The sequence below is a fragment of the Campylobacter concisus genome (assembly GCF_003048535.1).
In the GTDB taxonomy this organism is placed as follows: Bacteria; Campylobacterota; Campylobacteria; order Campylobacterales; family Campylobacteraceae; genus Campylobacter_A; species Campylobacter_A concisus_S.
Genome location: NZ_PIRQ01000001.1, coordinates 229,861 through 315,096, shown reverse-complemented (window position 1 = coordinate 315,096; position 85,236 = coordinate 229,861). Strand labels below are relative to the sequence as shown.

Below are 85,236 nucleotides of genomic sequence, written 5' to 3'. Positions count from 1 at the left end.
ATCTATAAGTAGTGGCGGACAGAGAGGGATTTGAAAAATCAACTCTTATTACGTAATAAACGCTATTTTAAAAATATTAGTCAGCTAAAAAGTCAGCAAAAAAGATATTTTTTACACTTTTTCGGCTCTATTAATCCAGCCTCTTTCATATCTAGCCAAAGTTGGATTAGCTGACATAATAGCTCGATAATATGCTATTTCTGCTCGGTCGTAGTCTTTATCAAAACTCACTTCATTATACGCATTTATCGCGGCTAGAGTATTAGCGCCTAAAATGCCGTCCATTGTAACGCCTACAACCTTTTGGGCTGCTTTAATAGCGTTTTTACACCCAGCATTTACGCCAAATATAAATATTTCCGCCTGCTTTTGATAGCTGTTTATTTCATCAAGCCTCATAGCGTCCCAATAGTTAGCCTTGTAGAATTTCCCCACAAGCTCAACTAAGGCGTCGTCGTTATATAGGGCGACGCTAGCCTTTTCAAGATTGCCGTATGCGTTGATAGCTGCCCTAACTTGCCCCCAGCCTTGCCAGTTTGGGTGAGCGGCTTCATAAATACCCATAAAAGTTAAGCCTTTTTCTGTTGGGTTTTTATGTAGTGCGTCTTTAGGGCTGTTAAACTCTAGGCTCATTAATGTACAAAATGCGTTAGTAAAATTTTTCATTTTTTATCCTTTAAAAATTTAAATCTTTGGGTGGCTTAGGTGGGAAGTCGTCATAACTGCCAAAGCTACTGATCTTTTTATCTATTACTTTATCAACCACAGCGCGTATCCACGCTGTTCCACGCCAAGAAAAAAAGCCGCCGACTGCAAGACTAAATCGATCATTATTGTTTGTAAAAAATGATGCTATTTCAAAAAATATCCAGCAAATAAAGCTCGAGCTAATAGTATCAACTATAAAATTTACTACTTTACGCTCTCTATTTATGGTTTGTTCTTTGTTGTTTATAGACCCTAGCGCTCCACCTAGAAGGCCGACAACTACAACCCAAAAATAAATTCCTAATTTGCTGACAAGATCCTCCATTATCCGCTCTTTTTTTTAAAATTTATATGTAAAAATATACATTATTAGGACGGATAATATTATTTCTACTACAACCATCTTATTTAGCCAAAATTTCTTAGTACTTTTTATGATCGCTTCCATTTACGCACCCTTATGCTTTTATTGTTTGTCTCTTTTTGTTTCATAATCTTTTATAGCTTCTAGCTGGTCTACACAAGTCTTATACCCACTATAAACATCTATTAGTAACACACCAGCTTCATTCTGATTTGTTACGTTTCTATCTGAAATGATAGGCGCATTAAGCAAGTGATTAGGTATCTTGTCATACTTATTTGCTACTTCCTGCTTGTTTACGCAACCCATCAAGCACATAAGATACGCTAAGGTTAAGAGCGTTAGACATATCCTTTTTATCTTCATTTAGCACCCTTTCTTTAACTTTATTTGTTTTTAGCTCTAAAGCTTGTTTTTGTTTGCTGGCTTTCTCTATAATATCAAGCTTAAGAGATATGAGCCTATCTTGCTCATTTATCTCATCTTTTAGCCTAAGGTTCATCTTATCACTGGCACTTAATCTCTCTTTGGTAACACTTAGCTCATTATCTAAGCTTTGATACCTATTCCCAAGAAATAGGGTAGTTAGTAGCAAGAAGCCACTAAGATATAAACTAGGGCTTAGCATTATTACTCCCTCGCACCCTTTTAAACGGATTTATCGCCCACACACTCTTTAAAAATGCCTTGTCGTCTGGCTGCATAAACGTGGCTTTGTTATATTCGTTCATCTCTGCCACGTCGAGCAATTTCCAGCCGACGTAGATACGACAATAAAAGCCACTTAAAAAGCCTTTGTATCGGATCGTTTTGAAAAGTCCAAAACGAGTGCGACCATCTTTAAGCTTGCAAGTAACTTTACAAAAATCACTTATCACTCCACCATTGCTTGTAACTTTGATATTGCCTTGCACTCTTACACTTGATGGTTCTATCTCGCTCACTTTTACGCCGTTTATTCTGCTTGAAAAGTAGCCGATACGATTTCTATATAGCCACCTAAGACGTGCAAAATACGTCCTATTTTTGCCATTTGGATAGTGTTCTTTACGCCATCCACTATCACCATTGATAGCGGAGTTTTCGCCGTTGTAATAGTCGCTAGCGTCCTCAAAGTATCGCGCCCACTTTGGTAAGCGATCACTTTGCTTATCACAAAATACTAGAGCAATAGGTACTACTACCCAGCTTAACAGTTCGAGTGGCAATTCAATGGCAATAATTCCAAAGAGCTGTAAAAACTCTTTAAATTTAAGCATTACTCGTCCTTTTTATCTTTTGGCTTCTCATTCTCTTTTGTTTCGCTCTGTTTGTATTCTGGGCACTTAGGACACTCGCTCCAAGTGCAAGCGCCGTCTTTATCCAGCTTTGATGCGCAAATTTCGCACCTTTTTACTTTTCCTCTCATTTCCTATCCTTTTGTGTTGGTCTAGTTTGAACCACATCTGTGAATTCGTCTTTGTCTAAGTACCAGAACGGTTTTTTACCGTCCTCGTATTGAAATTTGGCAAAGTCATCTGGGTGCGCTCCAAGGTGCGCAAATACGCGAAAGATATTGGTCATATTCGAGCTGTCCCAGCCCTCGCATTTTCTAGCTCTTAGGAAAATCACGATAGGGCAAAGTAAAATGCCCAGAATTAGGGATAGTACACAGATTAAAAAATAGCTCATTTTAAACCCTCTCTTTGAGCGATTAGCTCTTTATACTCTGCTCTTAGACTTTCAAGCACGGCATTGTTACCGATTATAAGAGCGTGGCGGATATAGTTCTCGCACTCATTAATTTCGTTTTCAAGCTCTGCTAGTTGCATAGCTTTTTCATCTACCTTTGGCTCTTTGTTTAGCCCCTTTTCTTGTCCTAGTTCGGTTATGGTCACGGCGTTGTTCTCGTCGTCATAGTAGGTTTCGCCGCGCTCGTCTTTGATTTGCTCCCACTTGCCATTAGTAAAAACGTTTACAAAGCCAGTTTTTGGCTCAGTTGGTGCGATCTGTGTTGCGTTTGGAGGCATTAGATAGATCGTTTCGCCTTTACTACTTGCTAGTGGATCTATTTGTGCTTCTACCTCGTATAGATACTCGTTGTTTTGGGTGTTATAAATATAAATTTTCATCATTGCTCCTAGTATTTAATTAACACAACTACGGACATATTGTATGGCCTTGTTTCGTTTGCAGTTCTAGGTTCACCATTTTTACCATCAGGTGTAGGTTCTGAAACAATGCTATTATTTTTTCTAGTTCCTGGCTTATTTGAGGTATTGCCTGTAACATTGTAACTCCACCCAACTTCGGATGCATTATCTCTCCATGCGTGAAAGTGTCCTTGGAATGCGTCTTGTTGAGCTGCGCCAAGGGCAGCAGCGTTGCCGCCTGTTGACCTCATGAATTTGCCATCGCTAAAGTTTGGCAGTAAGAATTTATCGCCACTTCGCCCGTATGTGTACCCTATAGCTGCGAAAAGCGCAGCATATGTTGTTTTGTCAAGCGCCGATCCGTCGCAGCGTAAAAATCCATCTGGAGTATTTGAGTTTGAGCTATATAAAAGATAGCTTCCGACTGGTATGCCATCCTTTAATTGTGATTTTTTTACAAATAGATTGTCACACCATTTTTGAGTCGCCACAATATCCCAAATTGTCGCCTCGTTTGCTGGGTTTTTGTTTGTATTTTGGCTTTTTGCCACATATACAACCCCGTTTAAACTAACGACCGCTCCGACCGGGTATTCTAAATCTTTATCCCACTCGGCAACGCCTCGTTGCAATTGATAGGCAATTGACTTATCCACACGGTTAAAAGCGGCGTTAAAATACTCCATAGGCGGGATAAAGCCTAAATTTTCGGTTACGCCCCAGCCTCTTTTAACATTTGGAAACTCTACGATTTCGCCGTCTTTTGCATCACTAGCGAAAATCTCATTTTTCGGTTTTTCGTATATCATTACTGCTCCTTATATATTCTTGCAAATTTGCCAACACCAAAGGCCAAGTTGGCTTTATTTTGCTTGAAGCCAAAGCATTTTTTGTCAGCGATTAGTATCACGTTTAGCCCTACACCTACTGGGCGAGCTAAAATGTCGTTTTTAAAAATTAGGTTTATTAAAAATTGTGTCGTCTTGGCGTTTTTCAAGACTAAATTTAGGGTCATATCGTAATTGTCAAATATGAAGTTACCAGCCCCTAATAAAAACTCTAGCGACTTGTAGCTATTCTCTAGTGTCCCAGTTTGGTAGTTTTTGATGATTTTTGCTTTTATTAAAAATCTATAATCGCTATCGTTGAGATAAAAACTACCTTTTAAAGAGTTGCCTAGGCGGTAAAATTCGCCCTTATTAAAACCTTGTTTTTTCTCGGCTTGGGTAAAGGCGAAAAAATCTTTTAATATAAGATTTTGTTGTTCTCTGCTTACGCCTACGTGGCGACCGACTAAATCTAAAGCGTACCCGCTTGCTGTATCAATATTCAAAATTTCGGCTACTTTTATGGCGTCGTCAAAGGTTTTATATACTTCATCATTTAAAAGTTTTGCGGTCGCTCTAGCCCTTGACTTTTTGCGGTATTGCCAAATTAGCTCAACCATTACACTACCGCCAAATCAATATCGTTTTTGTTAATAACGCATATCTCACGCACTGCTACCGGCAGGCTTTGTCCGCCATTTATTGTAAATTGCGTAACCTCAAACCCCTTAACGTCGTTTATTATGCTATATAAGCGGCTAATATAAACGTCCTCACCTATATTGAAAACATGGCTAGATAGTAGCTCTTTAATTTTATCGGTGTTTATATCCGTTGCGCCCTCTGTGCGTTTTATACGCAAAAATATTCTAGGGTTTATCTGCGTTGGGCGGTCAAATTTAACCTCACGCTTAGCACCTAAAAACTCAATTTCTAGTTTTGTTTGTCCTTGTACGCCGCAGCCGCCTATTTTTTTTCTTAAAATCGCCTCGCCTATTGCTGTATCGTCGCCACCTAAAACAATAGCATTTAGGCTATGTGGCTCTACTCCGTTAGCGTCTGTTTGGTTAGTGTAGTTTTCTAAAACCTTGCATTGTTTTACGCCCTTTAGGTTAAGCAGGTAACTCTCTAGCCCTTGGCGCTCGTCGTTGTTGTTTATGCTATGGCTTTGCATAAATCTAAGCAAAAGTTCGCCGTCGCTTTCCTCATCAGCCCCTAGTGTTGAGTTTTTAGTAGCTACTATTCTATCGACGCCTAGGATTATCTCTTGCATTTCTAGCTCGTCTTGCTCGTTTAGGATAAACGCTCCTGTTTCTTGGCTAGTTACGCTAACGGCTTTTGACCCCTCTGCCCCTAGTGTTACTTCATAGTCAGTTACCCACAAATCGCTGTTTTTATCTTTTAAAATTGTGCCTTTTTTGATAGTTGTTCCACTAGCTCCATGTATTGTAACGCCACTAGCTCTGCTATAATCTGCCGTTTTTCTTAAAAGCCCTGCATAAGCTACGCGCTGGTCTAGCCACTCGCCAGTCGCTAAGTATGGATCTAACATTTGTACGATAAAAGTAAGCACTTGATTGACCTCACTTAATGCTTCGCTAAATAGTCCAATCATTTGCCCGTCTGGTGTTGATGATCCTAACTCTAAATTTTCGCCGTAAATCGCCTTGAAGCCATTTTCTAAACGCTCTTTTATAGTCTCTAATTCATCAATTATTATTCTATTTTCACTCACTCGCATTTATATATAACCTTTGGCTTTCGTCGTAAATATCCCTATATTGCACCTCAATAGTTGCCTTGCGTTCGTTTAGGTTTATGTTTAAAATCTCTAAACTACTAACGCCCTCAACGCTTAAGATTTGCCTTTTTATTTCATCTCGCATTTTGTCTGTGTTGGGATTTTTTGATAAATAGTTAAACCACCTAACACCATTTTCAAAATCCAAAAACCAGTCATTGTAAAGGCTTAAAATTTGCGTTTTAACGTTTTGGGCTATTGCAGCACTATCCGCTTTATGCCTTAGTAACCAATCGCCCTCGCTATCTATCGCCCTTACTTTCACTTACTCCCCTTGGTTTGGTTGTGTGGTTGTGCCACCACTATCGCCACCGTGCGTATGGTTTTTTAAACTCACCCCACTAGCGATCACATCTTTAGCCGTCATTGTGCCATTAGTTATACTATTGCCCTCGACTTGTGAAAAATTGCCAACTAGGTTTTTATTCCCTATTTGTTTGTAGTCGCCCGTCTGCTCTATGTTGCCCTTGATTATGATTTTCCCCTCGGTTAGTTTTAGGTAGGTGCTTTTACTTAGTGTTCGCATGCAAACGCCGTCTAAATCCACATCTTTAACCGCCTCTGGTCGTGGGCTAAAGCCAGTTAAAAAGAAGCCGTCCGAGTAGTCGTGTAGTCTAAAATCTAGTGGCTCACTTTTTGCTGCACTAGCAAACCAGCCATCAATGCAACGCTCAGCAAATACACAAAGTCCGTGATCGCCCTTTCTTATCGGCGTAGTAATCACAAAATCGCCACCCCTAAAAAATTGCACTGGCACATCATCTATCGGAGGTAATGGCACGCTCACGCCGTCACGTTTTAGCTCGTTTATCATTAGTTCGACTTGCACCGTATTATCGCCTGCGTTAAATTTAAGCACCTTAGCAGGTAGCGCCGTATGCACCCCTGCTTCAAAGCTTAATAATCCGCTATCAAAAATCTGCGTTAAATTTGGATTGTTCATTTTTTCTCTACTTTATTAAATTTTCCATTTATTGCGATTAATTCCGTTTGCCACGTATCGTTTAGAAAATCGCCACTATGTGTTAGCTGGGTGATCTTATAATCGCCGTCATATTCACTTAAAATTGATTGTATACACACTAGCGAGCCAATATTTAGTTTTGGGTTTAATAAGCACGTAACCCTTAGTCCGTCGTCAGTTTTTTCTGGGCTATTAATCAACCCGGTTTGTTCGCTTAAAACAAAGCCCTCGCTATCGTTTAAAATTTTGTTCTTTGGTAAAATATTTAAATTGCCATCTAATATATGCCAGTTAGCGTCGTTATTTTTGGCTACGTGCTTTAAATAATCCTTTATATCGCCACTCAATACTTTGCACCTTGGCAGGGCTTTATCTTTCGGCAAATCCACCACGCCTTGCTTTGAGCTTGACATTGCTTTAACGCACATATTTACTACATCGCTATCTTTTACGCCAGCTTTTAGCGTCGTGTATACCCTAGATTTTGAATAGTCATTTTGCCCGTCGCCGCACTCAATATGCGTAATAAAATCTAAATCATTACGGCTAGTGTAAGCCTGCGTTATTTGCCCCGCAAAAATTAATCTCGGCTCGTCATAGCCTGCAAATAATTTCACTTGGTTAAAAATCTTATTCGCTATTTGGTTGCGATTGTTGGTATTTAGGTTATAAATTTCTATTTTGCTAGTATTCGGCTCTTCGCTTATCGTTTTTTCGATGCTAAAACTAATTGCGAGGTTGTCTATCACTATGCTTTGCTTATTATTGCCTATTTCTAAGCGGTAGCGTCTGCCATATTGCCTCACGTCCTATCCTTTGCTATCTCACTCATTGCTGTGTTAAACTCTTTTTTGCTTACGGCGTAAAGCTTCAAGCGTTCGCCTAGCTCGCTAAAATCTACGCAATTAACGCCACTTTTTGTGGTATCAACTAGCATTAAAACAAAAGGTAGGTTTTTATTAATAAGACTAGGAGCATTAACCGCCAAGCCTTTGTTAAAAACCAAAATTTTATTTGCATTTAGATCGGTTAAATCAAATTGCCAAACTGCGCCAACTTCGTTATATTTGAGAGTTAGCTCTAGTTCCATATCAAATATGTTAAAATTTTGCGTTTGTTTTAACTCGTGTGTTGTTGGTATTTCGTAAATCAAAATATATCCTTTAAAAGGCTTGTTTTCTTTTGTTTTGGCTCGGTCTTGCCTAAATTTACACCTCTTTTACCTACGTTTAGCCCTTTAGCTGTTTTTGTTTCTACTATAAAAACCTCCTCGAGCGTGAGCGTAACATCAGCGTATAGATCGCTTTCAGTGGTTACCTCTATGCTTGTAATTAGCATATTCCTATATGTTTTTAACCCTGTTGTTACGATCAAAAACTCGCCGCTCTTTTGCACTTCCAAAAGCTTTTTATATAGGCTTTGTAGTCTATTTTTAGCGGCGCTGTTGTCCTTATTCTCTTTTCCGTCAGTTAAAAATGGTGCTATTTCGCGTATTTTCTTATCAACGCCAAAAATCCTAGCGTATCGCATCGCTTCGTTTTTTATATGCTTTACATTGTTGTAGAGTTTGTATGCCTTTTGGGTAAAACGATGAGCGGTTTTTATATATGGCAGGTTAAAACGGACTACTTGCATAATCTCGTCAAATTGTGTAAAGCTAGGTGGCTCATAAGCCACTATTTTGCCCTTGATTGTTATTTCTTTCGGCTCTAATACGGCGTGGTCTGCCACATTTGCACCGCTTTCAATAGGGTTTTTGGTAGTGCGAAGCGTGCTTTTATTGTTTTCTTGCTCGGTTGCATCTAATCTAAACGTGCCTATCTTACGGCTTGTTACTTCAATCATTAATAGCCACCTCCCACATTATGATAAGCAGCTGCTAAATTTAATTGATTTTGTTTTTGCATTATGCGCTCAACCATTTCAGGATTTTGGGTTGTTATGTTGTATGTATTTGTTATATCTCCACTATTGTATGTATTCGTTCGATTGTTATCTGCGTATTGCGTCGCTAGTGCTGCTTTTGGTGTATCGTTGCCAAAGCCAAATAAATTTTTTGTTCCCTCCCACATATCTTTAGCGGTCTGACCTATATCAAAATTTTTAACGGCGTTGATAATCGGGGCTATGTACTCGTCATATTGTTTTTTAATCCATTTAAATGGCACTTCAAAGGCCTTAAGGATAGCGTCACCCACGTCTTTAAAACCTTTTTTTGTTAGCTCCCAATCGCCCGTAAAAATGCCATATAACACTTCAAAGAGAGCAATTATTGCATTTACGCTTTCAGTAATAAAATTAACCACAAAATCCCAAACTTCTTTAATCGTTGGTTCGATTTCTTTATATAACGCTATGGCTTTTTTGCCCCACTCGATACAAGGCTTCCAATAGTCGCCAAATAAACTTTCGCCGCCGTCTAAATAGGTCATTAGATCATCAATTAGTAAAATAAGACCGCCTATTAGTATAATTACCCAGCCGATCGGGTTGGTTAAAAACGCCGCTAGCATTGCACGCTTAACGACCGCTAAGACACCAACAAGAATTAATAGCGCTGCTTTCCAGCCTATCGTGCTATTTATTACTTTATTTAAAAATCTAAACGTGTTTGTAAATACTTGCCCTAGCTTCAATATCCACTTAAAGACATTAGTTAATCCCTCGACCACCAGCGCCTTATTTGCTTTTAGAAAGTTGTTAAAACCTTTTAGGCTTTGATTGACGACTGGGATTAATTTTAATGCTACTTGCGTAGTAATAGACTGCATTGCCGTCTTACTTTCTTGCAAGCGGTCTTGGTATTCTTTTGCCTGATCTATTTCGGCTTGGGTTATATTAAACAATTTATTTTTTTGCTTAGCTAGCTCTTGGATATTTTGAAGTGGCACGGTTAGATAATTTGCTATTAGCCCACTTGCTGCCGTTGCTGCTGCACCGATTAGTAAAAACTTGTTTCTTATCCCGTCAAACTCTTGTTTTAGCCCAATAGCTGGCTTTTTTTCGGTTAGTTTTTTAGTCTCTTTCGCTGCTTCTTTTGCTTTCTCGCCGACCTTTTCCTCTGCTTCTGCCACTTCATGAAAACCTGCAGCGAGTTCCTCGGCTTGCTCTTTAGCTTCCTCGCACCACTCTACGCCTTTATTTTTGGCTTGCTCTAATTTTGCTATTAGCTCGGCATTTCTTTCCATGCCAGCTTTTACCGCGTCGCTAATAGGCTGGGCTGTTTGTTTAGCTATGCTAGAGACATTTTTTAACCCTTGCTCTATCTGCTTTATCTTGCCACTATCAACATCAAATCCGATCTTATAAAGAAATTCATCTAATAGCACTATATATCCTTTTAAGGGCATATTAGAGCAAATTTTAATAATGGGTTCGGCTTGTGTGTAGAAAATAAAGGAGTGAGCCTTATTGTTTTTCTAAGGCTCGACGTTCCTCGTTTAGTAGCTCGATAATAACCTCGTGCATTGCGATACCGTCCTCGAAGTCGTAGACGGTGCGTAGATCGTTTAGCGTGGCGTAACCTTTAACAATCGGTAGCCACATTATCCAATCTATTTCAAGGTCGCCTTTTACACTTTGTTTAGGTAGGCTGTTATACCCGTTAAGGATTTTGCCCCAGCGGGCAAGAAGTCTAAAAAATGGTATTTTAACCCCTCTAAAATAAGCTGAGCATAATCGCCTCTGTTGGCGTTAAAATGCGTTTCGGCTTGGCTAACATTTCTTAATAGTATTTCGCCACCCTCTGCGTTTATCACGCTAGCGTATTTCAAAATAAAATTTTCTACGCCGCTAAACGCTGCACTGCCTATATTAGCTATAATTTGCCCTACGTCAATATTTACGTCCTCACCCTGCATTTTGATAGCGTCTTTGGCTAGCCCCAAAAGGCTTTGCAACTGCGTTTTGGTCTCAAAAAAATTAGCACTTCTTAAAACGTATTTATTTGAATTTATGATTAACTCGTATGTTTGCATTAGTTACCAGCTCCATTTTCTAAGCGTTTGCTTATTCTTTCAAAGGCGATTTTAAACTCGGTTGGGTTGTGAGCGTCACCTCTTTTTAGTCCGCCGTCATTTACGAAAAAGCCATTTAGCCCACTTAGCTCATCGCCGTTTAGCGTGTCCTTAAACTCCATTGTCATAGGGCTAAAGTTTTTAAACTCTGTACGCTGTTGATTATAAAGGTCTTGTAAAAATTTACAATCCTCACTATGTTGTAGAAGTTTTAGGGTTAGCGTGCCACTTTGGTTGCAACTACCCGTAAAAACACCCCTACCGCTAGCGCCTATTGTATAAGCTCCTGCATCGGCTGCGTTTTCTATGCTTATTACGTCGCTTCCGTCTGCATAAGCGGTTATCTCGTAGCCGTTTAGTAATAAAACGATCGTATCGTGTTGGTATCTTGCCATTTTAGCCCCTTTTATCTATTGTAATTTATCAAAATATCGACGCTGTGTATCGCGCCTGCTAGCTTAATTGCGACATTGATCGGCACTGACTTTCTAGCCTCGCGATCTGCTTGTAGTTGCTCGGTGTAGCTAGGGCTGTAAACGTAGTATCCTAAATCCAAATAATCACCGCTTTCTAGTGTGCCAACTGGATCACCGCGCCATTGTCCTGGAGCAATAAAGCCATTTTTAACAAATTGCTCGCAAACTTGCTTAACCGCTGCTATTAGCCTTACTTGCCCCTTATCGGTTTGTGGCACTTTTTTAGCACCCTTAAGCACATTGAAAACGGCTATTTGGGTGCGATTATTAAAAGCGTCAAGTCCTACGGTTTCGTCTATAAATTTACCGCCTAAAGCCACACCCTCGGCTATCATACTTACGCCGTCATAATCGGTATAATAATTTACGCCTAGTTTGTCGCATTTTTCGGCTAAATTTAGCGTGATAGTTTCATCGGTGCCAGCTGTTTTTAGGTTTTTAAACTTCATTGTTTGGGCTGTGTTTGATCCCTCCCAATTAGTGCTTAATGCCTTAGCTAGCAATTCAGCACCTGCGTGCTCGTCGCCAGTGTTGTTGTATGTTGCAAAAAAGCGACCGCTATCTTTATCGGCTATCTTTTTTATCACGTTTGTATTCACGCTTTCAAGCTGTGCTTTACGTGTGATCGTATAGCCTGCTACGCTTGGGTTTTGCACTGAAGTGATCCACTCGTTAAGCTCTGCTACTTCCTCGTCTGCCAAAATAGCTGACGAATAAACGCCGTAAAAGCCTTGTGTTGCGTTGAATAATTTATCTAACGCCTCGCTTAGGCTCTCTTTTTTCTGTGTTATGCTGTCTTTGCCTGCGTAAATATCGCTCTTACCGCTAACTAGGTTTAAAAGCACACCTACAAAATCGCCGCTATCCGCTTTCTCAAAATAGCCTAGTCTTGTGTTGTCATTTTTGCCAGACGTTGCTGCTCTAATTATGAAGCGGTTACCCTCTGCGTCATATACCGCCTTTATTCCGTCTTTGCTAATCGCCGCTGTTAGTTTTGTTGCCACCGCCTCAAAATCTACACACGAGCTAAAATCCAAATTTGTATAAACTTTATCCGCGCCGCCTACGTTTAGCTTAAAGCTTCCGCTTGTGATAGCTTTTAATTTATTAATGCCTACATTAAGCGCCGAGCCTCTTAGTTCGTTTGCCGTTGCTTGTGTTGTCTTATTCTCTTTTACCCACTTAGCAACGATTGCCTTTTTAACACCGCTTACGCTAAAAATAGCTTTGGCGGCTTTAGTTACTCTGCTTTCACTGCCAAAATTTAGCGCGGCGTCATTTGCACTAGCAATACTTATAAATCTTGTATTCACATCATCGTAAGCCTCGCACCAGTCGTCGCTTAGAATAGCGATCACGCTAAAATCTCTATTCTTTGCGATTTGCCCTTGCTCGTTTAGTTGGATATTTACTATCCTTTTTATCGTTAAACTCATCTATTTACCTTTATGCCAAAATTTGCCGTTTTAATCTCGGCTGTTTTTATCTCGTTTTGAGAAACTTCCACCCTATTTATGTAGCTTAATGTTAAATCTATACTAGCTCGCTCCTCTACGCCACCGCCTACTATTTGGCTTAAGTTCCTAATAGGGCTAATCGTTACTAGCCCTAAGCCTAAAATTTTAAGCTCCTTTAAGCACTCGCTAGAGTAAAAAAGGGTATTTAATTTTTCGATTATAAAGTTCGCGTTTTTGCCAAAAGCATTTACGCCAACTACGGCTTCACGCGTTGAAGTGATAACCTCTTTCTCGCCCTCTATAAATTTATATTCTCGCCCTTTTTGCGTGCTGGTTAATAAATGCAATGTTAAATAAGCCGCCTTATCATTTAGCGTTTTGGAGTAGCTGTCACGCACTAGGCTTTCATCTACGTTCAAAGCCTTGGCTATCAAAACTTTCAAGCCCGTCAAATCTAACGCCTGCAAAGTTTTTGTATCCATATTCGCTCCAATCTTGCATATTAATAATGCGGTAATTTACGCCTTTGTAAGTTATTACATCTTGCAAATTTAGGTTAAATTTTGTATCTATCCTAACTGCTTCTTTGTATCTTTCTCCCTCTGGCAACCTTTGCATTTCGTCATTACTTAAAAACTGCACCACCGCCTTAAACTCGTCATCGCCCCTTTTGATAACTTGACAAAAATCGCTATCCTCTATTAGCTCGCTAACGTTTATCATTTTCGCACCTCGTAAGTGATAGAATTTAGCAACTGCCCTGTATCAATTAGGGGCTTTGAGCTTTTTTTATGTTTAATCGTGGCTGGCTTTAAAGCTGGGCTTATGCCGCTAGTTACTGCCTCTTTGCTTATCCCTTTAGCTTCCTCGCCTACATATCCTAGCGCCGTTTCTAGCGATATTTCACCTGCAATAAATTTTCCTATTGCGTTTTTTGCCAAATTAGCCACCGCTTCGGCATTGTTTATCAAAGGCTTACGCAAAAATGAGCGCTCGGGGATATTGTGAGCGGGGCTGCCAAACTCGTGGATCATAGCTAAATCTGCGTTGGTTAGCTCGTCGCTTCTAGCATTGCTTTTAGCGGTTACGCCTACCACCACGCTAAGCCCTTTTAACTCGGTTATCTTGCCCTCTAGTTTTTCGATCATCTAACTAGCCCAAAATGTGGAGTTACTAGCTTTTTAAGCTCTAGGTAGCGTTGTCCGTATTTGGTTAAATAGTAGCTTCCGCTTTCGCTCTCAAAGCCAGTTTTGCCACTTGTATAACTTACGCTTAGGCTACCTACGGCTTTACTGCCTATTTCACGCAATGGCTGAGGGCTAGTTGTCGCTTCCGTGTTTAAAGCCCCCTGCATTGCCAAAATATGAGCCGCTAAGTGTAAAACGCCGACCTCGTAAAAACGCCCCCAAATTTTCTCGGTAACTTGTAGCTTTGCCTCGTCTAAACTTAGCTCTATGCGTGTTTCATCTACCGCTTGAAACTCAGGGAATTTATTTAAAAAATCGGCTATTGTCATTGTTAAGCCTTGTAATTTACGTAAGCCACTTTGTCAAGCTGGCGAATTAATGTACCCGTAAATTTAGCTTTAACGGCGATTTCCCAGCTTAGCACGCTTCTTTGAAATGGTTGCATTGCTGTTGGTGATAAAGCCCAGTCAGTGCTTAGCACGTCCTCGCTCTTTGTATATACAACGGCGCGGTTTTTGCCCTTGCCACCACCTAAGCCTTGCGCAAAGCCTAAAGGTATGCCAACGATATTGACATCAACGCCCGTGCTTTGCAATAGTGCCTCTTTAACAGCGGTTAGTGCATTTACGCCACCATTTACCGCACCAATAGAGTTGTCATATTTGCTAGCTAGTGCCATAAGGTCTTTGCTATCAATAGCGATCGTATTAGGGATTAATAGTCCGCCGTTTTGCTCGTAGCCAAACTCAATTAGCGACAAGAAAAATGCTCTAGCTTCTGCACCAGTCATTGCACTAATAGCCGCCCCAGCTGTTAGGTCTTTTGCTTTTACACTAGTGTTATTTAGCAAGCCTTGCACCGCACCGACCTTTGCGTGACCGACAAGAGCTGTTTTTTGCATCGTAAGAAGTGCTACACGCTCAAGGTTGCTAAGATTTGCTGTGTCTAGTTCAATATCTAGTCTTTTAGCTCTAGCTACTGCCTCGTTAGTATAAACCGCTGACTTAGCCCATATTAGGTATAGACCTTTTTTAGCTGTAATGTTTAAACCCTCGGTTTCTAGTGCCGTTGTGTTTTCGTCAATTAAGCCTTTTTCTAAATCTTGAGTGCCCTCAATCTCGCCATAATCTAGTGCGTCTATACTCTCGTCGCCTTTTTGTGTAATAGGCACAAAATTAGCTAGTTGCACTTCTGGATATTCACGCTCTTTAAAGCCCTCGTTAAAGCTAGCCGCCGCTGACGCAAGCTGGCTTAAAATTTCCTCATCTCTTAGTTTCATATTATTCCTTTCTCATTAGTTTTACAAGATCGCCGCTTACTTCGGTTACGTAAAATTTGTCTTTAGCTGCTGTCACTGCTAGCGTTGCTGCTTTAGCTACCTTGCCAGCGTCTGCACCTGCTGTTGCTTCTACTTGGATAGTGTCTCCAACCGCTAAGCCGTGATTTTCTTTACCTTGCACCCAAACTTCACTACCATAAGAGATTGATAAAACGCTCATAACCTCGCTCGGCTTGTTTTCGCTCTTTGTTCCCATTTTAAGGCTAACACCCATAATCTGATCGGTTGCTTTACTTATTTTTGCTACGCCGCCGTCTTTGCTAGTTACAAATACGCCAAAAGGGATAACCTCGGTATCGTTATTTACATAAGCTAGTGCTACTACGGCACTTTCGCCTGCCCTAGCCACTTGTCCTGCAAAAGCTCTTTTATCTAAATAGCCCATTATTTACCTCCAAATTTTTTATTTAAATCGATTTTATTAGGCTTAGCGTCGTAGAATTTATCTAGTACGCTGCCGCTGTTATCTTTATTTTTAGCACTTACACGCATACCCATATAAATAGCTTTAATCTCGCTATCACTTAGTTTTTTAAGCTCATCGGCATTAAATGCTTTACTATCTAGGATTACCGCCTCATAAACGCCCCTAGCGTTCTTAGCGTCGCTTAGCTTTACATGGCTAAAATTTGCTTTAGCGTCTGTTACGGCTTCGGTTGTTGCTGCCTCGCCTTTTAGTTTTTCGATTTCAGCCTTTAGCTCTGCGTTTTCTTTTTCCAACGCTTCAACTTTAGCTTTTAGCTCCGCGATTTCTGCGTTTTCGTCCGTGCCGTCATCGTCTTTTACGCTTTTGGCTTTTACATCTGCTAGCTCAGTTTTTGTTTTTTCAAGCTCTGCTGTTGTTTCGTCTAGTTTTGTGCTTACTTCCTCAGCACCGCTTAATGCTTGCTCTAAAAGATCAACTAGCTCATTATTAGCCTCGTTGGCTTCCTCTACTTTCTCTTTACCGACTTCGTCGTTATCTTTAAACTTTTTGGCTGCTGTCAAAGCGCCTTTTAATTTATTTATGAATTTCATTTTTATCCTTTTGCTATCACCTAATTTACAATCTTTACCAGCTCGCCCCTCGGCTACTACCGCCAAATGATTGCCCCTTATATTCGTTTGCCAAATTTTCCCATCACGCTCTATTAGTTTGCTGTCATATCCGCAACTTACCTCCTTTATTCCTTGTTCTTTTATTATTTTGATCGCTATCTCGTCGTTTATATATGCGTCGCCTACCAAAAAATCGCCCTCACGGCGTACGTTTTGAATATGTCCTATGGCAGCATCTTTCCAGTTCTTGGCGGTTACGTCGTCGTCTGGGTGTGTTAGCGTTAGCGGCTTACCCTCAAAGCTTTTAATTGTTTCAGGGCTAAAAACTTCTTTTTCGTCCCTAAAAACTTTATAAATTTTTCCGTTTGTGCGTCCAATTTCCTCGCCTAGGTATTCCATAGGATGAATACTTGCCATTTTGGCTTTTGTTATTATGTAGCCGTCATCGTTTATTTTAAAATCCATTTATACCCCTATGATTGCTTTTGCAAAACATCGACATTGTATATCAACGCCAGGCTTACATTTCGGCTTGTCCGCCTCTCGTTTTATCCAGGTTTTGCCGCCGTCCTTGCTATACACGCTATCATCATCAAAACGACATAGCACGCCTTGCATATTCGCGTGCGTGTGCCTTACCCTTTCATCTTTCGCCGTCTGCCAAATATAAAGCTTTACGCCTAGATTTTGCATGCGTTCTTGATCTAGCTCGGCGTTAATTTTTGCCGTCTGATCTCTAGCTATTAGCCTGGCTCTGCTCTTACTTACGCCTGTGCGTTCGTGTATGATCGTGGCTAAATTTTCAGCCCTGCCGTTTTTTAAATAGCTTTCTCTTATTGCTTTTTCCACATCGTTTAGGTAGTCATTTTTAACCGAGGTTATTAAACTCACGTTTTTGGCTACATATTCGTCTAGTTTGCCTTTTACGGCGGTATCACCCACAAGCGGTGTTAGGTCTATATCCGTGCCTTTTTGCACGTTTTGAATTAGTCGCTCTTTGTTTGTTTCATTTACTGCACTAACTACACCTCGGCTTAACCTTTTGGCGTAGTCCAATGTGTCAGCTTTTCGTAGCCCGTCTAATATTTGGGTTGTGTGTTCTATTATTTCGGCGTCGGTAGGATTACCCAACAAAAATGCCCTAAGCCTTTTTAATAAAGCCGTTTTTAAAGAGGCTATTAATAGTAATAAAGCGTTGCGATATTTAACCTCTGCACGCTTGCTAGGTTGTACTGGCTTAAACTCTTTATTGCGTTTCTTGTTAAATAGTTCAGATAAGGTCGGTTTCATCGGCTGGCTCGTCTAACTTTTGGGCTAATAGCTCGGCTTCGTTTATATCCTCTAGGCTTATGTTTTTAATTAGCCCCTCATCTTTTAGCTCTTTTAAAATTATCGCCTCGGTTATTACACCCTTATCTAGCAAATTACCAAGCGCTGTGCTTTTTACGTTTAAAATTTCAGCTTTTTCTTTATCGTTTAGGCTGTCGATGCTGTAAAAATCGTATTCTAAGGTTTCGCCTAATATAAACGGATCGATGAAGTCATAAACTTGGCGTAGTAGTGTGTTTTGTAATTCGTTTATCGTTTCATAATACGCTCGGTTGTCTTCCTCGCCACTACTAAATCCGCCTGCCCCCTCGCCAAATAGTATGCTAATAGGGCGGTTTAATGCTCCAGCTACTACAATACAACTCTTGCTCCAAAGCTCGGCTATCCCAGTTAGGTTATTTTCCTTTGTTAAATAGTCGTCCTCCATATCCATAGCGATCGCGTTAGTGTAACTTTTGGCTTCATTTATTAGCCTTAGCCGTTTTAGTATCTCGCCCTCATTACCAGTCGCTATTTGCTCGTTATATCCGTGCATTTTATAGACATCTATTTTGCACTCCTCGATCAAATCGCTAACGCTTAGCGTGATAGTGTCAAACATCTTTATCACATCAAGAGCGGTGGCTATATCGCTTATGCTTTCACGCTGTTTTACGCCATAGCTCTTAATACCCCCTTGCACTATACAAAGACGGCTAACGTGAGTTTTAACGCCCTTTACATCATAAAGGCTAGGTCGGTTAAATTTATGCTCTGCATTTCTTGCCTTAAATTCGCCTTTACCGAATACGATAAATTGTTTAATTGTTTCATTTGGCATTAATGGAAGTTGATAGGTTTCCTCACTTGCGTCAGTTACGGCCAATATTGCAGCTTCGCCATAAAGCAAAACGTTAAAAAGCAGGTCTTTAATAACGCCGTCTATCTCTAGCTTATTACAAGCGTCGTAATACTCTTTTTTGCGTTCCTCGTCTATATCATCCCAGTCGATTTCACGCCCCATTTTTAGCATATCGCCTATTGTCTTTTTAATGTAGCGTTTAGCTATCCAGCCGTTGTTGTAAGCGTTTAGAAGCTGTGTGTTTGTGACTATTAACGGCGTATAATCTCTATTCGCCGTCATTTGCCCTATTTTAGTTACTAGATTTTCTAAGCTATCGGTTATTTTTTGCCCCATTATTCCGCCTTTTATTTTTGATTAATAATAAGGCGTTTTTGGGCGTTAGCTTCGGCTTGTGATGTGCCCCCAAATTGTTGTTTTGCTTTTTATTAGTGGCTCTAAGGCGTAACGTAATGCGTCTATGAAATGGTTATTTTCGTCTAGTATTTGTGGCAATATATCACCGCTGTGTGGATCGGTTTTGTAGCTGTATAATCTAAATTCCCTTGCCGTTTCTACGCAGCGCTCGTGTATTATAATTGTTTCAAAACTACGTATAAACTCTATTCCGTCCTCTATGCTACCTTTGCCTTTTATTGTTGGCGTTATCATGCTTAATCCGTGCCTTTTTAGATAGCTTATACTTTCAGGGCGTGCGTTGTCGGCTCTTATTACATATTTGTGTATATTTTCGATACGTTCTTTTAAAAACTCCGCCGTATAATCAAGCTCTAACCCTACCGCTCCAGCTTCGTGGCTTATATATAGTTTTCGGTCGTGTATATAGCACCTTATCGCCGCTGTCGGATCGTTGGCGAAACCGAAGTCTAAGCCGTGATAAGGGTTGCCTAATCCGTCCGTGTTAAAGCTTTCTACTCTAAACTTACCTTTGAAAATTAGTGCATCGCTCTTGGTATTATACCCACCTAGCCATATATGCTCGTAAGTGTTAGGGTTAAACTTGCGGTCGTATTCTTGCTCATTAAATAGCTCGGTTGGCAAAAAGGGATTATCACTAAAATTTGCGTGTATTAAAATATAATCGGTTGCTTGGTTATCCTGCATTTGTTTAAAAAAACTATCCACTGCGTCCGTTTCGTTTTCAGGGTTCCAGCTAAACCAAAGCTCCGAATTTTCTTTGCGTATAGTTGGACGTAAAAGCTCTAGGCTTCGCTTACTTAGGTTTTGTGCTTCCTCCACCCACGCAACATCAAAGCCCTCTAGCGATTTTATACTATCGGCGGTATGATCTTGCATGCCTTGAAAAATTATTAAGCCATTACCACGCTTAGCTCTAATTTCGGTTAGTGTTATCTCAAAATATTCACTTACTCCTAAGCTGTTTATTTTACTTTCTATTAGGGCTTTTGATGAAAATTTTAATGATCGTTGAATTTCTCTTATGCAAACTATGCGAGCGTCTGGGTTAATTAGCATTGTTTCGATTATACACTCGGCGAAAAAATGGCTTTTCCCACTACCACGTCCGCCCTTAGCCCCTTTGTATCTTTTGTTTTCTAATAGTGGCTCAAAGATTGGAGCAGTGTTTAAATCAATTATCATTTATCAAGCTTTACTATCGTTCGCCTAATTTCGGTTACTTCAGTTTGCTGTGCGTTGGTGTTATTGATAATCGTTTGTGGCTCTTTCCCAAATATGGTTTCTTTATTCCTAGCTGTTATCCTACTGTGAGCTTCAACGTCTGCTATCTTATCGCTCATCTCTAGCATTTCGTCCGCTATTTTCTGATTTCTAAGCGCTGCGTTCTGAAAATAGAGCAAATGCTTAGTCCTTTCATCTACTATTCGCTCAATACTATTCACTTCTATTTGGCTTTTACCCTCTAACGCCCTATTTGTCGCTATCGCAGTATTCACTAAAGTATTCACTATTTCGACATTTTCTTGAGGGATATTCTTACATAGCTTATTAATAGTCGCTGGGCTTAGCTTGTAATTTTTTGCTAGTTGATTTTGGCTTACCCCTGCTTTATAATCAGCTATTATTTGCTCTTTCGTCTTGTCGGTTAATTTTAATTTTCCCACCATCTACCCCTAAAATAAAGTCGGTTGTTGATATTTTTTCTTTTTGTATTTGCGTTTAGGCTTTATAAATTTACTTTGGCACATCTTTCGCCTATCCGCTGACATCCTATGTTTTAATACCCAAGTTAAAAACTCTTTAGGCGTATTTAGTATCGTGTTAAGCTCGTTTTGGTATTTCTTTACCTCGCTTACTCTTAGATTATTAATAACGGTTTCGTCCGTATAAGGGCTATTTAACACCTCCCTTATTAAAAACGAAATTTCCGTTAAATAATAGTGATCCTCTCGATTTTCCCAGTCGGGGTAAAACTTATCGAGCACGGCATAAAATACGTCTAAATGTTTTAAATTAGGCAAATCCATTTATCTAATAAATCCTAAACTCGCCCTCTATTACTCCAAGGGCTATTTTTTTCTCTAGTAGTTTTCGTTTGATTTTAAAAACGTCTGTCTGCATTCCCTTTACGTCCTCTATTATCCTTTTGCCATTTTTAAGACGATAGGTAAAGTCCGCAATGTATCTGATCTCACGCACGGTTCTAAAACCTTGTTTTGTTGTTTCATCTGCTATTGTGTAGCTTGGCATTAGTGTAAAGGGCACTTGGCGGTTTAGTTCGCTGATCTCGCCTGCTCTTTGCATATTTTCAAGCTCTTGGTTGCGTCGCCACTCTTTGGCACTATCAAAGCCTCTGGTCTTGCGGTTGTGGTATTTATTCTTAACAATTGCCGAAACGTTGCCAATTCTCATCAGCTACCTCCTCGTATTTTTCTATGCTTTCCTTTTTGTGTGCGTGACACCATTGATGACACTCTCTACAAACGGCTATTTGCTTGCTGTCGTCCTTATCTGCTCCAAATCTGCCATAGCGTACGTGGTGGCATTCTATGCTTTGTTGTTTCTCGCATATTTGGCAAAGCGGATACGCTTCAAGTAGTCTTAGCTGGTAGGCTCTATTTTCGCTTCTTGTTAGCCTCAAAATAGCCCCTTTGCTCCGCTTTTATAAATCATATAATCAGTTTTCGCTTGTCCAATAGCTAAAACTGCTTGTTTCAGGCTGTATCCTTTAAAAACTTCATCGCCATGCTCCACAAGGTCGTCTATGTATGGCAAAATGTCGCTATTTTCACTTGAGAAAAATATAAAAGGTTCTCGCACTAGCCTAATTAGCTTTAAAAAATCTCTTAGACCCCAAAAGCATTTATAGCCTGCTTTATTTGTTTGCAAATATGGCGGATCTAAGATTAATACAACGTCTTCTTTTTCAAATTCTTTTATCAGCTTTATCGCATCTTTGCGTATTATCTCAACGCCTTTTAAATAACCGTTTGCTTGATATAAAGGCGTTTTTGGGCTGACCATAAAAAACGTTTTTTCTTTTTTAAATTCATCTTCGTTATGAGAATATTTGCCACTAAAAATAAGCTTTGAGCTAAGCGTTAGCCAATCGATAAAATATCCTCTTTTTATGTACCCATCTATAATTTTTATAATTTTTTCTCTATCCTCTTCACTTACTTTTTCATTCTTTTTATATTTTTTTGCGATAGGCTCTATTGCTTGTAAAATCTCGTTTGTCGCCTCTATATTTGCCAGCCTCTGGCTGTAATTATCATAGTCATTGTAAATTACCCTTGCATTAGGATAAATTTGCTTTATATTGTGGCTAAGCAGACCAGAGCCACCAAAAGCATCAATAAAAATTCCGTTTTTATATGGTGCAAACTCGTCTTTTATTAGCTCTCTAAATTGCTTAATGAAGTTTCTTTTTTGTCCTTGAAATGGTAATGGGGCAGCGTTAAATGTATTTATCAAAATAGCCCCCCTTGTGTCATCGTTCTTATGCTTCTCATTCCACTTTCTCATTATTTCAAGCACTCCGCTTGCGTCCTTGCGACTTACCTCAAAGCTATCAAGTATCTTTTTATTTTCGTCTGCTACTTTTGCGATTATGCTCGCTCCACTTTCGGTTATCGTGATATATATGGCTTTCATCTGCTCTCCAAATAACGCTCAAATATCTTTTTGCCTATCTCATAATCAACTTCATTTCTTATAGCCTGGCGTTTATTTGTTATATTAAACTCGCTCAAATCAAGGTCTTTAAAGTCGCCTATTTTAACTTTCTCTATGATCCTGAATTTATCATTACTTAAAAAAAATAGATCAAAATTCGCCCAAAAATAATGTCTGCCTATCTCGGCGGTTGGTCTTATAAGTGGCTCATAGTATGGCACTACGTTTTCAACTACAAAAGCTTTTTTGCAAAACGTCTTAAAATACGAGATAAGCTCATAAAGTCTAAAATCAGGCAATTTTCTAGTATGTTGCCAACGTAAATTGTTGCCAGTATTTAACCTACTATGAGTTTGACACGGAGGGCTAGCCCATATAAAATCAAAATCTAAATAGTTTTTAGCAGCGTAGTCCCAAGCGTCGCCTACTATCACGTTGTCGTTTGGATAACGTTTTGCATAAGCCTTTGCTATTTCAGGGTCAAACTCAACAGCGGTCACTTCTATGCTTATGCCTTTTTCTTTTGCTACGTCGTTCCAAAACTTACGATTACCGCCAAGCCCTGCGAAAAGATTTAAAATTTTCATCTCACGCTCTCTTTGCCATATTCGCCGCAAGGGCAGATAGCCCAAGCCTTAGCCTTGCTCTTGCCTCGTCGCTCATTTCTATCGGTGCGTCTGGATCAGCTGGGAGTAAATTTGCGTTATTCGCCGCTAGCTGGGCTTGTTTTACTTCGCTCTCCCTAGTCTTAATTTGCACTACGCCTATTTTTTCTTGGTGGTCTAGTAGATATTCAAACAAATGTGTTTCTTCGTCGCTTGTTAAGCGTTGAAATACGCCGTTTTCTAACACGCACTCGTTTCTTAAAACGCCGTTTGTATCAACTGAAATTATTGTGCTTTCTAAAAAGCCGCTACCAGTTCCACCATTACAAAGCCTTGTGCCTCTGTAAACTTCTTTACAAAAAGCCGCTAAAGTATCTACGTCGTTAAAAAATCTAAGCCCTTTTTCTCGCATTTTTAAAAATACGATCTTGCTCCACTCCATAGTTGCACGAAAAAGCAAAGCATCTGTATTTTGATACTCTTTGCGATATTTCTCAGCAAAGACTGAAAAATTAATTAGCTCGCTTGTAGCCACGTTTTTTAAAAGCAAAGAGTATTTAGCTAGCCTCGCAGGTGTTAAAAATCCCTTGCTATCGCCATATAATTCACAAATGATTTGTTCTCTATCGCTCATAACGCCATTTTCCTTTCTCCGCTGATTATTTCGTTTGCCACTCTCTCAAAATATGCGTCGTCCATTTCTCCTGCCATTGGGGCTTCTCTTAGGGCTACGCTTGTATTAGTTGGTGTGTTTTTACACTTGCCTCCTCGTTCTCTTTCTGTGCGTTCCCAGTTTCTCATGGCAGCTTGCCAGTCTTTCATCGGATTTTTACCAACTACCCAGCCTTTGCTTTCGTAGAAGTCAAAAAAGACTTCACAATCGACTAGGGCTAAATTTGCTTTTTGCTTGTAGGCGATTAATTCATCTAGCGTTGGTTTTTGAAATCGTTTCGTTGGTTTTTTCTCGCTCTCGCACGCACGCGCACACGTAGAAGCGTTAGCTTCTTCTGTCTCTAACTCTTTCTCTAACTCTAACTCTTTCTCTAGGGTTACGTTTTCGTTACCGCTCGTTACCGCGCCGTTACAATGTAACGCTTTAACCTCTTTTTGTTTAGCTCTAAATTCCCTAACTCTCTTTGCGCTGTCACATTCTTTGCCACTTAGGCTTGCTGCTTCGGGGAGTCTCACGTCTTCGCCTTCGCCTTTTTGCAATAATCCCAAACTCTCAAAGATGGCCATAGCGGCTTTGACATTTATCTCTTGCTCCCTTATTTTTAGTGCGATCTCGGCTTCTATCGTCGGCTCTATACCATCAAAAAATATAACACCGTCATTATCTAGGCTTTTTAATAAAAGCTTAAGATAGATGCAGGTGTAAGTATCTCCACCAGCCACGCTCCTTATTTTTAAAATTTTAGGATCGTCGAAAAAATCTTTTTTTAGCTTTAGCCAATAGTATGTTTTGCTCATTTTTTTAATCCTCAAAAAGTTTAAAAATTTTAATTTTTCTGTAAAGGTTGTATGAATTTGCTCTTTCGGGAGTAACCGAAATATAGTTAAGCTCCGATAATCGTTTTAAATATTTTGAAATAACGCTCTCTTTTTCTTGCATTGCGTCAGCGAGCGCCCCTATGGTTTTGTTAATTTCCCTCTCATTGTCTGCAATAGAAAAAAAATAAAGGAGCAGTCTAAACTCCCCACCTTTAAAATCGTTATCTAAAACCCATTTAATGGGGATAGTAAAAAACATATCTTTTATTTTTGTATCACTCATCTAAGCCCCTTTTTTTTAATTTCTATACCACTTAGAGCCCCTAGACTGCTTATATATTCGGTTCTAGGTTCGTATTTGCTCTTTTTTAGTATCGCATTGATTTTTACTTTGCTTACTCTAGGCGCGTGTCTAGTACTAAATTTGGACTTAACCGTTTGTAAGTCTAAACGATAACCGCAGGCGCACTCCATTCTCACTGGATAATCCATTTTTAAAAACATTGATTCTTCTTTACATTTAGGACAAGCTCTTGGACTACCTAGTTCAGGGTAAATAGCTAATTGGTCTTTTAAATTTAGAAATATCTCGTTAAAAAACTCGGTTTTTCGCTTTTCTATCTTGTACCAAAATATATCGCGCCTTTGTCCTACTGGGACGTTCAAGCTTTCATACAAGCTCCAGCCACCTTTGCGACGTTGATTGCAAAAGTGGCGACACACATCTTTAAAGTGCTTCTTTTCGTATTGGTTTTCGTAAAGCCCGCCATGTTTGGCATAAATGCGAAAATTAGGCGTATCTTTGCCTTGCTTGCCTACAAAATTTTCTACGCAGTTCTTGTGGCGTGACACAAAACGCACATTTGAGGGCTCATAATCTCCATCTGGGTCTATACGATCTATCGTAAGCCCCTCGCGTCCTTTGTTTTCTTTAAGTGCAAAAAGATAAAAGCTAGTTGGATTCTTCATCCACTCCTCGCAGATTTTTATACCTCTAGCACCATAAAATTTATAATCTTTGTTTTTAGGATCGTTGCAACGCTTCTTCATGTCCGATAGTCGCCTACGTTCTCTTAAGATTTGCTCTTTACTAAAGTCGCTTAAATTCATGTTTTCATATCCTAAAGTTGAAGTAATTTATCAACTCAAACAAGATGACGCCAGCTACAAACGATGTGATCACAAGCTCTATACTAGGCATCACGCTATCCTTTCGGTGGGCTTTAGTATTGATGTGCTACACCCACTTATCACGTCCTTTTTAGACCCAATCTCTATCAAATAGCCTCGCTCTATTAACTCATTGACACGTCCGCAAACGCTGTTTATCGCTACGTTATACCAGCGTGCTATCTCTTGCCTTGTTGCACCCTCTTTGTGCTGGCAAAACATCTCATAAACGGCTCTACGTTTGCCGCTTAGTTCAGGCTTTAGTTTGTTATATGCCTCTAGGCTGTTATTCGCTACCATTTTTATTCTTCTCCCAGTTTTTCTACCTCTAAAATATATGCATTTAGGTTGTCGCCCCAAGCATAAAAGGGGTGTCCAAACTCTTGCAAAGCTGCGAATCTCACATCTCCATTAGGTTTTTTGTTGTTTGATCCACTCGCATATACATTGCAAGTCCCAGCCGACTTGTAAAATTTACCAAGCCATTTTCTAATCTTTTTTCTATATTCTGTCTGTTTCATAACCTTATATTACTATCTGTTATATAAAATATAACTTAAGGTTATTTGATTTTTAATTATTTTAGTTATAAAATATTACGCAAAGTTATATCTTGCGAAGGGGTAAAAAATGAAAGAATTTAAAGAAAAATTGTCAGATTTACTAAAAGAAAAAGGTATAAATACTATACAATTTGCCGATATTTTAGGCATTTCACAGCCTTTAGTTAGCCAGTGGTTAGCTGGAGAAAAGAGGACAAAAAAACATTTATTACCACTGGCTAAATTTTCAGGCTATCCGATCGCTTATTGGTTAGACGATACCATAGAAAAACCGACAGAAGCCCATAAATATACAGATAATATCTCTTCTAACAGTACCAAAACTGTATATATCCCTTTTTATAAAGACGGGGTAGTTTCTGCAGGTCGTGGCGCCGAAAACGACGATTTTGGCGAACCTGAATTGCTGCCTTTTAATCCAAACGATTTAAAAATTATGTTTAACGTTAGCCCGCACGCAAAACTAGGCATTGTTCCTTGTTTCGGTAACTCAATGGAGCCGACTATTAAAGAAAGTGACTTGGTTGTTTTTTGTGATGACATAAACCAAATAGAGGGCGCTATTTATGTTTGCAAATATGAAAACGAAATTTTTATAAAAAGAATAAAAAAACGTCCTACATTAGCGTTAATAAGTGATAATAAGGACTACGAGCCAATAATTATCGAGGAAGAGTTAAACGTCGAAATTTTAGGGCGTGTTGTTGGTTGTTATGCCATAAACTCTAAGAGAATATAATAAAAGTCCATTGCGAAGTATATAAAGGGCTAACGTTTGAGGATTATGGGATAAAGTAAGGAATTGGCAAAACAATGATAACACAGTTAGAGATAAAAGATGTATTAGAAACGGCAGAGTATGGGGCCACAGCCCCCGTTTGGATCCAGGCTAGTGACAATAACACATATCTTTTAAAATTTAGGCATGAACAAAATGCAGAAAAAGACATATCTAATTTTAATGAGTTTTTGGCTTTTATGCTTATGAAGCGGTTGGGAATAAAAATTTATAAATACGATATTGCTTTTATTAACATAAACGAGCAATCATTGCCATTATTTAACGGAAAAGTTTCTTTAGAAAGCCTAGACAATGCTCGTAACTCATTGGGGACCAATATAGGTATTTTAAAAATCCAAAATGCTCAAAAATTTGCTTTTTCAGATATTGATAAAATGCCAAAAACCCTTATTCATAAAATTGCAAATATTGATAATATCATGATGAATTCTGATAGAACAAAGGATAACCCAAATATTTTATACGATCCAACAACTAAGAAATATTCGCCTATTGATTTTGGGTTATCTTTGTTAAGCCATAGAGTGTATGAAAAAATAAAAAATGGTGAAAATATAAATAATTTATACATGAATTGGGTAACAAGTGATGTTACAAAGGATCAACATTATATTTTTAAAAATCAAAATAAATTAAATTTTAAAATAAGTTACACTACTATATCAAAAATATTAGATAACATATTAGCTCAATGCCCCAAAGAGTGGGAAGTTTTAGAGTACAAGGATGACATCCGAGATGTAGTTGCTACGCGCATACTTTATGATACGTTTAAAGAGGCTTGCCCTTGCTATGATTTTTAGGAAAATAAGATGAAATTAACAAAATATAAAATAATTCATTGGTATATGAATAAATTATCGCTTGAATTTTTAAATATAGGCGTGGTCGTATTTGATGACACCAGCTTTAAATTTAAACTTATTGACGATACTTTACTAAAAAAAATGGCATCTGCTTCTTTTATAGATAAATCAGTACTTATATATACTATCAATTATATTAATAATTTATTGTCTACAATATCAAGTGAAAAAGAATTAGATCAAGCATTATCAAAAGAATATTTTGATAGTTTTAGGTTTAGTTCAACTCAATTTTTTAATGCCTTTGACGGTTTAGAAACTGAGTTAGAAGAGCTGTTTTATAGGTATATTTATTATAAATTTGAAAACAAGCGAGTTAAACCTCAAAAAACAAAAGAAAACATAAAAGAAGCTATTCAAGAACTGGCAAAGAGAGAGTTTAAAAATTATATAAAAATAAAGAATTTGAATGGCTTTGATTTTAGCATATCAATTAAAGATAGAGAATATCCTTCAATATTAGGGAGCATAGAAAGCAAAGATGATATTAGCCGTGCTTTTAATCGTCAACTAGAAATCCCTAACTTTAGAGGGATATATGGAATTACTACCTCTGAGCTTAGGCTTACAAATAAAGCAGAAATGTTTAAACAAGCTCTTACAAATATAGGGTATAGCCCTCGACAATTTGCCGATAAAGACCAAATATATAATAGTCTTGAACAGTTATTAACAGCAGGGTAAAAAATAAAAAATATATTTTTGGCTATCTCTATTTTGGTGGCTACCCCTCTCTTTGCCTTTTCAGCCAAAGTCATAAAAATATCTGACGGCGACACTATCACTGTGCTAAGTGGCAAAGAGCAAACAAAGGTCAGACTATACGGCATTGACGCTCCAGAGAAAAAGCAAGACTACGGACAACGATCAAAGCAATTTTTGGCTAGCCTGATCGCAGGGCAAGTTGTAGAAGTAGAGCCAAAGGGTAAAGATAGATATAAACGCACGCTAGGCATTATTTACTATAAAGGGCAAGATATAAACGCTCAAATGGTGCTAAATGGCTATGCTTGGGCTTATGTAAAATACTCAAGAATATATGTAAATCAAGAAAAGCTGGCTCGTGAGAATAAGCGAGGGCTTTGGCAGAGTAGTAATCCTACTCCGCCGTGGGTGTGGAGAAAGCGTTAATTTTTAAGCTTTTGCTTTTTTATATCTGATATATAAAAACCACGCTATACATATAAAAATAAGAATAGAAAAAAACTCTGTCCCATCAATGGCTTCTTTTTCGCTAACTTCAACAATACCTGTAACTGCTGCTCCAAGAAAAGTAATAATAAAAAACCAATATAAAAATTTTTTAAAAAATGACATTTTTTTGCGTGTTATTTTGTATTTATTTTTTTCTTTTAAAACTACATCATAAGGCTTATTTTTTCGTTCTGCTATAATTTTTAATACACTCTCATCAGAATAAATCCTTTTTGCTGTATTAATTAAATCATAAATTTTAAATACTACATCCGTCATTTCCTCGCGTTTTTTTGCAGTAAGGACGTTTGAAAATTTTACCTTATTAAGCAGTGTTTCTAACTCTTGTTTTTGGTCAAAGAGGCTCAAAAAAATACTTTGGTTTTCCTCATCTGCTAAAAAATCAGTAACTTCGCCCCCGTTATTAAGTGCATATAAAATAGCTTGTTTTGTATATCCGCACTCCTCCAAAAAAGGCAACCAACCATTATTACAAATATCTGATATTTTTTCTAAAAATTGTTCTTTATCTTCAGCGGCTAGTTCTGCTTGTGTCGGTCGTCTTTCCTTTGGGCTTGTATCTGAAAGCAAATTTGTAGAAAACCTTATCCCCATTATGTTTTTGCTAATCCTTACTGACATTACAACTCCTTTAAAACAAATTAATCAAAAGATTATATCACAAAAGATTTTTTAAATATATAACTTTAAGTAATATTTTAAATAACATTAAGTTATATTTAATATAACCTTTGGTAATATTCTCTCATCGAAAACAAAAAGTAGATAGGCTTCAAGCGTAAGCTGACAGAGTGAGCCTCCTGCGAGTTGCTGCAGGTCAATCACGTTTCAATCTGAAGCGTCAGTGATAGGGCGAAAATCTATCACTCAGCACCAGCCCTGATTTAGGATAGTTTTTCACAGGGTTATTAATAAAACGAAAAACACTACTTTTTCTAATAAAAGCCTTGCTTGCTTGGAGTAGGCGAAAGCCTGCTAAATATTTTTCATATACAAATTTTCCTTTAAGTATAAATTGATTTCTAACATCCAGACGGCGGTGGCGAGCAAGGTTTCTATTAGAAAAAGGAGCTGTTATGCAAAACATTAATGATTTAGAGCAGGCATTAGAGAGCCTAAAAGCGCTAATAAAAGCAAAAAAAGACTACGAGAGGTTAAGTTCTAAATACGCCAACGTAAGCTTTAAAGACGTCACTCGCTCACAAAGAGCAAGGATAAATGAGCGTTTAGGTGACGCTGCGTTTGATGTGAAAGTCAAAACTGACAATCTTCACGCTGACTTAGTTGATGCTGGACTTTGTGAGATGAAAGAGCGCTATGAGCAAAGAGAGCTAAGGCAAAGTGCAGGATTAGGACATATATACCACGCTGCGTATTTGCCAAAAGTACCAAAGAGATATAAGGAGCTACAAAAATGAAAACGCTAATTAGATTTTTTCGCATAGTTTTCAGTAATGGCGGCGAGATAAAGAATATCGCCTATCTAAATATCAAAAGGGGTTAAAAATGAGTTTGAACTACGACCTAGTATATGCCGAGAGCGACGTGGCACACATAAATTTAAACAAAGAATACAACGAGCTAATAACTGACATTGAAGCTGTATATAGCCGCCATCGCCATACCTTTAAAAATACCCTTGGCGAAAACAGCGGAGAAATAGTTGATCTGCTTATCGAACATTGTAAAAAAGATTTTTTTGCTTACGCAGCGCTTGTCTATGTGCTATGCGTTGAAGCTGAAATGAGCAACGATGCAGTTTTAAGTTATACGGCTACTTACCAACAAACACTTAAAAAACTACGAGAGGAGGACCAAAGAGATGCGATACTCCACACTAAAGAGGCTTGTTAAGTTCTATGGCAAGCCAAATATGACAATAGGTGAGTTTTTAGAAATTGTTAAAAAATTGAGAAATTTTTAACATAAATGATAAATACGTTAAAAAGGATAAAAAATGGAATTAATTGTAACTTATGAGGCACAAACAGCGGATAGTCAAAAATTGACTACTAATTTTGAGGAACTAAAAGCTGAAGCTAGCAGGCAGGTAGAGAAATATTCTATCAATGTAACCGAGGAAAACATCCCTGAAGCCAAAAAGGTAATGGCAAATTTTAATAAGGTTAAAACAGAGATTGGTGAGCGATATAAATTTTATATTGATAAAATTTCAGCCCCAGTAAATCAACTAAAAGCCGAAAAAAAAGAGATCGAAGCTATCATCACGGATGGTCGTCAAAAGATAGCAGACGGCGTGGCAAATTTTGAAAACGCTAAGCTTGAAGTAATCGCCGCAAGGATAGCTGAATATACGAAAGCCCTTTGCGAGGAAAAGGGGCTAAATTTTGAAAGAATAAATACATCCGATCTAATTAAATTAAGCTCGGTAACATCTGCTGGCGCTCTAGCAAAAGCCACAAAAGACGCAATAGGGGCTAAAATACAAGCCCTTGAAAACGAAATCTTGCAGGCCAAGATCGCAGAGCAAGAAAAAGCGGCTAGAGATGCCGAAATAGCAGCGCAAGCAAGACGTGAAGCAGAGGAGCGAGCAGCGAGAGAGAAAGCAGAGCTAGAAGCAAAAGCCGCACAAAGAGAGGCTGAACTATTAGCAAGAGCCGAAAGAGAAAAACAAGAAGCTATTGAGTGCGCAAAAGCCGAGCAAATAACCACACCATCACAACCTTTTTATGACGTACAATGTGAAATTTTGCAAAAACCACGCGAAGCCGAAAACGGCAAGGCTATCTACACTATCCGCACTGAGTTTGAGGTTAAAGCTCCAGCAAATGCTCCGCACGACAAGCTAACAGACAAGATCAAGGAGATGTTATCTGCGGCTGGTATAACCAATCTAAGTAAAATTGAGGTGTTAAATGTTTGAAATTAGTTTTGATGAAATATCAGAAGACAACAAAAATATTAGCAATAAAGAATACCACGCACGCCCTGAAATATCAAAGAGCGACCTCGACCTACTTGCACGTAGCCCTTTACACTTAAAAATGAAAAACGAGCTTAAAAGTGAGCCTACAAAAGCTTTGCTCTTAGGCTCTGCGGTGCATAAGCTAGTATTAGAGCCAAAAGATTTTTCAAATGAATTTTGCGTAGAGCCTGATGTTGATAAACGCACCAAAGAGGGCAAAGCGATCTACAACGATTTTTTAGAAAATTTAGGCGATAAAACCTCGCTTGATCTTGATATTTTTGGCTCAGCCGTAGAAATAGCAAACTCGGTTAATTCTATGCGTGAAACAGCTATATTTTTAAAAGATGGGCTAGCCGAACAAAGCTATTTTAGTGAGATAAACGGCGTAGCGGTTAAATGTCGCCCTGATTTTTATAATGAGAAAATGGGTGCAGTAATTGATCTAAAAACAACTTCAGATGCTTCGGCCGGTGGCTTTGCTAGATCAGTAGCTAGTTTTAATTATCACGTGCAAGCAGCGTTTTACAGCGACATTTTAAGAAGCCTAAAAAAAGAAGTAAATTATTTCTTATTTATCGCCGTTGAAACAAAAGCCCCTTATTTTGTAGGGTTTTATGAACTTGACGCCGCAGCAATAGAACAAGGTCGCAAAGCATATCTTGAACTACTAGAGCTTTACAAATATTGCAAAGAACATGACGAGTGGTGGGGCTATGCAAAAAAAGACGGCGACAAGATAGAGGCGGTGCAAACTTTAAGCTTGCCAGCGTGGAAGTTTTACGAACAGATAGCATAATTTAAAAGGACAATAAATGAACCAAATCCAAGAATACCAAGATAGAAAAACGGAGCTTGAGGTAAAGAAATTTGAGCTTGAACAAAGGAAAGCCAAAGCTTTTGTGGCTACTGATTTTTTCCCAGCCCATTTACGCAAAGGTAACGAAACAGCAAATATCGGAACGGCAATTATTGTGCTTGATTTAGCCCAGCGTATGAATATAGGCGCTTTAGAGGTAGCACAAAGTATTTATATCATTCATGGCAAGCCTAGTTTTGAAACGAAATTTTTAGTTGCAAGGCTAAACTCAAGCGGACTTTTAAAGGGGCGATTGCAAACTATTGTAAGCCCTGATGGCAATAGTGCACATTGTGAAGCCATAGACGCCCAAACTGGACAATTATTAAAAGGCACAACCATAACAATGGAAATGGCAAGGCGCGAGGGTTGGCTAAGTAAAAATGGCTCAAAATGGCAGACAATGCCAGAGTTAATGATGAAATATAGAGCACAAAGTTTTTTCATAAATGAATTTTTTCCAGAGGTAAAATATGGACTAAAAACATCTGATGAAGTGGAGGATATTGTTACATTTGAGCCTAATGAACAATCAAAAACACCGCCAAAAGCTGGACTAAATGAGCTTTTGAGTAGTTCGGAAAAATTAAACAGCTCAGTTGGTGCAAAAAATTCACAAACTGAATACATCGAAGCCGCGCCAGTTGAAGTAGAAATCGACGTGAACGATGACGTGCTACCGCTTGACGCTTTGCAAAGCGAGATGATGAATAGAGGCGCGAGCGAGGTCGAAGCCGAAAAGCTTTTAGCTAGAGTGTCGCCTGATGAAGCTAAGGCGTATCTAGCCGATCCGAATAGTATTGATGCATTAATGGAAAATTTAAGGAACTAAAAATGAAAGCATTAGGAATTTTAAGCGCATTGTTTGCGGGGCTAAACGGCGTAGATGATTTTTCAAGGCGCGCCACAAACAAAAAAGAGCAAAGCCCACATGCCACACTCAAAAACTAGACGCACAAAAGGCGCTTACAGTAGAAGCCAAAGAATAAGGGTAAACAGACGAAAGGCTAAAAGATGTTTAACAAAATAGTTTTAGTGGGGCATCTCACGCGCGGGGGTGTACTATGAAAATAAAACCAGTTATTGGATATGAGGGCCTTTATTCTATTACTGATGGCGGGATGGTTTTTAGCCACCCCAAGGCCAACAAATATAACCCAAACCATAAAGGGCTATGGCTTAAAAAGGTAACTGATAATAATGGATATGATTATGCTAGTTTACACAAAAATAGAAAACAAAGCAAAAAATCCGTCCATAGGTTGGTTTGTGAAGCCTTTTTGGCAAACCCTAATCGTAGGCCGCAAATAAATCACAAAAATGGCGTGAAAACCGATAATCGGCTTGAGAATTTAGAGTGGGCAACTGCCAAAAAAAAACATAGTCCACTCTTATAAAACGGGGCTTGCCAAAGCGAGCGAAAAAAGCATAAGAATGTCGGCTATTCGTCTTGACAAATGGAATAGATCAGAAATAGGCAGAGCCACTGCCTCAAAAAACGGCAAAGCAAAAAGAAAGCTGACGCCAGACCAGATCAAAACAATCCTTATATTACAACAACAAGGAGCTAGCGCTTACTCTGTGGCCAAAACTATGCCTGTTTCTAAAAATCAAATCTTAAAAATATATCATAGAAAAATTTATAAGGAGCTCATAGATGAACAAAGTCATATTATTGGGTAGATTAGTAAGGGATATTGAGCTTAGATACACCCAAGGCGGCACGGCAATAGGTAGTTGTGGTATTGCCGTAACTCGCAAATACACCCTAAATGGCGAAAAGCGCGAGGAAACGTGCTTTATTGATCTCACGTTTTTCGGAAAACAAGCGGAAGTAAGTAACCAATACCTACAAAAGGGAAGTAAGCTTTTAGTCGAGGGTCGATTAAAATTCGACCAATGGCAGGATAGCAACGGGCAAAACAGAAGTAAGCATAGTGTTGCTGTGGAAGTAATGGAAATGCTAGGCGACGCAAAACAAAACAATCAAGGCTATCAGCAAGGCGGCTATTCAAATCAGCGCCCGCAACAAGGCACACCTAAGAAACCGCAGCATCAAAAACCGCCTGAAAGTTACGATGTGCCTGACGTAGATATTGATGCCGGCAAATACGACAACGACGAAACGATACCATTTTAATTGTTTGACGGTTGTTTGATGGTTGGCTTAGTATGAGCTTAATACAGCCATGCAAAAGCCAATTTTTAGGGCTTTTTGCTGATTAATTTTGTTTGACGAGTAAATTATTAAAGGAGCTAATGTGATACAAGATAATGATGAGTTTTCATTTTATTTATCTGATGAAGATACGAAATTTTTAATGGATTTGGGGAAAGAGATGCTCAACCAAGACACTAGAAGCACCGCTCAACCCTACGGTCTGATGGTTCAAAAGAAAGAGACGATTATCACAGATGAGGAATTTGCCGATGATTGGACGCTATTTAGCGAGGGGGATATTGTAGCCGAGGGGCTTAAGCGGGCAAAAGCATATCTAATAGACGAAATACACGAAAATCTAATAGGTGCCGATAGCGACGCCCAAAAACTAAAATTAGTAAAGGAGCTTGGCATTCTTTTAAATGTGGATGATGATGACGACTTGCAAAGCTACATAAGAGATCGGGAGGAATTGAGAGACTATTCTTATTATCCAACTATGCAAAGATGGATAGCGGACGAAAGAATGGTATTTACTTTTAGCGATCGCGAAGCTAGAGAGTATGCTGGGCGCGGCGAAAACCATAGGACTTATGGCGTATATCTAGGGCGTAGCCCCATTATGTCTCGCTTATGTAAAATTTTGCTGAAAATAGGCGAACAAGCAAAAGGTTAAAAAAATGGGTAAAAAACTTCAGCGGCAACACAAATAAGAAGTGCTCAAAAAGTTCCTTCTAAAAAGGAAAAGAAAATGACTTACGGCGAAGCAATGGTGCGACAGCAAGAAAGCCAATGTATGGAAAATGGCGTCTGGGTATTTGATGAGCTAGAGCCTTACGAGCCTTTTGCAACTAGCACTGAGGCGTATAAATACTATGGCGAAAAACTAGATCGCTACTGGCTAAGCAAGATTGAGCTAAGCCCAAGCTCTAAATTTTCAAAGCAAGACGTATTACAAATACTAAAAGGCAAAAACCTAAATGGAGTGAGCGATGACAACGGCTGAGCTAAAAGACGCCGCCATTTTTGTGATGGCGTATTCGTTTCTAAAAATGGATAGCACCGAGAAGTTAGGGCTTTTCATCAATAAAAAGGCGAGCAAATTTATCGACGAGCTGATCGAGGCGATGATGCCGATAGTTGGACACTATAACGCATTTAAAAGGCGGATAGAAACTCAAATAAACGCTTTGGATAACAAGGCGAGTATTGCCAAAAAGAGCTTTAGTACGACAGCTCCACAACTAGCCTGCGACCTGCTTTATTTGAGGTTAGCACCACACGAGCGCAAGGGGCAAAGATTAGCGCCGATATTAGCGGAGTTTTACGCGGTGAATAAAGACAAGATAGCGTATATCTCAAACAAAAGTTGCGATACAAAATACCGCAAAGAGGCAGAGGATAGCCAAACACTGGCTTATTTTTATATTGAGAATATTTGAAAGGATTGATAGTGTTTTGGCAAAAAACAGACAAAGAAAAACTAATGGAGCTTTTAGAGTGGTTTTTGAGCCACAATTGGGAATTTAAAAAAGACGACTACAAAAATCTGCAGCGTCTCAATAAATTACTTTTAAAATTTGACATCCAGCCAACTTGGATAAATTTTTCGCTTTACGATTACTTTTACCTCAAACAAGACGAGCGAGAAAGGCTACTTGAAGCATACAAAAAATTAAAGGATAGTAAATGAGAGAGATTAAATTTATGGCGTGGCACAAGGAAAAGAAAATCTTGAGAGAGGTCCTTGAGATAAGTTTTTCAGGCGGATACGTCATTTTAGCGGGCTTTGGTAGTTTTGGCGAAATAGAAGCCCCAATAAGAGATGTCGAACTTATGCAATACACTGGCTTAAAAGACCAAAACGGCAAAAAAATTTATGAGGGGTATATAGTCAGATTTTATCCGCAGGCTCCTCGTAGTGAAGAATTACCAAATCCACGATATGGTGAAATGGGTGAAATATTTTTTGACATAGGAAGTTTTGCAGTTAGACCTATTGATAAAAAACGAGAAGTACTAGAATTTTTTCTAAATGAACTTGGTGATTGGGTTGTAGTAGGCAATATTTACGAGAACAAGGAGTTATTAAATGACTAACTTTAAACAAGAGACACTAAAGCTCATAGGAGACCACGAGGTAGATGAGTATTTCCTAACATACACAAAAGACTGGAGTATATCAGAAGACCCAGTGTATAAGGGTAGTGGCAAAATCCTATGGGGTGAGATAACAAGAGACGAGCTTATCTATGATAGCGGCTATGGCACACAAAACTGGAGAGGCTTTATAACCTTTAAAGATACCCCTGACTGGCTAGAGCGAGAGGAGTATGATGGTATGGAGTGGTGAGTTTGGAGAAGTAAGCCTAGCTTAGAAAAAGTGAGGAGAAAGAACAAATGAGTAGCCCAGAAAAAGAGAGGCATTTAACCGCCCTTGCAAACCTAGAGGCGTTTTGCGAGGCGCACAATGAAAAAACAAAGCTAGTCGAGCAAATACAAGCTCTTTTATTCAAATGCGACGTCCGCTATTTACGGCACGTTCTGCGAGATTTGAAAGATTATATAAAGGATAAAAAATGAGCGATACATTTATTACGCGCGATGAAGCCTTGAAAGAGTTAGGGCTAACATCGCCTATCAGTCTAAGGCGATTAGTGCTAGCAGGCAAGATCACAGCAAGCAAGATCAACTCTAAGATAATTTATTATTCCCAAAACTCTATTTCTGCCTACAAATCAGGCAAAGCCGCCCAAACTATCTAAATAATCACTCCACCATTGCATAAGCCTAGCTCTTGCTTTTAAATTTTTAGCGTGGTTGTATGCTTCTTTGACCTTATTGCTCTCAACATGAGCGAGGCAAAGCTCAATAACGTCGCTATTACAGCCGTGTTTATCTATGTTTTCGTTGGCGATCGTGCTAAACGTGGCTCTAAAGCCGTGTGGAGTTACCATTTCATTATTAAAGCCTAGACTTCTAAGCATTGAGCGGATAGTATTATCACTAATAGGGCGCACATTTGATTTTACGGACGGAAAAATTAACTCACTTTTTAATGGCAGGCGCTCACGATATGTTTTTAATAAATTTATAACACTTTTTGACAAAAACACTTCGTGAGGCTTTGCCGTTTTCATCTCGCTTGCTGGGATATGCCAAAGGCAATTTTCAAAATCTATCTGCGACCACTTAGCATTTCTAGCATTTTGCCCTCTTACTGCGGTATATAGTTGAAATATCGCACACGTTTTTACTCTTATATCTCCAAAATAATCTTTTATTGCCATTAATACGGCTCTTATCTCATCATCATTTTTTAAGTATGCAAAATGTTTTACATCTTTTTTGCCGATTAGCGCGCTTTTATCAATATCTGAAATAATATTATGCTCGACATACTCATGTAAAAGAGCAAATTTATAGAAGCTATTTAGTATCCCTAGCGTTTTTCGTGTAGTTTCTTGCTTGTCATCGCCAAGAAGTGGTGCAAGCGCGTTTATAATATCTTTTCTGCTAATATCTTTTATGTTTATCTCGCCAAATTTAGGCAAAAATAACGTTTCAAACCGCCTTTTTATCCAAAACTGCTGTTTTTCGCTCAACTTACTTTTTGTTTTATACCACGCTTCAAATACTGCCCTAAATTTTGTTTTTTCTGCTGTTTGCACCAGGCTTTCACCTTGGCTTAGTTTTGATCTTAGCTCGCCTCTCTTATCTCTTGCTTCGCTTAGGCTCATCTCATCATATTTGCCTAGCGTTAAGCGGTGACGCTTGTTATTTTCTCGAAACTCATATATAAAAAACTTTATGCCGCTTGGCATTATTTTAATTAGAAGGTTATCGCCATCGCTGACAAAATATGGCCTCTCTTTGGCTTTTAGATTTTTAAACTGTGTGATGGTTAACTGGCGTGAAAGCTTAGGCATTTTAGCTGTCCTTTTGGCTGACTATTATTATATTTTTAGCTACTTTTTTGGATGTGATCAGCTAAAAGTCAGCTAAAAAGTTGTGATAATAATAGTTTGCCATTGTTTATAATTGTTTGTAATTTTATGTATAAAGGCTTTAAAATAACGTTAAAATCGTGGCTCAATGTTTGCAAAAGTTGGTAAAAGTTTGTGATTGTTTATAAGTAGTGGCGGACAGAGAGGGATTTGAACCCTCGAGCCCCGATTAAGAGCTGCACCCTTAGCAGGGGTGTGGTTTCAGCCACTCACCCATCTGTCCATAAAAAGAAATCGCATTATAATTGAAGGCCGCTGATATCTTGCTTAAATTTACATTTCACAATTGCAGACCTCAGATAGAAAATCTAAAAATAAAAATTTGCAAATTTAATCCTTCCAAAGCTACCATTTTAGCTTGGCTTTGTCTAGGTGCGGCGTATTGGCGTAGTAGCAAATCATACGATAAAACATATAAAAACGCCTATCGCTACCGCGACCAAACGCCTTTGTGCACTCGAACATCTCGTCCGGATCCGCGCCATTTAGTAAAACGATATCCTTAACCAAGTGCTAGTAGATACGCTTTAGCCGCTCAGCCAACAAGAGGATTTTCTTAAAATCACTCAAATTTAGTTCCTCACTTCGCTTTGATGTCATCTTCACGCAACATTTTGTAAAAAAGCTTAGTTAAAAACCACTTCACACAAGCTCAAATATTAAATTTGCTCCAAAATTCGTTCACAAATTTCTCTTGGACTTGCATTTTCGTAAATCGGCCTGCCAACAACGATAAAGTCGCTACCTTCTTGCTTTGCACTCACTAAGTTTGCTACTCTTTTTTGATCTCCAGCGCTCTCGCCAAAAGGCCTAACACCAGGGCAAAGAGTGATAAATTTCTCATTTGTAACATCTTTGATGAGCTTGCTTTCAAAAACGGAACAGACCATTCCATCAAGCCCTGATTTAAAACTCATCTGGCTAAATTTTCTAACCGAGCGAGCAAGCGTATCGTTATAAACCATCTCAAATTCACTCTCGTTAAAGCTAGTCAGTGCCGATACTGCGAGCACCAAAGGACGGTTCCCAAGACCAGCTAGCCTATCCATAACTGTCTTCATCGCGCGCTCACCAGCGCTAGCATGCACATTTACCATATCTACGCCGATTTTTGAGACTACTTCAGCAGCATCTGCCATCGTATTTGGTATGTCATAAAGTTTTAGATCGAGGAAAATTTTAAAACCTTCAATCCCTTTTAGCTCTTCTATAAATTTTGCCCCATCCCTAAGATAGCTTCTAAGCCCTACTTTTAGCCAAAGATCAAGCCCCTTTAGCTCGCGAACAAGGGCTAAATTCTCTTCGCGACTAGCCATATCAAGTGCGACACAGAGCCTCACAGATCACCCTTTAGCTTATCAAGTACACCGTTTATAAATTTTGGTGCCTGATCACTTCCAAGTTCTTTCGCAAGCTCGATCGCTTCGTTTATGATAACAGCCTTATCTGTTTGACTAAATTTCATCTCATAAAGTCCTAGTCTAAGAATGGCAAGCTCAGTCGCGCCAACTTTGCTAAAATCGCCGTCTTTTAGATATGGCTTTAAAATTTCATCTAGTTTTTCTTTATTTGCGAGCACCTCTTTAAAAGTCTGTTGTGCCTCACTTTTTCGCTCGTTTCTTATCTTTTTCTCTTCCAGAAATTCCTCTTCAAATGCAGCAGTTACCGGATTTATCTCATTTGAGTAGAGCAGCGAAACGACGGCCTGCCTAACCTGATGACGAGTCGCCATTTCACGCCTCCAAATTTTTATATAAGCTTAGCATCTCGATCACGCCCGTCATCGCTTCAAAGCCCTTATTTCCGGCCTTTGAGCCCGCTCGCTCGATGGCTTGCTCGATGCTATCTACCGTTAGCACGCCAAAGGTCACAGGCTTGCCGTATTTTAGCGTGACGTTTGCGATGCCTTTGGTGGTCTCGGCGCTAACGTAGTCAAAATGAGGCGTAGAGCCGCGGATAACCGCTCCCACGCAGCAAACTGCGTCAAATTTACCGCTTGCTAGCGCCTTTTCTAGCGCCATCGGTATCTCAAATGCGCCAGGCACCAAAATGAGGCTCAAATTCGCCTCATCCCCGCCGTGACGCAAAAACGCGTCCCTAGCGCCTTCGACCAGCCTATCGGTGATGATATGATTAAACCTCGCGCCCACTATAGCGACCTTCTCGCCACCTTTTAGAGCTAAATTTCCTTCGATTATTTTCATTAATTTCTCCTTAGATTTTTGCGTAGTTTATCAAAATCTTATTTAAACTAAAGCTAATATCTAATCTCAAAAGAAACGCTAAAATTTCTACCAGGAGCAGTATACCGCTCAAGTCCGGTACCATCAAATTTAACATAGCTTTGGTTACCGTTATATCTAAGCTGTCTTAAATTTTCCCAAGTAGAATACTCTTTGTTAAAAATATTAAACACTCCTGCATTGATGCTGAAATTTTTACTGATCTTATAACCCATAGTTAAGTCAAAGACAAAATAGCTTTTACTTAGGAATTTATGCGCTTCTGGCTGAGTTGTACCAGTCACTTTGCCTGTATCTCTATCAACGATTATCTGAGAAAAATTTGGTGGTATTTTTGAAACCGCATCTTTTGCTTTTTTAGCTGCTACAAATTTGCTAGTTAATAAGAGATCAAATTTATTATCACTATACCCAAGTCCAGCTACTGCAGTAAACGGCTGAATAGCCATAAGTGAAGTCCCATCATTTTTTTTGCCACGCGCATAAGTCGCCTTTAAGCTTGCATATAAATTTTCACTTAAATTTAGTGCATTCCCATTTACACGTGAATTTAGCTCCAAGCCTTTGACGGTAGCTCTACCGACATTTACATGTTTAAAATCGAGACTTTTTTTGATGTATTTTTTTACAAGCTCCCATGTATCAAAATCAAGTTCTTCTATCTCATCAATACCAACATCATAATCAGTATCAATAAAATCTCTATATTTAGAATAAAAAGCACTAAGAGCAAATGCATAACTCTGACCTGATGACAATAAACTTACCTCATGATTAAAGGCTTTTTCTGGTTTTAACTCTAAATTTCTAACATATCTTGTACTATCCCTAGGCGTATCAAAATACATCTCCTCGACTCTTGGTGCACGAAAACCAGTACTAAACGCATAGTTAATGCTCACATTGTTATTTATATTATATTCAGCTCCTGCATTGTAAGTAATAGCTTTAAATTTGCTATTTTTAAGATATGGCGTAGCCACCATTTTATATCCTGCACCAGAGGCAATATTTGCTTGCTCTGGTTTATAGACATATCTATCAAGCCTAACTCCGTAATTTATACTTAAGGCTTCGTTTAAGCCCATATCATCACCTAGAAAAGCATATTCAAGAGTGCTTTTTACTGGCTGAGCAAATGTTACGTCCGTTGCTTTAACCGGCTTAAAAGGATTTGCTGGATCCACAATAAAACCACTACCGCTCCATTTTGTATTAAAACTTTGTCTAAGTTGTAAATTTTTATTTTTAAAGGTAGAGATGTGTCTGCCAAGACCAAAACTCAAGATGTGAGAAATTTTACCTGCATTAATGTCACCACTCATGCCGCTTATATCGAACTGTTTTTTGTCTTGAAAAAATTCATAGCTATCTTTTTGATCAAAACTTGAGTTGTATTGCATATCGTTTGGATAGTTTGCATGATATCTTGTGAAATTTGACCTCTGCTGCACTCTTTGCTTATAAAAGCTTATCTTTAAATTACTTAGTAAAGCATCATGGTCTGGCACAAACTCATAGTAAATTCCATATCTTTTGTAAGGGATGCTATCTCTTGTTTGCTTTCTATTAAGTGTTGCGGTGCTATTACTCTTCTCTTCGGTAAAATAGTTTTGCCTAAAGTCTTCATAGGATGTATTTAAAAAATGTGAGTCAAACCTATAGCCAAATTTCATCAAATTTGAGTGCGTGCGAAATCTCACATCATCAGGCAAAATTCTACCAAAAGAGCAAAGTTCTGGGTACTTTTCTGCTAAATATGAACCCTCCACACTGGTTCCCATTCCACAAAATGGCACATCATCTAACTTGCCGCTGTAAAAATTCTTTGTCTGTTTACCACGCTTATACGTATGCTGAAACAGTGCTTCGATACCGCCTGCTTTTACGCCTGCACCTGCAACTTGCCTAAATTCACTATTTTTTGATGCATATGCGCTTTTGCTATAAAAACCAACATTTTGTCCATCCCTTACAAAGTCATCAACATTTTTTGTCTGCATACTAACGCTACCACCGATCGCACCGCTACCTTTGTTTAATGAATTTGCACCTTTTACAAATTCTACACTGCTTATGTTTTCAAGCTCGGTGCTGTTTCGGTTGCCATTTAATATCCCTAAAATATTGTAAGAGCGGGGCATAAAACTCTCAACGGCTTCCATTCCGTCTATTTTTAAAGAAACCCTATCGCTATCTACACCTCGTATGGCATACCCATTATTTCCGCTTCTACCGCCTTCTGTAACAGTTACGCCAGTTTCGTTTCGCACAAGATCTCGCTCGGAGAAAATTTGACCCTTTTTTAACTCGCTTTTGCTAAGCTCTGTCTTTTTCGTTGAGATACCACTTGCACTTACTACAACACCTTCTAATAGCACGTCTTGGGATGAAAAGACAAAGCTGGACGCCATACTAGATACAAATAAAATTCTATAAATTCTCATAAAATCTCCTTGAATTTAAAACTAGTTTGAAAGTGTATTGCTATTTGTATAAATTTATTTTGAATTTAAAAATCAATATTTTGTAAAAAATAATATTTAATATAAAAACTTCTTAAAATCAGTTTTGATATTATTTTTTTAGAATATATTAAGTAAATAAATTTTGAATTTATATATTTTAAAAATCTGTTTTTATCTTGCTAGATTAACTTGATATTTATGCTTCTAAATTTAGCACTTATACGATTTTTAACATCGCCGCGCTAATGATGATGAGCGATAAAAAGAGTGCTTTTTCTAAATTTACTTTTTCGTTGTTAAATGCCACACCAACCAGCACGGCTCCGATCGCTCCGATGCCAGTCCAGATCGCGTATGCTACCGACATCGCCATCGCCTGCATCGCGTAGCTCAAAAGCCAGAGCGAAAGGGCGAAATTTGCGGTTAAAATCAAAAAATTCGCCGCTTTTTTCACGCCGACGCTTTTTTGAAATTTGGTTAGAAAAAATACGCCCGAAACCTCGCAGCACCCGGCCGCCAAAAGAGCTAAAACGTGTATCAAGATTTTAGCCTTTTTAGTCCTAGCACGCCCGCAACTAGCGTCGCTATGAAAAATAGCCGCAAGGGATCGGGCGCCTGGCCGTTTGAGGTGTATTCGCTAACGCTTTCGGCGACCACGATAAAAAACGCTCCAAGCCCCACAAATACGGTATATGCGACGCTCGTAGGCAGGTATTTAAATGCGAGCATAAACATAAAAAAGCTCACGCAAACCAGCCCTGCTGTGGCTAAATTTTCTAACCCGCCGCTTGCGTGCTTTAGCCCATACGCCCAGCCGCACTCGGCCAGCGCACCGATCATCACGTATAAAAAGCCTTTATTCGACATCGCCAAGAGCGTCTTTTATCTTAAAAATTTGAGCGATATTTGCATCTAGCTCGTCCAAATTTAGCATATTCGGCCCGTCGCAAAGCGCCTCGCAAGGATTTACGTGCGTCTCGTAAAAAAATCCGTCCACGCCCGCAGCCGCCGCAGCTCGCGCCAAATATGGTACGAATCTCGCGTCACCACCGCTTTTTTCGCCAAGAGCGCTTGGCATCTGTACGCTATGCGTCGCGTCGAAAATCACCGGCGCAAACTCCCTCATCAGCACCAAATTTCGCATATCTACGACTAAATTCCCGTAGCCAAAGGTACTGCCTCGCTCGGTTAGCCACACGCCGTTTTGTTTGGCGACCTCGTATCCGTCGCCGCTCACGCCGCGCGTTTCTAGCACTTTTTTAACCGAGTGTTTCATCGCAGACGCTGCCAAAAACTGCCCTTTTTTGATATTTACCACGGCTTTTGTCTTAGCCGCAGCCACGAGTAGATCGGTCTGGCGGCATAAAAATGCAGGTATTTGCAGCACGTCCGCGACCTCGCCTACAGGACTAGCCTGATAGCTCTCGTGAATATCGGTCAAAATTTTAAAACCGAATTCTTTTTTTACCTTAGCTAAAATTTCGCACCCTTTTTCAAGTCCGGGCCCGCGAAACGAGCTTATACTCGTGCGATTTGCCTTGTCAAAGCTTGATTTGAAATAAAAATCTATCCGCTTATCTTCGTTAAATTTTACTAGCCTTTTTGCCACGTCAAAGACAAGCTGCTCGCTCTCGATGACGCAAGGCCCTGCTATTAGTATCATTTTTTCTCCTTTATTTTTCTTTCACAACTAAAATTCCACTAACCACGACAAGTATGATACCTATAAGTGCTAGGTGATTTGGTAACGCATCGCCCATAAAATAGCCAATTATAAGCGTAAAAATGACGTCTGCGTAGCTAACCGCAGCGATCACACCAGCCTTTTTACCAACCGCGAACGCCTTTGTCATGTACGACTGAAAAAAATATCCGCTAAGCCCCATTAGCAAGATAAAAACAACGTTATACCAGCTTGGTATGCTAAATTTTGAAAACAAAAAATCAAGTGGCTCATAGGTGAAAAATTCTGCCAAACCCATACAAATAAGTGGCAAAAACGAGCCCCAAAGCATAAAACTTAGCACGATAACGTTCGTGCCATAACTCTTGTTTAGCTCCTTTACGCTTGTGTATGCTATCGCCGCACCAAGGCCACTCCAAACACCGATAATATCAGTCTTGCTTATGCCTAAATTTGGCTGGATGACAAGCAAAATTCCACCAAATCCCAAAAATACAGCAAACCAGCCAAGTGAGCTTAGACGCTCTTTGAAAATAAAAGCTGCGAGGATGGCTGTAAAGATTGGATTTGTCTTTTGAAATGTAAAAGCTGTGGCCAAATTTACATGAGCGACATTGTAAAAAAAAGCAAAAAGTGCGACCGTGCCGACAAAACCACGAAACATTAACAAAAAAAAGTGTCCACCAGCTTGCTTAAATGGAAATCTATAAATGGCATAAATAACAATAAAAAGGCCTATTAAATTTCTAAAAAATACAACTTCGATAGATGGCATATCTTTGCTAAGATACTTTGCAAATGCGCCAGTAACAGCAAACATAAAGCAAGCAAAGAGCATATAAAAAATGCCAAGATGCGAAATATAAAACCTTTTTAACATCACATGACCTTTAAAATTAAAGTAGCCATTTTAATGAAAAGTGGCTTAAATTTTGGTTGATTTTTTCTTTTATTTTGGCGCTTTTAAGCAAATTTTTATACTTTATATAAGTCAAAAATTTGTATAATCAGCCATCACGAAAAGGACAAAATTTGCAAAAAGTAATATTAGTAGGCAAGCCAAATGTCGGCAAAAGCTCACTTTTTAACCGCTTAGCTGGTCGTCGTATCGCTATAACAAGCGATGTTAGCGGCACGACAAGAGATACGAACAAAGCCAAGATCGAAGTTGAGGGCAAAGAGTGCATATTAATCGACAGTGGTGGCCTTGATGATAGTAGCGAGCTTTTTAAAAATGTAAAAGCAAAGACCTTAGCAGAGGCTAGAAATTCAGACGTCATTTTATACATGGTCGATGGCAAAATGATGCCAGATGACGAGGATAGAACCATTTTTTATGAGCTTAGCAAGCTAAATTTACCAATCGCTCTAGTCATCAATAAAATTGACAGTAAAAAAGACGAACAAAGGGAGTGGGAATTTATAAGCTTTGGCGCGAAAAATTCCTTTGGAATTTCCGTAAGCCACAACACAGGCATAGATGAGCTTAGCATGTGGCTAGTAAAGCACATAGAGGACAAAGTGCAGATAAAGGCCGATACGAGCGAAGATTTTGATGATTTTTTAGAAAACTATAACGACGAGGGCGAGCTAAGCGACGAGATAGACTATGAGAGTAAAAATATAAGAGTTGGCATCATAGGCCGCGTAAATGTCGGCAAAAGCTCGCTTCTAAACGCTCTTGTAAAGGAGAGTCGCGCTGTCGTTAGCGACGTGGCAGGCACTACGATTGATCCAGTTAATGAAATTTACGAGCATGATGGCAGGGTTTTTGAGTTTGTAGATACTGCTGGCATCAGAAAGCGTGGCAAGATCGAAGGCATCGAGAGATACGCACTAAATAGAACTGAGAAAATTTTAGAAGAGACGGACGTAGCTCTACTCGTACTTGATAGCTCTGAGCCACTAACCGAGCTTGATGAGCGTATCGCTGGCATCGCCTCGAAATTTGAGCTTGGCGTCATCATCGTGCTAAACAAATGGGATAAAAGCAGTGAAGAATTTGACGAGCTTTGCAAAGAGATAAAAGATAGGTTTAAATTTTTAGCATACGCGCCGATCATCAGTGTTTCGGCACTTGGTGGCAAAAGAGTGCATAAAATTTATCCACTTATAGTTGAAATTTATAAAAACTACACCCAAAAAATCCAAACTTCAAAGCTAAATGAAGTGATCGGTGAAGCGACCAAGGCGCATCCACTGCCACGAGATAAAGGCAGAGTTGTGAAAATTTACTACGCAGTGCAGTTTAAAACTGCGCCGATCATGATAGCGCTTATTATGAACCGCCCAAAATGCCTACACTTTAGCTACAAACGCTATTTAACAAATAAGCTTAGAGAGAGTTTTAACCTAACTGGCGTGCCTATCGTGCTAATCCCTAAAAAACGTGGAGAGAGCGATGAAAACAAAGAACAATAATATCGTTTTGATAGGATTTATGGGCGTTGGCAAGGGCACGACTGCAAGGGCACTAAGCAAGGCACTAAAGACGATGAACCTTGACTGCGACGACCTGCTAGAGAGCTCACAAAATATGAAGATAAAAGCTATCTTTGAAGAGTACGGAGAGGAGCATTTTAGGCAGCTTGAAAAGGATCTGGCTAAATTTCTAGCAACAAATGTTAAAAATGCGATTATCTCAACAGGTGGAGGCTTTGCGAAGGTTAAAAATTTAAAGAAAATTGGCACCGTGATCTACCTAAAAGCTAGTTTTGAAGCGATAATGCAAAGACTAAAAAATAGCAAAAATAGCGAGAAAAAGCTCGCCAAACGCCCACTTTTAAGCGATCTAAAAAGAGCCGAGGCACTTCATCTGGAGCGAGAGAAGCTTTATGAGAAAAAGGCTGATTATATCATTGAAGTGGAGGGCAAAACTCCAAAGCAGATCGTAAAAGAGATAAGGATACTTTTAAAAGTTTAGTTGCAAAGTGGCGTGGGCTGCTTGCAACGATAAATTTCAAGATCAGGCTGGATGGTTATCTGGCGTGGTGTTAAAATTTGTGATGTTTGAGCAAAATTTAACGTTTTGTAGTTAGAAATTTTAGCGAAGTGTTTGAGGAAAATTTAAATATTGCGCTGTCAAATTTTAATCAAAGCTAGGCATTTAGCCTGCCAAGCTAAATTTTAAGATTAGATTAGATACTAAAACTCTAATTTAACGTTAAAATTTAAAAAGTATTTTTGGCGAAGTATCGTGAGATGATTTTGATAGTTGTGTAGAAATTTTATGCCGAGGCTAGACACATAGTCTGCCGAAAGCTTAAAATTTCAAATCTCTATCAAAAGCGCTCACGAGAAAAAGCCAAAATTTGAAAGGATAAGATGAGAGTATTAACCGGCCTCCAACCCTCCGGCAAACTACACCTTGGCAACTATTTTGCCTCGATAAAGCAGATGGTTGATATGCAAGAGCAAAATGAGATGTTTATGTTTATAGCAAACTACCACGCGATGACGAGCCTTAGCGAGGCCAAAGCCCTAAAGCAAAACACTTTTGAGGCTGCATGTGCGTTTTTGGCACTTGGGATTGATCCAAGTAAAAGTATATTTTGGGTACAAAGTGACGTTAAAGACGTGCTTGAGCTTTACTGGGTGCTAAGCCAGCACACGCCTATGGGGCTTCTTGAGCGCGCACACAGCTATAAAGACAAGGTCGCAAAAGGCCTTAGCTCACACCACGGCCTCTTTAGCTATCCAGTTTTGATGGCAGCTGACATTTTGCTTTATAATGCGCAGATCGTACCCGTGGGCAAAGACCAGATCCAGCACGTAGAGATCGCTCGTGATATCGCGATAAAATTTAACAACGAGCATGGAGAAATTTTTACATTGCCTGAGGCGAAGATCGATGAAAATGTCGCCACCGTGCCTGGCACAAACGGCGAAAAGATGAGCAAAAGCTATGGCAATACAATCGACATCTTTGCCGATGCTAAAACGCTTAAAAAGCAAATTTCTAGCATCGTGACAGATGGTACGCCACTTGAAGAACCAAAACAGTGGCAAAACTGCAACGTCTATAATATCGCCAAACTTTTCTTGGACGAAAGTGAGCAAAAAGAGCTTCAAGCTAGATATGAGCGTGGTGGCGAGGGTCATGGGCACTTTAAAGCTTATCTAAATGAGCTTATTTGGGACTATTTTAAAGATGCGAGAGAGAAATTTGAGCATTATCAAAATAATCCTGACGAAGTATCTGGAATTTTAGAAATAGGAGCCAAAAAGGCAAGCAATGTTGCTCAAACAACGATAAAAAAAGTTCGTGAAGCAGTCGGAATTTATTAATAAAGGAAAAAATATGCAAAATTTATATCCATACGCACAAATAATTCATCTTTTTTGTGCAATCATCTTTGTTGGTTACCTCTTTTTTGATGTAATCATTTTTAAGGCAGCTTGTAAAAAAATGCCACCTGAGCTTGCTCAAAAGGCAAAACAAGCTATCGGTTCAGTTGCTATTAAGATAATGCCACTTTGTATCTTGCTTTTGGTATTAACTGGAGGCATAATGATGAGTAACTGGGTCGGATCAAAGGCTGGAGGCTACTTTGAGACAAATTTACAAATTATTTTTATGATCAAATTTTTCTTAGCAATGCTAATCGTAGCTGCGGTTATAACAAATTTGAGCTGCAAATTTATATTTAAACGTCCTAGCCCACTTGGCAACATTCACCCATTTGCGCTAACAGCGGCAGTTTTTATCGTACTTTTTGCAAAAGTTATGTTTATGGTTTAAGGATACGGAATGATAAATTTAAAACTACTCGAGACAAATTACGATGAATTTGTAAAAAAACTTGAGGGAAAAAATGTAAAAGCTGGACTACTTGACGAGCTTTTACAAACTTTTAACGAGCTAAAACAAAAGCGCAAAGCACTTGAAAATTTCCAAGCGATCCAAAATGCAAAGAGTAAAGAGCTTGGCATAAAGGCAAGAGCTGGTGAAGACGTAAGTGAGCTAAAAAATGAGCTAAATTTAAATAAAGCTGCACTTTCTGATGCTGATGAGATTGTTAAACAATATGAAGAAAAGCTTGAGCAAATTTCATTTAACGTGCCAAATATCACCGATGATGATGTGCCATTTGGTAAGGACGAGGACGATAATATCTGCATAAAAACGGTGCTTGAGCCAACTAAATTTAGCTTTACACCAAAAGAGCACTGGGAGTTAGGCGAGAGCCTTGGTTGGCTTGACTTTGAAAGGGGCGCAAAGCTCTCAGGATCTCGCTTTACCGTGCTTAGAGGCATGGGAGCAAGGCTTAGTAGAGCGCTTATTAATTACATGATCGACTTTAATAGCGCGCGCGGCTTTGAGCTTGTAAATGTCCCTTATCTAGTAAGCTCAAATACACTTTTTGGTACTGGCCAGCTGCCTAAATTTGAAGAGGACCTTTACAAAGTACGCGACGAAGACCTCTACCTCATCCCAACTAGCGAAGTACCTGTGACAAATTTATACAATGACACGATCATTGAAGCTGAGCAGCTTCCTATAAAGATGACTTGCTACTCAGCATGCTTCCGCCAAGAGGCAGGCTCAGCAGGACGTGACACGAGAGGCATGATCCGCCAGCACCAGTTTGAAAAGGTCGAACTGGTAAGCATCACAAAGCCTGATCAAAGCGAAGACGTGCTAAATGAGATGGTAGCGTGCGCGAGCGATCTACTAACTAGTCTTGGGCTTCCTCACCGCCATATGCTTCTTTGTAGCGGCGATCTTGGTTTTAGCGCGGCAAAGACGATAGACCTTGAGGTTTGGTTGCCTGGTCAAGGTAAATATAGAGAGATTAGCTCTATTTCCAATACTCGTGATTTTCAAGCAAGGCGTGCAAAAATTCGCTTTAAAGACGGCAAGAAGAATATGCTTGTAAATACGCTAAATGGCTCAAGCCTAGCTGTGGGCAGGACGCTTATTGCCATCATGGAAAACTATCAAAAAGCAGATGGCACTATCGAAATTCCAGAAGTTCTTAAAAGGTATATGTAGTGGCTGAAGAAGAGGTTGTAGTTTTAAAACCACCTGGCGAGCAAGCAGAGCAAGAAGCACCTGAAGAGGCAAAAGCCGAGGCACCTGAAGAAATCGTCTCGCTTGAGAGTATCGCAAGTGAAGGCGTGCTACAAGATGAGAGCATCCCAGAGCCAATCCCTGTAAAAAAGAGCAATAAAAAGCTCTTTATAATAGCAGGCGTGGTCGCTCTAGTGCTTATCATCTTAATAGTGGTTTTGCTAGTTGTCTTGCTAAAGAAAGACAAAAAAGAGAACATAGATACTGCAAGTATCGTAAAAAATATAGAAAACAACTACCAAACGCAAAATTTTGGCGCTTCAAAGTTCGATGAAATGATAAATAAAGCCAATCAGCTTTACGAGCGTGGCAATAAATTTGAAGCGTTAAAAATTTATGAAAATATAGCTGTTTATAACCAGTCACTTTCAAACTACAACCTAGGCGTTTCGCAGATGAAACAAGAAAGATGTGATGAGGCGATCGTATCTTTTAACAAAGCTATAACCGATAGAGAAAACACGGCGGTTAGTGCCATAAACGCTGCTGTTTGCTCGCTTGAGCTAAATAACACCAAAAATTTTAACTACTATATAGGACTTGCTGACTCATTTTTGCAGTATGAAAACAACTCGCCACTTTATAGCTATTACTACGCGCTTATAAACTACTATAAAGGCAACTATTACGAGGCGCTTCAAGCACTTTCTCATCCAAATACTACAGATTATAAAAGTGAATATGCCTATTTAAGTGCAAAAATTTTATCACTTCTTGGAGATGATGAGAGGGCAATAGCCAAACTTGAGAGCCAAAAGGCGTTTAAGGCCGACTTCACGCTAGCACAGCTCTATGCAAGACTTGGCAAATACGACAAGGCAAGGGATTATTTAACAAAGGCTTCTAAAAATACGCCAAATATCGATCTTATCAAGATGACTGAGGCGCTAATTGATCTAAAAACTGCTGACTACGGCGACGCAGCTACATTTATCAAAGATGTTTACGACTACAATGCTTCTTTGCCAAGCAAAATTTATAAGATAAAAACGATACTAAAGCCTGATCTTTTTGATGTCAGCCTAGCTCAGGCATACTTTAGCGACGATATGTTTTTTGATAGAACAAGGCGCTATGAGACCCTTTTTTACTTCGCACCTTACAAGGTCTTTGATGCAAAACAGAGTATCGAGCAGATAAGAAAAGGTGGCGTTAGCGTCTTTTTAGACGATACATCAGCAGCAAACGACTATCTTAGCCAAAGTGCAGCTGCTTCAAAAGTAAATGCAAAACTTAGCGAAGCTATTGCAAAAGCACTAAGCTACCGCTTAAAGGAAGCAAATAAAGAGTTTGAAGAGCTAGCTAGCACTTATCCAAATCACTCTATCTTGCAATACAACCTCGCCCTAAGCTACGCTCAGCTTGGAAATTTTAGCCTTGCAGCAAAGCACTTCATAGCAAGCTATCACCAGGATGTAAATAACCATCTTGCAGGTATTTTTGGGGCGATTTGTCTAGATATAAATAGAAATTTAAACCCAAAACTCATTGAAGAGATCGGCGAAAATTTAGAAAATGACAAGAGTTTAAAGCCTGTAAATTTATATGCCTCGCTTCTAAGCCTGGTTAGCGGCAACCAAAGTGCGATGATAAGATGGCTTGAAGAGCCAAAAGAGCAGACAATGCTAAATTTAGCCTTTGATATCATCATCGCAAAAGTAACAAACAATGACGAGCTAATGGCAAAGAAAGCTGATGAACTACTAAAAATTTTGCCAAATGATATTATTGCAAATATCTTAAATTTTATCTCGAAAAACAAAGAGCAAAATGTCAAAGAGTATGCAAAAGCGATACAAATTCACTTTAATGGCAAGCAGCTTGATTCAAACGCTTTCTATCACGGCGCTGACATCATCAAAAAACAATACATCAAGCTACTTCAAATTTCAGGCTTACTTACAAGAGAGCGTGATAAGTTAAGAGCTGAGCTAAAAGAGGCTCCAAAGAATATAAATTTAATCCAAACTCTGGCCTACATCGATATCTTTACAAACGATTTTGAAGAAAGCTATAAACTTTATAATCAAGCAATCGATGAGTTTAAAGTAAATGACGCTAGCACATTATTTTTAGCATCTGTGGCTGCGACAGGAGCTGGAAAAGTATCAAACGCAATCGCGCTTTTAGAGCTAACAAAACTAAATGATGCTAGTGCTATCGAAAATAGAATAGCTCTTGGCCTAATGTATCAGCAGATAGATAATATAAAAGCAGCTCTTATACAATACAGCAAAATAGGAAATGTTGAGTATGAAAGCGAATTTTACGACTTTGAGATAGATAATGAGTAATAAAAATTTAACTAGGCCTTGACCTAGTTAAATCCATGTTATAAGAGCTTTAAAAATTTCTCAAAATTACCGACCAAGAAAGTAAAAATTTTATTAAAGTTTAGCTTTTCATTCGAGCTTAGTTTAAATAACACTCGTTAGTGCCCCTACCTTTGCGAGACATTATAAAAAAAGCTAACGATCTGTTTTGCTAGGCGTTCTTTAAAAAACGGCCAAATGTAGCTTGGTGAATAGACATTGCCAGCTTGCATAAGTGAGATATTTGTCGCCTTTTCGCCACCATTTTTTGGACGCACTAGCACGCTTACTTGCATGTGATAAGTATAGCTATTTGTACTAAAGTCATCATCGTCGTAATAGCCAAATGGGAAAAACATCGAGTAGCCAAAGCCAAAGCTTGGTCTGCCAAAGCCATATCCCATGCCCATCGAAAATCTAGGATCTCTTTTGATTATCCTAGAAAAGCTTTGCACATCTCCAAGGATGATGAAGTCAGCGTTTTTGATATTTGGCTCGTTTCTAAAGCCAGCCTTTGCAAACTCGCTTAAAATTTCAGTATTTACATCTTGCCCGGTCGCACTATTTTTAAAATTTACATAAACGCTTTTATTTGCTTCATTAAGCGTAAAAAATATAGGCTCGCTCGTTTTGACCGAGATGTTTGGAGTGCTGCTAGCACATCCAACAAAAAATACCGCTAAGACAAATAAAAAGAAATTTTTCATATTCACTCCTACAAGAGCGATCTTATAGCACTTTCAAGTACACTTTTTGGTGTAAGACCGATAAATTTTGATCGCATCTTACCATCTTTATCAAAAAAATAGATAACTGGTACGCCCATGACGCCACCAACTGCCTTGCTAAAGTAATCAACTGAAACCTTATCGCTCGTAGTTTTAAATGTAATGTTGTGCTCTTTTAAAAGCTCAATATCTTTATCAAAACCCTTGCTAGGTCCTAAAACACCAATGAATTGAACCTCTTTACCATACTCTTTTTCAAGCGTATTTAGATCAGGTATAGCGGCCTTGCATACTCCGCAGTCAGTGCCAAAGAAAAATAGCATATATGGTTTATCGCCTATCTTTAGGCGCTTTTCTGTTGAAAAAAACTGCGTATCAATGCCGCTTGAGTCATTTAGAGTGATGTGATGCTTCTCATACTGCTTGACGCAGCCCATAACTAGGGCTGAGACTAGACATAAAAATAAAATTTTATATCTCATTTGGCACCTTTGGGTTTTCAATAGTGCGAATTTTCTCTAGCTTACCGTGTCTTAGATATACGATCTTATCACCATACTCGCCAAGATCAGGGTTGTGAGTTACTAGAAGTATCGTCTTGCCATCTTTTCTTAGCTTGCAAAATAGATCAAGTATAACTCTTTCATTTGCTTCATCAAGGTTACCAGTTGGCTCATCTGCTATTAAAATTTCAGGATCGTTTATGAGCGAGCGTGCGATACAAAGGCGTTGTTGCTCACCACCACTTAACTGACTTGGTCTATGCGTTAGCCTGTGAGAAAGACCAACTGCCTCAAGTGCCTTTTTAGCGTCCTCTTCATCAACTGAGCTGTGATAGTACTGAGCGATCATTACATTTTCAAGTGCGCTAAGATATGGCACTAAGTGAAACTGCTGAAAAATAAGACCGATCTTTTCACGTCTAAATTTAAGTGTATCATCAGCATTTAGATTGCTCGCATCATCGCCACCGAGCATATAAGTGCCACTACTTGGAGTATCCATTAGTGAAAGGATATTTACAAGCGTACTCTTACCACTACCACTTGGCCCCATTACGCTGACCCACTCACCTTTTTTAACCTCAAAATTTATATCATCAAGTGCTTTAACATCGCCAAAAATTTTACAAATATTTTTTAATTCTAGTGCATTTTGCATATCATTCTCCTCTTAATGTATCTGCCATTTTATTATTAAGTGCCCGTTTGATCGGATAAAATGCTGCGATCGCTGCAAATAAAAGCGATATTATCACAGCTACTGGGATGCTTAAAATTCTAAAATCAATACTAGAATCAAATATCGCATAACCTAAAATTTGAGCTAGTAAATATCCTAAAAATGCACCAACTAATGCTGAGATGAGCGCTGTCACAAATGTTTCAAAACCAAATAGATTTAGTACATCTTTTTTGCTTGCACCTATGGCTCTAAGAAGTGCGATTTCCTTTGAGCGAGAGAGCAAGATAGCACTAAGCGTTGTGTTTACGCACATTGAAGTAATGAGCAAAATAACAAGGCTAACAAGTGCCATTAATAGCTTTATTTTCTCCAAAATATATCCCTCAGACTTTGAAACTTTTGCCACTGGTTTTGCGACTATTTCGTCATTGCTAATAGTCTTTGCAAGCGATGTTATCTCGTCAAAATTTCCAAGCACAACAGCTTCAGCATAGTTTATCTTGCCAGCTTTGTTTGAAATTTGCTGAGCCAAAGATAGCGACGTGATCAAAAGGGCGTCCTCTTTGTCACCACTTGCCACTACGCCTTTTATCTTTACATTTATGCTCTCATTTGAGCCAATGGCACGAATTTCTATATCATCGCCTGCTTTAAAGCCAGCCTGACGAGCTAGATCGACGCCTATTAGCACGTTTTTATCGTCAAAATCGACATTTATCATCGTTCCATCTCTAACATCTAAAAATGGTTTAACTTTTTTTAGATTGCTAAATTTTGTTCCCATGACGATGGCGTTTGTTGGACCGATATTTGCCTGAGCAAAGAGATAGCCGCTCTCACCAAGAAGCTTGTCTTTTGGTACTTTAGCGATCATTTCATTGTAAGTTTTTTCACTCATATCATCGCTTGTAGCCATATCTTTTGGAGCAAAGATCATATTTGCACCATAAGTTTTTAGCTCACGTGAGACCTTTGAGTCAATGTCAAGATAGACATTAACAAATGCAGCACACACGCATGCTCCAAGCAAGATAGAGATCACGATGACCATTACTCTTGATGAGCCGTTTTTTAAACTTTTATAAATTGTATTGTAAAAGAATTTGCTATTTGCGGTCATATAGCACCTCCGCAGGTAGTAAATTTATGACGTTTCTCATTGGCATTAGCGAGCCAACGACTGAAATAAGCAAGGCAAATGCCACGCTTATTGGTAGCACGATCCAAGCTATGCCTATGCCGTGAGAGAAGATAATGTAAGACATCACGTAGCTTAATGCGTATCCTAAAAATGCTCCCGTGATACCTGCAAAAAATGCCACCACAAGACTCTCGCTAGCAAACAAAGCGTAAATTTCAAAGTTACTAGCACCTATGGCTTTTAAAAGGCCGATCTCTTTTTTACGGCGGTAAATTTCACTTGTCATTAGCGACGTTATGCCAATAGCTGAAACCACAAGAGCGATGATGCTAACGATGCCCATTAGGCTTTGGATTTTCTTTACTATGTTACTCTCTGCATCGCTGACTTGAAGGCTTGCCTTTGCGCTAACGTTTGGTAAATTTTCTTCTATCTGAAATGCGATTGATCCTGCATAGGCTGAGCAATACCATTTGTCGTACTCTGCGCTATCAAGGTTGTCTAAATTTCTTCTTGCTTTTAGCGATAGGTCATTTTCCGGGATCGTCATAGCTGAGACTTCAGCCTTTGTGTATGATCCAGCGTGACCTGATAGATCGCCAGCAAGCTTTAGTGAGCCAACTAGCTTATGCGTCTCATCACTAGCTCCTTTTAAAATTCCAACTATTTTAACCTCTTTTGTACCGTTTTTGCCAGTAAGGCTAAGCTTGTCGCCAACTTTTAAATTTTTAGCCTTAGAAAGTTCTTCGCCAACTAAAATTTCATCCATACTTTCATCTTTTGGCCAAGCGCCCTCAACACCCCAAAATCCATACAAACTCTTAACGCCTGTGCTAAATTCTGGCTCATCTTTTAGACCGATATTTTTATCAAAATAGGTTCCTTCAAAGGCAAATTCAATTCCTTTTTCATCTTTAACTTTTGCCTCTAAAAACGGCGCAAAAGCAACGATATTGTTTCTCCAAAAGATCTCTTTTATCTTGTAGATATCAGCCTCTGGGAGTAAATTTTGTGATTTTAACGGAGTGAAATTTTTACCCTCGATCTCGATGCTTAAGCTCTCACCTCGTGGCAAAACAACTATATTTGAGCCATATCCTCTAAGCTCGGTTGCTACTTGATCGCCGATTTTTAGTGTGATATTTAGCATGCAAGCTATCAAAAGAGCAGCTAGCAAGATGGTGATAAAGGCCATCGTCTTTTGCACCTTTGAGCCCGTGATCGAGCTTTTTATCATTCTTAGTTGCATATTTTTCATTTTAACGTTCCATTTGTTTCTACATATTTTTCTGGATTTGCTTCAAATTTCGCCTGAGTTTCGTTATTTTCAAAGAAATATGTGCGTCCATAGTATAAATATGATCTTGACTCAAGGTTGCTCACTTTTTTGCGACTAACTGGGTCAAGCACCATCTTTTCGACGACCTTACTAAAGAAATTTGCTCCATCTGTAATAGTTTTATAATCAACTATAATATTTTTGCCATCGAAGATAAATGGCATTGGTATCGGATTGCAACCACCTTCTTTGCCAACTGATGGCAAGAAAATTCTAACATTACAAGAGATACAAATAAGGTCATTACCTCTTTTTATATAGCCCATATCGCCGCAAATCATACAAGAGTCAAAGACGATAACAGGCGAGACGCGGTCGCTAAAGCGGTTTAACAAGAAAAATCTTATCTGCTTGCCCTCATCTGTTATATAAGCAAATCTGTGAAGTTCATTATCTTTTAACATATCAACATCAAATATAAATTTATCTCCCACTGGCTCAACCAAGACTGGCTCTGAAATTTCAGGTGGACGAGATGCGTAAAGATCATAATAGAGTGAAAATCCAAGTGCTATCAAAATACTACAAAATGCAAATTTTGCATTATCAGAAATATTTTCTCTAATGGCTTTTGTAAAGCGGTATTTGATAGAACCAAATTTATTTTTATCAATACTTTTTGGCATAAAGAAAAGCGCAGTGATGCATAAAAGTAAGATCACAAAGATATAAAAATAAGTACCAAATTCTGATACGTAAATACCTTTTGCACTAACAGATAGAATCTGAGAGTTTAACTCACTACTTATTTTTAAAGCCCCAGCACGCAAAAGCTCGAGTGCTGTCTGAGAGCTCCTATCGATTAGCAAGAAAACTAAAGTGATAAGGGCCAAAATTTTAGCTATTAATGGAGAAATGCTAGATTTTAAATTTGAAATAAAAAAGAATAAAAATACGAGCAAAATCATTGCAAATATCATTAGAAAGAAGCTAATGACCGAAAGCGTATCTAGTAGCTCACCACCAAATAGTGGAAATAACACACTGCTTGAACTATAGCCAAAGCCAAAGCCGATGCCTAAAATAAAAAACGTTACAATTTTTGCTATCTTAAGCTCAAGAAATATCCATAAAATGCTAATTAGTAGAAAAACTAGCGTCACTGAATCTATGAACATTTTAAACTGGTCATCTATAAGTGCATGACGAACGACTTTAAAGATAAATACGCCAGCTACGACTCCAAAAAGTGACGGTAAAAAGAGTGTTTTTAAACTTTTATCCTTGTTATTTAAGGCAGCAAAAAGCGTAAATCCAAGAAGGACTAAAAAGACCTGATAGAAATAAATTGACATAACTAAACCCTGTGAGAATTTTTTAAAAGGGGCGAGAACGCCCCTGGTGATTATTTAACAGGACCACCTGTCCATTGAAATTTATAAGTTGTTGTGAAAGGCTCAAACCATTTACCAACACCGCTCTCTTTATCAGCGTGGCGACCAAAACCTTGTTTTTCTGGATTGTCGATATGGAATTTAAGCTCATAGTTACCAACACCTGTATCCATTTTTACGTTAGCACCGTAGTGTGGGCCATCGCTTGCAACCATTGGCATAAAGGTACCTTTTTTAACTTTGCCGTTATCAAGGTTTTTTAGCTCGTAGTTAATCTTTAGGTATGGGATCCACTCACCTTCGCCAAAGCCGTTTTTATTACCAGCAATAGCGTGTATGTCAGCTTCTAGGTGAAAATCAGCTAGGCTTGGAGCTAGGTCAATACCCTTTGGTTCCATGTCGATTGGTTGCAAATAAACTGCAGCTATCTCCATGCCATTAGCCTCTACAGGCTCACCGATTGGATGCTCTCCAGCAAGTGCAAAACCAGCTGCTAGGCTAAGTGCTAGGGCTGAACTAAGAATTTTATTCATATTCTCTCCTTTAAATAAGATTAATTTTTATTTTGTTTTGATTTCATGATAACGATGCCTATAACTAGGGCAAGTACCATAATGATTTGAGGCACTAAGCTCTCATAATATGGCTGAAGTCCTAGCCAGTCTCTCATCCAGTCAGGGAAGCTAAGTCCATTTATGATAGTTGGGATGAAAATTTTACCCTCAACTAGTTCGCCAACGCCCTTGCCAACAAAGACGATCGACATATAAAAGATAATAGCTGACGTAAATATAAAAAATGGTTTAATAGGAATTTTAACAGCAAAAATTTTAAATAAGAAATATACTACCAAAAGAACGACAAGTCCTATCACAAAGCCAGCTGCGATCATTGAGTAACCAGCTGAATCTTTAGCTCCAAAAATAAGTGCCTGATAAAATAGTACAGTTTCAGCACCCTCTCTAAATACTGCTAAAAATACAGTCCACCAAAGCGCTGTAGTTGAGCCACTTGAGATAGAGTCAGAGACGTGTGATTTGATGTAGTCATTCCATTTTTTAGCACCAGCATTTGAAAGAAGCCAAAAGCCAACGTAAAATAGAAGTCCCACTGCAATAAGCATCGTGATACCTTCCATAAGCTCTCTTTTTTGACCTGCTGCCTCGCCAAAAATGACATTCATTAACCACGCCATTACAAAACTTAAGATAACAGCCACGCCAACTGAACTATAAACAACTTTGCCCATCGCTTTAGCATTACCAGTTTTTACAAGATATGCAACAACAGCAGCGACAATGATAAGTGCCTCAAAGCCCTCTCTTAAGATGATAGTCAAAGCCCAAACAAATAAAGACCAAGGTGAGCTTGAACTGCTAGTTTTCTCAAGTGCAGCTGCTAGCTGAGACGACATCTTGCTTGCACTTTCTTGAAGAGCTTTTTCGTCTGCGCCTGACTTCATAAGGGCTACGAGGTTACCAAATGTAGCTTCAATAGCTGTTTTTAAATTTACATCTATTGCGCCTACTTTATTCTCCATGCCGCTACCTTCAAACTCATCAAAGTAGATGTCTTGGATATCGCCCATGGCTTTTTTTGCATCACCATTTTTATAAAGTGTGATAGCGGCTTGAATTTTATCGTTTATGTTTTGAACGACTTTGGCATAATCTGCACCACTATCTTCTTCAGAAGCTGCTTCTACATCGCTCATATCAACTTTTGCAAGTTTTGCAGTATCAGCTGGGAGTTTTGAGATAGCATCATATGCTAGCTTTTTGATCTCATCTAGCTTAGTTTTAAAATCATCTTTACTTATACCATTTGTGATGCCGCTGATCGCTTCGCCCATCTTTCTTTGGATATCAGCATCTATGCTTTTACCATTTTCTATATGCTGGCGAATAGCGATTTCAAGTTGAGTATTTCTGTAGTCTGTAAATTTAGCATCTTGGATAGCACTTTTAGCATCATCTTGTTTATCGCTCTTATAGCTTGCTATTGCTTTATCTATATCGGCTGATAAATTTGTAAATGCCACCTTCCACTCAGGGATAAATTTAGAAGTATCATAGTCAGTTGTAGCAGCTTGTGCTGGGCTGTCTGAGTACTCACCAACAAGCTTATGTCCATTTAAAATAACTGGCAAAACTTCAGCAATCTCGCTATTTATCTGATCTATTCTTTTTTGCACATCATCTGGTGCTTCGCCAGCTTTTATCGCCTTTCTGATCTCGCCAAACTGCTTCTCCATTGAGTAAGCTTTTTTCTGACCTAAATTTATTCTGATGCCAGCTTCGACATCTTCAAATAAGCCAAAATAAGCATTTTGAGTATCACTGACCGCTTGTTCAACATTGCCCGCTCTATACTCTGTTATTACTTTTTGTAGCGACTCTTTTATCTGAGCTGCGACCTGCTCATAGTCGTCATTTTTTGCCACGAGCCAAATAGGCAACAACATAATTAGCATAAATTTTAAGAATTTATTCATTAAATAAACCACCTGTGAGATTTTTTTGAAGCGAATATTACCAAGGCTTTACTTTGATTAAAATAAAAACGATTATCATAAAATAGAGCAAATTGAGATAATAAAGAGAAATTTGTCTTCAAATAGCCAATTTTGAATAGTTTTAGAAATTTTCTAATGTAAATTTAAAATTTATCTTTTGAATATAAAAATAGTAGTTTTATAAAAAATGAAAAGGCTTTAAGTTTAAAATTTAGAATTTAAAGGAGAGCAAAAGCTCTCCTTCTTGTTAGGCATTTAGCCCAGTGTTTCTTAGCATAACACGTTTGCGATATACATTTGATACTTCAGCTGCATCTCCAACTAAAAGTGCATTTGTAGCACAAACAGCCGCACACATAGGCACTTTTCCTTCAGCCATTCTATTTTGGCCGTAAAGCTCTCTCTCCTCGTGTGAGTTTGTTGGCTCTGGACCGCCTGCGCACATTGTACATTTATCCATAACGCCTTTTACGCCAAATGCCCCGTCTTTAGGGAACTGTGGAGCACCAAATGGACAAGCATATAAGCAGTAACCACAGCCTATGCATATATTTTTATCGTGAAGCACGATGCCATCAGCTCTAATGTAGAAACAATCAACCGGGCAAACTTGCTCACAAGGTGCATCAGTACAGTGTTGGCATGCAATGGTAGTTGAAACCTCTTTACCTTCGATACCATCGTGAAGTGTAATGACCTTTCTTCTATAAATTCCCACTGGAAGCTCATGAGCAGAAGAGCAAGCAACTTGGCAACCATAACAACTAATACATCTATCAGTATCTACGAAAAATTTCATTCTTGCCATTTTATTCCTCCTTACTCTTTACCCATGGCGTCTCTCTCGCCATATTCATGGAAAAACGATGTTTTAAATGTATTTTCCTCAGCTTTTTCTATACGGCAAAGACCTGCGTTAAACTCTGAAATTTGAGTAACTGGGTCAAATCCGTAGTTAGTAACTGTGTTAAAGCTCTCGCCGATAACATAAGGCTTAGTACCCTCTGGATAGCGAGCTGAAAGATCAACGCCTTGCATAATACCAGCGAAGTTGTATGGCATACAAATTCTATCTGGAGTTACCATCTGGCTGTGATAGCATCTTACTTTGATCTTTGTGCCTTGTGGACTGTGGATCCACATCATATCGCGGTCTTTTATGCCGTATTTTAAAGCTAGCTCTGGGTTAACATTAGCAAACATCTCTGGTGTAATAGCTGATAGATATTTACTAGTTCTTTCGATCATTCCCGCACCACTTAAGTTTACGACGCGTTGCGTGCTAAACACAATTGGAAATTCTTTTGACCAATCTTTTGCTTGTTGCTCTGACTTAAACTTAGTAGAAACACGGAAATTTCTAGCTTGATCTTCAAATGTCGGATACTTTTGAACAAGATCCCAGCGTGGTGAGTGAACAGGCTCTCTATGTTTTGGAATAGGATCGAGGAATTCCCAAACGATAGCTCTTGCCCTTGCATTACCATAAGGTACAACACCTTTTTCGCGACATTTTTCAAAGATAATACCACTATAATCCATACTCCAGCTTGGTCCCATCTTAGCTTTCTCTTCTTCAGTTAGAGTTATACCTAAGACTTTTTCTATATTCTCTTTTGTGATTTGTGAATAGCCACCTTTTATAGCTGAGCCAACAAGCGTTGTCTCTTCGCTAGCTAGCTGACTAACGCCATTATGCTCTAGACCAAAGCGATTTCTAAAGCCTGAACCACCTTCAACATAAGGTTTGCTCATATCGTATAGTATTGGTGTTCCAGGGTGTTTTTCATCCCATGCTGGCCATGGTTTACCGTAGTACTCACCTTTAACTTCACCGCCAATACCTATTAGCGTATCTGGATCAAATTTATCCCAGTTTGCTTGATGGCGTCTAAACATCTCAGCTGTTCTACCACCATAACCTATAGAATTTCCAATTCTTGCTATCTCATTTGTCGCATCATCAGGCCATACAAAATCATCTTTTACTTGTTTTATTTCATGATCTACGATACCCATTTTCATGCCTTTTACGTATTCATCGTAAAAGCCAAATTTCTTAGCAAACAAGAACATTACTTCGTGATCACCCTTGCTCTCATAAAGTGGATCAACGACTTTTGTTCTCCATTGTCCTGAGCGGTTTGTAGCACTTAGGTGACCTTCATTTTCAAATGCAGTCGCTACTGGCAAGATATAAACGCCATCTTTTCTATCTGAAAGGATAGAAATTTCATTTACAAATGGCTCAGCCACAACGATCATATCTAGTTTTGAAGCCGCTTCTTGAATTTTAGCTAGGTGCGCCATAGATGTTAGACCAGTTCCTTGAACCCAAAGAACTCTTAATGCACCACTACTAAATGTATTTTCCTCTTTCAAGACGCCTTGCCACCATTTTGAAAGTGACCAGCCTTTTTCGTTTCTCCAGTTTCTATCTTCTGGATGTTTAGGATCGTGGTAATAATACTCTTCAAAGACTGTGTTTTTAACAGGAGTACCGCCTTGTTTTGGCTCTTTTGTTGAGACTGCAAAGCGTTTAATAAATTCATCATAATCAACGCCCCAGCCTTTGCAGTAATATTTCCATGCTGCATCAGTTAAGCCATAATACATTGGCAAGCTATCTGAAAGGTTGCACATATCAGTTGAGCCTTGAACGTTGTCGTGTCCACGAATGATATTACAGCCACCACCTGCTTTACCCATATTTCCTAGAATTAGTTGAAGGATAGGTAAAATTCTTGTATTTGATGTACCAACTGAGTGTTGAGTGATGCCAAGTGCCCAAACAACAGTACCCGGTTTTGTATGAGCTAGGATATCTGCGGCTTTTAGTAGCTTATCAACTGGTACTCCAGTAACATCAGACGTAACCTCTGGTGTCCAGTGCTCAGCCTCTTTTCTTATCTCATCAATACCGTAAGTTCTATTTTCTATAAATTCTTTATCTTCCCAGCCATTTTTGAGAATAATGTGAATAAGACCATAAACAAGTGCGATATCAGTTCCTGATCTTTGTCTCAAATAAAGATCAGCGTGTGCAGCTGTCTTTGTAAAATTTGGATCAGCTACAATTACTTTTGCATTGTTTCTATCTTTTGCTTGTAAAGTGTGCTTCATGCCACCAACTGGGTTTGCCACAGCTGGGTTTGCTCCAATGATAAATATACATTTTGAGTTCGCAGCCATATCTCCAAAGTGGTTTGTCATCGCGCCATAACCCCAAGTATTCGCCACACCGGCGACTGTTGCGCTATGTCAAATTCTTGCTACGTGATCGTTACTGTTTGTACCCCAAAATGCACAAAATTTTCTAAAATAGTAAGACTGTTCGTTGTTAAATTTAGCCGATCCTAAGAAAACAACACTATCAGGGCCATCTTCTTTGCGGATCTGAAGCATCTTATCGCCGATCTCATTTACAGCTTGATCCCATGAAATTCTTTGCCATTTACCATCAACTTTTTTCATAGGATATTTGATGCGTTGTTTGCTGTGTGTAAGGTCGATCTGATCGATACCTTTTGAACAGTGTGAGCCCTGAGATATCGGATGATGCATTGCCATATCTTGACGAACCCAAACACCATCTTTTACCTCAGCCTCGATACCACAGCCTGCTGAGCAAATAGAACAAATCGTTCTAACCTTTTTTGAGCCAGGGAAAGGATTTTTTATCTCCTCATCACTTGCTTTTCTTATCGTTTCATTTTCTCCAAAAGCCATTGTGCTTCCAGCACCAAGTGCGGCTAGCTTTAAAAATGAACGTCTCCCTATACGTGCATCACTCATGGTTTTCTCCCTTAATAAGCGATTTTATAGTAGGTTTCCCAATTTTTGCTTTTTTTATAAAGCACCTCTTTTTTGTTAGACTTACCTACGACGACGCCATTGCCATCAGGAGCTAAGTCATCACTAGTTGTTTTTGCTATTGCAGAAACTGCGAGTATTCCGCCAGCAGTACCAACTTTTAGAGATTTCTTTAAAAAATCTCTTCTTGATCCTTGCATTTTTTCTCCTTGCCTCTCAAATCTTAAAAATTTGAGAAATTTGGTTCCATGATATGTAAAATTTGCATATTTAGAGATACTAAAATATTGCAAATAGTCTATTTCAGGGCTTTTAGAGCCTAGAATTAAACTATGTAAATTTAGCATATTTATAAAATAATAAAAGTAAATATATAATATTAATTATATTTGTTAAGTATTTATTAAAAATATAGTTAAATGTATTTTAAAATTTAAGAATTTTTATTAAAAGAAGAAATTCTAGGGAGAGCTCCCTAGAAAAGATTATTTTAGATCACTTTTGTTTATGATAAAAGGCACTGATCTAACGCCAGCTGAGAAATATTTTTTACGTAAAGTATCGATCTTGTCGCTCTCTTCTTTGCTAACATTTTTTTCATCCACGTTATAATCTTCAGAAAAATACTTTCTTAAAATTTTAACCTTATCGCTATCACTTTTTGCATTTTTTATATCTTTATAGATCAAAGCACTTTTTTGCAAAGATGATAGTTCATGCACTGGAGTTAGGATGATTTCAACGTTATTGTCTTTTAATGTCGTTTCGATCTTTGCTAGCTCGGCTCTACAATATGGGCATTCAGGATCTGAAAACATAATAAGAGTTGGCTTTTTGCTATCATTGCCAAGAGTTATAACATTTGCCTTGTCTTCATTTTTATAAATTTTAGCTAATGATTTTACTAAATCAAGTGCTGCTTTTTCTGCGATTACCTTTTTTTCTTCAGCCAAATAAGACTTTTGCTCCTTTAAATTTACAACATCAGGAAACATAAGATCGCCCTTAACAAAAGTCACATCTTCTTGAGACATATCTCCTTTGCTAAATTTTAAGCTTACTTTTTCTATATCATCTAAAATTTTAGTGCGTTCTACGACTTTTACATTAACACCATCGATATTTTGATTTTTAAAAACTTCTGAGTAAAAATCTTCTATTTGCTTATTGCTAGCTGCCATTAGGCTAGTTGCCGCTAATATTGAGGCCAAAACCACTTTTTTCATTTTTTTCCTTTTAAAAAATTTGGCGGATTATATTTGCTTTTTGTAAATGAATACTAACCACGAAAGACTCTATCATTTCCTTGCTTCATTATGTCACTCTCAAGATCAAGTTGCTCAAGATAGGCGATTACATATTTTCTACTTAAATTTAGTGCATCCTTGGCATTTGTGACATTTACAAATCCTTGGTTTTTGATGATCTCTCTTAGCTTATCAAGTGCCATTTTTAGCGAATTTCTAGTGATAAAAAGATTATGCTCCAGCCTTACAACTCTGCCCATTGCAGTTAGTTTTTTAAGGGCATTATCGCCACTTAGCCTATCTATTTCCAGCTCATCATATATATTATAAGGTGCCGTTGGAGCTAGCTTTCCGCTTTCTAAAATTTCATAAATTTTCTCTTCAAGCCTTACCTTTAGTTTGCTTATATCAACGCCTTTTTTGGTATAGACACCATCATTTTTAGAGATTAAATTTATGCTCTCGAGCTCATCAAGTGCTTTTTGAGCCAAACTAACGCTAGCCCAAGTAAGCTTCAAACTTATACTCTGAGCTGAAAAAACAGCAAATTCATTCTTCTCTATCATAAATTTAACCACTGATTTTATCCGTTCAACCGCACTTAGATCGTAAATATTTAACGCCTTTTCATCAACAAAAACAGATGATAGTTTTTTGGCTACACTCACGGCCTCTTCGTGACTTAAACCAAATCTTTGATAAGACGAGATAATGCCAAAGCCATTTTTGTGGGCTTCTTTAAGTATAGAAAATGCCTCCACAAAATCATGCTTTAAAAGTGCTGCTAAAAAGAGAATTTTTCCAGCCTTTTTTAGTGGCTCAAGTACAGGGTTTAGTACTCTACCACCACCTATTACTCGTGCGTCTGAAATGAGAACAAAAGTCTCGTCAAATTTCAAAAACATATCGCTTTGAAATTTAAAGGTAACAAAGTAACTATCATCTTTCTGGCTTAGTATAAGCACCTTTGCAGGGACGTTTTTAGCACCCACACAAAATGTTACGTTTTGCGAGTGGATCAAGCTTTTAGCAGTTACAACCGCATCTATCTCTCTAAAACCTCTAAAGAAGCCTTTTTTGCTAAGTAACTGCCCCTTTTTTAGCTCACTAAGCTCTATGCCTGTCAAATTTAGTGCCACGCGGCTGCTAACTCCAGCACGATCTACAAATTCATCATGGCTTTGCACGCTTCTTACGAGTACCTCTTTACCGGCGTCGTAGTTAAAAAGCTTCTCGTTTTTATTGACACTTCCCTCTATCACGGTGCCAGTTACGACGCTACCGATACCTTTTAGGCTAAAAACCCTATCGATGTAGTATCTAAAAACGCCGTCCTCATCGCGTTTTCTAGCCCTTAGTGTAAAGAGGTAGTTTCTAAGCTCATCTATACTTACCTTATCTTTTATGCTAATGGCAAAAATTTCTAAAATTTGTAAATTTTTAAATTTAGAAATTTCCTCTCTTATCTCTTTTTTTCTTAAATTTATAGTCGCTTCATCTACGAGGTCGCACTTTGTAAGCGCCACTATCAAGGACTTCACGCCAAGGAGATTTAAAATTTCAAGATGCTCCAAGCTTTGTGGCATAAGTCCATCATTTGCAGCCACTACAAACAAGCACGCATCAAAGCCGTACGCACCGCTTATCATTGTTTTTATTAGATTTTCATGCCCAGGCACATCGATAAAGGCGATGTTTTCATCATTTTTACTTAAATTTGAAAAGCTTAGATCGATCGTTATACCTCGCTTTTTCTCCTCTTCAAGATTGTCCCCCTCAAAGCCGTTTAGCTCCTTTATAAGCGCGGTTTTTCCGTGGTCGATATGCCCTGCTGTTCCTATTATTAGACTCATTTTTCTTCCGTTTCATTTATTATTTTTATTAGTTCATTTACATCTTCATCTAAAAGCGTTCTTAAATCAAACAAAAATTTATCATTTTCTATGCGTCCGATTACCTTTTTTTGCCTAAATTTCTGCTCATTTAAAACTGCATCTCCACTAACCGCCAAAGCCACGCTTGGAATTTTTTTATTTGGCATCGCACCGCCTCCTACAAAGGTTTGTGTGCGAACGATTTCTAGCGATGTTTTTAGATTCTTATTTATAAAATTTGCTAAGTTTTCAAGCTCTTTTACGCTTTTGTGAAGCAGTTTTTGCGTTGTGATTAGCTCAAATTCTTTATTTAAATAAGCTTTTATGCTCTCAGCCAAAAGCGAGATGATCACTTTATCTACGCGAAGCATTCTTAAAAGCTGATTTTTTCTAAGCTTTGCGATGAGCTCTTTTTTGCCAACTATTATGCCGCACTGCACCGCACCAAGGAGTTTGTCACCGCTAAAGCTAACTAGCGAAACATCCTTTAAATTTTTTAGATCTGGCTCATTTTTGTCTAAGTTAAACGGCAAATTTCCGTAAAATCCACTGCCAAGATCAAAATAATCTATCAAATTTTGCTCACACGCCAATTTACTTAGTTCATTTGCTGTAACTTCTTCGCTAAAGCCCACGATGTCAAAATTTGAGCGATGAACCTTTACAAGCATCGCCGTATTTTCACTAATTGCCTCTTCGTAGTCTTTTAGCTTAGTTTTGTTTGTCGTGCCAACCTCTTTCAAAAAGCAACCTGCATTTGCCATCACCTCAGGCACTCTAAAACTACCGCCGATCTCGACTAGTTCGCCTCTGCTAACGACGACTTCCTTGCCCTTTGCAAAGGTGTTTAACACCAAAAATACAGCACTTGCGTTATTATTTACAACGATAGCGTCCTCAAAACCAAATGCTCTTGCGATCATCTCACCGATATAGTCATATCTGTTGCCACGGCTGCCTGTTTTTAGGTTGTATTCAAGGTTTGAATACCCTGTAATTACCGGAGTTGCACGGCTTAGAATTTCTTTATCGATGACACTTCTAGCAAGGTTTGTGTGAATGGTTACACCAGTTAAATTTAGCACTCTTTGAAGGCTTGATTCATTAAATTTATGATATTCGTTTAGGATTAAATCTATTATTTCTTGCAATGCAAAATTTACATTTTCATTTAAAATTTTAGCTCTAACTTCATTTAAAATTTGCCTTGCAAGCAATGTGACTAAATTTATATCAAATCCTGAAAATGCTTCATTTTTTATGATCTTATCAACTTGTGGAATATCTCTTAAATCGCTCAATTCGTGCTCCTAGTAAGTTAGTTTTACCAAGCCGTGATTTTAACATAAAAAATATTATAAATTAAACCTTAGAGCAAAAAAGAACATATAAAATTCAGAGTCCATTAATCCCATTAATATTAAAATAAACCTGTTTTTGATAATAGGAGAAACTATGAAAGAATTTGGCTTTTATAACGATTTTGACGATACTTTAATGCTAAATGAACAGATAGAAATAAATAACGAAAAGGAAGAATATTTAGTTTCTAACTCGCCAAAGCTTAAAGCAAACATTATCGCACCTGAGATAAATTTTTATCTAGAAAATACAACCGCAAGCGTCTTAGAAAAAGCTAAAAACACGCTTTTGCTCTACGAGGCAAGAGCTAGTGCCTTTGACATGGCAAAGGATGTCGATTATGAAAAAGAGGTTGGCAAAAATGTCGTAATAGTTAGCAACTCAGGCCGCGAAGAGCTAGCAAATTTATTAAAAGAAAATGGCTATAAAGTCATTGAACTCACGCACTTTGAAGTAAAATTTATTTATGGCGCAGCTGGCGAGCTTAGTGTTTTGATACTTAGGGCAAATGACGAATTTGAGGTCGATTGTGACTTTTTCTTGGTTGAAAATGCAAGGGATTATATGCTAAAGCAAAGCGGCTGTTATGAAATAGCTGGGCTAGAAGATGAAGCTGTGCTTAAAATTTTAAATGAAAAAACTCCAAAATTTAAGTACAAAAGCCTAACTCAATATGACTCTTCGATCTGTCAATATCACGAACGACGAAATGAAATTTGTGGACGCTGTGTCGATGTTTGTCCAACTGTGGCCATTTTAAAAGAAGACGAGACAAAGCATCTTGTTTTCTCACAAATTGATTGCGTAAATTGTGGCAACTGCATTAGTGTCTGCCCTAGTGGATCTCTTGACTCTACACTTATGCCACAAAACTCATTTGCCACTATCGCCAAGCTTTATAAAGGTAAAATTCCACTAATAATCTCTAATGAAACAAATTTAGATGAGCTAAATATAAGCCTACCTGAAAATGTCCTACCTTTTTTCATATTAGCACCGCATATGTTAAATCAAGCGCATCTTCTTACATTGCTTCAAGAAAGTGGTGCGAGTGCGATTTTATTTAGCAAAACTCTTGGCAAAGGCGAAAAAGATGCCATTAGCATCTTAAATCAAATTTATGAGCTTAAATTTAAAGAGACAGCGATCTATCACGCTAAAGATAAAAACGAGCTTGAAGAATCGCTCAAAAAGGCAAAATTTATAGCTGACTCACAACACACGATAAACGAATATGCCTTGCCAAAAAGAGAAATTTTTGCAAAAAGGCTCGAGTTTTTAGTAGGTAGCGAAGATCTTGGCGTGGTAAAAAGCGGCGAGATGATAAGATACGGCGATGTCAAGATAAACACTGATAGCTGTACACTTTGTCTAAGTTGCGTTGGCGCTTGTAACGTAAGTGCGCTAGTAGCTGATAAAAAGACAAATTCGATTTTATTTAATCCAAGCGTCTGTACAGCTTGCGGATACTGCGAACTAAGCTGTGCTGAAAAAGATACCATAAGCCTTGAGGTTGGAAAAATTTCTCTTAAGCCTGAGTTTTTTACATATAATGAGCTGGCACGAGATGAGCTTTTTGCCTGTGTTGAGTGCGGAAAAGAGTTTGCGACTAAAAAAGCAGTCGAAAAGATCGCAACTATAATGCAACCAAGATTTGGCAACGATAGGGTCAAGATAAAAGCGCTTTACTGCTGTGCTGACTGTAAGGCCAAACTAATGGTTCAAGCCCAAATAAACGCGATGAAAGAGGATTTATTAAATGGATAAAAACATCATAAAAGCAAGATCATATTTTTACGAATTTCTAGCATATCCTATGTTTTTTTACACAAATGATGAGAAATTTTCAAGGTGGAAAGAGCAGTTGAGATACTTAAGCGCAAATCCTTTAAGCGAGGATAGTGATGCTGCATTTAAAAATTTAGATAAATTTAGCTTTGAAGAATTTTCAAAAGAACAAAATGACGTTCTTTTTGGCTTTACAAATATCCCCTTAAGCGCTTCATTTTATGAAGAAGGCAGAGATAACGGAGCAGCTAGGCTTAGGGTTATTGAATGTTTAAAACTAAGCCCATATAGACGTGATAGCGAGCTTTGCAAAGACAGCGAGGACTACGTTGGATTTATATTTTTAGCGATGGCTACATTTTTAAAAGATGAGTTTGATGATGCAAAAAATATTAGCAATAAGCTATTTTCTGAAACTTTAAATTTATTTGTAGATGAGTTTTCTCAGCTACTCTCAGCTCACAAAGAGGCAAATTTCTTTAAATCATACACAGTCATTTTAAAAGACTTCATCGAGCTTGAGCGCTCCATACTAAACGTAGAAGCACCAGCTAAGCCAAAAGGCGATAGTGTCGCTATGGCGGCACTTAAGAAAGAACCATTTCAAAGCAAGATGCCAACAATCAAAACCAAACTTCATTGGGAAGAATTTTCTCCAGTCATCTCACACGAGTTTAAAGACTAGCTTAAATTTGTTATCTTGATATTTTATAATTATTAGCAATTTGGCGTTAATCTTCTTTAAATTTTTTACAAAGGACTTACAATGGTAATGACACACTACATGGAGCTTTTATCGCTCAATCAACCTTACAATCTAATCCTCTTCATGGTGATACCTGTGGGGCTTACGGAGCTTTTAGTGGCGATGGAGTTTCTCACTATGTATCACATGGATAGCGGTAAAAATGCTGGCTATAAGGCTGTTGGCAAATTTGCTGGCATAGTGCTTGGGGTCTATTTTACAGCTCTTGTGATCTATTTTATGGCAAAAATTTATCCAAGTATAAAATGGCGTGGATATGCCGATGTCATCGCTGTCTACTCATATCTCATCAGCGTCATACCACTTCTTGGCATCGCGCTTTTAGAGCTAAATTTGATCTATAAAAACGCAAGCGAAAAGGCAAAGCTAAAGCTTCACTTTTTCCTACTCATATTTGCCTTGATCGTCGCACACGTCGCAATGATATTTGGCATGGTTGATCCTACCATAACTGGCTACAAGGCTGAAAACGGTGAGATGGGTATGCATATGAATATGCCAATGAACATGCCAGCAGATATGCCAATGCACGATCACCACAAGATGATGCAAAATATGGGTGAGATGCATATGAATATGATGATGCAAAATATGAGTGATGATAACTCAACTAATATGCACATGCATCACTAAATTTTATAGCTTCTTGGCAGCTGCTAAGAAGCTATAAAAATTTAATTCTTTTTGCTACTTTTAATAATCTATTTTCTTTAAAAAATTTTCTGAGTGATTTTTGCTCTTTTGGACCTATTTTGTAGCTTATAAATTTAAGATACCACTTGATATCTTGCTCACTTATGCCGCGACTTTTAGCATACTGGGCTAAGATATAGTTTGGGATCTTTACATTTTTTTGTAGAAATTTTGCGACCAGTTTTTTGTAAAACGAGCCATTTTTTACGTAAGAAAATCTACCAAAAACAAATGGCAAATTTGTCTTTTCGTGCCAAATTTTACCAAGATCATAAAAGCACTCTTTACCCTCGCTTAAGTATGCCTTTAGCGCCCTGTCGCCTATGATCACCTCGCCATTTAGACGAAGCACCTTGGCTAGGGCGTTTGAGCTAGCAGAGGCAGGATCTGGCTTTGGGGCTGAGTTTTTGCGCACAAGCACGCTTTTTACATCGTTTTTGGCGACTATTCCAAAATTTAGCTTCTTTAAATTTGCCTTTTTACTAGCTATACTTGAGATCACCGCAGCGTCGATCTTTCTAGCATTTAGCGCCCTATTTAGCTTACTTGGCACGCCCTTTTTAAACTCGATCGCCTTTTTTATCTGAGAGCTTAGTGGGGCTGATTTTAAAAAAACGTGAAATGGGAGTAAATTTAGATAATCAATCTTTCCAAATATCATTTTTCATCTTTTACAAGCTCAAATTTAACCATCTCATTTTCGTTGCAAACATCGCGAAATAGCCGAGTCAAGCTCTCTTTTGCACTATCATCCAAAAATTTTTCATTTTTTAGCTTTATAAGCGTTGGCTCATTTATCTCGCAAAGAGAGTCAAAGAGCGCGTCTAAATTTTTGCCGTAGTACTCTGGCAGATCAAATTTATTAGCAAAATACTCATGCATCTTCTCTTTTTCAGCCATCTTTTTGGCATCTAAGATCACGCTTTTCATTGCATCCTCTTCTCATAAAGCAGGTAAAAATGCTCGTAGTGATCAGGCGTGTAGTAGATAAGTCCGTCGTTTGAATATAAAATTCTCTCAGCGCCGCGCCTGCCGCCATTATAATTCACATCGCACTCAAACCACTTTCTACCATCAGCTTCAGGTAGCCTCTTTTCTCTGTTTGAAAATCTATCTCCGCCAATGCTTTTGCCACCGCTTATCTGCCATAAATTTCCACTTTTTGCATCCCAGCCAAGATCAAGTGCCTCTTTTTTGGTTATGAAATTCTTTGGTAGCTTGTTAAATTTATAGATATAAAGAGCGACCTCATCTTTTGAGGTGTATGAGCCGTTTTCTGCGAGACTCTGGCTCTTTTGTCCCTCTTTGTTTAGTTGCTCAAGTAAAATTTGAGCGTTTTTATTTGCTTCACTACCATTATTTGAAAAGAAAAAAGTACCAACAATAATAGCAATGATAAAGGCGACTAAGGCTGGCAAAAGTCTTTTATTCAAATTTTGCCCTTAAAGCGTGTTAAAAACTCTATCGCCAGCATCACCAAGACCTGGAACGATGTAGTTTTTCTCGTTTAGTTTTTCATCAATCGATGCCGTATAGACCTCGACATCTGGGTAAATTCCACTAAATCTCTTTAACCCCTCAGGTGCAGCGATGATAGAGATAAATTTGATCTCTTTAACGCCCTTTTCACGCAAGAATTTGACCGCATCTATCGCTGTGCCGCCAGTTGCAAACATAGGATCGATGATGATCGCCATGCGCTCTTTTGCATCTTTTGGAAGCTTCGCGTAAAAAAACTCAGCCTGCGCTGTCTCTTCATTTCGCTGAAAGCCCAAAAAACCTACACTCGCATCTGGGATAATGGTAAAAACGCTATCAAGCATGCCAAGAGCAGCCCTTAAAATTGGGCATATCATCACTTTTGTAGTAAGCCTTTTTGCGTCTGCCACCGCAACTGGTGTTTGGACTTTGACATCTTTTACCTTTAAATTTCTAGTCGCCTCAAAGATCATAAGGTAGCTGATCTCATCAACTAGCATGCGAAACTGAAAAGGCTGGGTGTTTTTATCACGTAAGATTGTTAATTTATGCTCGATCAATGGGTGTGAGATGAGCTTCACGTTTTGCATTTTTTGTCCTTAAATTTACTTTTTTTACAAGGTTTGTCTTTTATAAAATGCCAAGAGAAGAATTTAGCCCAAAATTTGGGCTAAATTTGATTAAAATCCTTTTGCAAGTTTGGCTTTGTAAGCCTCAACATCAAAATCTTTTACTCTCGCTACGCCATCTTCAACTGCAGCTTTTGCAACTGCTGGAGCGACCGCTGTTAGCACGCGCTTGTCAAATGGTTTTGGGATGATGTACTCTTTGCCAAATTTTAGCTCGCTAACGCCACTTGCTTTTAAAACTTCAGCTGGCACTGGCTCTTTTGCAAGCTGCGCAAGCGCTCTAGCTGCAGCCATTTTCATATTTTCAGTGATCTTTTTAGCTCTAACGTCAAGTGCGCCTCTAAAGATGAATGGAAAGCCTAGAACGTTATTTACTTGGTTAGGATAGTCGCTTCTGCCTGTGCCCATCATAACGTCACTTCTTACAGCCTCAACGTCCTCTGGATAAATTTCAGGCACTGGATTTGCAAGAGCAAAAATTATAGGCTCTTTATTCATAGATGCAACCATCTCTTTTGTAAGCACTCCTGGCTTACTAAGACCTAAAAACATATCAGCACCCTTCATCGCATCAGCTAGAGTTCTGTCCTCTGTATCTAGTGCAAATTCTACCTTTTCAGGTGTAAGGTCTGTTCTTTTTGAGTGAATTACGCCTTTGCTATCTATCATCACGATATGTTTTGCACCAAGTGCTTTATACATCTTCGCACAAGCGATACCAGCCGCACCAGCACCACTAACTACAATTTTGATTTTAGAGATATCTTTACCAGAAATTTCCATCGCATTTATCATACCAGCGCTTGTTATCATCGCAGTGCCGTGCTGATCGTCATGCATGACTGGGATATCGACTGCTTCTTGAAGCTTCCTTTCGATCTCAAAGCACTTTGGAGCACGGATATCTTCTAAATTTATGCCGCCAAATGTTGGAGCAAGAGCCTTGCAAATCTCAACGATCTTATCAGGATCGTGCTCGTCTAGCTCAATGTCAAAGGCATCAACATTTGCAAATTTTTTAAATAAGACTGACTTTCCTTCCATAACTGGCTTACCAGCGATGGCGCCGATGTCGCCAAGTCCAAGAACAGCTGTGCCATCAGTGATGACGGCTACCAGATTTGCTTTATTTGTATATTTATAAGCTAGCTCATTGTCAGCTTCTATCTCTTTGCAAGGCTCTGCAACGCCAGGCGTATAGGCCATTGAAAGGTCTCTTGACGTCTCGCAAGGCGTCTTTACCTTTATCTCGATCTTGCCGCCTATGTGGTAGTTTAGTGCTTCTTCTTTAGTTACATGTGTCATTTTTCTTCCTTTAATAAATTTTGTATTCTATTTTTCGTCTCGCTACTGCCTACTACTTCAAGCACCTCAAATATGCTTGGGCTCACGCTTGAGCCAGTTAGCGCTATCCTTAAGGCCTGAGCTAGGTCTTTTAGCTTTAAGCCATTTTGCTCTAAAAATTTATTTGTTAGCTCCTCGTAGCCCTTTGCGTCAAGGTCACGATCTAAAATTTGAGCAAATTTAGCCAAAATTTCTTTGCTATTTTCATTTATAAATTTAGCCCAAGCTTTCTCATCATAGCTTTTTGGAGCGTTGATTATCGCGTTTGCGCTATTTGCCATTTCAATTAATGTCTTTGATCTCTCACGGAGCGAATTTAGTAGTAGCTCACCCTTTACCAAAGCCTTAAAATCCACACCAAACTCAAGCATATCGTGCGCTAGCCTCTCGTAAGGCAAAGTCTTAATGTAGTGAGAATTTAGCCAGTCAAGCTTTTGAGCGTTATAGGTGCTTGAGCTTTTGTTGATGTCGTTTGGATTAAAGTATTTAAGCATATCCTCAATAGTAAAAATCTCATCATCGCCGTGGCTCCAGCCAAGACGAACGAGAAAATTTAAGAGTGCTTCAGGCAAATAGCCCATCTTTTTATACTCCATAACATCGGTTGCGCCGTGCCTTTTGCTAAGCTTTTTGCCATCCTCTCCGTTTATCATAGCGACGTGATAAAATTTTGGCACCTTAAAGCCAAGTGCCTCGTAAAGAACGATCTGTTTTGGGGTATTTGAGAGGTGATCATCGCCGCGGATGACGTCTGTTACACCCATTAGTGCGTCATCTATCACAACTGTGAAGTTATAGGTCGGTGTGCCGTCGCTTCTTGCGATGATGAAGTCGTCTAATATGTCTTCAACCTTAAATTTAACCTCGCCCTTTATGCCATCATGTATGATGATCTCACCGCTAAGTGGGGCTTTGATACGGATGACTGGCTCGATGCCAGCTGGAGGCGTGCCAGCAAAATCTCTATATCTATTATCATATTTTGGACGCTCTTTTCTTGCCTCTTGGCTAGCTCTAAGCTCTTCAAGCTCGTCCTTGCTCATATAGCATTTATATGCTTTGCCTTCTTCAAGTAGTTTTTTAACATACTCTTTGTAAAGATCAAATCTTTTTGATTGATATGTCACTTCGCCGTCGTGATCTAGCTTGCACCAAGCAAACGCTTCTTTTATGGCTTGCGTGGCCTCTTCTGAGTTTCGTTTTAAATCAGTATCTTCGATGCGAAGTAAAAATTTTCCATTATTAGCTCTTGCGTATAAATAATTATAAAGGGCTGTCCTAAGTCCGCCTATATGTAGATATCCAGTAGGCGACGGAGCAAATCTAGTAACTATCATTTTGTGCCTTATTTTTATGTTATAATTGCCCAAAATTATATTTACTAAATACTTAAATAAAGGTTTTATTATGAAAAAATTGCTCTTTTTGGCTGCTGGCATGCTAAGTGCTTTAAATTTATATTCGGCTCAGATGATAAACGGTATCGCAGCTATTGTAGAGAACGAACCAATCACGCTTTATGAAGTTTATAGCTTGAAAGAGCAGCTAAGAGCCAGTGAACAAGATGCTTTAAATTTACTCATAAGAGATAGACTCGAAGATGCTCAGATAAAAAATTTAAACATTAGCGTAACGCCATTTGAGCTAAACGATAGAATCGAATCGATCGCAAAGCAAAATGGCATGACAAATTCGCAGTTTAGAAGCTCTATCCAAGCTCAAGGCATGGACTTTTTGGAGTTTAAAAACAATATAGAAAAAAAGATGCTTCAAGAAAAGCTTTATAAAAGCATCTTGGCTGAAGCTGGCAAAAATGTAAATGAGCAAAAAGCAAAGATGTATTTTGATGCTAATCCTGATAAATTTAAGGTCTTTAGCACTGCTAGAGTCGTAGTTTATAGAGCAAAAGATCCTGAGCTACTTGAGGCTCAAAAGACAAGTCCGAAGCTACTAGACGGCGTGCAAACACAAGAGGTTAGTTTGGACTATCAAAGCATAGATCCAAGGCTTGCTGCGATCATCTCAAGCACAAATAACGGTGACTACACACAGCCTTTGCAAGGGCCTGACAGCTTTGATATGTTTTTAGTAAAAGAGAAGATCGGCTCATACACTCCAAGCTTTGCAGATGTTAAGGATAATGTTATAAACGAGCTTTATCAAGGTGAGCAAGAAAAACTTATGGCTGATTATTTTGATAAACTCCGCGCAAAAGCAAAGATTCAAATTTTAAGATAACTTCAAATTTAGCCATCCTTGGTGGCTAAATTTCTCCAAATTTCACATGACAAAAGATTACACCGCCAAAGAGAAGGCAGTGTAAATTTTAGTTAAAAAGTGTAGTGCATATTTAGCATAAACGATCTCCCATCGCCAGGTCTTGAATCAGAACGCCAGTATTTTTTATTTAGGATATTGTTTATTGCTAATGTTATTTGAGCATGTTCGTTAAAGTTATATCCAGCACTTGCATCAAATCTAGCAAAACCAGGAAGATGTTCGTCTATGACTCTACCATTGCTTGTGCGGTAGCTATATCGTTTAGAGTATCCTGTTACGCCACTTTCGACATACCATTTGTCGTTTTTAGCATATCTTAAAAAAACATTGCCCTGCCAGTTGGTTGTATTATTTAGACTAAGTTTTTCGTTTAATGGATTTGATTTATCACTTGCGATAATGGATCTCATATATCCAAGAGAGCTTCTTAGATATAAATTTTCATAAATTTTACCCAAGATATTTAGCTCTATACCACGACTTCGCTCTTTGCCACGCTGTGCCCAAGTATATGGATCATTTATAGGATCTGGTCTATATCTTATATTGTTATGCTCGATCTGAAATATCGCTAGGTTTGAGCTAAATCTATTATCAGCCCATGTGCTTTTTAAGCCGATTTCATATTGCTCGTTATTCTGCGGTTTTAGATCAAGCATTGTTGTATCGCCTATACTTATACCTATATTTCCGCGACCACCATAAGGTGCAAAGCTCTTTGAGTATGAGGCGTATGCGGTATGTTCTGGCAAAAAGTCCCACAGCAAGCCAACTCTTGGACTAAAAGAGTGCCCTTTGTAGCTATTTGTCATATCTGCAATATTTCTTGTTTTAAACTTATAAAAGTCAAACCTTCCACCAATAAGTAGCCTATATTTGTCATCTAAGCTTATTAGATCTTCTAAAAACACTCCATTATTTATAGCTTTATGCTTATTATCAGTATTAAGTGGTATGTAGCCCACACTACCCCAACTTGATCTTGATGCATATGGATTTATAGTTACATTTTTTGCACTATCAAACCAAAGCCTCGGATGGCGAGTTTCTACGCTGTTGTCATATCCAAAAGTAAGATTATGCTTAAATCTTGTAAATTCAAGCTCTTTTGTAAGTGTTATGGCATTTGAGAGTGTGTCGTTATCAGTTTGTTGTTTAGCATAGTTTTGCTTTAGTCTATTTCCAGGCATTATGGTACCACTAAAATAATGGTCAAAATTTTGACTAGCTTTTCTATAACCAAAAACCCATTTTAAATTCATGTCCTTTACTAACTCTGCATTTAGCTCAGTACGAAAGAAATGAAGCTTATCTTCAACAAAGTCTCCATCGTGAGAAAATCCCTTTGTATAATCGATACCAAGTTTATCATAGACACTTTTTGTTGGCATTCTATCAGGTACACGCCAAGCATTATCATATGTGTATTGCGCCTCAAAGCTCACCGTTCCACCATCATTTGTCACAATAATACTTGGACTTATCATAAAATTTTTATATTTTATACCATCTCTCCATGATTTTCCACGCTCCATATCAGTCGTTAGTCTTGCAGCTAATTGATTATTTACTACGTGATTTATATCGATACCACCACCATATCTACTCCAGCTGCCAACTCTTCCTGAGAGCTTATAAACAGGCATAAAATTTGCCTTCTTACTAACTAGATTTACAACCGCGCCGCCATCGCTTCTTCCATATAAGATCGAAGCTGGTCCTTTTAAAATTTCAACTCTCTCAACATTTGCTGTACTGCGTCTTATCTGACCAGAGTCTCTAACGCCATCTCTATATATATCGCCACCATCAACACTAAAGCCTCTTATCTTGATGCTCTCGCCTCTCATATCATAGCCTGCATCAATACCAGCATTTCCTTCTAGGATACTTGAAAGATCATTTGTGCCGTAGTTTCTATTCTTTTGTATATCTATATTTTCGATAGTTTGTGGCGTCTCTTTGTTACTGAGTCCATTTCTATTGATATCCGCACTATCATACGCGATATAACCTTTTAGGGTATTTTGCTCCGAGATACCTTCCACCTCGATAGTTGGTAAAACAACTGAATAATCACTGTTATTTGTATCTAAAGCCCACAGCGAGCTAAAGATCAGTGATGAAGCAAGTATACTAAACTTCATAGAATTCCTTTAGATAAAATTAAAATCGATATTCTATATCAAAATAGCTTAAAATATTTACGTTATATTGATGCTTATTAAACTTTGCTAATTTATTGTTAAAATTTAGTTCGATTTAGAATTATCGTTTGCCAAATCTTAAAACAAAATGCATTACTATTGCTGCTAAAAAATTTTAAGATTAAGGCTAGTATTTCAGTGATCACACATCAACGTGAGCTTTTTGGACTTTTTGATGAGGTGATAGATATAAAAAGTGAGTAAATTTGACTGCAAAGGCAGCCAAATTTATATTATGCTTTTTTAGTAAAAACTCCGACATAAATAGCATAGATAAAGCCGATCGCTACGGCATATGGAGCGTAAGGAGTGATGCCAGTTCCTGAGCTTGCAAGTATGAAGTTATGGCTTATCGCAGCGCCTGCTCCCATGCCTAAAACAAATACAGCCGAGCTTAAATTTCCAGCTCCCATTTGCACTAAATGTTTGCCTGGGCAGCCATAACTTAGGCTAAAGCAAAGACCAGCCAAACTCATGCCAAGGAAATTCCAAAGAACGTCATTGTGAGCGATAGGTTGAGCTTCAAAGCCAAATTTATATTGTCCAAGAGCTAAATTTGTGATACTTGCAAAAACGATGATAGATACAATGCCATAAAACATTGAAAGATCACGCTCAAAAACTTTACTAATCGCTCCAACCGAGCAAAATTTGCTTCTTTGCATAAAAATGCCAATAACAATGGCGCAAATAAGTGAGATAAAGATATTTGCGTGCTGTGAGCCTGGGCCTTTTTCTGAGCTAAATAATGCACCATTATCGCCAAGTTTTAAACCAAAGACAAGGGCTATTAAAAGCAAAATAGCAATGATTAATGGCAAAAACGCAACTGGTTTTGTAGTGGCATCATTTTCAGGTATGACGTAACCATTTTTCTTGAAAAATCGTCCAACAAAAACGCCAGCAAATAGACCGACAAGACCAGCAATAGCAGTCATATCTCCGCCGCCAAGGCGCAAAAACGCTCTCCATGGACAACCCAAAAAGATAAGGCAACCAATCATAGCAAACACGCCTAAGAAAAATCTAGAAAATGCCGCACTGCCTGATACTGGAGTGAAATTTCTACTCCAAAGCATACTTGCTAGAAAGCCTCCGATGATAAGACCTAAAATTTCTGGCCTTAGATACTGCACGACCTTAGCTTGGTGAAAGCCAAGAGCACCTACGCTATCCCTTAAAAAGCAAGCCGCGCAAACGCCCATATTTGCTGGGTTGCCAAAATAAACAAGCACTGGACCAAGAATGCCTAAGCTTGCACCTGCGATGATGTAAAGTACTGTTTTATTCATGAATATTCCTGTGTATAGGGTAAAATCAAACTGATTTCTTAAACGATATTTTAATAATCATTAAATAAAACAAAGATTAATTTTTTTAAGAGCAAAGTAGATAAAATATGCAAAAATTTCATAAAAGGGATAATAATGAAAGATTTTATGAGCTATGCAGATAGCCTAAAAATTTTAAAAGATACTATAAACGAGTGGGATAAGATCGAAAAAGTGGCCATCACAGACGCACTTGATAGAAATATCGCCTACGACGTGACAGCTGCCGAAAATTACCCAGCAAAGCCAGTTTCAGCGATGGACGGCTATGCTTTTGCCTTTAAAGATAGCCTAAGCGAGCTTGAGCTCATCACAGACCTGCCTGCTGGAAGCGACAAAGGACTGGTTATAGAGGGTAGTAAATGTGTAAAAACTTTCACTGGCTCACTAATGAGCGAAGGTACTGATACTCTTGTGCCAGTAGAAAATGTCGAGGTTGTCGGATCAAAAATACTCATCAAAAAGAGCGTGCCAAAGGGTTTTGCTGTGCGCGAAGTAGGAGAAAGCTACAAAAAAGGTGAAATTTTGATCAAAAAAGGCACACGTCTAAGCTACGCCGAAATCGCACTTCTAGCAGAGCTTGGCCACTTTCACATAAGCGTCTTTATTCGTCCAAGAGTGGCGATACTTGCAACTGGTAGCGAGATAAAAGACCTTGGCGAGCCATTAGAAAATACAGCACAAATTCACAGCTCAAATCACGTAGGCATCGCTATGCAGATACGCAAAATGGGCGCAGAGCCGGTCCTTTGCGAGATCGTAAGAGACAAGGCCGAGCTTGTCGAGAAAGCGATCATAAACGCACTAAAATCAGCTGATATCTTGGTAACAACTGGCGGTGTCAGCATGGGAGACTACGACTTTGTAAAAGGCGCTTTAAATGAAAATTTTAGCCTTATCATCGAAGGTGCTGCCATAAAACCGGGTCGTCATATCAGAGTGGCAAAGTCAGGCGATAAATATATATTTGCACTGCCAGGATTTCCGTACTCGGCAATGGTTATGTGTGTGCTTTACGTGAGGGTCCTAATAAATGCATGGTTTGGTCAAGAAGAGCCAAAGATCACGGCGATAATGGACGAAGACTATAAAAAACGCTCACCATTTTTAGAATTTACAGCTGTAAATTTAGAAAATCGTGAAGGAAAAAATTTTGTAAATCTAAATGGCAAAAAGCTTGGCAGTTCAGCGATCGTAAATAATTTAACAAACAAAGCCGCACTTTTAATGATCCCAATGGATAAAGAATTTCTCAAAAAAGGCGAGATAGTAGAAGTATTGATGATGCCTTGTTAAAATTTTAAGGATAAAAGTTGAACGCATTAGAAATTCAAACAATTATAGTTTTTCTTATAATGGCATCACTTGCCTTTGGAATAGATCTTTTTGCTCATAAACATGATGAGAAAATTTCACTAAAACAAGCTGGTATTTGGTCTATTTTTTGGATAGGAGTTTCGGTACTTTTTGGCATATATTTATATTTTGAGCGAGGCAGTGAAATAGCAAGTCTTTATTTTGCAGGATATGCGCTAGAAAAGTCGCTCTCAGTAGATAATCTTTTTGTGATGATGGCGATTTTTTCATGGTTTAAGATACCTGAAATTTATCGCCACAGAGTGCTTTATTTTGGCGTTATAGGAGCTATGATATTTAGGCTCATCTTTGTAGCCGTAGGTACGATGCTTTTTGCCATCTCGCCTTGGATGGAGCTAATATTTGCAGCAATAGTCGCATATAGTGCTGTAATGATGATAAAAAAAGATAAGTGTGATGAAGATATAAAAGATTATTCAAACCACATAGCTTATAGGGCAGTTTATCGCTTCTTTCCGGTTTTACCACAGCTTTTTGGACATAGCTTTTTTGTTAAATTTAGCGAAATTTCTAAGCAAATTTCAGATAGTCAAAAAACTACTCTTAACGATCAAATTTTAAGGCTAAAAGCTACTTGGATAGCAACACCATTATTCTTGTGCCTTTGCGTGATTGAGCTAAGCGATGTGATATTTGCTTTTGATAGCGTTCCGGCTGTCATTGCTGTGAGCAAAGATCCTGTGATTGTTTATTCAGCGATGATATTTGCAATACTTGGGCTAAGAACGCTTTATTTTGTGCTTGAAGCACTCAAAAATTTTTTAAAGTATTTAGAAATTTCT

At 38.6% G+C, this 85,236-nt stretch carries 105 protein-coding genes, 1 tRNA gene and 1 pseudogene (1 of these 107 only partly in view); 32 read left to right on the top strand and 75 right to left on the bottom strand.

Annotated elements, in window-relative coordinates:
- Positions 1-111: 111 nt before the first annotated feature.
- The 41 genes from CVS93_RS01745 to CVS93_RS01550 all read right to left on the bottom strand — a co-directional run bounded on the left by CVS93_RS01745 (position 112) and on the right by CVS93_RS01550 (position 26,364).
- Positions 112-666, bottom strand: a complete 555-nt coding sequence (locus tag CVS93_RS01745; protein WP_107686333.1) for a putative peptidoglycan-binding domain-containing protein — start codon at positions 664-666, stop codon at positions 112-114.
- 10 nt (positions 667-676) lie between these two features.
- Complete coding sequence (locus CVS93_RS01740; RefSeq protein WP_107686332.1) at positions 677-1,033, bottom strand: phage holin family protein; 357 nt, start codon at positions 1,031-1,033, stop codon at positions 677-679.
- Between the two features lie 313 nt (positions 1,034-1,346).
- Positions 1,347-1,700, bottom strand: a complete 354-nt coding sequence (locus CVS93_RS01735; RefSeq protein WP_107686331.1) for a hypothetical protein — start codon at positions 1,698-1,700, stop codon at positions 1,347-1,349.
- Positions 1,687-2,331, bottom strand: a complete 645-nt coding sequence (locus CVS93_RS01730; protein WP_107686330.1) for a hypothetical protein — start codon at positions 2,329-2,331, stop codon at positions 1,687-1,689. Before CVS93_RS01730 ends, CVS93_RS01735 begins: the two co-directional genes overlap by 14 nt.
- Complete coding sequence (locus tag CVS93_RS09785; RefSeq protein WP_199907223.1) at positions 2,331-2,480, bottom strand: hypothetical protein; 150 nt, start codon at positions 2,478-2,480, stop codon at positions 2,331-2,333. Before CVS93_RS09785 ends, CVS93_RS01730 begins: the two co-directional genes overlap by 1 nt.
- Positions 2,477-2,743 (bottom strand): hypothetical protein, encoded by a 267-nt coding sequence (locus CVS93_RS01725; protein WP_107686329.1) that lies wholly within the window; start codon positions 2,741-2,743, stop codon positions 2,477-2,479. The genes CVS93_RS09785 and CVS93_RS01725 overlap by 4 nt, the downstream gene beginning before the upstream one ends.
- Positions 2,740-3,183 (bottom strand): hypothetical protein, encoded by a 444-nt coding sequence (locus CVS93_RS01720; protein ID WP_107686328.1) that lies wholly within the window; start codon positions 3,181-3,183, stop codon positions 2,740-2,742. The genes CVS93_RS01725 and CVS93_RS01720 overlap by 4 nt, the downstream gene beginning before the upstream one ends.
- 8 nt (positions 3,184-3,191) lie before the next feature.
- The gene (locus CVS93_RS01715; protein WP_107686327.1) at positions 3,192-4,013 is read right to left on the bottom strand and encodes a phage tail protein; all 822 of its coding nucleotides are present in this window, start codon (positions 4,011-4,013) and stop codon (positions 3,192-3,194) included.
- Entirely contained in the window at positions 4,013-4,651 is a 639-nt protein-coding gene (locus CVS93_RS01710) for a DUF2612 domain-containing protein (protein WP_107686326.1), read from the bottom strand. The genes CVS93_RS01715 and CVS93_RS01710 overlap by 1 nt, the downstream gene beginning before the upstream one ends.
- A complete protein-coding gene (locus tag CVS93_RS01705; RefSeq protein ID WP_159071505.1) occupies positions 4,651-5,766 on the bottom strand; it encodes a baseplate J/gp47 family protein in 1,116 nt (371 codons plus the stop codon). The genes CVS93_RS01710 and CVS93_RS01705 overlap by 1 nt, the downstream gene beginning before the upstream one ends.
- The gene (locus CVS93_RS01700; RefSeq protein WP_107686324.1) at positions 5,759-6,097 is read right to left on the bottom strand and encodes a hypothetical protein; all 339 of its coding nucleotides are present in this window, start codon (positions 6,095-6,097) and stop codon (positions 5,759-5,761) included. The genes CVS93_RS01705 and CVS93_RS01700 overlap by 8 nt, the downstream gene beginning before the upstream one ends.
- Positions 6,098-6,775, bottom strand: coding sequence for a Gp138 family membrane-puncturing spike protein (locus CVS93_RS01695; protein ID WP_107686323.1), 678 nt, complete (start codon positions 6,773-6,775; stop codon positions 6,098-6,100). It lies immediately after the preceding gene.
- Entirely contained in the window at positions 6,772-7,602 is an 831-nt protein-coding gene (locus CVS93_RS01690; protein ID WP_107686322.1) for a phage protein, read from the bottom strand. Before CVS93_RS01690 ends, CVS93_RS01695 begins: the two co-directional genes overlap by 4 nt.
- Positions 7,599-7,949, bottom strand: coding sequence for a phage baseplate plug protein (locus CVS93_RS01685; RefSeq protein ID WP_107686321.1), 351 nt, complete (start codon positions 7,947-7,949; stop codon positions 7,599-7,601). The genes CVS93_RS01690 and CVS93_RS01685 overlap by 4 nt, the downstream gene beginning before the upstream one ends.
- Positions 7,946-8,641, bottom strand: a complete 696-nt coding sequence (locus CVS93_RS01680) for a phage baseplate protein (RefSeq protein WP_107686320.1) — start codon at positions 8,639-8,641, stop codon at positions 7,946-7,948. The genes CVS93_RS01685 and CVS93_RS01680 overlap by 4 nt, the downstream gene beginning before the upstream one ends.
- The gene (locus tag CVS93_RS01675; protein ID WP_107686319.1) at positions 8,641-10,125 is read right to left on the bottom strand and encodes a hypothetical protein; all 1,485 of its coding nucleotides are present in this window, start codon (positions 10,123-10,125) and stop codon (positions 8,641-8,643) included. The genes CVS93_RS01680 and CVS93_RS01675 overlap by 1 nt, the downstream gene beginning before the upstream one ends.
- Positions 10,126-10,204: 79 nt before the next feature.
- Entirely contained in the window at positions 10,205-10,342 is a 138-nt protein-coding gene (locus CVS93_RS09735) for a hypothetical protein (protein ID WP_159071504.1), read from the bottom strand.
- Positions 10,343-10,368: 26 nt separating this feature from the next.
- Complete coding sequence (locus tag CVS93_RS01670) at positions 10,369-10,773, bottom strand: putative phage tail assembly chaperone (protein WP_107686318.1); 405 nt, start codon at positions 10,771-10,773, stop codon at positions 10,369-10,371.
- Entirely contained in the window at positions 10,773-11,207 is a 435-nt protein-coding gene (locus tag CVS93_RS01665; protein WP_107686317.1) for a phage protein, read from the bottom strand. The genes CVS93_RS01670 and CVS93_RS01665 overlap by 1 nt, the downstream gene beginning before the upstream one ends.
- 11 nt (positions 11,208-11,218) lie before the next feature.
- A complete protein-coding gene (locus tag CVS93_RS01660; RefSeq protein WP_107686316.1) occupies positions 11,219-12,724 on the bottom strand; it encodes a DUF3383 domain-containing protein in 1,506 nt (501 codons plus the stop codon).
- Positions 12,721-13,164, bottom strand: coding sequence for an LIC_12616 family protein (locus CVS93_RS01655; protein ID WP_107686315.1), 444 nt, complete (start codon positions 13,162-13,164; stop codon positions 12,721-12,723). The genes CVS93_RS01660 and CVS93_RS01655 overlap by 4 nt, the downstream gene beginning before the upstream one ends.
- Positions 13,151-13,468: a hypothetical protein gene (locus tag CVS93_RS01650; RefSeq protein WP_084109846.1), complete on the bottom strand. Its 318-nt coding sequence runs from the start codon at positions 13,466-13,468 to the stop codon at positions 13,151-13,153. The genes CVS93_RS01655 and CVS93_RS01650 overlap by 14 nt, the downstream gene beginning before the upstream one ends.
- The gene (locus CVS93_RS01645) at positions 13,465-13,893 is read right to left on the bottom strand and encodes a hypothetical protein (protein ID WP_107686314.1); all 429 of its coding nucleotides are present in this window, start codon (positions 13,891-13,893) and stop codon (positions 13,465-13,467) included. Before CVS93_RS01645 ends, CVS93_RS01650 begins: the two co-directional genes overlap by 4 nt.
- On the bottom strand, positions 13,890-14,261 hold the full coding sequence (locus tag CVS93_RS01640) for a DUF4054 domain-containing protein (RefSeq protein ID WP_107686313.1): 372 nt from the start codon (positions 14,259-14,261) through the stop codon (positions 13,890-13,892). The genes CVS93_RS01645 and CVS93_RS01640 overlap by 4 nt, the downstream gene beginning before the upstream one ends.
- Before the next feature lie 2 nt (positions 14,262-14,263).
- Positions 14,264-15,211: a major capsid family protein gene (locus tag CVS93_RS01635; protein WP_107686312.1), complete on the bottom strand. Its 948-nt coding sequence runs from the start codon at positions 15,209-15,211 to the stop codon at positions 14,264-14,266.
- 1 nt (position 15,212) lies between these two features.
- The gene (locus CVS93_RS01630; protein WP_107686311.1) at positions 15,213-15,656 is read right to left on the bottom strand and encodes a hypothetical protein; all 444 of its coding nucleotides are present in this window, start codon (positions 15,654-15,656) and stop codon (positions 15,213-15,215) included.
- Entirely contained in the window at positions 15,656-16,774 is a 1,119-nt protein-coding gene (locus CVS93_RS01625; protein WP_107686310.1) for a DUF2213 domain-containing protein, read from the bottom strand. The genes CVS93_RS01630 and CVS93_RS01625 overlap by 1 nt, the downstream gene beginning before the upstream one ends.
- The gene (locus tag CVS93_RS01620) at positions 16,775-17,440 is read right to left on the bottom strand and encodes a phage minor head protein (RefSeq protein WP_159071503.1); all 666 of its coding nucleotides are present in this window, start codon (positions 17,438-17,440) and stop codon (positions 16,775-16,777) included.
- A 139-nt stretch (positions 17,441-17,579) separates the two neighbouring features.
- On the bottom strand, positions 17,580-18,815 hold the full coding sequence (locus CVS93_RS01615) for an anti-CBASS protein Acb1 family protein (RefSeq protein ID WP_107686308.1): 1,236 nt from the start codon (positions 18,813-18,815) through the stop codon (positions 17,580-17,582).
- Between the two features lie 45 nt (positions 18,816-18,860).
- The gene (locus tag CVS93_RS01610; protein ID WP_107686307.1) at positions 18,861-20,081 is read right to left on the bottom strand and encodes a PBSX family phage terminase large subunit; all 1,221 of its coding nucleotides are present in this window, start codon (positions 20,079-20,081) and stop codon (positions 18,861-18,863) included.
- Positions 20,078-20,563, bottom strand: a complete 486-nt coding sequence (locus CVS93_RS01605) for a hypothetical protein (RefSeq protein ID WP_199907222.1) — start codon at positions 20,561-20,563, stop codon at positions 20,078-20,080. Before CVS93_RS01605 ends, CVS93_RS01610 begins: the two co-directional genes overlap by 4 nt.
- A gap of 367 nt (positions 20,564-20,930) precedes the next feature.
- A complete protein-coding gene (locus CVS93_RS01595; protein WP_107686304.1) occupies positions 20,931-21,311 on the bottom strand; it encodes a DUF1064 domain-containing protein in 381 nt (126 codons plus the stop codon).
- Positions 21,280-21,540 (bottom strand): hypothetical protein, encoded by a 261-nt coding sequence (locus tag CVS93_RS01590; protein ID WP_107686303.1) that lies wholly within the window; start codon positions 21,538-21,540, stop codon positions 21,280-21,282. Before CVS93_RS01590 ends, CVS93_RS01595 begins: the two co-directional genes overlap by 32 nt.
- On the bottom strand, positions 21,537-22,556 hold the full coding sequence (locus CVS93_RS01585; protein ID WP_107686302.1) for a DNA adenine methylase: 1,020 nt from the start codon (positions 22,554-22,556) through the stop codon (positions 21,537-21,539). Before CVS93_RS01585 ends, CVS93_RS01590 begins: the two co-directional genes overlap by 4 nt.
- Entirely contained in the window at positions 22,553-23,164 is a 612-nt protein-coding gene (locus tag CVS93_RS01580) for a DNA cytosine methyltransferase (protein ID WP_107686301.1), read from the bottom strand. Before CVS93_RS01580 ends, CVS93_RS01585 begins: the two co-directional genes overlap by 4 nt.
- A gap of 1 nt (position 23,165) precedes the next feature.
- On the bottom strand, positions 23,166-23,816 hold the full coding sequence (locus tag CVS93_RS01575; protein ID WP_107686300.1) for a hypothetical protein: 651 nt from the start codon (positions 23,814-23,816) through the stop codon (positions 23,166-23,168).
- Positions 23,813-24,652: a phage replisome organizer N-terminal domain-containing protein gene (locus CVS93_RS01570; RefSeq protein ID WP_107686299.1), complete on the bottom strand. Its 840-nt coding sequence runs from the start codon at positions 24,650-24,652 to the stop codon at positions 23,813-23,815. The genes CVS93_RS01575 and CVS93_RS01570 overlap by 4 nt, the downstream gene beginning before the upstream one ends.
- 4 nt (positions 24,653-24,656) lie before the next feature.
- The gene (locus CVS93_RS01565) at positions 24,657-24,956 is read right to left on the bottom strand and encodes a hypothetical protein (RefSeq protein WP_107686298.1); all 300 of its coding nucleotides are present in this window, start codon (positions 24,954-24,956) and stop codon (positions 24,657-24,659) included.
- Positions 24,953-25,783: a hypothetical protein gene (locus CVS93_RS01560; protein WP_107686297.1), complete on the bottom strand. Its 831-nt coding sequence runs from the start codon at positions 25,781-25,783 to the stop codon at positions 24,953-24,955. The genes CVS93_RS01565 and CVS93_RS01560 overlap by 4 nt, the downstream gene beginning before the upstream one ends.
- A gap of 90 nt (positions 25,784-25,873) precedes the next feature.
- Positions 25,874-26,143 (bottom strand): hypothetical protein, encoded by a 270-nt coding sequence (locus tag CVS93_RS01555; RefSeq protein WP_107686296.1) that lies wholly within the window; start codon positions 26,141-26,143, stop codon positions 25,874-25,876.
- Between the two features lie 2 nt (positions 26,144-26,145).
- Positions 26,146-26,364: a hypothetical protein gene (locus CVS93_RS01550; RefSeq protein WP_087585366.1), complete on the bottom strand. Its 219-nt coding sequence runs from the start codon at positions 26,362-26,364 to the stop codon at positions 26,146-26,148.
- A gap of 109 nt (positions 26,365-26,473) precedes the next feature.
- Here CVS93_RS01550 and CVS93_RS01545 point away from each other — a divergent pair, with 109 nt between their 5' ends.
- The 4 genes from CVS93_RS01545 (at position 26,474) to CVS93_RS01530 (ending at position 29,205) form a co-directional block, all read left to right on the top strand.
- On the top strand, positions 26,474-27,145 hold the full coding sequence (locus tag CVS93_RS01545; protein ID WP_107686295.1) for an XRE family transcriptional regulator: 672 nt from the start codon (positions 26,474-26,476) through the stop codon (positions 27,143-27,145).
- A gap of 74 nt (positions 27,146-27,219) precedes the next feature.
- Positions 27,220-28,011 (top strand): HipA family kinase, encoded by a 792-nt coding sequence (locus CVS93_RS01540; protein ID WP_107686294.1) that lies wholly within the window; start codon positions 27,220-27,222, stop codon positions 28,009-28,011.
- A 9-nt stretch (positions 28,012-28,020) separates the two neighbouring features.
- The gene (locus CVS93_RS01535; protein WP_107686293.1) at positions 28,021-28,758 is read left to right on the top strand and encodes a hypothetical protein; all 738 of its coding nucleotides are present in this window, start codon (positions 28,021-28,023) and stop codon (positions 28,756-28,758) included.
- An 18-nt stretch (positions 28,759-28,776) separates the two neighbouring features.
- Complete coding sequence (locus tag CVS93_RS01530; RefSeq protein ID WP_234400066.1) at positions 28,777-29,205, top strand: thermonuclease family protein; 429 nt, start codon at positions 28,777-28,779, stop codon at positions 29,203-29,205.
- 3 nt (positions 29,206-29,208) lie between these two features.
- Here the strand turns inward: CVS93_RS01530 and CVS93_RS01525 are convergent, their stop codons facing one another.
- Entirely contained in the window at positions 29,209-29,910 is a 702-nt protein-coding gene (locus CVS93_RS01525; RefSeq protein ID WP_107686292.1) for a hypothetical protein, read from the bottom strand.
- A 455-nt stretch (positions 29,911-30,365) separates the two neighbouring features.
- Here CVS93_RS01525 and CVS93_RS01515 point away from each other — a divergent pair, with 455 nt between their 5' ends.
- The 16 genes from CVS93_RS01515 (at position 30,366) to CVS93_RS01440 (ending at position 38,000) form a co-directional block, all read left to right on the top strand.
- On the top strand, positions 30,366-30,707 hold the full coding sequence (locus tag CVS93_RS01515) for a hypothetical protein (protein ID WP_107686290.1): 342 nt from the start codon (positions 30,366-30,368) through the stop codon (positions 30,705-30,707).
- Positions 30,708-30,795: 88 nt separating this feature from the next.
- Complete coding sequence (locus CVS93_RS01510) at positions 30,796-31,143, top strand: hypothetical protein (protein ID WP_107686289.1); 348 nt, start codon at positions 30,796-30,798, stop codon at positions 31,141-31,143.
- 103 nt (positions 31,144-31,246) lie between these two features.
- Positions 31,247-32,173, top strand: coding sequence for a DUF1351 domain-containing protein (locus tag CVS93_RS01505; protein WP_107686288.1), 927 nt, complete (start codon positions 31,247-31,249; stop codon positions 32,171-32,173).
- Complete coding sequence (locus tag CVS93_RS01500; protein WP_107686287.1) at positions 32,166-33,014, top strand: PD-(D/E)XK nuclease-like domain-containing protein; 849 nt, start codon at positions 32,166-32,168, stop codon at positions 33,012-33,014. Before CVS93_RS01505 ends, CVS93_RS01500 begins: the two co-directional genes overlap by 8 nt.
- Before the next feature lie 16 nt (positions 33,015-33,030).
- Complete coding sequence (locus CVS93_RS01495; protein WP_107686286.1) at positions 33,031-33,906, top strand: hypothetical protein; 876 nt, start codon at positions 33,031-33,033, stop codon at positions 33,904-33,906.
- A 232-nt stretch (positions 33,907-34,138) separates the two neighbouring features.
- Complete coding sequence (locus CVS93_RS01490; protein ID WP_107686285.1) at positions 34,139-34,471, top strand: HNH endonuclease; 333 nt, start codon at positions 34,139-34,141, stop codon at positions 34,469-34,471.
- A gap of 37 nt (positions 34,472-34,508) precedes the next feature.
- Positions 34,509-34,757: a hypothetical protein gene (locus tag CVS93_RS01485; protein WP_107686284.1), complete on the top strand. Its 249-nt coding sequence runs from the start codon at positions 34,509-34,511 to the stop codon at positions 34,755-34,757.
- Entirely contained in the window at positions 34,732-35,214 is a 483-nt protein-coding gene (ssb, locus tag CVS93_RS01480; RefSeq protein ID WP_107686283.1) for a single-stranded DNA-binding protein, read from the top strand. Before CVS93_RS01485 ends, ssb begins: the two co-directional genes overlap by 26 nt.
- Positions 35,215-35,335: 121 nt before the next feature.
- A complete protein-coding gene (locus CVS93_RS01475; protein WP_107686282.1) occupies positions 35,336-35,911 on the top strand; it encodes a hypothetical protein in 576 nt (191 codons plus the stop codon).
- Positions 35,912-35,986: 75 nt separating this feature from the next.
- Complete coding sequence (locus tag CVS93_RS01470) at positions 35,987-36,241, top strand: hypothetical protein (RefSeq protein ID WP_107686281.1); 255 nt, start codon at positions 35,987-35,989, stop codon at positions 36,239-36,241.
- The gene (locus tag CVS93_RS01465) at positions 36,228-36,677 is read left to right on the top strand and encodes a hypothetical protein (RefSeq protein WP_107686280.1); all 450 of its coding nucleotides are present in this window, start codon (positions 36,228-36,230) and stop codon (positions 36,675-36,677) included. Before CVS93_RS01470 ends, CVS93_RS01465 begins: the two co-directional genes overlap by 14 nt.
- A gap of 11 nt (positions 36,678-36,688) precedes the next feature.
- Complete coding sequence (locus CVS93_RS01460) at positions 36,689-36,928, top strand: hypothetical protein (protein WP_107686279.1); 240 nt, start codon at positions 36,689-36,691, stop codon at positions 36,926-36,928.
- Positions 36,925-37,335 carry a YopX family protein gene (locus tag CVS93_RS01455; RefSeq protein ID WP_107686278.1) on the top strand — a complete coding sequence of 137 codons (411 nt, stop codon included), beginning with the start codon at positions 36,925-36,927 and terminating at the stop codon, positions 37,333-37,335. Before CVS93_RS01460 ends, CVS93_RS01455 begins: the two co-directional genes overlap by 4 nt.
- Positions 37,328-37,588 carry a hypothetical protein gene (locus tag CVS93_RS01450; RefSeq protein WP_107686277.1) on the top strand — a complete coding sequence of 87 codons (261 nt, stop codon included), beginning with the start codon at positions 37,328-37,330 and terminating at the stop codon, positions 37,586-37,588. Before CVS93_RS01455 ends, CVS93_RS01450 begins: the two co-directional genes overlap by 8 nt.
- Before the next feature lie 47 nt (positions 37,589-37,635).
- On the top strand, positions 37,636-37,818 hold the full coding sequence (locus CVS93_RS01445) for a hypothetical protein (RefSeq protein WP_107686276.1): 183 nt from the start codon (positions 37,636-37,638) through the stop codon (positions 37,816-37,818).
- Entirely contained in the window at positions 37,815-38,000 is a 186-nt protein-coding gene (locus CVS93_RS01440) for a hypothetical protein (protein WP_107686275.1), read from the top strand. The genes CVS93_RS01445 and CVS93_RS01440 overlap by 4 nt, the downstream gene beginning before the upstream one ends.
- On the opposite strand, the gene CVS93_RS01435 is transcribed toward CVS93_RS01440, so the two are convergent.
- The 11 genes from CVS93_RS01435 to CVS93_RS01385 all read right to left on the bottom strand — a co-directional run bounded on the left by CVS93_RS01435 (position 37,974) and on the right by CVS93_RS01385 (position 46,517).
- Positions 37,974-39,164 carry a tyrosine-type recombinase/integrase gene (locus CVS93_RS01435; protein ID WP_107686274.1) on the bottom strand — a complete coding sequence of 397 codons (1,191 nt, stop codon included), beginning with the start codon at positions 39,162-39,164 and terminating at the stop codon, positions 37,974-37,976. The two genes, CVS93_RS01440 and CVS93_RS01435, sit on opposite strands and share 27 nt — an antisense overlap.
- A gap of 210 nt (positions 39,165-39,374) precedes the next feature.
- Positions 39,375-39,465: transfer RNA gene (locus CVS93_RS01430), tRNA-Ser, on the bottom strand.
- 122 nt (positions 39,466-39,587) lie between these two features.
- Positions 39,588-39,752, bottom strand: coding sequence for a hypothetical protein (locus CVS93_RS01425; protein ID WP_234399734.1), 165 nt, complete (start codon positions 39,750-39,752; stop codon positions 39,588-39,590).
- Between the two features lie 149 nt (positions 39,753-39,901).
- The gene (gene pyrF / locus CVS93_RS01420) at positions 39,902-40,582 is read right to left on the bottom strand and encodes an orotidine-5'-phosphate decarboxylase (protein WP_107686273.1); all 681 of its coding nucleotides are present in this window, start codon (positions 40,580-40,582) and stop codon (positions 39,902-39,904) included.
- Positions 40,579-40,974 carry a transcription antitermination factor NusB gene (nusB, locus tag CVS93_RS01415; RefSeq protein ID WP_021090843.1) on the bottom strand — a complete coding sequence of 132 codons (396 nt, stop codon included), beginning with the start codon at positions 40,972-40,974 and terminating at the stop codon, positions 40,579-40,581. The genes pyrF and nusB overlap by 4 nt, the downstream gene beginning before the upstream one ends.
- A 1-nt stretch (position 40,975) precedes the next feature.
- Entirely contained in the window at positions 40,976-41,446 is a 471-nt protein-coding gene (ribH, locus tag CVS93_RS01410; RefSeq protein WP_021090940.1) for a 6,7-dimethyl-8-ribityllumazine synthase, read from the bottom strand.
- A gap of 53 nt (positions 41,447-41,499) precedes the next feature.
- Positions 41,500-43,932 (bottom strand): TonB-dependent hemoglobin/transferrin/lactoferrin family receptor, encoded by a 2,433-nt coding sequence (locus CVS93_RS01405; protein WP_107686272.1) that lies wholly within the window; start codon positions 43,930-43,932, stop codon positions 41,500-41,502.
- Between the two features lie 238 nt (positions 43,933-44,170).
- On the bottom strand, positions 44,171-44,494 hold the full coding sequence (locus tag CVS93_RS01400) for a DMT family transporter (RefSeq protein ID WP_107686271.1): 324 nt from the start codon (positions 44,492-44,494) through the stop codon (positions 44,171-44,173).
- The gene (locus tag CVS93_RS01395; RefSeq protein WP_107686270.1) at positions 44,491-44,820 is read right to left on the bottom strand and encodes a DMT family transporter; all 330 of its coding nucleotides are present in this window, start codon (positions 44,818-44,820) and stop codon (positions 44,491-44,493) included. Before CVS93_RS01395 ends, CVS93_RS01400 begins: the two co-directional genes overlap by 4 nt.
- On the bottom strand, positions 44,810-45,616 hold the full coding sequence (kdsA, locus tag CVS93_RS01390) for a 3-deoxy-8-phosphooctulonate synthase (RefSeq protein ID WP_107686269.1): 807 nt from the start codon (positions 45,614-45,616) through the stop codon (positions 44,810-44,812). The genes CVS93_RS01395 and kdsA overlap by 11 nt, the downstream gene beginning before the upstream one ends.
- Before the next feature lie 10 nt (positions 45,617-45,626).
- Entirely contained in the window at positions 45,627-46,517 is an 891-nt protein-coding gene (locus tag CVS93_RS01385; protein ID WP_103583347.1) for a DMT family transporter, read from the bottom strand.
- Between the two features lie 152 nt (positions 46,518-46,669).
- Here CVS93_RS01385 and der point away from each other — a divergent pair, with 152 nt between their 5' ends.
- The 6 genes from der (at position 46,670) to CVS93_RS01355 (ending at position 54,004) form a co-directional block, all read left to right on the top strand.
- On the top strand, positions 46,670-48,058 hold the full coding sequence (gene der / locus CVS93_RS01380; RefSeq protein ID WP_107686268.1) for a ribosome biogenesis GTPase Der: 1,389 nt from the start codon (positions 46,670-46,672) through the stop codon (positions 48,056-48,058).
- Complete coding sequence (locus CVS93_RS01375) at positions 48,039-48,560, top strand: shikimate kinase (protein ID WP_107686267.1); 522 nt, start codon at positions 48,039-48,041, stop codon at positions 48,558-48,560. Before der ends, CVS93_RS01375 begins: the two co-directional genes overlap by 20 nt.
- Positions 48,561-48,961: 401 nt before the next feature.
- Positions 48,962-49,924 (top strand): tryptophan--tRNA ligase, encoded by a 963-nt coding sequence (gene trpS / locus CVS93_RS01370; protein ID WP_107686266.1) that lies wholly within the window; start codon positions 48,962-48,964, stop codon positions 49,922-49,924.
- Positions 49,925-49,937: 13 nt separating this feature from the next.
- Positions 49,938-50,378 carry a copper resistance protein CopD gene (locus CVS93_RS01365; protein ID WP_107686265.1) on the top strand — a complete coding sequence of 147 codons (441 nt, stop codon included), beginning with the start codon at positions 49,938-49,940 and terminating at the stop codon, positions 50,376-50,378.
- A gap of 9 nt (positions 50,379-50,387) precedes the next feature.
- On the top strand, positions 50,388-51,632 hold the full coding sequence (gene serS, locus CVS93_RS01360) for a serine--tRNA ligase (RefSeq protein ID WP_107686264.1): 1,245 nt from the start codon (positions 50,388-50,390) through the stop codon (positions 51,630-51,632).
- Positions 51,632-54,004 (top strand): tetratricopeptide repeat protein, encoded by a 2,373-nt coding sequence (locus CVS93_RS01355; protein WP_107686263.1) that lies wholly within the window; start codon positions 51,632-51,634, stop codon positions 54,002-54,004. Before serS ends, CVS93_RS01355 begins: the two co-directional genes overlap by 1 nt.
- Positions 54,005-54,150: 146 nt before the next feature.
- Here the strand turns inward: CVS93_RS01355 and CVS93_RS01350 are convergent, their stop codons facing one another.
- From CVS93_RS01350 to selA, 14 genes and pseudogenes are all read right to left on the bottom strand, one after another.
- Positions 54,151-54,729: a hypothetical protein gene (locus CVS93_RS01350; protein WP_107686262.1), complete on the bottom strand. Its 579-nt coding sequence runs from the start codon at positions 54,727-54,729 to the stop codon at positions 54,151-54,153.
- A gap of 8 nt (positions 54,730-54,737) precedes the next feature.
- A complete protein-coding gene (locus CVS93_RS01345; protein WP_107686261.1) occupies positions 54,738-55,232 on the bottom strand; it encodes a TlpA family protein disulfide reductase in 495 nt (164 codons plus the stop codon).
- Positions 55,222-55,911: an ABC transporter ATP-binding protein gene (locus CVS93_RS01340; protein WP_054196145.1), complete on the bottom strand. Its 690-nt coding sequence runs from the start codon at positions 55,909-55,911 to the stop codon at positions 55,222-55,224. The genes CVS93_RS01345 and CVS93_RS01340 overlap by 11 nt, the downstream gene beginning before the upstream one ends.
- Before the next feature lies 1 nt (position 55,912).
- Positions 55,913-57,055: an ABC transporter permease gene (locus CVS93_RS01335; RefSeq protein WP_107686260.1), complete on the bottom strand. Its 1,143-nt coding sequence runs from the start codon at positions 57,053-57,055 to the stop codon at positions 55,913-55,915.
- Positions 57,042-58,334: an ABC transporter permease gene (locus CVS93_RS01330; RefSeq protein ID WP_084108997.1), complete on the bottom strand. Its 1,293-nt coding sequence runs from the start codon at positions 58,332-58,334 to the stop codon at positions 57,042-57,044. The genes CVS93_RS01335 and CVS93_RS01330 overlap by 14 nt, the downstream gene beginning before the upstream one ends.
- Positions 58,331-59,710 (bottom strand): Fe-S-containing protein, encoded by a 1,380-nt coding sequence (locus tag CVS93_RS01325; RefSeq protein ID WP_107686259.1) that lies wholly within the window; start codon positions 59,708-59,710, stop codon positions 58,331-58,333. Before CVS93_RS01325 ends, CVS93_RS01330 begins: the two co-directional genes overlap by 4 nt.
- A gap of 50 nt (positions 59,711-59,760) precedes the next feature.
- Positions 59,761-60,282: an iron transporter gene (locus CVS93_RS01320; protein ID WP_084041674.1), complete on the bottom strand. Its 522-nt coding sequence runs from the start codon at positions 60,280-60,282 to the stop codon at positions 59,761-59,763.
- A 20-nt stretch (positions 60,283-60,302) separates the two neighbouring features.
- Positions 60,303-62,243, bottom strand: a complete 1,941-nt coding sequence (locus CVS93_RS01315; RefSeq protein ID WP_107686258.1) for an FTR1 family iron permease — start codon at positions 62,241-62,243, stop codon at positions 60,303-60,305.
- Between the two features lie 268 nt (positions 62,244-62,511).
- Positions 62,512-63,072, bottom strand: coding sequence for a formate dehydrogenase FDH3 subunit beta (gene fdh3B / locus CVS93_RS01310; protein WP_021090689.1), 561 nt, complete (start codon positions 63,070-63,072; stop codon positions 62,512-62,514).
- Positions 63,073-63,152: 80 nt separating this feature from the next.
- Positions 63,153-66,059: pseudogene (locus tag CVS93_RS01305) on the bottom strand (formate dehydrogenase subunit alpha); the annotation flags it as partial.
- A gap of 11 nt (positions 66,060-66,070) precedes the next feature.
- A complete protein-coding gene (locus CVS93_RS01295) occupies positions 66,071-66,277 on the bottom strand; it encodes a twin-arginine translocation signal domain-containing protein (protein ID WP_087579573.1) in 207 nt (68 codons plus the stop codon).
- Positions 66,278-66,562: 285 nt separating this feature from the next.
- The gene (locus CVS93_RS01290; protein ID WP_107686256.1) at positions 66,563-67,303 is read right to left on the bottom strand and encodes a thioredoxin domain-containing protein; all 741 of its coding nucleotides are present in this window, start codon (positions 67,301-67,303) and stop codon (positions 66,563-66,565) included.
- A gap of 53 nt (positions 67,304-67,356) precedes the next feature.
- Entirely contained in the window at positions 67,357-69,177 is a 1,821-nt protein-coding gene (selB, locus tag CVS93_RS01285; protein WP_107686255.1) for a selenocysteine-specific translation elongation factor, read from the bottom strand.
- Positions 69,174-70,499 carry an L-seryl-tRNA(Sec) selenium transferase gene (gene selA, locus CVS93_RS01280; RefSeq protein WP_107686254.1) on the bottom strand — a complete coding sequence of 442 codons (1,326 nt, stop codon included), beginning with the start codon at positions 70,497-70,499 and terminating at the stop codon, positions 69,174-69,176. Before selA ends, selB begins: the two co-directional genes overlap by 4 nt.
- A gap of 154 nt (positions 70,500-70,653) precedes the next feature.
- On the opposite strand from selA, the gene CVS93_RS01275 reads away from it, so the two are divergent.
- From CVS93_RS01275 to CVS93_RS01265, 3 genes are all read left to right on the top strand, one after another.
- Entirely contained in the window at positions 70,654-72,327 is a 1,674-nt protein-coding gene (locus CVS93_RS01275; RefSeq protein ID WP_107686253.1) for a 4Fe-4S binding protein, read from the top strand.
- Positions 72,320-73,033: a molecular chaperone gene (locus CVS93_RS01270; protein WP_103592846.1), complete on the top strand. Its 714-nt coding sequence runs from the start codon at positions 72,320-72,322 to the stop codon at positions 73,031-73,033. Before CVS93_RS01275 ends, CVS93_RS01270 begins: the two co-directional genes overlap by 8 nt.
- Positions 73,034-73,114: 81 nt before the next feature.
- Positions 73,115-73,747, top strand: a complete 633-nt coding sequence (locus tag CVS93_RS01265; protein WP_072593896.1) for a DUF6803 family protein — start codon at positions 73,115-73,117, stop codon at positions 73,745-73,747.
- Between the two features lie 31 nt (positions 73,748-73,778).
- Here CVS93_RS01265 and CVS93_RS01260 read toward each other — a convergent pair whose 3' ends face one another.
- The 6 genes from CVS93_RS01260 to gltX all read right to left on the bottom strand — a co-directional run bounded on the left by CVS93_RS01260 (position 73,779) and on the right by gltX (position 78,596).
- On the bottom strand, positions 73,779-74,468 hold the full coding sequence (locus CVS93_RS01260) for an MqnA/MqnD/SBP family protein (RefSeq protein WP_087585446.1): 690 nt from the start codon (positions 74,466-74,468) through the stop codon (positions 73,779-73,781).
- A complete protein-coding gene (locus CVS93_RS01255) occupies positions 74,465-74,737 on the bottom strand; it encodes a barstar family protein (protein ID WP_087585445.1) in 273 nt (90 codons plus the stop codon). Before CVS93_RS01255 ends, CVS93_RS01260 begins: the two co-directional genes overlap by 4 nt.
- Positions 74,734-75,240: a ribonuclease domain-containing protein gene (locus CVS93_RS01250; protein WP_107686252.1), complete on the bottom strand. Its 507-nt coding sequence runs from the start codon at positions 75,238-75,240 to the stop codon at positions 74,734-74,736. The genes CVS93_RS01255 and CVS93_RS01250 overlap by 4 nt, the downstream gene beginning before the upstream one ends.
- Before the next feature lie 9 nt (positions 75,241-75,249).
- Positions 75,250-75,876 (bottom strand): uracil phosphoribosyltransferase, encoded by a 627-nt coding sequence (upp, locus tag CVS93_RS01245; protein WP_107686251.1) that lies wholly within the window; start codon positions 75,874-75,876, stop codon positions 75,250-75,252.
- Between the two features lie 90 nt (positions 75,877-75,966).
- Positions 75,967-77,220 carry a malic enzyme-like NAD(P)-binding protein gene (locus tag CVS93_RS01240; protein WP_087579563.1) on the bottom strand — a complete coding sequence of 418 codons (1,254 nt, stop codon included), beginning with the start codon at positions 77,218-77,220 and terminating at the stop codon, positions 75,967-75,969.
- Complete coding sequence (gltX, locus tag CVS93_RS01235; protein ID WP_107686339.1) at positions 77,217-78,596, bottom strand: glutamate--tRNA ligase; 1,380 nt, start codon at positions 78,594-78,596, stop codon at positions 77,217-77,219. Before gltX ends, CVS93_RS01240 begins: the two co-directional genes overlap by 4 nt.
- 70 nt (positions 78,597-78,666) lie before the next feature.
- Here gltX and CVS93_RS01230 point away from each other — a divergent pair, with 70 nt between their 5' ends.
- Positions 78,667-79,497 carry a peptidylprolyl isomerase gene (locus CVS93_RS01230; protein WP_021091056.1) on the top strand — a complete coding sequence of 277 codons (831 nt, stop codon included), beginning with the start codon at positions 78,667-78,669 and terminating at the stop codon, positions 79,495-79,497.
- Between the two features lie 92 nt (positions 79,498-79,589).
- Here CVS93_RS01230 and CVS93_RS01225 read toward each other — a convergent pair whose 3' ends face one another.
- Both CVS93_RS01225 and yedE read right to left on the bottom strand, forming a co-directional pair.
- Entirely contained in the window at positions 79,590-81,686 is a 2,097-nt protein-coding gene (locus CVS93_RS01225) for a TonB-dependent receptor (protein ID WP_107686250.1), read from the bottom strand.
- A 293-nt stretch (positions 81,687-81,979) separates the two neighbouring features.
- Positions 81,980-83,038 carry a YedE family putative selenium transporter gene (yedE, locus tag CVS93_RS01220; protein WP_107686249.1) on the bottom strand — a complete coding sequence of 353 codons (1,059 nt, stop codon included), beginning with the start codon at positions 83,036-83,038 and terminating at the stop codon, positions 81,980-81,982.
- Between the two features lie 135 nt (positions 83,039-83,173).
- Between yedE and CVS93_RS01215 the strand changes: the two genes are divergently transcribed.
- Together CVS93_RS01215 and CVS93_RS01210 are read left to right on the top strand one after the other, a co-directional pair.
- On the top strand, positions 83,174-84,373 hold the full coding sequence (locus CVS93_RS01215; RefSeq protein ID WP_107686248.1) for a molybdopterin molybdotransferase MoeA: 1,200 nt from the start codon (positions 83,174-83,176) through the stop codon (positions 84,371-84,373).
- Positions 84,374-84,390: 17 nt separating this feature from the next.
- Positions 84,391-85,236: the 5' portion of a TerC/Alx family metal homeostasis membrane protein gene (locus CVS93_RS01210; RefSeq protein ID WP_107686247.1), read on the top strand. 156 nt of this gene lie beyond the right edge of the window; the window shows 846 of its 1,002 coding nt (coding positions 1-846); its start codon is at positions 84,391-84,393; its stop codon lies off the right edge, out of view.

What these genes read in the sequence shown, in the direction of transcription:
- CVS93_RS01745 (WP_107686333.1), bottom strand. Translation starts at nt 666, where the DNA reads ATGAAAAATTTTACTAACGCATTTTGTACATTAATGAGCCTAGAGTTT.
- CVS93_RS01740 (WP_107686332.1), bottom strand. Translation starts at nt 1,033, where the DNA reads ATGGAGGATCTTGTCAGCAAATTAGGAATTTATTTTTGGGTTGTAGTT.
- CVS93_RS01735 (WP_107686331.1), bottom strand. Translation starts at nt 1,700, where the DNA reads ATGCTAAGCCCTAGTTTATATCTTAGTGGCTTCTTGCTACTAACTACC.
- CVS93_RS01730 (WP_107686330.1), bottom strand. Translation starts at nt 2,331, where the DNA reads ATGCTTAAATTTAAAGAGTTTTTACAGCTCTTTGGAATTATTGCCATT.
- CVS93_RS09785 (WP_199907223.1), bottom strand. Translation starts at nt 2,480, where the DNA reads ATGAGAGGAAAAGTAAAAAGGTGCGAAATTTGCGCATCAAAGCTGGAT.
- CVS93_RS01725 (WP_107686329.1), bottom strand. Translation starts at nt 2,743, where the DNA reads ATGAGCTATTTTTTAATCTGTGTACTATCCCTAATTCTGGGCATTTTA.
- CVS93_RS01720 (WP_107686328.1), bottom strand. Translation starts at nt 3,183, where the DNA reads ATGAAAATTTATATTTATAACACCCAAAACAACGAGTATCTATACGAG.
- CVS93_RS01715 (WP_107686327.1), bottom strand. Translation starts at nt 4,013, where the DNA reads ATGATATACGAAAAACCGAAAAATGAGATTTTCGCTAGTGATGCAAAA.
- CVS93_RS01710 (WP_107686326.1), bottom strand. Translation starts at nt 4,651, where the DNA reads ATGGTTGAGCTAATTTGGCAATACCGCAAAAAGTCAAGGGCTAGAGCG.
- CVS93_RS01695 (WP_107686323.1), bottom strand. Translation starts at nt 6,775, where the DNA reads ATGAACAATCCAAATTTAACGCAGATTTTTGATAGCGGATTATTAAGC.
- CVS93_RS01680 (WP_107686320.1), bottom strand. Translation starts at nt 8,641, where the DNA reads ATGATTGAAGTAACAAGCCGTAAGATAGGCACGTTTAGATTAGATGCA.
- CVS93_RS09735 (WP_159071504.1), bottom strand. Translation starts at nt 10,342, where the DNA reads ATGTGGCTACCGATTGTTAAAGGTTACGCCACGCTAAACGATCTACGC.
- CVS93_RS01670 (WP_107686318.1), bottom strand. Translation starts at nt 10,773, where the DNA reads ATGCAAACATACGAGTTAATCATAAATTCAAATAAATACGTTTTAAGA.
- CVS93_RS01665 (WP_107686317.1), bottom strand. Translation starts at nt 11,207, where the DNA reads ATGGCAAGATACCAACACGATACGATCGTTTTATTACTAAACGGCTAC.
- CVS93_RS01660 (WP_107686316.1), bottom strand. Translation starts at nt 12,724, where the DNA reads ATGAGTTTAACGATAAAAAGGATAGTAAATATCCAACTAAACGAGCAA.
- CVS93_RS01650 (WP_084109846.1), bottom strand. Translation starts at nt 13,468, where the DNA reads ATGATAAACGTTAGCGAGCTAATAGAGGATAGCGATTTTTGTCAAGTT.
- CVS93_RS01645 (WP_107686314.1), bottom strand. Translation starts at nt 13,893, where the DNA reads ATGATCGAAAAACTAGAGGGCAAGATAACCGAGTTAAAAGGGCTTAGC.
- CVS93_RS01640 (WP_107686313.1), bottom strand. Translation starts at nt 14,261, where the DNA reads ATGACAATAGCCGATTTTTTAAATAAATTCCCTGAGTTTCAAGCGGTA.
- CVS93_RS01635 (WP_107686312.1), bottom strand. Translation starts at nt 15,211, where the DNA reads ATGAAACTAAGAGATGAGGAAATTTTAAGCCAGCTTGCGTCAGCGGCG.
- CVS93_RS01630 (WP_107686311.1), bottom strand. Translation starts at nt 15,656, where the DNA reads ATGGGCTATTTAGATAAAAGAGCTTTTGCAGGACAAGTGGCTAGGGCA.
- CVS93_RS01625 (WP_107686310.1), bottom strand. Translation starts at nt 16,774, where the DNA reads ATGGATTTTAAAATAAACGATGACGGCTACATAATAACAAAAGCCAAA.
- CVS93_RS01615 (WP_107686308.1), bottom strand. Translation starts at nt 18,815, where the DNA reads ATGGGGCAAAAAATAACCGATAGCTTAGAAAATCTAGTAACTAAAATA.
- CVS93_RS01610 (WP_107686307.1), bottom strand. Translation starts at nt 20,081, where the DNA reads ATGATAATTGATTTAAACACTGCTCCAATCTTTGAGCCACTATTAGAA.
- CVS93_RS01595 (WP_107686304.1), bottom strand. Translation starts at nt 21,311, where the DNA reads ATGAGAATTGGCAACGTTTCGGCAATTGTTAAGAATAAATACCACAAC.
- CVS93_RS01585 (WP_107686302.1), bottom strand. Translation starts at nt 22,556, where the DNA reads ATGAAAGCCATATATATCACGATAACCGAAAGTGGAGCGAGCATAATC.
- CVS93_RS01580 (WP_107686301.1), bottom strand. Translation starts at nt 23,164, where the DNA reads ATGAAAATTTTAAATCTTTTCGCAGGGCTTGGCGGTAATCGTAAGTTT.
- CVS93_RS01575 (WP_107686300.1), bottom strand. Translation starts at nt 23,816, where the DNA reads ATGAGCGATAGAGAACAAATCATTTGTGAATTATATGGCGATAGCAAG.
- CVS93_RS01570 (WP_107686299.1), bottom strand. Translation starts at nt 24,652, where the DNA reads ATGAGCAAAACATACTATTGGCTAAAGCTAAAAAAAGATTTTTTCGAC.
- CVS93_RS01565 (WP_107686298.1), bottom strand. Translation starts at nt 24,956, where the DNA reads ATGAGTGATACAAAAATAAAAGATATGTTTTTTACTATCCCCATTAAA.
- CVS93_RS01560 (WP_107686297.1), bottom strand. Translation starts at nt 25,783, where the DNA reads ATGAATTTAAGCGACTTTAGTAAAGAGCAAATCTTAAGAGAACGTAGG.
- CVS93_RS01555 (WP_107686296.1), bottom strand. Translation starts at nt 26,143, where the DNA reads ATGGTAGCGAATAACAGCCTAGAGGCATATAACAAACTAAAGCCTGAA.
- CVS93_RS01550 (WP_087585366.1), bottom strand. Translation starts at nt 26,364, where the DNA reads ATGAAACAGACAGAATATAGAAAAAAGATTAGAAAATGGCTTGGTAAA.
- CVS93_RS01545 (WP_107686295.1), top strand. Translation starts at nt 26,474, where the DNA reads ATGAAAGAATTTAAAGAAAAATTGTCAGATTTACTAAAAGAAAAAGGT.
- CVS93_RS01540 (WP_107686294.1), top strand. Translation starts at nt 27,220, where the DNA reads ATGATAACACAGTTAGAGATAAAAGATGTATTAGAAACGGCAGAGTAT.
- CVS93_RS01535 (WP_107686293.1), top strand. Translation starts at nt 28,021, where the DNA reads ATGAAATTAACAAAATATAAAATAATTCATTGGTATATGAATAAATTA.
- CVS93_RS01525 (WP_107686292.1), bottom strand. Translation starts at nt 29,910, where the DNA reads ATGTCAGTAAGGATTAGCAAAAACATAATGGGGATAAGGTTTTCTACA.
- CVS93_RS01515 (WP_107686290.1), top strand. Translation starts at nt 30,366, where the DNA reads ATGCAAAACATTAATGATTTAGAGCAGGCATTAGAGAGCCTAAAAGCG.
- CVS93_RS01510 (WP_107686289.1), top strand. Translation starts at nt 30,796, where the DNA reads ATGAGTTTGAACTACGACCTAGTATATGCCGAGAGCGACGTGGCACAC.
- CVS93_RS01505 (WP_107686288.1), top strand. Translation starts at nt 31,247, where the DNA reads ATGGAATTAATTGTAACTTATGAGGCACAAACAGCGGATAGTCAAAAA.
- CVS93_RS01500 (WP_107686287.1), top strand. Translation starts at nt 32,166, where the DNA reads ATGTTTGAAATTAGTTTTGATGAAATATCAGAAGACAACAAAAATATT.
- CVS93_RS01495 (WP_107686286.1), top strand. Translation starts at nt 33,031, where the DNA reads ATGAACCAAATCCAAGAATACCAAGATAGAAAAACGGAGCTTGAGGTA.
- CVS93_RS01490 (WP_107686285.1), top strand. Translation starts at nt 34,139, where the DNA reads ATGAAAATAAAACCAGTTATTGGATATGAGGGCCTTTATTCTATTACT.
- CVS93_RS01485 (WP_107686284.1), top strand. Translation starts at nt 34,509, where the DNA reads ATGTCGGCTATTCGTCTTGACAAATGGAATAGATCAGAAATAGGCAGA.
- ssb (WP_107686283.1), top strand. Translation starts at nt 34,732, where the DNA reads ATGAACAAAGTCATATTATTGGGTAGATTAGTAAGGGATATTGAGCTT.
- CVS93_RS01470 (WP_107686281.1), top strand. Translation starts at nt 35,987, where the DNA reads ATGACTTACGGCGAAGCAATGGTGCGACAGCAAGAAAGCCAATGTATG.
- CVS93_RS01465 (WP_107686280.1), top strand. Translation starts at nt 36,228, where the DNA reads ATGACAACGGCTGAGCTAAAAGACGCCGCCATTTTTGTGATGGCGTAT.
- CVS93_RS01455 (WP_107686278.1), top strand. Translation starts at nt 36,925, where the DNA reads ATGAGAGAGATTAAATTTATGGCGTGGCACAAGGAAAAGAAAATCTTG.
- CVS93_RS01450 (WP_107686277.1), top strand. Translation starts at nt 37,328, where the DNA reads ATGACTAACTTTAAACAAGAGACACTAAAGCTCATAGGAGACCACGAG.
- CVS93_RS01445 (WP_107686276.1), top strand. Translation starts at nt 37,636, where the DNA reads ATGAGTAGCCCAGAAAAAGAGAGGCATTTAACCGCCCTTGCAAACCTA.
- CVS93_RS01440 (WP_107686275.1), top strand. Translation starts at nt 37,815, where the DNA reads ATGAGCGATACATTTATTACGCGCGATGAAGCCTTGAAAGAGTTAGGG.
- CVS93_RS01435 (WP_107686274.1), bottom strand. Translation starts at nt 39,164, where the DNA reads ATGCCTAAGCTTTCACGCCAGTTAACCATCACACAGTTTAAAAATCTA.
- nusB (WP_021090843.1), bottom strand. Translation starts at nt 40,974, where the DNA reads ATGGCGACTCGTCATCAGGTTAGGCAGGCCGTCGTTTCGCTGCTCTAC.
- ribH (WP_021090940.1), bottom strand. Translation starts at nt 41,446, where the DNA reads ATGAAAATAATCGAAGGAAATTTAGCTCTAAAAGGTGGCGAGAAGGTC.
- CVS93_RS01405 (WP_107686272.1), bottom strand. Translation starts at nt 43,932, where the DNA reads ATGAGAATTTATAGAATTTTATTTGTATCTAGTATGGCGTCCAGCTTT.
- CVS93_RS01395 (WP_107686270.1), bottom strand. Translation starts at nt 44,820, where the DNA reads ATGTCGAATAAAGGCTTTTTATACGTGATGATCGGTGCGCTGGCCGAG.
- kdsA (WP_107686269.1), bottom strand. Translation starts at nt 45,616, where the DNA reads ATGATACTAATAGCAGGGCCTTGCGTCATCGAGAGCGAGCAGCTTGTC.
- CVS93_RS01385 (WP_103583347.1), bottom strand. Translation starts at nt 46,517, where the DNA reads ATGTTAAAAAGGTTTTATATTTCGCATCTTGGCATTTTTTATATGCTC.
- CVS93_RS01375 (WP_107686267.1), top strand. Translation starts at nt 48,039, where the DNA reads ATGAAAACAAAGAACAATAATATCGTTTTGATAGGATTTATGGGCGTT.
- trpS (WP_107686266.1), top strand. Translation starts at nt 48,962, where the DNA reads ATGAGAGTATTAACCGGCCTCCAACCCTCCGGCAAACTACACCTTGGC.
- CVS93_RS01365 (WP_107686265.1), top strand. Translation starts at nt 49,938, where the DNA reads ATGCAAAATTTATATCCATACGCACAAATAATTCATCTTTTTTGTGCA.
- serS (WP_107686264.1), top strand. Translation starts at nt 50,388, where the DNA reads ATGATAAATTTAAAACTACTCGAGACAAATTACGATGAATTTGTAAAA.
- CVS93_RS01350 (WP_107686262.1), bottom strand. Translation starts at nt 54,729, where the DNA reads ATGAAAAATTTCTTTTTATTTGTCTTAGCGGTATTTTTTGTTGGATGT.
- CVS93_RS01345 (WP_107686261.1), bottom strand. Translation starts at nt 55,232, where the DNA reads ATGAGATATAAAATTTTATTTTTATGTCTAGTCTCAGCCCTAGTTATG.
- CVS93_RS01340 (WP_054196145.1), bottom strand. Translation starts at nt 55,911, where the DNA reads ATGCAAAATGCACTAGAATTAAAAAATATTTGTAAAATTTTTGGCGAT.
- CVS93_RS01335 (WP_107686260.1), bottom strand. Translation starts at nt 57,055, where the DNA reads ATGACCGCAAATAGCAAATTCTTTTACAATACAATTTATAAAAGTTTA.
- CVS93_RS01330 (WP_084108997.1), bottom strand. Translation starts at nt 58,334, where the DNA reads ATGAAAAATATGCAACTAAGAATGATAAAAAGCTCGATCACGGGCTCA.
- CVS93_RS01325 (WP_107686259.1), bottom strand. Translation starts at nt 59,710, where the DNA reads ATGTCAATTTATTTCTATCAGGTCTTTTTAGTCCTTCTTGGATTTACG.
- CVS93_RS01320 (WP_084041674.1), bottom strand. Translation starts at nt 60,282, where the DNA reads ATGAATAAAATTCTTAGTTCAGCCCTAGCACTTAGCCTAGCAGCTGGT.
- CVS93_RS01315 (WP_107686258.1), bottom strand. Translation starts at nt 62,243, where the DNA reads ATGAATAAATTCTTAAAATTTATGCTAATTATGTTGTTGCCTATTTGG.
- fdh3B (WP_021090689.1), bottom strand. Translation starts at nt 63,072, where the DNA reads ATGGCAAGAATGAAATTTTTCGTAGATACTGATAGATGTATTAGTTGT.
- CVS93_RS01295 (WP_087579573.1), bottom strand. Translation starts at nt 66,277, where the DNA reads ATGCAAGGATCAAGAAGAGATTTTTTAAAGAAATCTCTAAAAGTTGGT.
- CVS93_RS01290 (WP_107686256.1), bottom strand. Translation starts at nt 67,303, where the DNA reads ATGAAAAAAGTGGTTTTGGCCTCAATATTAGCGGCAACTAGCCTAATG.
- selB (WP_107686255.1), bottom strand. Translation starts at nt 69,177, where the DNA reads ATGAGTCTAATAATAGGAACAGCAGGGCATATCGACCACGGAAAAACC.
- CVS93_RS01275 (WP_107686253.1), top strand. Translation starts at nt 70,654, where the DNA reads ATGAAAGAATTTGGCTTTTATAACGATTTTGACGATACTTTAATGCTA.
- CVS93_RS01270 (WP_103592846.1), top strand. Translation starts at nt 72,320, where the DNA reads ATGGATAAAAACATCATAAAAGCAAGATCATATTTTTACGAATTTCTA.
- CVS93_RS01265 (WP_072593896.1), top strand. Translation starts at nt 73,115, where the DNA reads ATGGTAATGACACACTACATGGAGCTTTTATCGCTCAATCAACCTTAC.
- CVS93_RS01260 (WP_087585446.1), bottom strand. Translation starts at nt 74,468, where the DNA reads ATGATATTTGGAAAGATTGATTATCTAAATTTACTCCCATTTCACGTT.
- CVS93_RS01255 (WP_087585445.1), bottom strand. Translation starts at nt 74,737, where the DNA reads ATGAAAAGCGTGATCTTAGATGCCAAAAAGATGGCTGAAAAAGAGAAG.
- upp (WP_107686251.1), bottom strand. Translation starts at nt 75,876, where the DNA reads ATGCAAAACGTGAAGCTCATCTCACACCCATTGATCGAGCATAAATTA.
- CVS93_RS01240 (WP_087579563.1), bottom strand. Translation starts at nt 77,220, where the DNA reads ATGACACATGTAACTAAAGAAGAAGCACTAAACTACCACATAGGCGGC.
- gltX (WP_107686339.1), bottom strand. Translation starts at nt 78,596, where the DNA reads ATGATAGTTACTAGATTTGCTCCGTCGCCTACTGGATATCTACATATA.
- CVS93_RS01230 (WP_021091056.1), top strand. Translation starts at nt 78,667, where the DNA reads ATGAAAAAATTGCTCTTTTTGGCTGCTGGCATGCTAAGTGCTTTAAAT.
- CVS93_RS01225 (WP_107686250.1), bottom strand. Translation starts at nt 81,686, where the DNA reads ATGAAGTTTAGTATACTTGCTTCATCACTGATCTTTAGCTCGCTGTGG.
- yedE (WP_107686249.1), bottom strand. Translation starts at nt 83,038, where the DNA reads ATGAATAAAACAGTACTTTACATCATCGCAGGTGCAAGCTTAGGCATT.
- CVS93_RS01215 (WP_107686248.1), top strand. Translation starts at nt 83,174, where the DNA reads ATGAAAGATTTTATGAGCTATGCAGATAGCCTAAAAATTTTAAAAGAT.